General features: G+C 70.3%; 112 protein-coding genes, 1 tRNA gene, 1 other RNA gene and 1 pseudogene (2 of these 115 cut by a window edge). 50 read left to right on the top strand and 65 right to left on the bottom strand.

From position 1 onward, the window contains the following. A protein-coding gene (locus tag GY170_RS14215; RefSeq protein WP_163894757.1) for a LysR substrate-binding domain-containing protein crosses the window boundary here: on the top strand, positions 1-512 show its 3' portion. The gene continues 397 nt to the left of window position 1, outside the view; 512 of the gene's 909 nt are visible here — the last part of the coding sequence; its start codon lies off the left edge, out of view; its stop codon occupies positions 510-512. 90 nt (positions 513-602) lie between these two features. Here the strand turns inward: GY170_RS14215 and GY170_RS14220 are convergent, their stop codons facing one another. The 5 genes from GY170_RS14220 to folK all read right to left on the bottom strand — a co-directional run bounded on the left by GY170_RS14220 (position 603) and on the right by folK (position 5,473). Next, positions 603-1,343: a pyridoxine 5'-phosphate synthase gene (locus GY170_RS14220; RefSeq protein WP_163894758.1), complete on the bottom strand. Its 741-nt coding sequence runs from the start codon at positions 1,341-1,343 to the stop codon at positions 603-605. Further along, complete coding sequence (locus tag GY170_RS14225) at positions 1,340-1,972, bottom strand: DUF2062 domain-containing protein (protein WP_163894760.1); 633 nt, start codon at positions 1,970-1,972, stop codon at positions 1,340-1,342. Before GY170_RS14225 ends, GY170_RS14220 begins: the two co-directional genes overlap by 4 nt. Before the next feature lie 44 nt (positions 1,973-2,016). Next, positions 2,017-4,155 carry a RelA/SpoT family protein gene (locus GY170_RS14230; protein WP_235937851.1) on the bottom strand — a complete coding sequence of 713 codons (2,139 nt, stop codon included), beginning with the start codon at positions 4,153-4,155 and terminating at the stop codon, positions 2,017-2,019. 129 nt (positions 4,156-4,284) lie between these two features. Continuing rightward, positions 4,285-4,638, bottom strand: a complete 354-nt coding sequence (rpoZ, locus tag GY170_RS14235) for a DNA-directed RNA polymerase subunit omega (RefSeq protein ID WP_163894764.1) — start codon at positions 4,636-4,638, stop codon at positions 4,285-4,287. 187 nt (positions 4,639-4,825) lie between these two features. Next, entirely contained in the window at positions 4,826-5,473 is a 648-nt protein-coding gene (gene folK, locus GY170_RS14240) for a 2-amino-4-hydroxy-6-hydroxymethyldihydropteridine diphosphokinase (protein WP_163894766.1), read from the bottom strand. 87 nt (positions 5,474-5,560) lie between these two features. Here folK and GY170_RS14245 point away from each other — a divergent pair, with 87 nt between their 5' ends. From GY170_RS14245 to rsgA, 8 genes are all read left to right on the top strand, one after another. Then, entirely contained in the window at positions 5,561-6,154 is a 594-nt protein-coding gene (locus GY170_RS14245; protein ID WP_163894768.1) for a LabA-like NYN domain-containing protein, read from the top strand. Between the two features lie 328 nt (positions 6,155-6,482). Next, the gene (ispH, locus tag GY170_RS14250) at positions 6,483-7,433 is read left to right on the top strand and encodes a 4-hydroxy-3-methylbut-2-enyl diphosphate reductase (RefSeq protein ID WP_163895388.1); all 951 of its coding nucleotides are present in this window, start codon (positions 6,483-6,485) and stop codon (positions 7,431-7,433) included. A 12-nt stretch (positions 7,434-7,445) separates the two neighbouring features. Further along, a complete protein-coding gene (locus GY170_RS14255; protein WP_163894770.1) occupies positions 7,446-8,048 on the top strand; it encodes a LysE family translocator in 603 nt (200 codons plus the stop codon). Next, complete coding sequence (locus tag GY170_RS14260) at positions 8,045-8,668, top strand: class I SAM-dependent DNA methyltransferase (RefSeq protein ID WP_163894772.1); 624 nt, start codon at positions 8,045-8,047, stop codon at positions 8,666-8,668. The genes GY170_RS14255 and GY170_RS14260 overlap by 4 nt, the downstream gene beginning before the upstream one ends. After that, positions 8,661-9,125, top strand: a complete 465-nt coding sequence (rnhA, locus tag GY170_RS14265; protein WP_163894774.1) for a ribonuclease HI — start codon at positions 8,661-8,663, stop codon at positions 9,123-9,125. The genes GY170_RS14260 and rnhA overlap by 8 nt, the downstream gene beginning before the upstream one ends. 342 nt (positions 9,126-9,467) lie before the next feature. Continuing rightward, on the top strand, positions 9,468-10,265 hold the full coding sequence (trmD, locus tag GY170_RS14270; RefSeq protein ID WP_163894776.1) for a tRNA (guanosine(37)-N1)-methyltransferase TrmD: 798 nt from the start codon (positions 9,468-9,470) through the stop codon (positions 10,263-10,265). Positions 10,266-10,417: 152 nt separating this feature from the next. Continuing rightward, an RNA gene (gene ffs, locus GY170_RS14275) (signal recognition particle sRNA small type) lies at positions 10,418-10,516 on the top strand. A gap of 149 nt (positions 10,517-10,665) precedes the next feature. Continuing rightward, entirely contained in the window at positions 10,666-11,697 is a 1,032-nt protein-coding gene (rsgA, locus tag GY170_RS14280) for a ribosome small subunit-dependent GTPase A (RefSeq protein ID WP_163894779.1), read from the top strand. A gap of 105 nt (positions 11,698-11,802) precedes the next feature. Here rsgA and GY170_RS14285 read toward each other — a convergent pair whose 3' ends face one another. Further along, positions 11,803-12,279: a phosphatase domain-containing putative toxin gene (locus GY170_RS14285; RefSeq protein WP_163894780.1), complete on the bottom strand. Its 477-nt coding sequence runs from the start codon at positions 12,277-12,279 to the stop codon at positions 11,803-11,805. Between the two features lie 61 nt (positions 12,280-12,340). Between GY170_RS14285 and GY170_RS14290 the strand changes: the two genes are divergently transcribed. Beyond that, positions 12,341-14,104 (top strand): DNA polymerase III subunit gamma/tau, encoded by a 1,764-nt coding sequence (locus tag GY170_RS14290; RefSeq protein ID WP_163894783.1) that lies wholly within the window; start codon positions 12,341-12,343, stop codon positions 14,102-14,104. After that, positions 14,104-14,586 (top strand): GNAT family N-acetyltransferase, encoded by a 483-nt coding sequence (locus GY170_RS14295; protein WP_163894785.1) that lies wholly within the window; start codon positions 14,104-14,106, stop codon positions 14,584-14,586. Before GY170_RS14290 ends, GY170_RS14295 begins: the two co-directional genes overlap by 1 nt. A gap of 100 nt (positions 14,587-14,686) precedes the next feature. Here GY170_RS14295 and rplA read toward each other — a convergent pair whose 3' ends face one another. Then, complete coding sequence (gene rplA, locus GY170_RS14300; RefSeq protein ID WP_163894787.1) at positions 14,687-15,385, bottom strand: 50S ribosomal protein L1; 699 nt, start codon at positions 15,383-15,385, stop codon at positions 14,687-14,689. Positions 15,386-15,388: 3 nt separating this feature from the next. Continuing rightward, positions 15,389-15,841 (bottom strand): 50S ribosomal protein L11, encoded by a 453-nt coding sequence (rplK, locus tag GY170_RS14305; protein ID WP_163894788.1) that lies wholly within the window; start codon positions 15,839-15,841, stop codon positions 15,389-15,391. A 198-nt stretch (positions 15,842-16,039) separates the two neighbouring features. Between rplK and GY170_RS14310 the strand changes: the two genes are divergently transcribed. After that, complete coding sequence (locus GY170_RS14310; RefSeq protein WP_163894790.1) at positions 16,040-16,813, top strand: Stf0 family sulfotransferase; 774 nt, start codon at positions 16,040-16,042, stop codon at positions 16,811-16,813. A gap of 422 nt (positions 16,814-17,235) precedes the next feature. Here the strand turns inward: GY170_RS14310 and nusG are convergent, their stop codons facing one another. From nusG to GY170_RS14340, 6 genes are all read right to left on the bottom strand, one after another. Next, positions 17,236-17,769 carry a transcription termination/antitermination protein NusG gene (gene nusG / locus GY170_RS14315; RefSeq protein WP_163894792.1) on the bottom strand — a complete coding sequence of 178 codons (534 nt, stop codon included), beginning with the start codon at positions 17,767-17,769 and terminating at the stop codon, positions 17,236-17,238. A 127-nt stretch (positions 17,770-17,896) separates the two neighbouring features. Next, a complete protein-coding gene (locus GY170_RS14320; RefSeq protein WP_235937852.1) occupies positions 17,897-18,310 on the bottom strand; it encodes a VOC family protein in 414 nt (137 codons plus the stop codon). A 4-nt stretch (positions 18,311-18,314) separates the two neighbouring features. After that, entirely contained in the window at positions 18,315-18,515 is a 201-nt protein-coding gene (secE, locus tag GY170_RS14325; RefSeq protein ID WP_163894794.1) for a preprotein translocase subunit SecE, read from the bottom strand. 133 nt (positions 18,516-18,648) lie between these two features. Continuing rightward, positions 18,649-19,419: a sulfite exporter TauE/SafE family protein gene (locus tag GY170_RS14330; RefSeq protein ID WP_163894796.1), complete on the bottom strand. Its 771-nt coding sequence runs from the start codon at positions 19,417-19,419 to the stop codon at positions 18,649-18,651. 100 nt (positions 19,420-19,519) lie between these two features. Further along, positions 19,520-19,981, bottom strand: coding sequence for an RrF2 family transcriptional regulator (locus GY170_RS14335; RefSeq protein ID WP_163894798.1), 462 nt, complete (start codon positions 19,979-19,981; stop codon positions 19,520-19,522). Between the two features lie 45 nt (positions 19,982-20,026). After that, a tRNA-Trp gene (locus GY170_RS14340) sits at positions 20,027-20,102 on the bottom strand. 129 nt (positions 20,103-20,231) lie between these two features. Between GY170_RS14340 and GY170_RS14345 the strand changes: the two genes are divergently transcribed. After that, the gene (locus GY170_RS14345; protein ID WP_163894800.1) at positions 20,232-20,939 is read left to right on the top strand and encodes a lysophospholipid acyltransferase family protein; all 708 of its coding nucleotides are present in this window, start codon (positions 20,232-20,234) and stop codon (positions 20,937-20,939) included. A 27-nt stretch (positions 20,940-20,966) separates the two neighbouring features. On the opposite strand, the gene GY170_RS14350 is transcribed toward GY170_RS14345, so the two are convergent. Continuing rightward, a complete protein-coding gene (locus GY170_RS14350) occupies positions 20,967-21,356 on the bottom strand; it encodes an MAPEG family protein (RefSeq protein ID WP_163894802.1) in 390 nt (129 codons plus the stop codon). Between the two features lie 76 nt (positions 21,357-21,432). On the opposite strand from GY170_RS14350, the gene GY170_RS14355 reads away from it, so the two are divergent. Continuing rightward, positions 21,433-22,257, top strand: a complete 825-nt coding sequence (locus tag GY170_RS14355) for a helix-turn-helix domain-containing protein (RefSeq protein WP_163894804.1) — start codon at positions 21,433-21,435, stop codon at positions 22,255-22,257. Between the two features lie 12 nt (positions 22,258-22,269). Here GY170_RS14355 and tuf read toward each other — a convergent pair whose 3' ends face one another. From tuf to GY170_RS14370, 3 genes are all read right to left on the bottom strand, one after another. Next, complete coding sequence (tuf, locus tag GY170_RS14360; RefSeq protein WP_163894806.1) at positions 22,270-23,445, bottom strand: elongation factor Tu; 1,176 nt, start codon at positions 23,443-23,445, stop codon at positions 22,270-22,272. 163 nt (positions 23,446-23,608) lie between these two features. After that, a complete protein-coding gene (locus GY170_RS14365) occupies positions 23,609-24,103 on the bottom strand; it encodes a hypothetical protein (protein ID WP_163894808.1) in 495 nt (164 codons plus the stop codon). A gap of 66 nt (positions 24,104-24,169) precedes the next feature. Then, positions 24,170-26,494 (bottom strand): DNA topoisomerase IV subunit A, encoded by a 2,325-nt coding sequence (locus GY170_RS14370; RefSeq protein ID WP_163894810.1) that lies wholly within the window; start codon positions 26,492-26,494, stop codon positions 24,170-24,172. 169 nt (positions 26,495-26,663) lie between these two features. Between GY170_RS14370 and GY170_RS14375 the strand changes: the two genes are divergently transcribed. After that, positions 26,664-27,155 carry an SH3 domain-containing protein gene (locus GY170_RS14375; RefSeq protein WP_163894812.1) on the top strand — a complete coding sequence of 164 codons (492 nt, stop codon included), beginning with the start codon at positions 26,664-26,666 and terminating at the stop codon, positions 27,153-27,155. Between the two features lie 150 nt (positions 27,156-27,305). Then, a complete protein-coding gene (locus tag GY170_RS14380; protein ID WP_163894813.1) occupies positions 27,306-28,322 on the top strand; it encodes a hypothetical protein in 1,017 nt (338 codons plus the stop codon). Positions 28,323-28,390: 68 nt separating this feature from the next. Here GY170_RS14380 and GY170_RS14385 read toward each other — a convergent pair whose 3' ends face one another. The 6 genes from GY170_RS14385 to GY170_RS14410 all read right to left on the bottom strand — a co-directional run bounded on the left by GY170_RS14385 (position 28,391) and on the right by GY170_RS14410 (position 34,541). Next, positions 28,391-29,911: an SPOR domain-containing protein gene (locus GY170_RS14385; protein WP_163894815.1), complete on the bottom strand. Its 1,521-nt coding sequence runs from the start codon at positions 29,909-29,911 to the stop codon at positions 28,391-28,393. Positions 29,912-29,995: 84 nt separating this feature from the next. Further along, a complete protein-coding gene (upp, locus tag GY170_RS14390; protein ID WP_163894817.1) occupies positions 29,996-30,628 on the bottom strand; it encodes a uracil phosphoribosyltransferase in 633 nt (210 codons plus the stop codon). Then, positions 30,625-31,611 carry an adenosine deaminase gene (locus GY170_RS14395; RefSeq protein ID WP_163894819.1) on the bottom strand — a complete coding sequence of 329 codons (987 nt, stop codon included), beginning with the start codon at positions 31,609-31,611 and terminating at the stop codon, positions 30,625-30,627. Before GY170_RS14395 ends, upp begins: the two co-directional genes overlap by 4 nt. Beyond that, positions 31,608-32,810, bottom strand: a complete 1,203-nt coding sequence (locus tag GY170_RS14400; protein WP_163894821.1) for a phosphopentomutase — start codon at positions 32,808-32,810, stop codon at positions 31,608-31,610. Before GY170_RS14400 ends, GY170_RS14395 begins: the two co-directional genes overlap by 4 nt. Before the next feature lie 43 nt (positions 32,811-32,853). Further along, positions 32,854-34,155 (bottom strand): thymidine phosphorylase, encoded by a 1,302-nt coding sequence (locus GY170_RS14405; protein ID WP_163894823.1) that lies wholly within the window; start codon positions 34,153-34,155, stop codon positions 32,854-32,856. After that, on the bottom strand, positions 34,155-34,541 hold the full coding sequence (locus tag GY170_RS14410) for a cytidine deaminase (RefSeq protein WP_163894825.1): 387 nt from the start codon (positions 34,539-34,541) through the stop codon (positions 34,155-34,157). Before GY170_RS14410 ends, GY170_RS14405 begins: the two co-directional genes overlap by 1 nt. A gap of 692 nt (positions 34,542-35,233) precedes the next feature. Between GY170_RS14410 and GY170_RS14415 the strand changes: the two genes are divergently transcribed. Continuing rightward, a complete protein-coding gene (locus GY170_RS14415; protein ID WP_163894827.1) occupies positions 35,234-36,502 on the top strand; it encodes a DEAD/DEAH box helicase in 1,269 nt (422 codons plus the stop codon). 75 nt (positions 36,503-36,577) lie between these two features. Here GY170_RS14415 and GY170_RS14420 read toward each other — a convergent pair whose 3' ends face one another. The 7 genes from GY170_RS14420 to hisS all read right to left on the bottom strand — a co-directional run bounded on the left by GY170_RS14420 (position 36,578) and on the right by hisS (position 43,244). Beyond that, positions 36,578-37,351: an EAL domain-containing protein gene (locus GY170_RS14420; RefSeq protein ID WP_163894828.1), complete on the bottom strand. Its 774-nt coding sequence runs from the start codon at positions 37,349-37,351 to the stop codon at positions 36,578-36,580. 235 nt (positions 37,352-37,586) lie between these two features. After that, positions 37,587-38,069 carry a transcription antitermination factor NusB gene (gene nusB / locus GY170_RS14425; RefSeq protein ID WP_163894830.1) on the bottom strand — a complete coding sequence of 161 codons (483 nt, stop codon included), beginning with the start codon at positions 38,067-38,069 and terminating at the stop codon, positions 37,587-37,589. Further along, complete coding sequence (locus tag GY170_RS14430; RefSeq protein WP_163894832.1) at positions 38,066-38,596, bottom strand: 6,7-dimethyl-8-ribityllumazine synthase; 531 nt, start codon at positions 38,594-38,596, stop codon at positions 38,066-38,068. Before GY170_RS14430 ends, nusB begins: the two co-directional genes overlap by 4 nt. Before the next feature lie 3 nt (positions 38,597-38,599). After that, positions 38,600-39,727, bottom strand: coding sequence for a 3,4-dihydroxy-2-butanone-4-phosphate synthase (gene ribB, locus GY170_RS14435; RefSeq protein ID WP_163894834.1), 1,128 nt, complete (start codon positions 39,725-39,727; stop codon positions 38,600-38,602). A gap of 267 nt (positions 39,728-39,994) precedes the next feature. After that, entirely contained in the window at positions 39,995-40,684 is a 690-nt protein-coding gene (gene hisG / locus GY170_RS14440) for an ATP phosphoribosyltransferase (RefSeq protein ID WP_163894835.1), read from the bottom strand. Then, positions 40,681-41,760 carry an ATP phosphoribosyltransferase regulatory subunit gene (locus GY170_RS14445; RefSeq protein ID WP_163894837.1) on the bottom strand — a complete coding sequence of 360 codons (1,080 nt, stop codon included), beginning with the start codon at positions 41,758-41,760 and terminating at the stop codon, positions 40,681-40,683. Before GY170_RS14445 ends, hisG begins: the two co-directional genes overlap by 4 nt. Next, positions 41,757-43,244: a histidine--tRNA ligase gene (gene hisS, locus GY170_RS14450; RefSeq protein WP_163894839.1), complete on the bottom strand. Its 1,488-nt coding sequence runs from the start codon at positions 43,242-43,244 to the stop codon at positions 41,757-41,759. Before hisS ends, GY170_RS14445 begins: the two co-directional genes overlap by 4 nt. A gap of 95 nt (positions 43,245-43,339) precedes the next feature. Here hisS and GY170_RS14455 point away from each other — a divergent pair, with 95 nt between their 5' ends. The 3 genes from GY170_RS14455 to GY170_RS14465 all read left to right on the top strand — a co-directional run bounded on the left by GY170_RS14455 (position 43,340) and on the right by GY170_RS14465 (position 48,059). Next, positions 43,340-43,528, top strand: coding sequence for a SlyX family protein (locus GY170_RS14455; RefSeq protein ID WP_163894841.1), 189 nt, complete (start codon positions 43,340-43,342; stop codon positions 43,526-43,528). Between the two features lie 158 nt (positions 43,529-43,686). Beyond that, positions 43,687-47,184 carry a DNA polymerase III subunit alpha gene (gene dnaE / locus GY170_RS14460; RefSeq protein WP_163894843.1) on the top strand — a complete coding sequence of 1,166 codons (3,498 nt, stop codon included), beginning with the start codon at positions 43,687-43,689 and terminating at the stop codon, positions 47,182-47,184. 119 nt (positions 47,185-47,303) lie between these two features. Next, positions 47,304-48,059 (top strand): hypothetical protein, encoded by a 756-nt coding sequence (locus GY170_RS14465; RefSeq protein WP_163894844.1) that lies wholly within the window; start codon positions 47,304-47,306, stop codon positions 48,057-48,059. Positions 48,060-48,109: 50 nt separating this feature from the next. Here GY170_RS14465 and GY170_RS14470 read toward each other — a convergent pair whose 3' ends face one another. Further along, positions 48,110-48,640 carry a DUF2269 family protein gene (locus tag GY170_RS14470; RefSeq protein ID WP_163894846.1) on the bottom strand — a complete coding sequence of 177 codons (531 nt, stop codon included), beginning with the start codon at positions 48,638-48,640 and terminating at the stop codon, positions 48,110-48,112. A 288-nt stretch (positions 48,641-48,928) separates the two neighbouring features. Here GY170_RS14470 and xdhA point away from each other — a divergent pair, with 288 nt between their 5' ends. The 7 genes from xdhA (at position 48,929) to GY170_RS14505 (ending at position 58,599) form a co-directional block, all read left to right on the top strand. Beyond that, the gene (xdhA, locus tag GY170_RS14475) at positions 48,929-50,275 is read left to right on the top strand and encodes a xanthine dehydrogenase small subunit (RefSeq protein ID WP_163894848.1); all 1,347 of its coding nucleotides are present in this window, start codon (positions 48,929-48,931) and stop codon (positions 50,273-50,275) included. Then, a complete protein-coding gene (xdhB, locus tag GY170_RS14480; RefSeq protein WP_163894850.1) occupies positions 50,272-52,707 on the top strand; it encodes a xanthine dehydrogenase molybdopterin binding subunit in 2,436 nt (811 codons plus the stop codon). Before xdhA ends, xdhB begins: the two co-directional genes overlap by 4 nt. Before the next feature lie 163 nt (positions 52,708-52,870). Next, complete coding sequence (gene xdhC / locus GY170_RS14485) at positions 52,871-53,812, top strand: xanthine dehydrogenase accessory protein XdhC (protein ID WP_163894852.1); 942 nt, start codon at positions 52,871-52,873, stop codon at positions 53,810-53,812. Next, positions 53,809-55,335: an ABC transporter ATP-binding protein gene (locus GY170_RS14490; RefSeq protein WP_163894854.1), complete on the top strand. Its 1,527-nt coding sequence runs from the start codon at positions 53,809-53,811 to the stop codon at positions 55,333-55,335. The genes xdhC and GY170_RS14490 overlap by 4 nt, the downstream gene beginning before the upstream one ends. 93 nt (positions 55,336-55,428) lie before the next feature. Continuing rightward, positions 55,429-56,514: an ABC transporter permease gene (locus GY170_RS14495; protein ID WP_163894855.1), complete on the top strand. Its 1,086-nt coding sequence runs from the start codon at positions 55,429-55,431 to the stop codon at positions 56,512-56,514. Positions 56,515-56,524: 10 nt separating this feature from the next. Next, the gene (locus GY170_RS14500) at positions 56,525-57,451 is read left to right on the top strand and encodes an ABC transporter permease (RefSeq protein ID WP_163894857.1); all 927 of its coding nucleotides are present in this window, start codon (positions 56,525-56,527) and stop codon (positions 57,449-57,451) included. A gap of 59 nt (positions 57,452-57,510) precedes the next feature. Next, positions 57,511-58,599 carry a BMP family ABC transporter substrate-binding protein gene (locus GY170_RS14505; protein WP_163894859.1) on the top strand — a complete coding sequence of 363 codons (1,089 nt, stop codon included), beginning with the start codon at positions 57,511-57,513 and terminating at the stop codon, positions 58,597-58,599. Between the two features lie 198 nt (positions 58,600-58,797). Here the strand turns inward: GY170_RS14505 and GY170_RS14510 are convergent, their stop codons facing one another. The 3 genes from GY170_RS14510 to GY170_RS14520 form a co-directional block, all read right to left on the bottom strand. Beyond that, a complete protein-coding gene (locus tag GY170_RS14510) occupies positions 58,798-59,220 on the bottom strand; it encodes a CBS domain-containing protein (protein WP_163894861.1) in 423 nt (140 codons plus the stop codon). Between the two features lie 333 nt (positions 59,221-59,553). Then, positions 59,554-60,039 carry an SRPBCC family protein gene (locus GY170_RS14515; RefSeq protein WP_163894863.1) on the bottom strand — a complete coding sequence of 162 codons (486 nt, stop codon included), beginning with the start codon at positions 60,037-60,039 and terminating at the stop codon, positions 59,554-59,556. Beyond that, positions 60,036-60,368 (bottom strand): ArsR/SmtB family transcription factor, encoded by a 333-nt coding sequence (locus GY170_RS14520; protein ID WP_163894865.1) that lies wholly within the window; start codon positions 60,366-60,368, stop codon positions 60,036-60,038. Before GY170_RS14520 ends, GY170_RS14515 begins: the two co-directional genes overlap by 4 nt. Positions 60,369-60,493: 125 nt before the next feature. Between GY170_RS14520 and GY170_RS14525 the strand changes: the two genes are divergently transcribed. Next, positions 60,494-61,564, top strand: a complete 1,071-nt coding sequence (locus tag GY170_RS14525) for an NAD(P)/FAD-dependent oxidoreductase (RefSeq protein WP_163894867.1) — start codon at positions 60,494-60,496, stop codon at positions 61,562-61,564. Between the two features lie 305 nt (positions 61,565-61,869). On the opposite strand, the gene rfbA is transcribed toward GY170_RS14525, so the two are convergent. From rfbA to rfbC, 4 genes are all read right to left on the bottom strand, one after another. Continuing rightward, on the bottom strand, positions 61,870-62,757 hold the full coding sequence (rfbA, locus tag GY170_RS14530) for a glucose-1-phosphate thymidylyltransferase RfbA (RefSeq protein ID WP_163894869.1): 888 nt from the start codon (positions 62,755-62,757) through the stop codon (positions 61,870-61,872). Then, positions 62,754-63,620, bottom strand: a complete 867-nt coding sequence (rfbD, locus tag GY170_RS14535) for a dTDP-4-dehydrorhamnose reductase (protein ID WP_163894871.1) — start codon at positions 63,618-63,620, stop codon at positions 62,754-62,756. The genes rfbA and rfbD overlap by 4 nt, the downstream gene beginning before the upstream one ends. 76 nt (positions 63,621-63,696) lie before the next feature. Continuing rightward, positions 63,697-64,737 (bottom strand): dTDP-glucose 4,6-dehydratase, encoded by a 1,041-nt coding sequence (rfbB, locus tag GY170_RS14540; protein ID WP_163894873.1) that lies wholly within the window; start codon positions 64,735-64,737, stop codon positions 63,697-63,699. 1 nt (position 64,738) lies between these two features. Next, positions 64,739-65,308 (bottom strand): dTDP-4-dehydrorhamnose 3,5-epimerase, encoded by a 570-nt coding sequence (gene rfbC / locus GY170_RS14545; RefSeq protein WP_163894875.1) that lies wholly within the window; start codon positions 65,306-65,308, stop codon positions 64,739-64,741. 173 nt (positions 65,309-65,481) lie between these two features. Here rfbC and GY170_RS14550 point away from each other — a divergent pair, with 173 nt between their 5' ends. Beyond that, entirely contained in the window at positions 65,482-66,087 is a 606-nt protein-coding gene (locus GY170_RS14550; protein ID WP_163894877.1) for a GcrA family cell cycle regulator, read from the top strand. 33 nt (positions 66,088-66,120) lie between these two features. Further along, a complete protein-coding gene (locus GY170_RS14555; RefSeq protein ID WP_167803322.1) occupies positions 66,121-66,798 on the top strand; it encodes a C40 family peptidase in 678 nt (225 codons plus the stop codon). Here GY170_RS14555 and GY170_RS14560 read toward each other — a convergent pair whose 3' ends face one another. Further along, positions 66,799-67,989 (bottom strand): mechanosensitive ion channel family protein, encoded by a 1,191-nt coding sequence (locus GY170_RS14560; RefSeq protein WP_163894881.1) that lies wholly within the window; start codon positions 67,987-67,989, stop codon positions 66,799-66,801. Positions 67,990-68,096: 107 nt separating this feature from the next. On the opposite strand from GY170_RS14560, the gene rimO reads away from it, so the two are divergent. The 3 genes from rimO to trhA all read left to right on the top strand — a co-directional run bounded on the left by rimO (position 68,097) and on the right by trhA (position 71,404). Further along, positions 68,097-69,467, top strand: coding sequence for a 30S ribosomal protein S12 methylthiotransferase RimO (gene rimO, locus GY170_RS14565; protein ID WP_163894883.1), 1,371 nt, complete (start codon positions 68,097-68,099; stop codon positions 69,465-69,467). A gap of 93 nt (positions 69,468-69,560) precedes the next feature. Further along, entirely contained in the window at positions 69,561-70,622 is a 1,062-nt protein-coding gene (locus GY170_RS14570; RefSeq protein WP_163894885.1) for a zinc metalloprotease, read from the top strand. Between the two features lie 131 nt (positions 70,623-70,753). Continuing rightward, the gene (trhA, locus tag GY170_RS14575) at positions 70,754-71,404 is read left to right on the top strand and encodes a PAQR family membrane homeostasis protein TrhA (protein ID WP_163894887.1); all 651 of its coding nucleotides are present in this window, start codon (positions 70,754-70,756) and stop codon (positions 71,402-71,404) included. Positions 71,405-71,407: 3 nt separating this feature from the next. Here the strand turns inward: trhA and GY170_RS14580 are convergent, their stop codons facing one another. Next, a complete protein-coding gene (locus GY170_RS14580) occupies positions 71,408-72,166 on the bottom strand; it encodes a M48 family metallopeptidase (protein ID WP_163894888.1) in 759 nt (252 codons plus the stop codon). A 119-nt stretch (positions 72,167-72,285) separates the two neighbouring features. On the opposite strand from GY170_RS14580, the gene GY170_RS14585 reads away from it, so the two are divergent. Then, positions 72,286-72,522: a DUF8831 family protein gene (locus GY170_RS14585; RefSeq protein ID WP_163894890.1), complete on the top strand. Its 237-nt coding sequence runs from the start codon at positions 72,286-72,288 to the stop codon at positions 72,520-72,522. Here GY170_RS14585 and GY170_RS14590 read toward each other — a convergent pair. After that, the gene (locus GY170_RS14590; RefSeq protein ID WP_163894892.1) at positions 72,519-72,767 is read right to left on the bottom strand and encodes a DUF167 domain-containing protein; all 249 of its coding nucleotides are present in this window, start codon (positions 72,765-72,767) and stop codon (positions 72,519-72,521) included. The genes GY170_RS14585 and GY170_RS14590 overlap by 4 nt on opposite strands. A gap of 107 nt (positions 72,768-72,874) precedes the next feature. Between GY170_RS14590 and GY170_RS14595 the strand changes: the two genes are divergently transcribed. The 3 genes from GY170_RS14595 (at position 72,875) to GY170_RS14605 (ending at position 75,376) form a co-directional block, all read left to right on the top strand. After that, a complete protein-coding gene (locus GY170_RS14595; protein ID WP_163894893.1) occupies positions 72,875-73,981 on the top strand; it encodes a sensor histidine kinase in 1,107 nt (368 codons plus the stop codon). Positions 73,982-74,094: 113 nt separating this feature from the next. Further along, a complete protein-coding gene (locus tag GY170_RS14600) occupies positions 74,095-74,664 on the top strand; it encodes a nitroreductase family protein (protein WP_163894895.1) in 570 nt (189 codons plus the stop codon). 7 nt (positions 74,665-74,671) lie between these two features. Further along, on the top strand, positions 74,672-75,376 hold the full coding sequence (locus GY170_RS14605; protein ID WP_163894897.1) for an EI24 domain-containing protein: 705 nt from the start codon (positions 74,672-74,674) through the stop codon (positions 75,374-75,376). Here GY170_RS14605 and GY170_RS14610 read toward each other — a convergent pair. Both GY170_RS14610 and mce read right to left on the bottom strand, forming a co-directional pair. Further along, a complete protein-coding gene (locus GY170_RS14610) occupies positions 75,373-75,648 on the bottom strand; it encodes a DUF1467 family protein (protein WP_163894899.1) in 276 nt (91 codons plus the stop codon). The genes GY170_RS14605 and GY170_RS14610 overlap by 4 nt on opposite strands. Further along, positions 75,645-76,049 (bottom strand): methylmalonyl-CoA epimerase, encoded by a 405-nt coding sequence (mce, locus tag GY170_RS14615; protein ID WP_163894901.1) that lies wholly within the window; start codon positions 76,047-76,049, stop codon positions 75,645-75,647. Before mce ends, GY170_RS14610 begins: the two co-directional genes overlap by 4 nt. Before the next feature lie 137 nt (positions 76,050-76,186). Here mce and GY170_RS14620 point away from each other — a divergent pair, with 137 nt between their 5' ends. Both GY170_RS14620 and GY170_RS14625 read left to right on the top strand, forming a co-directional pair. Beyond that, positions 76,187-76,906, top strand: a complete 720-nt coding sequence (locus GY170_RS14620) for a response regulator (protein WP_163894903.1) — start codon at positions 76,187-76,189, stop codon at positions 76,904-76,906. Between the two features lie 241 nt (positions 76,907-77,147). Then, positions 77,148-78,458, top strand: a complete 1,311-nt coding sequence (locus GY170_RS14625; RefSeq protein ID WP_163894905.1) for a DUF8689 domain-containing protein — start codon at positions 77,148-77,150, stop codon at positions 78,456-78,458. 85 nt (positions 78,459-78,543) lie between these two features. Here the strand turns inward: GY170_RS14625 and GY170_RS14630 are convergent, their stop codons facing one another. Then, a complete protein-coding gene (locus GY170_RS14630; protein WP_163894908.1) occupies positions 78,544-79,203 on the bottom strand; it encodes an SDR family NAD(P)-dependent oxidoreductase in 660 nt (219 codons plus the stop codon). A 364-nt stretch (positions 79,204-79,567) separates the two neighbouring features. On the opposite strand from GY170_RS14630, the gene GY170_RS14635 reads away from it, so the two are divergent. The 7 genes from GY170_RS14635 to GY170_RS14665 all read left to right on the top strand — a co-directional run bounded on the left by GY170_RS14635 (position 79,568) and on the right by GY170_RS14665 (position 88,359). Next, positions 79,568-81,130 (top strand): 2-isopropylmalate synthase, encoded by a 1,563-nt coding sequence (locus tag GY170_RS14635; protein ID WP_163894910.1) that lies wholly within the window; start codon positions 79,568-79,570, stop codon positions 81,128-81,130. A 485-nt stretch (positions 81,131-81,615) separates the two neighbouring features. Further along, entirely contained in the window at positions 81,616-82,653 is a 1,038-nt protein-coding gene (locus GY170_RS14640; protein WP_163894911.1) for a rod shape-determining protein, read from the top strand. Positions 82,654-82,682: 29 nt separating this feature from the next. Beyond that, on the top strand, positions 82,683-83,618 hold the full coding sequence (gene mreC / locus GY170_RS14645) for a rod shape-determining protein MreC (protein WP_163894913.1): 936 nt from the start codon (positions 82,683-82,685) through the stop codon (positions 83,616-83,618). Between the two features lie 180 nt (positions 83,619-83,798). Further along, on the top strand, positions 83,799-84,338 hold the full coding sequence (locus GY170_RS14650) for a rod shape-determining protein MreD (RefSeq protein WP_163894916.1): 540 nt from the start codon (positions 83,799-83,801) through the stop codon (positions 84,336-84,338). Continuing rightward, positions 84,335-86,284: a penicillin-binding protein 2 gene (mrdA, locus tag GY170_RS14655; protein ID WP_163894918.1), complete on the top strand. Its 1,950-nt coding sequence runs from the start codon at positions 84,335-84,337 to the stop codon at positions 86,282-86,284. The genes GY170_RS14650 and mrdA overlap by 4 nt, the downstream gene beginning before the upstream one ends. A 6-nt stretch (positions 86,285-86,290) precedes the next feature. Further along, positions 86,291-87,430, top strand: a complete 1,140-nt coding sequence (gene rodA, locus GY170_RS14660; RefSeq protein ID WP_163894920.1) for a rod shape-determining protein RodA — start codon at positions 86,291-86,293, stop codon at positions 87,428-87,430. After that, entirely contained in the window at positions 87,430-88,359 is a 930-nt protein-coding gene (locus GY170_RS14665; RefSeq protein WP_163894922.1) for a 2-hydroxyacid dehydrogenase, read from the top strand. Before rodA ends, GY170_RS14665 begins: the two co-directional genes overlap by 1 nt. 34 nt (positions 88,360-88,393) lie before the next feature. Here GY170_RS14665 and GY170_RS14670 read toward each other — a convergent pair whose 3' ends face one another. From GY170_RS14670 to GY170_RS14680, 3 genes are read right to left on the bottom strand one after another with little or no spacing between them, the layout of a single operon-like run. Then, a complete protein-coding gene (locus GY170_RS14670; protein ID WP_163894924.1) occupies positions 88,394-89,167 on the bottom strand; it encodes an SseB family protein in 774 nt (257 codons plus the stop codon). After that, entirely contained in the window at positions 89,164-89,793 is a 630-nt protein-coding gene (locus GY170_RS14675) for a uracil-DNA glycosylase family protein (RefSeq protein WP_235924178.1), read from the bottom strand. Before GY170_RS14675 ends, GY170_RS14670 begins: the two co-directional genes overlap by 4 nt. Continuing rightward, the gene (locus GY170_RS14680; RefSeq protein ID WP_209316617.1) at positions 89,790-90,311 is read right to left on the bottom strand and encodes a P-loop NTPase family protein; all 522 of its coding nucleotides are present in this window, start codon (positions 90,309-90,311) and stop codon (positions 89,790-89,792) included. The genes GY170_RS14675 and GY170_RS14680 overlap by 4 nt, the downstream gene beginning before the upstream one ends. A 236-nt stretch (positions 90,312-90,547) precedes the next feature. On the opposite strand from GY170_RS14680, the gene GY170_RS14685 reads away from it, so the two are divergent. The 4 genes from GY170_RS14685 (at position 90,548) to pdeM (ending at position 95,681) form a co-directional block, all read left to right on the top strand. Beyond that, entirely contained in the window at positions 90,548-90,898 is a 351-nt protein-coding gene (locus GY170_RS14685) for an ArsR/SmtB family transcription factor (RefSeq protein ID WP_163894927.1), read from the top strand. Further along, positions 90,882-91,985 (top strand): permease, encoded by a 1,104-nt coding sequence (locus GY170_RS14690; protein ID WP_163894929.1) that lies wholly within the window; start codon positions 90,882-90,884, stop codon positions 91,983-91,985. The genes GY170_RS14685 and GY170_RS14690 overlap by 17 nt, the downstream gene beginning before the upstream one ends. Before the next feature lie 118 nt (positions 91,986-92,103). Beyond that, a complete protein-coding gene (locus GY170_RS14695; RefSeq protein ID WP_163894931.1) occupies positions 92,104-94,488 on the top strand; it encodes a ligase-associated DNA damage response DEXH box helicase in 2,385 nt (794 codons plus the stop codon). A gap of 473 nt (positions 94,489-94,961) precedes the next feature. Further along, complete coding sequence (gene pdeM, locus GY170_RS14700; protein ID WP_163894933.1) at positions 94,962-95,681, top strand: ligase-associated DNA damage response endonuclease PdeM; 720 nt, start codon at positions 94,962-94,964, stop codon at positions 95,679-95,681. Here the strand turns inward: pdeM and GY170_RS14705 are convergent. The 17 genes and pseudogenes from GY170_RS14705 to GY170_RS14780 all read right to left on the bottom strand — a co-directional run. Then, the gene (locus tag GY170_RS14705) at positions 95,678-96,565 is read right to left on the bottom strand and encodes a LytTR family DNA-binding domain-containing protein (protein ID WP_163894935.1); all 888 of its coding nucleotides are present in this window, start codon (positions 96,563-96,565) and stop codon (positions 95,678-95,680) included. The genes pdeM and GY170_RS14705 overlap by 4 nt on opposite strands. Positions 96,566-96,683: 118 nt before the next feature. Beyond that, positions 96,684-97,574: a bifunctional methylenetetrahydrofolate dehydrogenase/methenyltetrahydrofolate cyclohydrolase FolD gene (gene folD, locus GY170_RS14710; protein ID WP_163894937.1), complete on the bottom strand. Its 891-nt coding sequence runs from the start codon at positions 97,572-97,574 to the stop codon at positions 96,684-96,686. Further along, entirely contained in the window at positions 97,571-98,287 is a 717-nt protein-coding gene (locus GY170_RS14715; protein ID WP_163894939.1) for a hypothetical protein, read from the bottom strand. Before GY170_RS14715 ends, folD begins: the two co-directional genes overlap by 4 nt. Then, on the bottom strand, positions 98,284-99,333 hold the full coding sequence (locus tag GY170_RS14720; protein ID WP_163894941.1) for a GSCFA domain-containing protein: 1,050 nt from the start codon (positions 99,331-99,333) through the stop codon (positions 98,284-98,286). Before GY170_RS14720 ends, GY170_RS14715 begins: the two co-directional genes overlap by 4 nt. Before the next feature lie 102 nt (positions 99,334-99,435). Continuing rightward, positions 99,436-99,636: pseudogene (locus GY170_RS18725) on the bottom strand (hypothetical protein); the annotation flags it as partial. Positions 99,637-99,794: 158 nt separating this feature from the next. After that, on the bottom strand, positions 99,795-100,307 hold the full coding sequence (locus GY170_RS14725; RefSeq protein ID WP_163894943.1) for an acyloxyacyl hydrolase: 513 nt from the start codon (positions 100,305-100,307) through the stop codon (positions 99,795-99,797). Between the two features lie 158 nt (positions 100,308-100,465). Further along, positions 100,466-102,379, bottom strand: a complete 1,914-nt coding sequence (gene ftsH, locus GY170_RS14730) for an ATP-dependent zinc metalloprotease FtsH (RefSeq protein WP_163894945.1) — start codon at positions 102,377-102,379, stop codon at positions 100,466-100,468. Between the two features lie 88 nt (positions 102,380-102,467). Further along, complete coding sequence (tilS, locus tag GY170_RS14735) at positions 102,468-103,724, bottom strand: tRNA lysidine(34) synthetase TilS (RefSeq protein ID WP_163894947.1); 1,257 nt, start codon at positions 103,722-103,724, stop codon at positions 102,468-102,470. Then, positions 103,715-104,539 carry a tetratricopeptide repeat protein gene (locus tag GY170_RS14740; RefSeq protein ID WP_394351496.1) on the bottom strand — a complete coding sequence of 275 codons (825 nt, stop codon included), beginning with the start codon at positions 104,537-104,539 and terminating at the stop codon, positions 103,715-103,717. Before GY170_RS14740 ends, tilS begins: the two co-directional genes overlap by 10 nt. Then, positions 104,536-105,066, bottom strand: coding sequence for a peptidoglycan-associated lipoprotein Pal (pal, locus tag GY170_RS14745; protein WP_163894951.1), 531 nt, complete (start codon positions 105,064-105,066; stop codon positions 104,536-104,538). The genes GY170_RS14740 and pal overlap by 4 nt, the downstream gene beginning before the upstream one ends. Positions 105,067-105,143: 77 nt before the next feature. Beyond that, positions 105,144-106,469 carry a Tol-Pal system beta propeller repeat protein TolB gene (tolB, locus tag GY170_RS14750; RefSeq protein ID WP_163894953.1) on the bottom strand — a complete coding sequence of 442 codons (1,326 nt, stop codon included), beginning with the start codon at positions 106,467-106,469 and terminating at the stop codon, positions 105,144-105,146. A 269-nt stretch (positions 106,470-106,738) separates the two neighbouring features. Beyond that, the gene (locus GY170_RS14755; protein ID WP_163895393.1) at positions 106,739-107,611 is read right to left on the bottom strand and encodes a lysophospholipid acyltransferase family protein; all 873 of its coding nucleotides are present in this window, start codon (positions 107,609-107,611) and stop codon (positions 106,739-106,741) included. 46 nt (positions 107,612-107,657) lie between these two features. After that, the gene (locus GY170_RS14760) at positions 107,658-107,936 is read right to left on the bottom strand and encodes an HPr family phosphocarrier protein (protein WP_163894955.1); all 279 of its coding nucleotides are present in this window, start codon (positions 107,934-107,936) and stop codon (positions 107,658-107,660) included. Positions 107,937-107,949: 13 nt separating this feature from the next. Next, the gene (locus GY170_RS14765) at positions 107,950-108,375 is read right to left on the bottom strand and encodes a PTS sugar transporter subunit IIA (RefSeq protein ID WP_163894957.1); all 426 of its coding nucleotides are present in this window, start codon (positions 108,373-108,375) and stop codon (positions 107,950-107,952) included. 4 nt (positions 108,376-108,379) lie between these two features. Further along, entirely contained in the window at positions 108,380-109,297 is a 918-nt protein-coding gene (rapZ, locus tag GY170_RS14770; RefSeq protein ID WP_163894958.1) for an RNase adapter RapZ, read from the bottom strand. 4 nt (positions 109,298-109,301) lie between these two features. After that, positions 109,302-109,718, bottom strand: a complete 417-nt coding sequence (locus GY170_RS14775; protein WP_235937853.1) for an HPr kinase/phosphorylase — start codon at positions 109,716-109,718, stop codon at positions 109,302-109,304. A 4-nt stretch (positions 109,719-109,722) separates the two neighbouring features. Further along, on the bottom strand, positions 109,723-110,583 hold the 3' portion of the coding sequence (locus GY170_RS14780; RefSeq protein WP_163894962.1) for a sensor histidine kinase. It continues 885 nt past the right edge of the window; the window shows 861 of its 1,746 coding nt (coding positions 886-1,746); its start codon lies off the right edge, out of view; it ends in the stop codon at positions 109,723-109,725.

The raw sequence follows: 110,583 nt of genomic DNA on the forward strand, positions 1-110,583 counted from the left end.
TCGATCCGACCAGCGGCGAGGCCGACATCTGCATCCGCAACGGCCCCGGCGGGTATAGCGGCGTGACGGTCGAGAAGCTCTGGCCGCAGGTCATCTTCCCCGTCTGCGCGCCGGGCCTCGCCACGCGCCTGACCACCCATGCCGACCTCGCCCGCGTGCCCGTCATCCGCGAGACGGGCCCCAATTTCGGCTGGCAGCACTGGCTCGGCCCCGAGGGGCACCCGGACGTCACGCCCGGCGACGGCCCCCTCTTCAGCGACTCGATGCTCTGCCTCGATGCGGCGATCTCCGGCGAAGGCGTCTTCCTCTCCTTCGAGACGCTCGCCGCCGACGCCATCGCCATGGGGCGCCTCGTCGCCCCCTTCCCCGGCCGCCACGCGACGCAGAACCACTACTGGCTCGTCACCGCCGCCGACGCCCGCCCGACCCGGCCGATGCGTGCCTTCACCACATGGCTGAAGGAGGAGGTGGCCGCCGCCGGCCTCGGCCGCACCTCGCCCCTCCGCCCCTGATCGCCCTTTTGCAAATACTCCGGGGGTGTGGGGGCCGCGCCCCCACCCTTACCTAAAGCTGTGCGCCGCAGGCGCTCCGCTGAATAGCCGTCACGCCCGGGCCTCGTCCATCAGCCGCCGCATCTCCTCGATCGCCGGGCCAAGCCCGCGGAAGAGCGCCTCGCCGATCAGGAAATGGCCGATGTTCAGCTCCGCCACCTCGGGGATGGCGGCGACGGGGGCCACCGTCTCGTAGGTCAGCCCGTGCCCGGCATGGACCTCCAGATCCAGCGACTCGGCGAGCGCCGCCATCTCGCGCAGGCGTGCCAGTTCGTCGTCGCGCTCGGCGAGACGTCCCTCGTGGTGCAGGTCGCAATAGGCGCCGGTGTGCAGCTCCACCACCGCCGCGCCGATGCGGGCGGCCGCCTCCACTTGCCGCGCGTCGGCGCCGATGAAGAGCGAGACGCGGGCGCCGGCATCGGCGAGGGGGGCGATGAAATGCGCCAGCCGGTTCTCCTCGCGCGCCACGTCGAGGCCGCCCTCCGTCGTCCGCTCCTCGCGCTTCTCGGGCACGAGGCACACGGCGTGCGGCCGGTGGCGCAGCGCGATGGCCTGCATCTCCTGCGTCGCCGCCATTTCGAGGTTGAGCGGCGCCGTCAACGCCTCCATCAGCGCGTCGATATCGGCGTCGGAGATATGGCGCCGGTCCTCGCGCAGGTGGGCGGTGATGCCGTCGGCCCCCGCCTCTTCCGCCAGCTTCGCGGCGCGCACAGGGTCGGGATAGGCCGAGCCCCTCGCATTCCGCACCGTCGCCACATGGTCGATATTCACGCCGAGCCGCAGCTTCGTCATCGCACCCCCTTCGCCTTGCCGAGCTGGCCCAGGCGCTCCTTCAGGATCTTCTTGCGCCGGTTCTGGTAGGCGCGGATCACCGGCAGGCAAAGCATATAGACCACCGCGGATGCAATGAGCCCCGGAATGATCCCGCCGATCAGGTAGGGCAGGAAGACGTCGTGCCAGAAGAGCGCGAGGCGGCTCCAGTCGGCCTGCTCCGGCGTGAAGAGCGTGCCGATGTTGTGCAAAAGGTCCCGCCCGGCGCCGGTGAACTTGCCGAAGAGGCTCTCGTGCACCTGCGGCCTCAGGCGCGAGCCGAGGAGGAAGTGCCCCGACTGCAGCGAGATGATGGCAATGGGGAGATAGGTCAGGGGGTTGCCGAAGAAGGTGCCGAGCAGCGCCGCGATGACGTTGCCACGCATCGCGAGGGCCAGCCCGGCAGCGATGAGGAAATGGACCCCGAAGAACGGCGTCCAGGAGGCGAGGACACCGGCGAAGATCCCGCGGGAGATCTTCTCGGGCGTGTCCGGCAGCCGGCGCAGCCGCAGCGCGACATACTCGAACGCCCGCCGCCAGCCGCCGCGCGGCCAGAGCGTTTCGGTCAGCGCCCTGTACCAGGGGCGTCTGTCGCGGCGCTTGAAGACCATCCGTCCCGTGCCCTGCCGTTAAGCCACATGCGCCTTAACCGGCGCTACCCCTTGAGTGCCTCGCCGGCCCGGGACGGGTCCCGATGGCGGCGCAGCGCCGCCACATCGCTCTCCGCCTCCAGCGCCGTCATCACGCGGTGCAGATGCTCCGCGTCCCGCAGCTCCACGTCGACGAGCAGGCGGTAGTAATCCGGCTTGCGATCCTTGAACTCCAGGTTGGAGATATTGGCGGATTGCTCGGCAATCAATGTGCACAGGCGCCCGAGGGTACCGGCATCGTTGACGATGGTGACATCGAGCGTGACATCGTGGATCGGCTTGTGCTGCCCCTCCTGCCAGCGCAGGTCGAGCCAGCGGTCGGGCTGCTCCTCGAACTCCACCAAGGACGCGCAGTCGATGGCGTGGACGACGACGCCCCGCCCCCGCCACGTGATGCCGACGATCCGCTCGCCGGGCACCGGCTTGCAGCAGGGGGCGCGGGTATGCGGCTGGTCGGGCGCGAGGCCGACAACGGCGCGGTGGCCGTCGATCTCGTCGCCCGTCGCCGGGGTGAGATCGGGGTAGATCAGCCGCACGACCTGCCGGGCGGAGAGCTCGTTGGCGCCGACGCGGGCGAGCAGCTCATCGACGCTGTCGATGGCCAGCGCCTTGGCGGCAGTGCGCAGCGCTTTGTCGGTCGCCTTGCGGCGGTGGTTCTCGAAGGCAACGCGCACCAGCTCCTGCCCGAGGCGGATGAAGCGCTCGCGGTCGACCTCCTTCAGCGCCCGGCGGATCGCCGTCTTGGCGCGGCCGGTGACGGCGATGTCGACCCAGGTGGCCTGCGGCGTCTGCCCCTCGGCGGTGATGATCTCCACCGCCTGACCGTTCTTGAGGCGCGTCCAGAGCGGCACCCGCATGCCGTCGACCTTGGCGCCGACGCAGGCATGGCCGATGCGGGTGTGGATGGCATAGGCGAAGTCGATGGGCGTGGCATCGCGCGGCAGCTTGATGACCTCGCCCTTCGGCGTGAAGCAGAACACCTGGTCCTGGTACATCTCCAGCTTCACGGCCTCGAGGAACGCGTCGTGATCCTCCTCGTCGTCGATGCGCGCGGTGAGGGTGGAAATCCAGCGGACGGGATCGACGGCGAAGGGGTTCTCGGCCCGCACGCCATCGCGGTAAGACCAGTGGGCGGCGACGCCGGCCTCGGCGACCTCGTGCATCTGCCGGGTGCGGATCTGCACCTCCACCCGCTTGCCGTCGCGGCCCGAGACGGTGGTGTGGATCGAGCGGTAGCCATTGGACTTGGGCTGGCTGATGTAATCCTTGAACCGCCCGGGCACGGACTTCCACCGCTGGTGGATGGCGCCGAGAGCGCGGTAGCAATCGGCCTCGTTCTCGGTGATGGCGCGGAAGCCGTAGATGTCGGAGAGGCGGGAGAAGCCCTGATCCTTCTCCTGCATCTTGCGCCAGATCGAGTAGGGCATCTTGGCGCGGCCCGTGACCTCCGCCGGGATGCCCGCCTCCTTCAGCTCCTTGCGCATGTCGGCGGTGATGCGCTTGATCACGTCGCCGCTCTCGCGCCGCAGCCGGGCGAAGTGGCGGATGATGGAGGTGCGGGCCTTGGGGTTGATCACCTTGAAGGCCAGATCCTCCAGCTCCTCGCGCATCCACTGCATGCCCATGCGGCCGGCGAGCGGGGCGAAGATGTCCATCGTCTCCCGCGCCTTCTGCTGCTGCTTCTCGGGCGACATCGATCCGATGGTGCGCATGTTGTGGAGCCGGTCGGCGAGCTTCACCAGTGTCACCCGCAGGTCGCGGCTGGTGGCCATGAAGAGCTTGCGGAAGTTCTCGGCCTGCTGGGTATGCGTGGAGGAGAGCTGCAGGTTGGTCAGCTTGGTGACGCCGTCGACCAGCTCGGCCACCTCGCGCCCGAACCGCTTCTCGATCTCGGCGAAGCTGGCCTTGGTGTCCTCGATCGTGTCGTGGAGGAGCGCGGTGATCAGCGTCGAATCGTCCAGCCGCTGCTCGGCGAGGATGGAGGCGACGGCGACGGGATGGGTGAAGTAGGGCTCCCCCGAGCGGCGGGTCTGGCCCTCGTGCATCTCCCGCCCGAAGGCGAAGGCGGCGCGCAGCCGCGCCTCATCCGTCTTGGGGTTGTAGGCGCGAACGGCAGCGAAGAGCGCCTCGCCAGCCGCATCCACGGGGTCGGAGGGCTTGGAGGCGCGTGGGGACCGGGCAGGCCGGCGGCGGGCCGGCTCTCTGGCAGAGGGGGCCGGCGCCTTGATTCCGGGACTGCCCCCTTCAGACGCCATGATGTTCCGGCCTTTCGATCAGCGTTGCCGCTGCACTTCCATCAGCTCGCGAAGCAGACGCTCTTCGTTCATGTCGTCACGCGCCGGCTTGTCGACCTCGGCCTCCATCAGGCGGGCCATCGAGTCTTCCTCGGGCGTGTCGACCTCGATCTGGGTCTGGTGCGATTCGATCATGCGCTCGCGCAGATCCTCGGCGCCTTGCGTCTCTTCCGCGATCTCGCGGAGGGCGACGACGGGGTTCTTGTCGTTGTCGCGCGGCACGGTGGGGGGGCCGCCAGCGGTGATCTCGCGGGCGCGGTGCGCGGCGAGCATCACGAGCTCGAAGCGGTTCGGAACCTTGTCAACGCAGTCTTCGACGGTCACGCGGGCCATGGATGATCCTTGTTCTCGGGTCGCGGCGCCTTGCCGGGCGGCGCAGAGGTCGGCGGGGCGGCGGGCTGCCTCGCGGGGGCGCGGAAAGGCCCGCACGGCCGCGACGGCGCCGCACGCGGCCCCGCATCGAAAGCCCGTCCTTACGACGGGGGAGGACGAATGGCAAGGGCCGTGGCCCCGCGCGGCGTCACCCGTCGGTGCGCGCGCCGCCCCGGGCGGGCTCATCCTGCCAGGGGCTCAGCGCGGCGACCTCCCCGGGCGGCAGGGCGGCGAGCATCTCCTCGACGCTCCGCCCGGTGACCGGGTGCCGCCAGCCCGGAGCGACCTCGGCCATCGGCACCAGCACGAAGGCCCGGTCGGCGAGGCGCGGATGCGGCAGGATCAGCTCCTGCGGCGCCTCCACGCGCTGGCGCTCCAGCGGCAGGCCCTGCCACTGCGCCCATGTCTCCCGGTCAGGACGGACCTCTCCGCCGCCCGGCCCGGCAGCGATCAGATCGAGATCCAGCGTCCGTGCCGCCCAGCGCGCCTGCCGCTCCCGGCCGTGCGCGGCCTCTATCTCATGCAGCTGGGCCAGGATTTCCTCCGGCGGCGCCTCCCAGGCGACGGAGAGCACCGCGTTGGCGTAATCGGGGCCCGATCCGGGCGGGAAGGCGGGGGAGCGATAGATGCGACTCATCCGCACCGGGGCGCCGGCAGCCGCGCCCACGGCCTCCGCCGCGCCTTGCAACGCGACGTCACGAGCCGCCGCCCCGCCGAGTGACGCCCCGTCGAGGTTGGCCCCGAGGGCAACCAACACCAGATGGCGCCCTGTGACTTGTCGTTGCGCTTGCGGCATGTCACGATTCCCCTAAATTAGCGTGTCCCCCCGCCACGCACTCACTCACAACACTCACACGGCGGGCGACGATTGAAAGGACATTTGATGTTTTATCGTGACGAGCGCTTGGCGCTCTTCATCGATGGATCGAACCTTTACGCCGCTGCGAAGTCACTCGGGTTCGACATTGATTACAAGCTCCTGCGACAGGAGTTCATGCGCCGGGGCAAGCTCTTGCGTGCCTTCTACTACACGGCGCTGCTGGAGAACGACGAGTACTCCCCGATCCGACCCCTCGTGGACTGGCTGCATTACAACGGCTTCACGATGGTGACGAAACCGGCCAAGGAGTACACTGACAGCCAGGGTCGCCGGAAGGTGAAGGGCAACATGGACATCGAGCTCTCGGTCGATGCCATGGAGCTGGCGCCGCATGTCGATCACATCGTGCTCTTCTCCGGCGACGGCGACTTCCGCCCGCTGGTCGAGGCGCTGCAGCGCAAGGGCGTGCGGGTCTCCGTCGTCTCCACCATCCGCTCCTCGCCGCCGATGGTGGCCGACGAGCTGCGCCGGCAGGCCGACAACTTCATCGACCTCGATGACCTGAAAGACGCCATAGGCCGCCCGCCCCGCGAACCGCGCGAGGCCCGTGATCCCCGCGTCCACCGCGACGACGAAGAGACGGTGCCGGGCGAATAACGCCCGCACGCCCGAGGGAAGGGCGCGGCACCGGCGGGACTCACCCCGCTCGTGCCGCGACTGCCCTGGCATTCCACCATTGATGCGTTCCGGCATGGCCGGGGCGCGCTCTCCAAGGCCCCCGGTGCCTGGCTGAAGCCCCGGCCTACGGTCGCCCCGGCCAGAGGGCTACCATTTTCACCATAAGCGACCTCGGCCTCGCCGCCCTCTTCCTTGGCGCTCGCGTCGGCGACCTCACGCAAGAGTGCTACGCCGGCGCCCCCCGGGGGCGCAATTGCAGCGCCACCTGGGTCTCGACGGCGCCGGCTGCATCGCCTACCTCTGGCACATGACCCGCCCTGCCCTCACCTTGCACCTCGCCGCGCCGCGTGGCTTCTGCGCCGGCGTCGACCGCGCCATCAAGATCGTCGAGATGGCGCTGGAGAAATGGGGCGCCCCCGTCTACGTGCGCCACGAGATCGTCCACAACAAGTACGTGGTGGACGACCTGCGCGCCAAGGGCGCCGTCTTCGTCGAAGTGCTGGAGGAATGCCCGACCGACCGACCGGTCATCTTCTCCGCCCACGGCGTGCCCAAGGCCGTCCCCGCCGCGGCGGCAGAGCGGCAGATGGTCTATGTCGATGCCACCTGCCCGCTGGTCAGCAAGGTGCATATCGAGGCCGCCCGCCACGCCGAGAACGGCCTGCAGATGATCATGATCGGTCACGCCGGTCACCCGGAGACGATCGGCACCATGGGCCAGCTCCCCCCCGGCGAGGTGCTGCTGGTGGAGACGCCGGAGGATGTCGCCCAGGTCGAGGTGCGCGACCCCGGGCGCCTCGCCTTCGTCACCCAGACGACGCTCTCCATCGACGACACGGCGGATATCGTTGCCGCCCTCCGCGCCCGCTTCCCGGCCATCATCGGGCCGCACAAGGAAGACATCTGCTACGCGACGACCAACCGGCAGGCGGCCGTCAAGGCGATGGCGCCCGATTGCGACGCGCTGCTCGTGGTCGGAGCGCCGAATTCCTCCAACTCCAAGCGGCTGGTGGAGGTCGCCAGCAAGGCCGGCTGCCGCTACGCGCAGCTCGTCCAGCGGGCGGCGGATATCGACTGGCGGGCGCTGGAGGGCATCCGCTCCATCGGCATCACCGCCGGCGCCTCGGCGCCCGAGGTGCTGATCAACGAGGTGGTCGATGCCTTCCGGGGCCGCTACGATGTCACCGTGAACCAGGTCGTCACGGCCGAGGAGCACGTGGAATTCAAGGTGCCGCGCGTCCTGCGCGAGCCCGCCTGAGGGAGGGCGCCGATGGGCCCGGAATTTCTGCTGACGGCCTTCGTCATCTGCCTGACTCCGGGCATCGGCGTCATCTACACGCTCGGCACAGCGCTCGGCGGCGGTGTCCGCGCCGGCGTCTGGGCCGCCGTCGGCTGCACGCTGGCGACGGTGGTGCATCTGGGCGTCGCGGCGCTGGGGCTGGCGGCGATCCTCCACTCCTCCGCCCTGCTCTTCCAGGCGCTGAAGTTCGCCGGTGTCGCCTACCTCCTCTGGATGGCGTGGGGCGTGCTGCGCGAGACGGGCGCGCTCTCCATCCGCGCGGCAGAGGCGCAGCCGGCGGGGCGGCTCGTCTGGCGGGGGATCGTGCTGAACATCCTCAACCCCAAGCTGCCCCTGTTCTTCCTCGCCTTCCTGCCGCAGTTCCTCTCGCCCGAGGCGGCGCTGGCCGAGGTGGCGGAGCTGGGCCTCGCCTTCTCGGCGGTGACCTTCGCCACCTTTGTCCTCTACGCCGCGCTCGCCGCCTCGGGCCGGCACCTGATCCTCGGCTCCGAGCGGGCGATGGCGTGGATGCGCCGCGCCTTCGCGGCGAGCTTCGCGGGCCTTGGGCTGAAGCTGGCGCTGGAGCGGGCGTGACCGACGAGGTAGGTGCCGATGCCGGCACCATCGCCTGGTACGACAGCCACAGCGCCGATTACGCCGCCCTCCGCGCCGCCGATCTGCCCACGCGCCACCTCGCCGCCTTCGCAGAGCATCTGCCGCCCGGCGCCGACGTGCTCGACCTCGGCTGCGGCAGCGGCGCCTGCACCGCCGCGCTGACCGCCCGCGGCTTCGCCGTCACCGGGCTCGACGCCTCCGCCGGGCTGCTCGCCGAGGCGCGCGCCGCCGCCCCCGACGCGACGTTCCGGCAGGCGAGTTTCGCCGAGCTGGACGAGACGGAGGCTTACGACGGCATCTGGGCGAACTTCTCGCTCCTCCACGCGCCCCGCTCCGCCCTGCCGGGGCACCTCATGGCCATCGCGAAGGCGCTGCGGCCGCGCGGGCTCTTGCATCTGGGCATGATGACGGGCGAAGGAGACCGCCGCGACCGGCTTGGCCGGCACTACAGCTACCACGCCCCGGTGGAGCTGCGGCAGATGCTCGCAGCGGCGGGCCTGCGGGAGCGCTCCTCCCACGAGGGGCAAGGGCACAGCACGGCGGGGGATGCGATCGGCTGGATCGTCTTCCTCGCAGACAAGGGAGAGCCGCATGGCTGACTATTTCGCCTACACGGACGGTGCCTGCTCCGGCAATCCCGGCCCCGGCGGCTGGGGCGCGCTGCTCATTGCCCGCGAGGGCGGGCAGGAGGTCAAGCGCCGCGAGCTGAGCGGCGGCGAGCCGGGGACGACGAACAACCGGATGGAGCTGATGGCCGCCATCTCGGCGCTGGAGGCGCTGGGGCGGGCGACGAAGATCACGCTGGTGACGGACAGCAGCTACGTGAAGGACGGGCTGACCAAGTGGATCCACGGCTGGAAGCGCAACGGCTGGAAGACCGCCGCGAAGAAGGACGTCAAGAACGCCGAGCTCTGGCAGCGCCTCGACGCCGCCGCGGCCCGCCACGAGGTGACGTGGGAATGGGTGAAGGGCCACGCCGGCCACCCGGAGAACGAGCGCGCCGACGAGCTCGCCCGGCACGCCATGGCCCCCTACAAGGCCAGGAAAAAGGCGTAGGGTGGGTTTCCAACCCACCTTCCCCCTCTGAACATGTCCCGCGCCTCCGCAGGCGCCGCCCCCATCACCCCCGGGCGTGAGCTATTCCCCCGCCCGGTCCGCGCCAAAGGCGCAGGGCGAGCGCCTGCCCGTCCCCACGGGGTGGCGCTCTGGTGAAGCTTGGTACCCCGCTCGGCGCAGGGATAACCTTTGCCGGCATAAAGACCACCTGCGGCACCGTCGCAGCGCCACCCCACGGGCGGGCGCTCGCCCTGCGCCTGCAACGGCAGTGCAAGACTCCAGCGCCCCTGCCCCGCAAGCACCCCCTTCTCCCCTCCCCGCCGATCTCCTAAAGACGCGGCCATGACTCAGCCCCGCTCCCTTGGCCGCAAGTCCATCCGCGCCTCGCTCAAGCCCGCCGACCTCATGGCCGACGAGACCCTCGCCCATGCCTGGCGGGCGGAGGTGATCACCCTTCTGCCCGAGGCCTGGCCCGGCGTGCTGGGCGCCAGCCTCACCGGCCGGGCGCTGAGCGACGGCAAGTGGCAGCTGCGTACCCATGATCTGCGCGAGCATGGGGAGGGCCGGCACCGCAATGTCGACGACACCCCCGCCGGCGGCGGCGCCGGCATGGTGCTGCGCGCCGACATCCTCGGGCGCGCCATCGAGACGGCGGCGGATCCGCGACACCCCCTGCCAATGCTCCTGCTCTCCCCGCGCGGCCAGCGCTTTGACCAAGCCTTCGCGGCCCGCCTCGCCGCCGGCCCCGGCGCGATCTTCGTCTGCGGCCGGTTCGAGGGCGTCGACGAGCGGGCGATCGAGCATTACGGCCTCATCGAGGTCTCCCTCGGCGACTTCGTCCTCACCGGCGGCGACCTCGCCGCACAGGCGATGATCGACGCCGCCCTGCGCCTGCGCCCCGGCATCCTCGGCAATGCCGCCTCGGCGGAGGAGGAGAGCTTCTCCGCTGGCCTCCTCGAACACCCGCAGTACACCAAGCCCGCCGAGTGGCAGGACCGGCCGATCCCCGAGGTCCTCCTCTCCGGTCACCATGGCCGCATCGCCGAGTGGCGGCAGAAGCAGGCCGAGGCCGTCACCCGCGCCCGCCGCCCCGACCTCTGGGCCGCCTATGCCCGCGCGAAGGGCCTGCCGGAGGAGTGAGCGCGGGCCCCGAGCCGCCTGCCCCGGCAAGCGGTCCCGGGTTTCATCTGGCCCCAAATACCTCCGCCGGAGGCAGCGAAGCTCCCGGCGCGCGCCGCCGGCCCCGCCGCACCACGGTTGCACCGGCGCTGCGTTGGCCCTATATGCGGCCTTGAGAGGTTGGCGCGGGCAGGCGCCTCGCCAACCCGGTCAGGTCCGGAAGGAAGCAGCCGTAACGAGCCCCGCTTGGGTCGTTGTCCAGCCTCTCACCTTTTCGCCCGTGAAGGAGGGTCGTTTCATGACTGTGCTCATCCCCCTCCTCCGGGCGCCTGCCTGACGCGTCAGCCAGCCGGGCACCCGATGCTGCGCCGCGCCCCGACCCGGGGCGTATGAGCCACATGATCTTCGGGACCCAAGTCCATTGACCCAGCTTAACCTCGCCGACCTTGGCTGGTCGGACCATTTCACCCGCCAGGCCGGGGAGTCTCCCCGTGCCGCGCGAATCTCTGCCATCCACCGCGGCCGCCTCGAGGCGCTTTCCCCCGAGGGCCCGCTCGACCTGACACCGAAGGGCGCCGGCCTCGCCTTCGCCGTGGGGGACTTCATCCTCCATGATGGCACCCGGCCCACCGAGCGCCTCGTGCCGGAGACGGAGATCGCCCGCCGGTCCGCCGGCACCGCGGCGGCGGAGCGTCAGCTCATCGCCGCCAATGTCGGTACGCTCGGCATTGTCACCTCCTGCAATGCCGATTTCTCCGTCCCCCGGCTGGAGCGTTACCTCGCCATGGCCGAGGCCTCCGGCTGCCTGCCGCTGATCCTGCTCACCAAGGCCGATCTGACGGAGGATCCGGCCGCCTTCCTCCGCCAGGCCGAGCGCCTCTCCCCCCTCGTCACCGCCCTCGCCCTCGATGCGCGCGACACCGAGGAGGCCGCGAAGCTGGAGCCATGGCTCCGCCCCGGCATGACGCTCGCGCTCGTCGGCTCCTCCGGCACCGGCAAGACGACGCTGCTCAACGCGCTCTCCGGCCTCTCGGAGCGCACAGGGGGCCTGCGCGGCGACGACAGGGGCCGCCACCACACCACCTTCCGCTCGCTCCGCCAGACACGCTTCGGCGGATGGATCATCGACACGCCCGGCATGCGCGAGCTGGGGATGGAGGGCGCCTCGGAGGGAATCGACGTCGTCTTCTCCGACGTCTCCGACCTCGCCGCGGGCTGCCGCTTCTCCGACTGCCGGCACGAGAGCGAGCCGGGCTGCGCCGTCAAGGCCGCCGTCGATGCGGGCGAGCTGGACGCAGAGCGGCTGGCCCGCTGGCAGAAGCTCCGCCGGGAGGACAGGCACAACTCGGAGAGCATCGCCGAGGCGCGGGCGCGGTTCCGCCGATTCGGGAAGACAACGGCGCACGGGAATGCACGGCGGGAGGCGAAGGAGGCTGGCTGGGAGGAGGAGTGAGGGGACGGGCGCGCCGGGGTTCGGGCGGCAGTTCGGGGTGGAGAGACCCGGGGCGCTGTCCCGGACCCCGGAGTATTTCGAAAAGGGCGAGAGGGGGCGGGCGCCTCAGGTGGCCTCGGCCCACGTCATCTGGCTGGCCGTCTCAACCGCGCAGGGGCGGACGGCGCGCAGGCGTGGGAGCGCGGCCTCGGCCGGCTCGCCCGCCTCGATCATCAGGCGCAGGGCCGCCATGCCGGAGCGGCCGCAGCCGCCGAAGCAATGGACGAGCACCTTGCCGCCGCCCTGCAGGATCGCCAGCGCCTCGCCCGAGAGCGCCCGCCAGCCCGCATCCTCCGCCGGCGCGGTGAAATCGCGGATGGGGAAGTGGCGCCAGGAGATGCCTGCCGCCGCCAGATCCTCTCCCAGCGTGCCCGCGCCCTTGCGCTCCAGCTCATGCGCCTCGCAGAGGGTGATCACCAGATCGGGGCGCCAGGCGAGCAGGCGGGGCAGATCGGCGGCGTAGTGGCGCGTGCGGCCGGGCAGAGGCGAGAGGGCGAGCTGCCCGGCGAGAAGCGGCAGCGCATGGATGTTGAACTCGGGCATGGGCATGGACCTCGCAGCACTGGCGCCCTAGCCTAGCCCGGCCTTGGAGAATCCGCCAAACATGAGTGACGAGACCAAACCCGCCTACCAGGTGCTGGCCCGGAAATACCGGCCCGAGACCTTCGCCGACCTCGTCGGCCAGGACGCCATGGTGCGCACGCTGAAGAACGCTTTCGCCGCAGACCGCATCGCGCAGGCCTTCATCATGACCGGCATCCGCGGCACTGGGAAGACGACCACCGCACGCATCATCGCCAAGGGCCTCAACTGCATCGGGCCGGATGGCAACGGCGGGCCGACGACGGAGCCCTGCGGGGTCTGCGAGCATTGCGTCGCCATCATGGAAGGCCGCCATGTCGACGTGATGGAGATGGACGCCGCCTCCCGCACCGGCGTGGGCGACATCCGCGAGATCATCGACAGCGTGCACTACCGGGCCGCCAGCGCGCGCTACAAGGTCTACATCATCGACGAGGTGCACATGCTCAGCACCTCCGCCTTCAACGCGCTCCTGAAGACGCTGGAAGAGCCGCCGGCGCATGTGAAGTTCATCTTCGCCACCACCGAGATCCGCAAGGTGCCAGTGACGGTGCTGTCGCGCTGCCAGCGCTTCGATCTGCGGCGGATCGAGCCGGAGGAGATGATCGCCCTCCTCCGCCGCATTGCCGACAACGAGGGTGCCGGGATCACCGACGAGGCGCTGGCGCTCATCACTCGCGCCGCCGAGGGCTCCGCCCGCGACGCCGAATCGCTCCTCGACCAGGCCATCGCCCATGGCGCGGGCGAGACGGGCGCCGACGAGGTGCGCGCCATGCTGGGGCTGGCCGACCGTGGCCGGGTGATGGACCTCTTCGAACTCATCATGAAGGGCGAGGCGGCGGCGGCGCTGACGGAAATCGGCGAGCAATATGCCGGTGGGGCCGACCCGGTTGCCGTGCTGCGAGACCTCGCCGAGATCACGCACTGGCTCAGCGTCATCAAGGTGACGCCCGAGGCGGCGGAGGACCCCACGATCTCCCCCGGCGAGCGCGACAGGGGGCGCGGGCTTGCGGAGCACCTGCCCATGCGGGCGCTGGCGCGGATGTGGCAGATGCTGCTCAAGGCGCTGGAGGAGGTGGCGGCGGCGCCGAACGCCATGATGGCGGCGGAGATGGCAGTGATCCGCCTCACGCATGTCGCCGACCTGCCAAGCCCCGACGATCTCGTCCGCAAGCTGCAATCCTCGCCCGCCCCCACGGGCGGTCTCGGGTCCCCCGCGCCGCGGGCGCCCGCCCCCGGCGGCGCCTCCGCCCGCGCGCCGTCCCACGCGGTGGCGCGCGGCGGCGGAGGGGGCGGCAGCGGCCGCGCCGGCAATGCCGAGACAGCGCAGCAGCTCGACGAAGGCGCGCTGGCGCGCTTCGCCCGCTTCGAGGACGTGGTGGAGCTCATCCGCGCCCGCCGCGACGTGCAGCTGCTGATCGACGTGGAGAATGGCGTCCGCCTGGTCTCCTACCGGCCCGGCCGCATCGAGTTCGAGCCCTCGGCCCTCGCCCCGGCGGATCTCGCCCAGAAGCTCGGCCAGCGCCTGCAGAGCTACACCGGCAACCGCTGGGCCGTCGTCATCACCAACGAACCCGGCGGCGAGACGCTCGCCGAGCAGCGCGACGCGGCGGAGATCGCCCGACGCGAGGCGGCCGAGGCGCACCCGCTGGTGCAGAGCGTCCTCGCCGCCTTCCCCGCCGCCAAGATCACCCAGATCCACAGCCAGGCCGAGATCGAGGAGCAGGCCCAGGCCGAAGCCCTCGCCGAGGTCGAGGACGAGTGGGACCCGTTCGAGGAAGAGTGATGCCGCCGCTGCAGCCCCGCGCTCTCTCCGCCGACGAGGCGGGCGACGCTGCCGTCGCCCTCTCGCCGCATATCCAGCCCTGGCATGCCGAGCGCTTCCCCGACCGCTTCAAGCCGCAGGCGGAGGTCGAGCCGCGCGCCTTCAAGCTCTTCGTCACCGGCGGGCTGGAGGGGCCGGAGAGCTTCGCCTTCGGCCTCGGCGAGCCGGTCGAAGGGCTGATCTTCGGCCATGCCGAGCTGCTGGAAGGCAATGCCCTCAGCTACGAGCGCAAGGTCCTGAAGATCGACGAAATCGTCGTCGCCCCGGCGCTCCGCCGGCAGGGCGCCGCCCGCGCCCTCTTCGAGGCGGCGCTGGCCTTCGGCCGCGAGCATGGCTGCAGCCAGGCCGTGCTGACCACCTACGAGGGCAATGACGGCGCCCACGCGCTCTTCGCCGCCATGGGCTTCGCCCGCCGCGTGCAGACCTGGGTCGCCCCGCTCTGAGCCGCCCGAGACGGCCCGCCAGGGCCGGTGAGGCCACCCCCAAACGCAAATCGGCCGCCCGGGGGGGGCGGCCGATCCGATCTCTTCCGCTGCTCCCGGCTCAGTTGCCGGTGGCGGAGCTCACGTCGACGCTGACGCCGGCGCCCATGGTGGAGGAGAGCGAGACCTTCTTCATGTAGGTCCCCTTCGCCCCGGCCGGCTTGGCGCGGCTCACCGCCTCGACAAAGGCGCGGATGTTCTCTTCGAGCTTGTCGGCATCGAAGCTCGCCTTGCCGACACCGGCATGGACGACGCCGGCCTTCTCTGCCTTGAACTGCACCTGCCCGCCCTTGGCGGCCTTGATGGCCTCGGCGACATCCATCGTCACCGTGCCGACCTTGGGGTTCGGCATCAGGTTGCGGGGGCCCAGGACCTTACCCAGACGGCCGACGATCGGCATCATGTCCGGGGTGGCGATGCAGCGATCGAAGTCGATCGTGCCGCCCTGGATGGTCTCCATCAGGTCCTCGGCGCCAACGATGTCGGCCCCGGCGGCTTTCGCCTCCTCGGCCTTGTCGCCACGCGCGAAGACGGCGACGCGGACGGTCTTGCCCGTGCCGTTCGGCAGGTTCACCGTGCCGCGGACCATCTGGTCGGCGTGGCGCGGATCGACACCGAGGTTCAGCGCGACCTCGATGGTCTCGTCGAACTTGGCGGAGGCGTTGGACTTGATGAGCGCGACGGCGTCGGCGACGGAGAGGTTCTCCTTGCCGATCACGGCCTCACGCGCGGCGCGGGTGCGTTTTCCCAGCTTGGCCATGATTTACCCCTTCACCTCGATACCCATCGACCTGGCGGAGCCCAGCACGGTCTGCATGGCGCCTTCGACGGAGGTGGCGTTCAGATCCTTCATCTTCGCTTCGGCGATTTCTTTCACCTGGGCGATCGTGACGGTGGCGACGGTTTCCTTCCCCGGGGCCGGCGAGCCCTTCGGACGGTTACGCTTGCCAACGGGCTTCAGGCCCGCCGCCTTCTTGAGGAGGAAGGCCGCCGGCGGCGACTTCGTCTCGATCGTGAAGGACTTGTCCTGGTAGTAGGTGATCACGGTGGGGATCGGCGCACCCGGCTCGAACTCGGCGGTCTTCGCGTTGAACGCCTTGCAGAATTCCATGATGTTGATCCCGCGCTGGCCGAGCGCGGGGCCGACCGGCGGGGAGGGGTTGGCTTGCCCCGCCTTCACCTGGAGCTTCAGCTGCCCCATGACTTTCTTGGCCATTGGCCATCTCCTTCTTCAACAGCCCCCCGGCGCGCCGACGGACTTGCGGTTGAGGTGGTCCGGTCCGGACATCGCGATGCCCTCGCCTCCCACGCTTGGTGCCCCCCGAGGGGGACAGAGGCGGCGGTTACACCCCCTGCCCCCGCATTGCAAGCGTTTGCCCTTGCCTGAATGGGGTTCGCCCCCTCAGATGCCGCCATGACGAAAGGGTACATCATCTTCACCACGCCGCGGAGCGGCAGCACGCTGCTCTGTCGTCTTCTTGCCGCCACCGGGGTCGCCGGGTCCCCCAACTCGCATTTCCACGAGCCGTCGCTTGAGGGCTGGCTCGAGGATTACGACCTCTCCCTGGAGGATTATCCGGGCGAGCTGGACGCAAGCCGGGCCGTGGTGGCCGCCGCGCTCACCCGCGGCCGGGGCGAGACGGAGGTCTTCGGGATGCGTGTTCAGCGCGAAAGCTTCCCCTTCTTCCTGGCGCAGATGCACGCTCTCGCGCCTGAAGCAGAGGGAGACATGGGGGCGATGGAGGCGGTGCTCGGCAGGCTCGTCCCGATCTACCTGAGGCGGGGTGGCAAGCTCGATCAGGCGATCTCCTACATCCGCGCCGAGCAGACGGGGCTCTGGCATAAGGCCCCCGATGGCAGTGAAGTCGAGCGGCTCTCCCCGCCCCGCCCGCCGGTCTACGACGGCGCCGCCATAGCCGAGCGGGTGCGGACGGCGCTGGCAGAGGAGGCGGCATGGGAGGCGTGGTTCACGAAGGCCGGCGTCTCGCCCCTTAGCCTCACCTACGAAGCCCTGGCGGCCGACCCCGAAGGCGAGGTCGCCCTTATCCTCGCCGCGCTCGGCCAGCCGGTGGCGGCTGCCTCCGGGCTGGAGCCGGGCGTCGCCAGGATCGCCGATGCGCTGAACAAGGGCTGGGCTGCGCGCTTCCGGGCGGAGGAGCCGGAGCTGGCGGCGGCGGGCTCGGCCTGACCGCGGGGCCGGCGGACCAGACTTTCCGTGGGTGGCCACGTGACCGCGTTGTGGAAACAGGTGGGTTACAAACCCACCCTACGCACAAGCGCATCGTAGGGTGGGTTTTCAACCCACCTTCCCGGCCTGCCATCCCACAGCTCCGTTTGCAGGCGCAGGGCGAGCGCCTGCCCGTGGGGTGGCGCTGCAACTGCGCCGCTGGAGTGCTTTATGCCGGCCACGCCCCTCCCGGCTCCGAGCGGGGCACCAAGCTCAGACAGAGCGCCAGCCCTTGGGGACGGGCAGGCGCTCGCCCTGCGCCTTTGGCGCGTACCGGGCGGGGGAACAGCTCGGACGTGGGGATAAATGTGCGGGGCTCGCCAGCGACGAAAGCCAGACATGCCCGGGCCGGACTCGCAGGACGGGCGACAGCCCGCCCCGGCTCAGCCCTGCTTGCTGACCTGTGTGAATTCCAGCTCCACCGGCGTGGCGCGGCCAAAGATGGAGACCGTCACCTTCAGGCGCTGGTTGTCCTCGTCCACCTCTTCCACGGTGCCGTCGAAATCCTCGAACGGCCCGTCGGCGACCTTCACCTTCTCGCCGATCTCGAAGCGGATCAGGGTGCGCGGCGTCTCCTGGCCCTCTTCGACTCGGCCGAGGATCTGCTGCACCTCGGCGTCGCGCATCGGCATCGGCCGGCCCTGCGGGCCGAGGAAGCCGGTGACCCGGTTGATCGAGGTGATCAGGTGGTAGCCCTCGTCGGACATTTCCATGTGCACGAGCACGTAGCCCGGCATGAAGCGCCGCTCCGTCGAGACCTTCTTGCCGCGGCGGACCTCGATGACCTCCTCGGTCGGCACCAGTACCTCGTCGATCTGCTCGGCGAGATCCTGTTCCTCCACCTTGGCGCGAATCTGCTCGGCGATCTTCTTCTCGAAGTTCGAGAGCACGCTCACCGAATACCAGCGCTTCGCCATCTGTCGTACCTGCCCTTCGGCTCTAGTTCATCGAAAGGCCGGATGCGCCCGGCCACAAAGAAAAGCGGCGCGGGACTCTATCGTCGCGCGCCATCGCCCGGCCTCTTACTGCCGGGCCGCGGCGAATTCAACCCTTCCGCGCTGCGGCCGCGCCGCCCGCCTCCTGCCCCGCATGGGCGCGGCCGGAGACGGAGACGGAATTGCCGGCCGGATCCCTGGCATTGGCGAAGAGGTAGCCGCCCGCGTCATGCACCGTGCCGAACGGGATGCCGCGCTCCGCCGCCGCCGCCACGAAGCCCGGCACGTCTTCCACGTCGAAGACCAGCTTCACCTGCGCCTGCCCGCTGCGCTGCCCCTTGGCGGCGGGATGCAGCAGAAGCGGCAGTCCCGGGCCGGCGGGCCGCAACTCGACAATCCGGTCCCGGGCTTGCGTCACCGCCTCGTAGCCGAAGAGCCTTGCGTAGAAGTCCGTCGTGGCCGCGATGTCGCGGACATAGAGCAACAGGCGGCCGACCCCGACGCGCAGCGCGGGGGCCGTCACGGGATCAGGTGCCGAAATAGCTGAGGATGCCGGTCAGCCCGAAGCGGATCACGATGTCCACGAGGCTGAAGAAGGCGGCGGCGAGGCCGGCCAGCAGCACCACCATCAGCGTGGTCAGCAATACCTCGCGGCGCGTCGGCCAGACGATCTTGGCGATCTCCGCGCGGGTCTGCTGAATGAACTGAACGGGGTTGGTGCGGGCCATCGGCGTCTCCCTCTCGGCAGCGGGCGACCTAACGGCTGCCCGAGCCCTTTTCAAGGCCGCCTTGTGGCCCTCGGCGGAAAGGCGCGGCCCTGTGACGATCGGGCCGCGCCGCAGCTCCTCTCTGGGGAACGCCTCAGACCAGTCGCCAGGTCTGGTAGACGGCCAGCAGCAGGATGAGCACGCCCACGAGCAGCATCAGCGTCCGCGCCGGCATGATCTTGACGACGTAGCCCGCCAGCGGCGCCGCCAGCACACCGCCGACGATGAGCCCCGCGACCGCCGCGATGTGCCCGGCGACACCGCCCTCGTCCCAGTGGCCGGTGAAGATCGCCACCATGAAGCTGACGGAGACGGCCATTGTGAGGAAGAATTCCGCCGTGTTGACCGTCCCGATCGTCTCCCGCGGGGCGCCGCCGGCGCCGATCAGCGCCGTGGTGACGGAGGGGCCCCAGCCGCCGCCGCCCACCGCATCGATGAAGCCGCCGGCGCCGCCCAGCGGCAGCAGAGCCCCCGCCTTCGGCTTGCGGAGCGTCGCCGGCCCCATCAGGGCGCGCGCCACGATCCAGACGCCGACGACGCCGAGGTAGAGGGCGATGAAGGGGCGCATGACGTTGCCGTCGAAGGTGGTGAGCACGTAGGTGCCGATCACCCCGCCCAGCACGCCCGCCGGCGCCAGCGTCGCCAGCATCCGCCAGCTCACGTTGCGGTGCCAGACATGCGAACTCGCCGAGGCGCCGGTCGTGAAGATCTCGGCGAAATGGGTGGAGGCGGAGGCTACCGCAGGCGCCACCCCGAAGGACAGCAGCACGGAAGAGGCGACGACGCCGTAGGCCATCCCCAAGGCCCCGTCGACGAGCTGGGCAAGGAAGCCGACGAGCGAGAAGAGCAGAAAGCTGTTGTCCATGATGGTCTCCCCGTTGGACATTTCTGCTATTTCATACCTGATAACTAGGTAATTGCGTCAAGTGGAATCAGGTGGCCCCGCGCTTCGGGCGCTCCACCGCCTAATTCTCAGGCGTTTCTCGAGGCGGCGCGGCGAAGGAGATCTGCCGCCCGCCCGCCGCCTCGGCCAGCGACATCCCCTCCAGCAGCAGCGCAGTGGTATGGCGCACGGCCTCGAGAATCGGGCGAATCTCGCAGTGTTCCACCGATTTGCAGTCCGGGCAGCGGCCCGGCGCGGTGACGGAGACGCAAGGTGCCAGCGCCAGTGGCCCGTCGACCGAGCGGAGGATCTCCGCGAAGCTGATGTCCGACGCCGCCCGCGCCAGACGGTAGCCGCCTGAAGGGCCGCGCCGGCCCTGCACGACGCCGCGGCGCTTCAGGTCCGCCAGGATCTGCTCGAGGTACTTAGCCGGGATGCCTTCGGCCGCGGCGATGGCCGCGGCGGTCACCGCCCGATCCTCCTCCTCGGCTCGAGCGAGGTGGATGGCGGCGTGCAGCGCGTATCGGGCTTTCTGCGAGAGCATCGGCAATCCTCCATGGTGGTCTCCATGGCAGGTGCGGCGGGCCTGTGGCAGGGGCAGCAGGGCTCGAACCCGCGACCTACGGTTTTGGAGACCGTCGCTCTACCAACTGAGCTATACCCCTAAGGCCGAGCGGCTGCTTAATATGGTCCCGCCCCCGAGGCAAGCCCCGCACCGCCCTCCTCCGGGCAGTTTGACCCTGCCCTTCCGCGCCGCCTTGCCTCCCCCGCGCGCTCGCGGCAGGGTGCGGCGCATGGCGAGATCCGGCCCCAGCCTCGGCGTACGCATCCGGGATTCGGCCTGGCTGCGGCGCACCCTTTCGGCGCTGCTGACGGGCTGGATCCGTCTTTGCGCGGCCACCACCCGCTGGCAGCGGGAGGGCGAGGCGGAGCTGCGCGCCCAGCTGGCCGAGGGGCCGGTGGTCATGGTGCTCTGGCATTCACGCATCGCCTTCGCCGGCGTCGCGTGGCCGCAGGGCTTTCCCATGTCGTCGCTCAACGAGGGCACGGCGATCGGCGCGATGATGGCCGAGGTGATGGAGCGGCAGGGCTTCTCGCCCATGCTCATGCCGCCCCGCGCCTCCACCATGGCGCAGATGCGGACGGTCCTGAAGCGGCTGCGGGAGGAGCGCTGCTCCATCGGCATCGCGGCGGACGGGCCCAAGGGGCCGGCGCGGGCGCTCAAACCGGTGCCGATCGACTGGGCGCGGATCGCCGGCGTGCCCGTCTGGGGCATGGCGATCAGCCAGGCGAAGCCCTGGCGCCTCGGCAGCTGGGACAAGACGCTCTTCCCCCGCCCCTTCACCCGCGGCGCCATGATCCTCGCCCCGTGGGAGGCGCCGCCCCTGCCCCGCCAGCCCGGCGAGGCGGAGCGGGCGGCCGCCACGGCCAGCCTGACGGCGCATCTCGATGCCATCACCGAGCGGGCCGACCGCGTGGTGGGCGAGGCGCCGGGCCCCTGAGCAGGGGCTGAGCCGAGCGGCTGAGCTTCAGCCCGGCCAGACGAGCGCCACGCCCATCAGCACCATTCCCGTCCAGCCAACCATGAACACCATGGAGCGCCAGACCGGGATCGCGGCCATGTACATCGGCAGGTAGGGTATGCGGACGAGCACGAAGACGGCGGCCCCGAAGGTCGCCAGCGGCATGTTGGTGCCGGGCACCACAAGGGCGAGGATGCCCAGACCCATGAACACCGGGTAATTCTCTCGAAAATTCCGCGCCGCCCGCTCGGCGCGGCCATGCACGGCATTCTTCAGGGGCTCCTCGTCGCGCGAGGCAAGGAACCGCCCGATGGAGATATGAGAGATCAGCATGAGGGCGGGCACGTAGCAGGTGAGCAGATAGACGGCAGAGCCAATGAGCAGCCAGGTCAGCATCGCAATGTCCTTTCAAGGATGACTGATCCCGAGCTAGGCTGTTGCAGGTATCGCCTCAATTCCCTTGGAGGGTATCATGGCCTTCGGCTCCGCGCTCAAGACACTCCGCAGCGATCTCGGCCTGTCGCAACTGGCGCTGGCCGGCGCGATCGGCACCACGCAGCGGCACGTCTCCTTCATCGAAAGCGGGCGCAGCCGGGCGACGCGCGAGTTTCTCATCCGGCTCTGCACCGGGCTCGCGCTGTCGCTACCGCAGCGGGCGATGCTCTTCGACGCGGCGGGGCTCGCCAACCCCTTCCGCCATGACGATTTCGGTGCGGCGGAGATGGAGGCGCTGCTGGACCGGATCGAGCGCCGCGTGCTGCGGCACTGGCCCTTTCCGGGCTTCGTGCTCGACCGGTCGTGGCAGGTGCTGCGCGCCAACGGGCCGGGCCTCGCGCTCACCGCCTCGCTGGGGGCGCCCGCCGGAGAGATGCCCTCGCTCTTCGAGATATTCCTGTCGCCCGCCTTCCGCGAGCGGGTGCAGAACTGGCAGGACGTGAGCCTCGTCTTCTACTTCCGCATGCAGAGCGCCGCCGCCGAGAACCCGGCCCTCGCCCGCCGACTCGATCAGGCCCGCACCGAGGGGCTGTTCGACCATGTGCCAGCCCGCCTTGCCAGCACCGACCCGCCGCCGCCCTTCGTGCCGGCCCGGCTGACGGGGCCGGACGGCGTGACGCTGACCATGTCGTCGCTGGTGGGGCGGCTCGCTTCGATCCACGACGCGGCCATCGCGGGGCTGGAAGTGGAGCTGCTCGCGCCAGTGGATGACGAGACGGAGGACTGCCTCCTCGCCACCGGCCGGGCGCCCCACCCCAATGAAAAAGGCCGCCCCCGAGGGAGCGGCCTTTCCAAAACGTAATGCCGGGCTGTCTTACTCGATGATTTTCGAGACGACGCCGGAGCCGACGGTGCGGCCGCCTTCGCGGATGGCGAAGCGCAGGCCTTCTTCCATGGCGATCGGGTAGATCAGCTCGGCCGACAGCTTCAGGTTGTCGCCGGGCATCACCATCTCGGTGCCGGAGGGCAGCTCGACCGTGCCGGTCACGTCCGTCGTGCGGAAGTAGAACTGCGGGCGGTAGTTCGCGAAGAACGGCGTGTGACGGCCACCCTCTTCCTTGGTCAGGATGTAGACCTCGGCCTCGAACTTCGTGTGCGGCTTCACCGAGCCGGGCTTGCAGAGCACCTGGCCCCGCTCGACGCCGTCACGGTCGATGCCGCGCAGCAGCGCGCCGATGTTGTCGCCGGCCTCGCCGCGGTCGAGCAGCTTGCGGAACATCTCGACGCCCGTGCAGGTCGTCTTCTTGGTGTCCTTGATGCCGACGATCTCGAGCTCGTCGCCAACGTTGACGACACCGCGCTCGACACGGCCGGTCACGACGGTGCCGCGGCCGGAGATCGAGAACACGTCCTCGATCGGCATCAGGAAGGGCTGGTCGACGGCACGCGCCGGGGTCGGGATGTAGTCATCCACGGCCGCCATCAGTTCCTTGATCTTCTCTTCGCCGATTTCCGGGTCACGGCCTTCGAGCGCGGCGAGGGCCGAGCCGGCGATGATCGGGATGTCGTCGCCCGGGTAGTCGTAGGCGGTGAGCAGCTCGCGCACTTCCATCTCGACGAGCTCGAGCAGCTCGGCGTCATCGACCTGGTCGACCTTGTTGAGGAACACGACCATCTTCGGGATGCCGACCTGGCGGCCGAGCAGGATGTGCTCGCGCGTCTGCGGCATCGGGCCGTCGGCGGCGTTCACCACGAGGATCGCACCGTCCATCTGGGCGGCACCGGTGATCATGTTCTTCACGTAATCGGCGTGGCCGGGGCAGTCGACGTGCGCGTAGTGACGGTTCTCCGTCTCGTACTCGACGTGGGCCGTGGAGATCGTGATCCCGCGGGCCTTCTCTTCCGGCGCCGCATCGATCTGGTCGTAGGCCTGGAAGTCGCCGAAGTACTTCGTGATCGCCGCCGTCAGCGTCGTCTTGCCGTGGTCGACGTGACCGATCGTGCCGATGTTCACGTGCGGCTTGTTGCGTTCAAACTTGGCCTTGGACATGTGCCGGCGCTCCGCTGTCTGGGGGGCCAGAAGGGCCCGAGTCTAATATCGCGGGCGATGTATTGTTCTGGGAAAGAGAAATCAAGCGGCCTGCGCAGGGCGCCGCTGTCGGGCGGCCCCCTTCGGCACCGCGCGAAGGCGAGGGCCGGCAGCGCCGCCCGGCTCAGGCGCCGAACATGACGCAGCGCGCGCGGCTGCTGCGCACGATGAGCGCGGCGCTCTCGCCGGCGGGGACCTCGAAGTAGCGCCGGGCGCCGTAGATCTCCGAGCGGAGGATCGTCGGCCCGGTGACCTCGCAGCGATGCTTGTTCAGCGCCATGGCGCAGCGGGCCCTGTGGCCGCCCTCGCCGTAGATCGCCGTCACCAGCACGCCGTTCACCCGGTCGAAATGGGTCCCCCCCGGCTCGAAGGCGTGCTGCCCGGCAACCTCGGAGCCGAGTTCGGGGCATGGCACCCCTTCGGAGGGGCCCGATGCCGCCGCCATCGCCATGCCGAGGAAACCCACGCAGAAGGCCAGGAAGGCGGCGACGAACACCGTCATGCCCCGCTCCGGCAGGTCCGCCCCGGCCCACCATGAGCGCAGACCCGTCTTGCGGTCCGGCCACCAGCCCCACGCCATCCGGCGCGCCAAGGCCCACCAGATGCGGATGTCTCTCATCGGCCCGATCGCGGCATGTGGCCTCCCCGGAGCGCTGTCCCCCCGGGCGCTTGCCCCAGCGTCAGCCTAGCCGAAGCGATTGTCGCGGGGGAAGCCCCTCGGCGCCATGCGCCCGGCCGTGGCGCGCTTGCCGAGCCAGTCCGTCAGGTCCTCGACGCGGCGGGTGCGGCCGGCGCTGTCGGGCCAGCTGAGGCCATCCGCGAGCGGGAAGGTGATGACATCGCTCAGCCCGCCGTCCTTGTACTTCTGCAGACGGACGCCCTTGCCGCGCGCCATCTCGGGCAGCTCGTCCAGCGGGAAGACCAGCACCTTGCGGTTCTGCCCCACCACGGCGACATGGTCGCCCGCGACGGGGGAGACGACCTTCGCCACAACCCCGTCCTTGACGTTCAGCACCTGCTTGCCTGCGCGTGTCTGCGCCACCGCCTCGTCCTCGTTCAGAACGAAGCCGTCGCCGGCGGAGGAGGCGACGAGCAGCCGGCGCCCGGGCTCATGGGTGAAGATCGTCAGGATCTGCGCGTCGTTCGGCAGGTCCACCATCAGGCGCACCGGCTCGCCTAGGCCCCGCCCGCCGGGCAGCGCCGAGGCAGAGATCGTGTAGAAACGCCCGTTCTCGCCGACGAGGATCAGCCGGTCGGTGCTCTGCGCATGGAAGACGAAGCGCCCCTCGTCGCCGTCGCGGTACTTCAGCTCCTGCGCGAGGTCGATGTGGCCCTTCATGGCCCGGATCCAGCCCATCTGCGACAGGACGACCGTCACCGGCTCCTTCGGGATCATCGCCTCCACGGCGATCTCCGTCACCTCGCCGGGGACATCGAAGGTCGTCCGCCGCTGGCCGAAGGCGTGGCCGGCGCCGAAGGCCTTGCGCGTCTCCTTCAGCTCGCCGGCGATGGTTGTCCACTGCAGCTCCTCGCTGGCGAGCAGATCCTCCAGCCCGGCCCGCTCGGCCATCAGCTCGCCCTGCTCCTTCAGCAGCGCCATCTCCTCCAGCCGGCGCAGGGCGCGCAGGCGCATGTTGAGGATCGCCTCGGCCTGCACCTCGCTCAGCTCACCCTCCGCAGAGTAGCTCATCGGCGAGACGTAGTCGCTCTCGTCGCGGCAGCGCGGCGTCTTGCGGGCCCATTCCTCGGCCATCAGCGCGGCCTTGGGATCGTTGTCGTAGCGGATGATGTCGATCACCCGGTCGAGGTTGAGGAAGGCGGTGATGAAGCCTTCGAGCACCTCCAGCCGGTGGTCGATCTTCGCCATGCGGTGGCGTGAGCGGCGGATGAGCACGTCGCGGCGGTGGGCGAGGAAGGCCTGCAGCACCTCCTTCAGCGAGCAGACCTTCGGCGTGATGCCGTCGATCAGCACGTTCATGTTCATCGCGAAGCGCGTCTCGAGGTCGGAGGCCTTGAACAGCATCTCCATCATCACGGCGGGGTCGACGGTGCGGCTCTTCGGCTCCAGCACCAGCCGCACGTCGCCGGCGCTCTCGTCGCGCACGTCGGCGAGGACGGGGAGCTTCTTGAGCTGGATAAGCTCCGCCAGCTTTTCGATCAGCCGCGACTTCGGCACCATGTAGGGGATCTCGGTGACGACGATCTGCCAGGTGCCGCGGCCCAGATCCTCCACCTCCCAGCGCGAGCGCAGGCGGATGGAGCCGCGCCCGGTGCGGTAGGTTTCCGCGATGCTCTCCGCCGGCTCGACGATGACGCCGCCGGTGGGGAAGTCGGGGCCCTTCACGATGCGGATCAGCGTCTCGTCGCGGGCATCGGGGCTCTTGATGAGATGCAGGCAGGCCTCGATCAGCTCGTCGAGGTTGTGCGGCGGCACGTTCGTCGCCATCCCGACCGCGATGCCGGAGGAGCCGTTGGCGAGCAGGTTGGGGAAGGCCGCCGGCATGACGACCGGCTCGGTCAGCGTGCCGTCGTAATTGTCGCGGAAGTCGACGGCATCCTCGGCCAGCCCCTCCATCAGGGCCTCGGCAGCGGCCGTCAGGCGGGCCTCGGTGTAGCGGGAGGCGGCGGGCATGTCGCCGTCGATGTTGCCGAAGTTGCCCTGCCCGTCGACCAGCGGGTAGCGGATGACGAAATCCTGCGCGAGGCGGGCCATCGCGTCGTAGATCGCGCCGTCGCCATGCGGGTGGTAGTTGCCCATCACGTCGCCGGAGATCTTGGCGGACTTGCGAAAGCCACCGGTCGCGGTGAGCCGAAGCTCGCGCATGGCATAGAGGATGCGCCGGTGCACCGGCTTCAGCCCGTCGCGCGCATCCGGCAGCGCCCGGTTGACGATGGTGGAGAGCGCGTAGCTCAGGTAGCGCTCGCCGATCGCGCGGGAGAGCGGCTCGCTCACCTCCTGCGGCGGCGGGTCGCCACCCTCCATCTTGGGGTCGTCAGGCTCGTCGGACATAGCTGTCGTCTAGCGGCCCTCCTCCGTGGCGGCAAGGCATCTGCAGTTAACGACGTAGGGAACCTCGCGGCGCGTCACGCATTGGAGAGGCAACAGTATCTTAACGATAACCGAATCTGCCAAGCTGCCAGCTGTGCCGTGGATTCGCACCGAACCCGGGAGCGAGACCGTGAAGAGCTTCATCACCGTGACTTTTCTCTTCCTTGGGGGCGCCTACTACGCCCTCTCCGACGGGCCGAATTTCGTGCCTGAAAGCCAGAGCCCGATGGAAGTCGCGGCCGCCGATATCTCCGACGTCGAGGTGACGCGCGCCGCGGGCGACGATGTCGTCCTCGCCTCGATGACCAATGCCGGCAGCCTCAACCTGCCCGTCATCGCCGAGCCTGCCTCCGCCGAGCCGGAGATCGCCCTGGAGCCCGAGGCCGAGGTGATCGAGGTCGCCGCCGCCCCCGCCGCTGATGAAATGGACATCTGGGAAGTCGCCGGCAGCCGCGTGAACATGCGCGCCGGGCCGGGCACCGATTACCTCGTCCTCGACACGCTCAACGGCGGCACCGATCTGGAACTGCTGGAAACACGCGCCGGCTGGGCCCGTGTCCGCCTCGTGGACGGCGAGGTCGAAGGCTGGATGGCCGAGCGCCTGCTCGAACCCGAGAGCTGATCCCCTTGCGCACGCCCGCGTGGCCGGCCTTTGAGCCGGCCCGCACCTGCCCCGAGACGACCTTGGCGCCCCGCAACACCCGTTGCGGCGGCGCTTTCGCTTTCCCCCCCGATTCCTGCCGGCTATGCTGAGAAAAAAGGGGTGCGGGCAGTGACGGCCCTCTCACAATATCAGAGGCTGGAATCGAGCGGGCTGTGGCGCGCGGAGGCGAGCGCGCAGCGGCGCGAGGTCTTCGTCTCCTTCGGCGACGCCACGCTCGTCATCTCCGATCCCAACGGCCGCCCCCTCGCCCATTGGTCGCTGCCCGCCATCGAGCGGCAGAACCCCGACACCACGCCCGCGATCTATGCCCCCGGCCCGGAGACGGGCGAGAGCCTCGAGATCGACGAGGCGCTGATGATCGACGCCATCGAGACGGTGCGCGGCGCCCTCGCGCGCAGCCGGCCGAAGCGCGGGCGGCTGCGCTACCTCGGGCTCGGCACCTTCCTCGCCGTTCTGCTCGGCGTGGTCGTCTTCTGGCTGCCCGGCGCCCTGCAGCGGCAGACGCTCGCCGTCGTGCCCATGGCCAAGCGGCTGGAGATCGGCGCCTCGCTGTTGGGCCACGTGCAGCGGCAGGCCGGCTCCTCCTGCCGGGACCCGCTGGGCACGCAGGCGCTGGCGACGCTGCAGCAGCGGCTCTTCGGCGACGAGGGCACGGGGCAGCTCGTCGTCCTCCCGCAGGGGCCCGATTGGGGCATCATCCTGCCGGGCCGCATCGTCCTCCTCTCCGAGGCGATGGTGGAGGAGCCGGAGGAGGCCGCCGTGCCCGCCGGCCACGCCCTCACCGCCTGGATCTCCCGCGCCGAGGATGACCCGATGGAGGCGCTCCTCGCCGATGCCGGCCTTGGCGCCACGCTGACGCTGCTGACGACCGGCGACCTGCCGGACGACGCCATCGCCGCCCACGCCGCCCACCTGCTGCAGGAGCCGCCGGAACCGGCGAGCCGCGCCGAGCTGGCGGCGGGCTTCGAGGCGGAGGGGATGAGCTTCGCCGCATGGTCCGCCCGGGTGGACCCGGAGGGCACCCGCTTCGGCGAGAGCACCGGCCCGGTGCCGCAGGCGCTGACCCGCGTGCCGCTGCTGACGGATGCCGACTGGATCGCGCTCAAGGGCATCTGCCAGGGCTGAGGCCCGGACATGAAAAGGCCCGGCAGGCTCTCGCCCCCGGGCCTGATCCTTGCCCTCTCGCGGCCAATCTACCGCACGAACGCGTCCGAGTAGCCGGCGGCCCTCGCCGTGCCGAGCGCGCTCTGCAGCGCCGTGGCGCTGGCGAAGGGGCCGGCCGCGACGGCCTGCATGCCGCCCGATTGCATCACGCCGACCGGCAGGCCCAGCGCCGCCAGCCGCGCCACGGCGCGCTGCGCGTTCGCCGGCTCGCCGTAGGTGCCGACCTGCACGTAGCGCCCGGTGACCGCCGGCTGCGCCGCCACCGGCTGCGGGGCGGGCGCGGCGGCAGGGGCCGCCGCTGCTGCCGGGGCGGAGGAGGTGGAGAGCTGCCCGCTCATCGGCACCTCAGTGACCACCTGAGCCTGCGGCATGCCGCGGTAGAAGTTGATCCGCCCGTCATCCCACGCCCGCTCGTAGCCGGCCGGCGGGCTCTGCGGCACGCGGCCGACCACGGGGTTGGAGATGGGCGGCGGCGCGGTGCCTCCGAAGGTCGAGAGCGTGCCCCCGCCGGCGGCCGTGGCCCTCACGGCAGAGCCTGCGCTGTGGGGCGACTGCGCCTGCGGGCCACAGCGGATCGGGAGGCCGCCGCCGCCGGTGAGGAAGGCATCGTAGGAGAAGCTGCCCGACGGGCAGGCCGCGGCGAGACCCGCCGGCAGAGGCGCCGCCGGCTCGGGGCTGGCGACGACGACCGTGGCCGGCTGCGGGGCCACCGGCGCCGCAACGGGGACCGTCATGGGCGGGATCATTCCGGCCGGAGCGGGCGCCGCCGGCAACACGGGCGCGGCCGGTGCTGGGGTGGAGACCACGGGGATCGGCATCGGCGCCTCGGGGCAGGTGAAGGCGCTGCCGGTCGACTGGTTGATCAGCACCCGGCCCTCGGCCACCTCGGCGCAGGCCTGCGCGATGGTCAGCCGGCGCAGCGCCGGCGCGGCGGCGGGGGCCTGCGGCAGATGCTCCAGCGCCGGCTCGAGAACGGCGGGGATCACCTGCGCCGGGGCGGCGGGGCCGCAATCGAGCGGCTCACCGGTGGAGGCGCGGATGAGGCCCGGCTGGATGCCGCTGCGCCCGTCGCAGGCTTCCGCGAGGGACAGGCGGCGCGGCTCCGGCTCGGGCTCCGGCATCGGAGTGATCACCGGGCTCACCGGCGCGGCCACGGGCGTCGGCTCGGGGGCCGGGGCTGGCGTGGCGGCGGGGGCCGGCGCGGGAGCGGGAGCGGGAGCGGGGGGGGATGCCGGGATCGATGCGTCGTCCAGCCCGGGCACGCCGAAGAAGCCCTCCGGCTGGTTCGGCGCGATGGTCTGCGGCGGCGGGCTGTCGAAGGTGGGGACGTAGCCGCAGAGCTGGCGGCGGCTCGGGTCGAGCCGCGGCACCCATTCCAGCGCCCCGCCGATGCCGGCGCGGATGAAGGCGCAGCCGTCGGAATCCACGTATTGGTTGCCGGCGTAATCCGCGGGCGGAAACTCCGCCGGCACGTAGCTCTGCGCCATCAGCGCGCCCGGCGCCGCCCCGAGGGCGAGCGCAAGAACGGCGGCTTTGCGAACACGATCCATGGCGTCCCCCCACAAGATATAGCGGAAGATGCCGGAACGGCCCCAGCAAGTAAAGGCCGCACGCCCCCGCCCGGGGGCCGCGGGCTACTTCGTGCCGAACATCCGGTCGCCGGCATCCCCGAGGCCTGGGACGATGTAGCCATGGTCGTTCAGGTGGCTGTCGATGGCGGCGGTGATGATGGGCACGTCCGGGTGCGCCTCGCGCATCCGGGCGATCCCTTCCGGTGCCGCGAGCAGGCACATGAAGCGGATGTTGGTCGCCCCCGCCTCCTTCACCAGGTCGATGGCGGCAGCGGAGGAATTGCCCGTCGCCAGCATCGGGTCGACCACGATGGTCAGCCGTTCGTCGAGGTTGCCCGGCAGCTTGTTGTAATACTGCACCGGCTGCAGCGTCTCCGGGTCGCGGTAGAGGCCGACGAAGCCCACGCGCGCCGCCGGGATCAGCTCAAGGATACCGTCGAGCAGCCCGTTCCCCGCCCGCAGGATCGAGACGAGCGCGAGCTTCTTGCCCTCGATCATCGGTGCATCCATCGGCTGCAGCGGCGTCTCGATGCGCTCGGTCGTCAGCGGCAGGTCGCGGGTGATCTCGTAGGCGAGAAGGTGGCTGATCTCGCGCAGGAGCCGGCGGAAGGAGTTCGTCGACGTCTCCTTCTCACGCATCAGGCTCAGCTTGTGCTGCACCAGCGGGTGATCGACCAGTGTCACGCCCTCGGTCATCTCGTCAGCCTTTCCTTCACCTTGCCCCTCGTCTCCTCGTCGCAGAAAGCGGCGGCGAGCGCCACCTCGGTCAGCTCCTGGAAGTCCTCCTCCCCCCAGCGGAAGGCGCGCTCGAGCCCCTCGAACTCCTTCGTCATGGTGGTGTGGAAGTAGGGCGGATCGTCGGTGGAGATCGTCACCTTCACCTCCCGCTCGCGCAGCTCGGCGATGGGGTGGGTGGCCCAGCTCTTCGCCGCGCCGAGGAAGACGTTGGAGCCGGGGCAGACCTCCAGCACCACGCCGTCCTCCGCCAGCCGCTCGCAGAGCGCCGGGTCGCGCACGGCGGAGATGCCGTGGCCGATGCGGGAGACCTTCAGGTCGCGAATGGTGTCGGCCACCATGTCGGGCCCGCCCCACTCGCCGGCATGGCAGGTGAGGGAGAGGCCCGCCTCGCGCGCCATGTCGAAGCTCCAGGCGTAGTCGCCCGGCCGCCCGACGAGCTCGGCGCCCGCCAGCCCGAAACCGGTCACGAAGGGCCCGGCGGTCTCCGCCGCGCAGAGGGCGGCGGTCTTCGCCTGCTCCGGCCCCAGATGGCGGATGGCGGTGACGATGCCGCGCAGCGTGATGCCGAAACTCCGCTCCGCCTCCGCCGCCGCATCCTCGATGGCGGCGAGGTAGTCGCGCCAGGCGGAGACGTCACCGCCGCCGCAGAAATCCGGCGACAGGAAGGCCTCGGTGTAGACGACGCCGTGCGAGGCGCTCTCCTCCAGCACGGCGAGGGTCAGGCGGCGGAAGTCCTCGGGGCTCTGCAGCGTGGTGCAGGCGGCCTCGTAGACCTGCAGGAAATGGTCGAAATCGTCATAGGCGTAGCCGTCGCCCTCGCGGGTGAAGATGCCGGAGAGGTCGATGTGCTTCTCCTTGGCCAGCCCGCGGATGAAGGACGGCGGCGCCGCGCCCTCCAGATGCAGGTGCAGCTCGACCTTCGGAAACTCTCGCCAGCTCATCGTCCCTCCTCCGGCCGGGGCACCTGAAGATGCCCGGCCGCCAGTTCCGCCACGTCGGTGAAGGCCATCAGGCCCAGCTCGTCCAGCCCCAGCCCGTGCACCAGCACCGGCACCCGCTCGCGCGTGTGGTCGGTGCCGGCGAAGGTTGGGTCGTTGCCATGATCGGCGGTGACGATGAGCAGGTCCCCGGGCCGCAGGTGGCCGATCAGTCGCGCCAGCTCGGCGTCGAACCATTCGAGGTGCCGCGCGTAGCCGGAGACATCGCGCCGGTGGCCGTAGAGGCTGTCGAACTCGACGAAGTTGGCGAAGGTGAGCGAGCCCTCCTCCGCCTCGCCCGCGAGGCGGTGCAGATCCGCCATCAGGCTCTCGTCGGGGCCCTTGGTCACGTCGTCGATGCCCTGCATCGAGAAGATGTCGCCGATCTTGCCGACGGCGTGGACGGGCCGGCCCGCCGCCGACACCCAGTCGCAGAGCGTCGGCGCCGGCGGGGCGATGGCGTAGTCGCGGCGGTGGGCGGTGCGCTTGAAATCGGCGGGCGCGCTGCCGAGGAAGGGGCGGGCGATGACCCGGCCGATCTTCATGGCGTGAAGCGTCGGGGCGATGTCCTCGCAGAGGCGGAGCAGCCGCTCCAGCCCGAAGGCCTCCTCATGCGCGGCGATCTGGAAGACGCTGTCGACGGAGGTGTAGCAGATGGGCCAGCCGGTGCGCAGATGCTCCTCGCCGTACTCCGCGATCACCGTCGTGCCGGAGGCGTGGCAATTGGCGAGCGTGCCCTCGGTGCCGGCCTTCGCGGCGACCTCGGCCATCAGCTCCGGAGGGAAGGCGGGGGTCTCGTTGGGGAAGTAGCCCCAGTCCCACGGCACCGGCACGCCGGCGAGCTCCCAGTGGCCGGAGGGCGTGTCCTTGCCGCGGCTCACCTCGGTCGCCGCGCCCCAGGCGCCGGAGACCTCGGCGCCCGGCCAGGGGTCGGGGAAGCCGGAAGCGAGGTGCAGGGCCTGGCCGAGGCCGAGGCCGGCGAGGGCCGGCAGGCGGAGGGGGCCGGAGCGCCCCTCCTCCGCCCGGCCGGTGGCACAGGCCTCGGCGATGTGGCCGAGCGTGTTGGCGCCGGTATCGGGCACCTTGCCGTTGGCATAATCGGCCGCGTCGGGCGCGCCGCCGATGCCGACGCTGTCCATCACCACGAGGAACGCCCGGCTCATGGCGCGCCCCGCTTGCCGCACCTGCCGGTGCGTCTCGCCATCTTCATGCCGTCACCTCCTCCAGTACCAGCGGCGCCTCCGGCAGAGGGCCCTCGCCCAGTGTGATCGCCGCGCGGACGGCCTGCGCCGCGGCGAAGGCGCCCTCCTCGTCGGCCGCGTGGAGGAGGCAGAGCGGCGCGCCCTTCTCCACGAATGTGCCGAGGGGCGCGATCTCCGACAGGCCGACCGAGGGGTTCACCTTGTCGCTCTCCACCTGCCGGCCGCCGCCGAGGGCGACGACGGCATGGCCCAGCGCCTCACCGTCGATGGCGGTGACGTAGCCGCCTTCCGGCGCCGTGACGTCGCCGACGATCGGCGCGGCCCCCAGATGCGTGCGCCAGTCCTCCGCCATGTCCGGCGGGCCGCCGAGGGCGGAGAGCATGGCGCAGAAGCGCTCCAGCGCCGTGCCGGAGGCGATGGCGCCGGCCACCAGCGCCTCGCCATCGGCGATGCCGCCGAGGCGCAAAGCGCGGCCGCCGAGCGCGACGGTCAGGTCATGCAGGCGCGGCGCCGCCGGGCGCCCTTCCGTCAGGAGCGCCATGCAGACGGCGACCTCCAGCGCGTTGCCCATGGCGGGGGCGAGCGGCTGGGACATGTCGGTGATCAGCGCCTCCGTCGGGCAGCCGGCGCCGGTGCCGGCGCCGGTGAGCGCGCGGGCCAGCGCCCGGGCGTCCTCGGCGCTCTTCATGAAGGCGCCGGAGCCGCATTTGACGTCGAGCACCAGCGCATCGAGCCCGGCCGCCAGCTTCTTCGACAGGATCGAGGCGGTGATGAGATCGACGCTTTCCACCGTGCCGGTGACATCGCGGATCGCGTAGAGCCGCCTGTCGGCCGGGGCGATCTCCCCCGTGGCGCCGACGATGGCGCAGCCGACCTGGGCGGTGATCTCGCGCAGGCGCCACTCGTCGATCTGGGTAGCGACACCAGGCACGGCTTCGAGCTTGTCGAGCGTGCCGCCGGTATGGCCGAGGCCGCGGCCGGAGATCATCGGCACGTAGGCGCCGGAGGCGGCCAGCGCCGGGGCGAGGATCAGCGAGACCGGATCGCCGACGCCGCCGGTGGAGTGCTTGTCGATCACCGGGCCCGGCAGGTCCCACGCCAGCACATGGCCGCTGTCGCGAAAGCCCGCCGTCAGCGCCACGCGTCCCTCCTCGCCGAGGCCCTTGAGCATCACCGCCATGGCGAAGGCGCCCGCCTGCGCGTCGGAGACGGCGCCGGAGGCCAGGCCGGCCGCGAAGCGGGCCAGCGCACACTCGGGCAGCGCCTCGCCGCGGCGGATGGCGGCGATGAGGGCGCGCGGCTCCATCAGCTCATGAACTCGGGGGAGAAACCGCCGGGCAGGAGCTCGGCGATGCTGCGCGTCTCCACCTTGCCATCCATGGTCGCCATGTGGACCTGCACGTCGGGGCCGCCGAATTCCTTCAGCTTCTGCCGGCAGCCGCCGCAGGGGGTGACGGGCATGGGAGAGCCGGCGATGACGGCGACCTCGGCGATCTCGGTCTCGCCATTGGCCACCATCGCGGCGATGGCCCCGGCCTCGGCGCAGGTGCCCTCCGGGTAGGCGACGTTCTCGACGTTGACGCCGAGGTAGACGCGGCCGGAGGCGGCACGGATGGCGGCACCGACCTTGAAGTTGGAATAGGGTGCGTGGGCATTCTCCCGCACCGCCTTCGCCGCCTCGATCAATTCCATTCCGTCGCCTCCGCCTGTGCTGGCGCCGAGGGTGCGGCGCCCAGGCGGCGGATGCAAGGGTGGGCGGGGGAATGTGGGGGGCACTGGCTTGGGCCGGGAGACGGTTGTGTGAGCGCTGCCCTCTCACGCCGGCCCGTGGGGTGGCGCTGCAACGTGGCCACTGGTGCGCTTTATGCCCGCCAAGCCCCTCCCCGATCCGAGCGAGGCGCCCAGCCCAGCCAGAGCGGCAGCCCGTGGGGACGGGCCGGCGCTCGCGCGGCGTCTGCGGCTTGATTCCGCGCGGGGCAAGAGCGGCGGCGGTCGTCTCCGGGGGACACCGCTTAAGCGGGGCACCAGTTGCACATGCCCCGCCCTCTCTCGCGGCCATCTGAGTGCCTCAAATCGCGAAGGTCCAAAGCCGTTCGATCCCCGATAGCACCCCCCTCCTCCGCCGCGTCGCAGCGATCCACCATTGACTTGTGGCCCGACTTCCCCCATCTGCCCCTTACGTCAGCGCTCTGCCCGCGTGAGCCTGGGGGCCCTTTAGCCCCGCCCAAGTGAGCCTGACCCAAGAGTTTCCCACAGCACGCAGGGGGGACGCGGCCCGAGGTGGCCCGCCGGCAATGAGGCCGTTGCGGGCGTCGCCCGGCCCACCCCGATCCCCCGCCAGAGGCGGGGAGCCAAGGCCCGTCTCCGGGCCATGAAGGATATCCATGACGTTCGAAGATCTGGGGCTCACCCCCGCCATCTCCGCCCGCCTCGCCGAAAGCGGCCTGACGGAGCCGACCCCCATCCAGCTTCAGGCCATCCCGCATGCGCTGAAGGGCAAGGACGTGCTCGGCCTCGCCCAGACGGGCACCGGCAAGACCGCCGCCTTCGGCCTGCCGCTGATCCAGGCCCTCTCCGGCAAGCGCCAGGCCCCGAAGCCCGGCACCACCGCCGCGCTGATCCTCGCGCCGACTCGTGAGCTCGCCGGGCAGATCGTCAACGCGCTGCGCTCCTTCGCCGGGAACGCCGGCAACCCGCGCATCCAGCTCGTCGTCGGCGGCAAGTCCATAGGCGCGCAGTCCAAGGCCATGTCCCGCGGCACCGACATCCTCGTCGCCACGCCCGGCCGCCTGATCGACCTGATCGACCGCAAGGCCGTCGACCTCTCGGCCACCTCCTTCCTCGTCCTCGACGAGGCGGACCAGATGCTCGACCTCGGCTTCATCCATGCCCTGCGCCGCATCGCCACCCTGCTGCCGAAACAGCGGCAGACGATGCTCTTCTCCGCTACGCTGCCCAAGCAGATGGAGGAGATCGCCGGCTCCTACCTGCGTGATCCGGCGCGCGTCGAAGTCTCCCCGCCCGGCAAGACGGCGGACAAGATCGAGCAGTCGGTGCACTTCGTGCCGAAGCCCGGCAAGACGCCGCTGCTGATCGACCTGCTCGACGAGCATCGCGACGAGCTGGCGCTGGTCTTCGCGCGCACCAAGCATGGCGCCGAGCGCCTGAAGGGCCAGCTGGAGAAGGCTGGCTACGCCGCCGGCTCCATCCACGGCAACAAGAGCCAGGGCCAGCGGGATCGCGCCCTCGCCGCCTTCCGACAGCACAAGCTCCGCGTGCTGGTGGCGACGGATGTCGCCGCGCGCGGCATCGACATTCCCGGCGTCGGCTATGTCTACAACTTCGACCTGCCCAACGTGGCGGAAAGCTACGTGCACCGCATCGGCCGCACCGCCCGGGCCGGGGCCGAGGGCCGCGCCGTGGCCTTCTGCGCCGAGGACGAGGTGAGCGAGCTGCGCGGCATCGAGAAGCTGATCGGCACCAAGATCGCCGTCGCCGGAGGCACGCCGTGGAAGGGCGCCGACGCGCCTGTCTCCGAAGGCGGTGGCAAGGGCCGGGGCGGCAAGCCCTCCGGCGGCCCCTCCGGCAAGTCGCGCAACGCCCCGGGCCGACGCCCCCGTCGCCGGCGGCCGACGAAGCAGGCCGCCGCCTGAGGCGACGCCGGCCTGACAAGACGAAAGGGGCGCCCCGCACCGGGCGCCCCTTTTCTCATTGCCCCTGCCCGCCCCTCAGGCGGCGGCGGAGCCCTTGCCCTCGGGCTTTAGCACCAGCCGCTCATAGGCCGGCGGCGCGAAATGGTAGCCCTGCATGTGCCGGATCCCCAGCTCGCGCACCGCCGCCGCGTCTTCGGCGGTCTCGATCCCCTCGGCGATGGGCAGGATGCCCAGATCCCCGCAAAGCCCGGCGATGGCGGCCACGACGACCCTCCGCCGCTCATCCGCGGCGATGCCGCGCACCAGCGCCATGTCGATCTTCACGATATCCGGCTGCAGGTCGCACAGCAGCCCCAGCCCGGCATAACCGGCGCCGAAATCGTCGATCGCCGTCAGGAAGCCGCGGGAGCGGTAGGAGCGGACGATGTTCTGCAGGTGGCCGGTATCGCGCACCGCCTCGCCCTCGGTGAACTCGAAGACCAGCCGCTCCGTGGGAAACTCGAACCGCTCGGCGGCGCGCAGCGTCGCCTGGATGCAGCTGTCGGGGTTGTAGACGGCGTTGGGCATGAAGTTGATGCTCAGCCGGCTGTCGATCCCCAGCCGCGAGGCAATGGCGATGGCGCGCGTCCGGCAGGCCTGGTCGAAGCTGTAGCGATTCGTCTGAGTGACATGCTGCAGCACGTCCCGGGCGGAGCCGCCGCCGGCCGGGCGCACCAGCGCCTCCTGCGCGAAGACGGCGCCACTGTGGACATCGAAGATCGGCTGGAACGCCATGGAGAACGGCTGGCGGAAGGCCTGTCCCCCGCGCTCACTGCAGGCCTCGCAGCCTGTCCCTTTGTCTTCAGGCATAGTGTTTGCTCCACGTCGGCCGGGCATAACCCGATACGCACCCCATCCACGAACAATACCTATAGTGTGAGACCATTGAGGCTAGATTGCGCTGACCGCATGACCATCCGGCCCGACTTGCGCCGGCCGCCCTGCCCTGTCTTTGGTCCGAAAAATCCTCGGGGGGGCTGCCTACGGCAGCGGGGGGCAGACAGCCCCCCTTCCCGGCCCGAGCGCCCGCGACGCCGGCAGAGCCTCAGAAGGCCTCCGGCACCGCCTCCCGCGCCATGTGGTCGAGCACGGCATTGACGAAGCTCGGCTCCTTCGTCTCGGGGAAGAAGGCGCGTGCCACGTCGACGAACTCGCTGATCACGACGCGCGGCGGCGTGTTCTTGGCCACCAGCTCCGCCCCGGCGGCGCGGAAGAGGGCGCGCAAGGTCGGGTCGATGCGGGCGATGGGCCACTTGGCGACCAGCGCCCGGTCGGTCATCTGGTCGATCTCCGCCTGCCGGCTGACGGCATCGGTCATCAGGGCGCGGAAGAGGTCGATGTCCCCGTCCTGGTACTCGCCCTCTTCGTAGACAGCGCCGAAGCGGTGCATCTCGAACTCGCGGATGACCCGGTCGATCCGCTGCGACTGCGCCTCCATCTGGAAGAGCGCCTGCACGGCGTAGAGGCGCGAGGCGCTCTTCATCTTGCGCCGCTGGTTGTTCGACAGGTTGTCGCCGCGCAGGCTCATGCGCTGTCGCCCCCGCGGGCCATCAGGATGTCGGAGGTGAAGCCGGCGCCGCGGGTCCGACCGCCCCAGGTGCGGGAGAGGGCCAGCAGGTGCAGCGCCGCCGCCGCCGCGCCGGCGCCCTTGTTCGCCTGCGCCGGATCGGCGCGCACGACGGCCTGGCCGTGGTTCTCCACCGTCAGGATGCCGTTGCCGAGCGGCAGCCCCTGAATGGCGAGGAGCTGCAGGGCATGGGACGAGTCGTTGCAGACGGTGTCGTAATGCGTCGTCTCGCCGCGGATCACGCAGCCGAGGGCGACATAGGCGTCGAAGTTGCTCAGCCGTGCCGCCATGGCGAGGGCCGGCGCCACTTCCAGCGCGCCCGGCACCTCGACCGTCTCGTGCTCGGCGCCAACGGCCTCCAGCTCGGCGCGGGCGCCGGCGAGCAGCATGTCGGCGATATCGCGATAGAAGGGGGCGACGGCGATCAGCGCGCGCACGGGGCGGTCGAACTCCGGCCGGGGCAGCGCGTATTCGGACGGTCCGGCCATGGCTCAGCCCTCGGTGATCGGGCGCGTGCCGGCGATCTCGATGCCATAGGCGTCGAGCCCGACGATGCGCGGCTGGGGGGAATTGGACAGAAGCGTGATGCGGTGCAGCCCGAGCGTGGAGAGGATCTGCGCCCCCACCCCGTATTGCCGCAGCGTCTGCGGGGTAACCTCGTCACCGGCGTCGATCTTCATGTGCAGGTCGCGCAGCAGCACCAGCGCCCCCCGCCCCTCGGCGGCGATGGCGCGCATGGCATCGGCGAAGAGCGCGGCGCGCCCCGGGCCGCCGGCGCCGACGATGTCCTTCATCGCGTCCTGCGCATGCATCCGCACGAGGACGGGCTCGTCGCCGGAGATGTCGCCCTTGATGAGCGCGATGTGCTCGGCGCCCTGCGTGACGTCGGAGAAGATGCGCAGCTCCCACTCGCCGCCGAATTCCGACGTGATGGTCTGCGCCTCGGTCTGGCGGACGAGATTGTCGTGGCGGCGGCGGTAGGCGATGAGATCGGAGATGGTGCCGATTTTCAGCCCGTGCATCTGCGCGAAGGCGACGAGATCGGGCAGCCGGGCCATCGATCCGTCTTCCTTCATGATCTCGCAGATCACGCCGGAGGGGTTGAGCCCGGCAAGCCGGGCGATATCCACCGAGGCCTCGGTATGGCCGGCGCGGACGAGCACGCCGCCCTCGCGGGCGCGGAGCGGGAAGACGTGGCCGGGGGTCGCGATATCCTGCGCGCCCTTGGCGGCGTCGATGGCGACCGCGACGGTGAGCGCCCGATCGGCGGCGGAGATGCCGGTGGAGACCCCCTCGCGCGCCTCGATCGAGGTGGTGAAGGCCGTCTCGTGCCGCGAGGAATTCTGCTGCGCCATCAGCGGCAGGCCGAGCCTGTCGATCCGCTCCGACGTCAGCGCGAGGCAGATGAGCCCGCGGCCATGCGTTGCCATGAAGTTGATCGCGTCGGGCGTGGCCATCTGCGCGGGGATGACGAGGTCGCCCTCGTTCTCCCGATCCTCATGATCGACGAGGATGAACATCCGCCCGTTGCGGGCATCGTTGATGATCTCCTCGACGGAGGAGATGGCATCGGACCAGTCGATCTCGATCGGTCCGGGCGTCTCGTAGGTCATGGGCATGTGGCTTCCCGCAAATCTGGAGGGGAGATAGTGGATGCGGGGGCAATTGGCCAGAGCCGGGGCGGCGGGCATGGCTGGGTTGCACGGGACGTGAAGCGGAGCGCCTGCGGCGCGTTCCATCAGTGCGGTGGGGGCTCTGCCCCCACACCCCCGCGGTATTTTTGGCCAGATGAAATGGGATCCCGGGGCGGGGGTGCTCCGGGGGCTTGAGGGGCGGCCCTGCGCCCGCGGGGTGGGTGGGCGGGAAGCGGGCAGGGCCGGCCCGGCTCAGAGGCCGAGGCGGGCCGTCAGCTCCTGCAGGAGGGCGCGGTCGGCATCGCTCCACTCCGCGCGGCGGGACTTGAAGAGCGTCGCCTGGCTAGAGTGGATCAGGCCGCCGGGCAGCACCTTGAGGCCATTGGCACGCAGCGTCTCTCCGGTGGAGGTGATGTCGGCGATGGCCTCGGCCGTCTCCGCCTTCACCGTGCCTTCCGTCGCGCCCTGGCTGTCGATGAGCTGGTAGTCGGCCACGCCCTCGTCGCGCAGGAACTCCCGCACCAGCCGGTGGTATTTCGTGGCGATGCGAAGGCGGTGGCCATGCGTGCGGCGGAAGGCGGCGGCGGCGGCGTCGAGATCGTCCAGCGTCTCCACGTCGACCCAGAGCTTCGGCACCGCGATCACGAGATCCGCGCCGCCGAAGCCCATGGGCGCCAGCTCTCGCACCACCTGCTCCCAGCCGGCGAGCTTCTCGCGCACGAGGTCGGAGCCGGTGACGCCGAGATGCAGCCGCCCGTCCGCCAGCGCCCGGGGCACCTCTCCGGCGGAGACGAGGTTCAGCTCCAGCCCCGCGACGCCCGCCACCTCGGCGGCATAGTCGCGGTCGGAGCCGGTGCGGCGGAGCGTCAGGCCGCGCTGGCCGAACCAGTCAAAGGTCTTCTCCATGAGCCGGCCCTTGGAGGGCACGCCGAGGCGGATCATTGCGCGCTCCCCCGAAGTTCCACCACCAGCTCGGGGCGGATCACGCCGCCCACCGCCGGCGCCGCCCGGCCGCCGCCGAGGACACGGGTGAGGGCGTCGTAGCGGCCGCCCGTCGCCACCGCCGGCAGGTCGGGCCGGCCGGGGGCGACGAGGCCGAAGACGAAGCCGTCGTAATATTCCAGCGCCGTGCGGCCGAAGCTGGCCTCGAACTCCAGCGCCTCGGGCGCGAGGCCGCGGGCCGCCAGCGCCTCCGTCCGCTGCTTGAGGCGCAAAAGCGCGGCTTCGATGGAGGGCAGGCTCATGGCGATGTCCTCCAGCGCGCCGATCGCCTCGGGCAGCGGGGCGGAGAGCGTCATGATCTCGTCGAGCAGCGCCACCTCCCCTTCGGAGATGGGGGCGGCGGCGGCATCCTCCCGCAGCGCCTCCAGCCGGGCCGCGATCTCGCGGGCGCCGCGCTTGCCGATCTCGGGGCCCGCCCCGGCGAGCGGATCCTCTGCCGCCAGCAGGGCGGCGCGGCCGGCGGGCGCCGGGCGGCGGCCGGAGAACCGCTCCAGGAGCGCGCGGAAGCGGCGGGGCCGCCAGATGTGGCGGAGAAGCGCCCGCTTGCGCGCCTCGATGGTGTTGAGGCCGGCGACGGCGGCGACGATCAGGCCGATGTCCCCGGTCACGGCCCGAAGCTCCAGCCCCTCCAGCGCGGAATGGAGCGTCGCGAAGACCTCGGCATCCGCCTCCGGAAAGGTGCCGCCGAAGACCTCGTAGCCGACCTGGATGTATTCGCTGGGGCGGCCCGTCTCCTCCTCCTGCCGGCGGAAGACCTCGCCGGAGTAGGTGTAGCGGGCCTCGGCGCGCCCGCTCTCCATGTGCGCGCGCACCAGCGGCACGGTGAAGTCGGGGCGCAACATCATCTCGCCGCGCAGGGGGTCGGAGGTGACATAGGCGCGGGCGCGGATATCCTCGCCGTAAAGGTCGAGCAGCACGTCGGCGGGCTGCAGGATCGGCGTCTCCACCGGCTCCGCCCCATGGGCCGCGAAATGGGCCGACAGGCGCGCCGCCTCGGCGCGGATCTGCGGCGTCACGACCGGCTCGCGAGCATGGCGCGAACCTCGGCGACGAGATCGCCGCGCGCCACCTCCTTCTGGGCCGGCTGGTCCTTCCACTCCTCAAGGCTGGCGCTCTCGGCGATCCTGGCGCCGAGGATCAGGTCCTTCAGCTGCACGACGCCGCGGGCCTCTTCATCCTCGCCCTGGATGATGGCGATGGGGGAGGCGCGCTTGTCGGCATACTTGAGCTGGTTGCCGAAGTTCTTCGGGTTGCCGAGGTAGACCTCCGCCCGGATGCCGGCGTTCCTGAGCTCGGTCGCCATGGCGAGGTAATCGCCCATGCGCGCCCGATCCATCACGGTGACGACGACGGGCCCGGCGGCGGCGGTGGCGGCGCCGCGCTTGGCGGCGAGGGCGGCGAGCAGGCGGTCGACGCCGAGGGAGATACCGGTGGCCGGCACCTCCTGCCCCGTGAAGCGCTTGACGAGATCGTCATAGCGCCCGCCCCCGGCGACGGAGCCGAAGGAGCGCGGGCGGCCCTTCTCGTCCATGATCTCGAAGGTCAGCTCGGCCTCGTAGACGGGGCCGGTGTAGTAGCCGAGGCCGCGCACGACGGAGGGGTCGATGAGCACGCGGCTGTCATCGTAGCCCTGCGCGCCCAGCAGGGTGCCGATGGTCTCCAGCTCCTCCACGCCGGCGCGGCCGGTCTCGGAGGTGGCGACGAGTTCGGAGAGGCGGGAGAGCGTGGCGGCGGCGGTGTCGCGGCGGGCCTCGGTGAAGGCGAGGACGATCTCGGCCTGCTCGTCCGCCAGGCCGGCGCCCCTGGTGAAGTCGCCGCTCTCGTCCTTGCGGCCCTCGCCGAGGAGCGCGCGCACGCCCTGCTCGCCCAGCCGGTCGAGCTTGTCGATGGCGCGGAGCACGATGCCGCGCTCGGCGGCGAAGCGCTCGGGGTCGGACGGGTCAAGGACGCCCGCTGCCTCCATCACCCCGTTCAGAACCTTGCGGTTATTGATGCGCAGCAGATAGTCGCCCCGCGCGATGCCGATGGCCTCCAGCACGTCGGCGGCCATGGCGCAGATCTCGGCGTCCGCCGCCACGCTGGGCGCGCCAACCGTATCCGCATCGCATTGATAGAACTGGCGGAAGCGCCCCGGCCCCGGCTTCTCGTTCCGCCAGACGGTGCCCATCTGGTAGCGCCGGTAGGGCGAGGGCAGATCGTTCCGGTGCTGCGCGTACACCCGCGCCAGCGGCGCCGTCAGGTCGTAGCGCAGGGCCAGCCAGTCGCTGTCCTCCTCCCAGGCGAAGACCCCCTCGTTGGGGCGGTCGACATCGGGGAGGAACTTGCCCAGCGCCTCGACCGTCTCCACCGCCGAGGTCTCCAGCGCCTCGAAACCGTAGGCGTGGTAGATCTCGGCGATGCGGGCGAGCATCGACGCCCGCTCCGTCACCTCGGGGCCGAAATAATCGCGAAATCCCTTGGGCGTCTCGGCCTTCGGCCGGCGCCGCTTGTCCTTGGCCATCTGCCTCTCCCGGCTTTGCGCGCGTGCCTTACCGCCCCGGCGCCTCAGGAGCAACCGGCTGGACAAGCCGCCCCGCCCGCGCCATCTGGCGTCACATGGAAGAGCTGGAAGAACGCATCGCCCACCTGGAGCGCGCCAATGACGACCTCTCGGCGGAGGTCGCCCGCCAGGCGCGTCTCGTCGAACGCCTCGAGCGCCGCGTCGGCATGCTGATGGAGCGCGAGGTCGAGCGCGAAGCCGCCGGCCAGATGCCCCCCGCCGACCGCCCGCCGCCCCACTACTGAGGCCGCGCTCACCGCACCCGTCCGGGCGCGTCTCGCCTCCTCGCTTTTCTCGAAATATTCCTCGGGGGGGGCTGGCGCAGCCAGCGGGGGGCAGACAGCCCCCCTCCGCCGCCCGGTCACCATTGCCCCCGCCGCCGCGGAGGGCCATTCTGGGCCCCATGCCCTCCCCCCGATTCATCCACCTGCGCACCCACTCGGAGCATTCGCTCCTCGAGGGCGCCATCCCGGTGAAGAAGCTGCCCGGCCTTGCCGCCAAGGCCGCCATGCCCGCCGTCGCGCTGACAGACACGAACAACATGTTCGCGGCGCTGCAATTCTCCGAGGCTGCCGTCGCCGCCGGGGTGCAGCCCATCATCGGCTGTCAGGTCGACGTGGCCTACCTCGCCCCAGAGCCCGGCAAGCGGATGCCCGACCCGGCGCCGCTCGTCCTGCTGGCGCAGAGCGAGGCGGGGTACATGAGCCTCATGCAGCTCAACTCCCGCCTCTACCTGCGACAGGGCCCCGACGCGCTGCATGTCACGATGCAGGAGCTGGCGGAGAACGCCGAGGGCCTCATCTGCCTGACCGGCGGCCCGAACGGGCCGGCCGGGCGGCTCTTCGCCAGCGGGCAGCGGCCCAAGGCCGAGGCGCACCTGGCACGGCTGAGGGAGATCTTCGGCGACCGGCTCTATGTCGAGCTGCAGCGCCACCCCGGCGAATCCGGCCTGCCGGCGGAGGAGATCCGCGCCGAGGAGGGGCTCGTCACCTGGGCCTATGCCGAGGGGGTGCCGCTCGTCGCGACGAACGATTGCTACTTCCCCAAGCCCGATCTCTACGAGGCGCACGATGCGCTCCTCTGCATCGCGCAGGGCGCCTATGTCGACCAGCAGGAGCCGCGGCGCCGCCTCACCCCCCAGCACAGCTTCAAGAGCCAGGAGGAGATGGCGGCGCTCTTCGCCGATCTCCCCGAGGCGCTGGCCAATACAGTCGAGATCGCGCAGCGCTGCGCCTTCCGCGTCACCAAGCGCAAGCCGATCCTGCCGAAGTTCGCCGATGACGAGGTGGACGAGCTGCGCCGACAGGCGAAGGAGGGCCTCACGGCCCGCCTCGCCGTCATCCCCCATGCCGCCAGCGTGGAGGAGTACGAGCAGCGCCTCGAGTTCGAGCTGGGGATCATCGAGGGGATGGGCTTCCCCGGCTACTTCCTGATCGTGGCCGACTTCATCAAATGGGCCAAGGATCACGACATCCCCGTCGGCCCCGGCCGCGGCTCCGGCGCCGGCTCCCTCGTCGCCTATGCGCTGACGATCACCGATCTCGACCCGCTGCGCTATTCGCTACTATTCGAGCGGTTCCTCAACCCCGAGCGGGTGTCGATGCCGGACTTCGACATCGACTTCTGCATGGATCGCCGGGAGGAGGTGATCCACTACGTGCAGGGCAAGTACGGCTCCGAGAAGGTCGCGCAGATCATCACCTTCGGCGCCCTCCTTTCCAAGGCCGCCGTCCGCGATGTCGGCCGGGTGCTGCAGATGCCGTACGGGCAGGTCGACCGCCTCTCCAAGCTGATCCCGGTGGAGGGGGTGAAGCCCGTCTCCATCGAGAAGGCGCTGGCCGACGAGCCGCGCCTGCGGGAGGAGGCGAAATCCGCCGAGGTGGTGGACCGGCTGCTGCGTTATGCGGGCCAGGTCGAGGGGCTCTACCGCAACGCCTCCACCCACGCCGCCGGGGTGGTGATCGGCGACCGGCCGCTCGACCAGCTCGTGCCGCTCTACCGCGATCCGCGCTCTGACATGCCGGCGACCCAGTTCAACATGAAATGGGTCGAGCAGGCCGGGCTCGTGAAGTTCGACTTCCTCGGCCTGAAGACGCTGACGGTCATCCAGAACGCGCTCGACATCATCCTCGCCTCGGGGCGCAACCTGCACGAGGCGGCGGACGGCACGCGCCTCTATGACCCGCCCGAGGGGGCGGAGAACGACATCGGGCATATCCCGCTGGACGATACCAAGAGCTACGAGCTCTACGCCCGCGCCAAGACCGTCGCCGTCTTCCAGGTGGAATCGTCGGGCATGATGGATGCGCTGAAGCGCATGCGCCCGACCTGCATCGAGGACATCGTGGCGCTGGTGGCGCTCTACCGGCCCGGCCCGATGGAGAACATCCCGACCTATTGCGAGGTAAAGAACGGCAAGAAGGCCCGCGCCTCCATCCACCCCTCGATCGACCACATCCTCGAAGAGACGCAAGGCATCATCGTCTACCAGGAACAGGTGATGCAGATCGCGCAGGAGATGGCGGGTTACAGCCTCGGCGGCGCCGACCTACTGCGCCGCGCCATGGGCAAGAAGATCGCCGAGGAGATGGCAAAGGAGCGCCCGAAGTTCATCGAGGGCTCGCTGGCCAACGGCGTGACGAAGGAGAAGGCGGGCGAGGTCTTCGACCTGCTGGAGAAGTTCGCCAACTACGGCTTCAACAAGTCGCACGCCGCCGCCTATGCCGTGGTGAGCTACCAGACGGCCTGGCTCAAGGCGAACCACCCGGTGGAGTTCATGGCCGGCGTCATGAACTGCGATATCCACCTGACGGACAAGCTGGCCATCTACTTCCAGGAGGTCCGCAAGGGCCTCTCCATCGAGACGGTGCCGCCGTGCGTCAACCGCTCGTCGGCGATGTTCACCGTGGTGAACGGGCGGCTGGTCTACGCGCTCGGCGCGCTCAAGAACGTCGGCGTCGAGGCCATGCGTCTGATCGAGAGCGCGCGGGGCGACAAGCCCTTCGTGACGCTCTTCGATTTCGCCCGCCGGGTGGACATGAAGATGATCGGCAAGCGCCCCTTGGAGATGCTGGCCCGCGCCGGCGCCTTCGATGCGCTGGACGGCAACCGGGCCCGCGTGCTCGCCAGCCTCGACCCGCTCGTCGCCTATTCGGCCGCGATTCACGAGGCGAAGGGCTCCGCGCAGGTCTCCCTCTTCGGCGAGGCGGGGGATGATCTGCCCGAGCCGCGCCTGCCGCCCCGCGACGACTGGCTGCCGGCCGAGCGTCTGGCGGAGGAGTTCAAGGCCATCGGCTTCTACCTCTCCGGCCACCCGCTCGACGATTACATGTCGGGCCTGCGCCGGCAGGGTGTCATGACGCTGGAGGAGGTGGAGAAGAAGGCCGAATCCGGCCCCTTCGTCGCCCGCATGGCCGGCACGGTCACCGCCCGGCAGGAGCGCAAGAGCGCCCGCGGCAACCGCTTCGCCTTCGTCGGCCTCTCCGACCCGTCGGGGCAATACGAGGTGACGATGTTCTCCGACGTGCTGGAGCTGACGCGCGAGCATCTCGAGACGGGCTCGCTGGTGACGATGCAGGTCGAGGCGACGATGGAATCCGACCAGCTCAAGCTCCTCGCCCGGGCGGTGACGCCGGTGGACGGGATGCTGGCCGGCGCCGGTTCCGACGGGCTGCGGCTGTTCCTCGAGGCGGCGGATGTCGTGCCCTCCATCGCCTCCGTCCTCTCCCGCGCCAAGGAGCAGAAGGTGCCGGGCGCGCGCGGGCCGGTCTACCTTTGCCTGATGGCCGACGGGCTGCCGGGCGAGGTGGAGATGGATTGCGGCGACATCTACCCCGTCTCCCCCCAGATCAAGGGCGCGCTGCGCTCCCTCCCCGGCGTGGTGGAGGTGCAGGAGGTCTGATTCCACTGGCTTTCCCTGCCCCGCCGGCAAGGAAGCGCCGAAGCGGGGACAAGGGATTCGCGGGGCCCGCCCACTTCGGCTAGAAGCTCGGCCAGGGGACAATCAGGGGTTTTCGTTCGATGAGAGGCATCATCGCTGCCGCTTGCGCGGCCGCCATTCTGACGGGCTGTGCCGATCCGCTCGCCGATCTGGGCCGCTACGACGAGGCGACGGTGCCCGCGGGCACCGCGACGGCGGATCTCGTGGCACCGCAGGGCGCGGACAGCGGCCTCGACTTCTTTCAGGGCGCCATCGAGGACGGCGCGGCCGCTGCCGAAGAGGCAGCGTCGCGGCCCGCCGCCACCGGCGGCGGCTTCCTCGCCAGCCTCTTCGCCGCCGTCCCGGCGGTTCCGGCCGTGCCGCCGAGCGATTCGCCCACCATCGCGCCGGGCACCGAGCTGCCCTGGGGCCACCTCGCCACCGTCTGCGGCCTGCCGGACTCCGAGATGGGCACCCGCGTCGGCGCCTCCTCCGGCTACGAGCTGTGGGACAGCGAGCCGGGCTCGGCCCAGCCCCGCACCTTCTACATCACCGGCTTCGGCAATGACTGCGCCCGGCAGGTGACGGCCTCGCTGGCGATGTTCGGCGATGTCGGCACCCACGAGATGGTGCGCTACATGACGCCCGAGGCTGTCCTGCCGATGACGCCGACCGCCCGCGCCTACGAGGCCATCAAGGCCTCCGTCTGCCGCGTCGCCGCCGGCACGCCCTGCGGCTCGGATATCGAGCGGCTGGGCCAGCGGACGACCTTCATGACGCTCTACGCCAACCTCGCGCAGGAGACCTTCGCCAACATCCTGCTCAGCGACGGCTCGGTCGCGGCGACGGACTTCTGAGAACCGGACGCCCGGCGCGCGGGCTGCGCACCGGGGCCTTTGGTCCGCGCTCAGACGAGCGCCGGGCGGCCGCGACGGCCCGAGAAGATCACCGCTGCGGCGACGAGCGCGACGAAGGCGACGATCAGGTGCAGGTCCGCCCATTCGGGCTTGATGACCATCATCGCCACGGTGACGATATGCAGCCCCTGCTCGATCCGCCCAGCGCGCCAGAGCGCCGGCGTGGCGGACGCGAGGCCGGAGGCGTCGCCCGCCTCGACGAGCGGCAGCGCCCGGTCGAGCGCCGGCTTGAGCACTGCCCCGCCGAGCACGAAGCTGGCCCCGGCTGAGACGAGCGCCACCGCCACCCAGGCCTCGAAGCCCCATTCGCCGAGCCAGACGAGCACGCCGCCGGAGAGCAGCACCGCAAGACTTGCAGGCATCATCACCGCGCCCAGCCGTCCCATGATGCGCACCAGCGCCATCTGGCCAGCGATGTCCCGCCCGAGGACGGCACTGAGCGCGAGGAAGGTGAGGCCACCGCCTACCCAGAGCATCGCGGCGACGACATGAATGAACTTCAAAAGGACGTAAGCGTCCATGATCGATCCTCGTTGAAAATAGCTGCCGCGCTCTAGGCCCGGCCCTGCATTCCGGCGAGTAGGGGAAACCTCACCCGGGTGCCGGTCACCTGCCGGTCACCTGCGGACGTGCCCGGCGTGCCTCCTCAGCCATCGCCGGGGAAAAACGAGGGGGCGCGGCGGGAAAGGCCGTGGCGAAAGGCTTGCCAAAGGCGGCAAGGCCCGGTTTCATCGGGCGAAACGGCGCGCTGTCTACGCCGCATCGGCAGCGAATACGCCCAGGAGTGTAAGGCGGCGGGACCACATCTTATGGAGGTTCGCTTCTCTCTCAATGGAGAAGAGGTGACGGCCGATGCCGCGCCGGACACCACCCTGCTCGACTGGCTGCGCCTCGAGAGGCGCCTGACCGGCACCAAGGAGGGCTGCAACGAGGGCGATTGCGGTGCCTGCACCGTCATGGTGACGGACGAGGGCGGCGCCCGCCCCCTCAACGCCTGCATCCTCTTCCTGCCGCAGCTCGAAGGGAAGGCCGTGCGCACCGTCGAGGGCCTCGCGGGGCCGGATGGCAGCCTGCACCCGGTGCAGGAGACGATGGTGGAGAAGCACGGCAGCCAGTGCGGCTTCTGCACACCGGGCTTCGTCGTCTCCATGGCTGTCGGCCACCTCAACGGGCGGACGGATCATGACGACGTGCTCGCCGGCAACCTCTGCCGCTGCACCGGTTACGCCCCGATCATCCGCGCCGCCAAGGCGGCGGAAGGCGCTGCCGTGCCCGCCTGGATGCAGGACGCCCCGCTGGAGCCGCGCCCGAGCGATGCCGCGCCCGAAAGCGCCGACGCGCTGGCGGCGCTCTACGCGGCACACCCCGAGGCGACGCTGGTCGCAGGGGCGACCGATGTCGGCCTCTGGGTGACGAAGGACCTGCGGGACATCGCCCCGATCATCTTCCTCAACCGCTGCGCCGACCTGAAGGGCGTCGACGTCTCCGGCGGCCGCATCCGCGTCGGCGCGATGGAGACGATGGAGACGCTGCTGCCGCTCTTCGCGAAGCACTTCCCCAGCTATGCCGCAATGCTGCGCCGCTTCGCCTCCGTCCAGATCCGCTCGGCGGCGACCATCGGCGGCTCGCTCGCCAATGCCTCTCCCATCGGCGACAACGCCCCGCCGCTGATCGCGCTGGGCGCCACGCTGCACCTTCGGGCGGGCGATGACCGCCGCGAGATCCCGCTGGAGGAGTTCTTCCTCGATTACGGCAAGCAGGACCGGCGCGAGGCGGAGTTCGTGGAGGCGGTGAGCTTCCCCGCCGAGGCCCCGGCTTTCCGCGTCTGGAAGATCTCCAAGCGGTTCGATTCCGACATTTCCGCCGTGCTCGGTGCCTTCAACATCGAGGTGACGGACGGCGCCGTCTCCTCCGCCCGCGTCGCCTTCGGCGGCATGGCGGGCATCCCCAAGCGGGCGAGCGGCTTCGAGCAGGCGCTGCTCGGCCAGCCGCTGACGGAGGAGGCGATGACCGCCGCCCTCCCCGCGCTCGACGCCGACTTCTCGCCGCTGACCGACATGCGCGCCACCGCCGCCTACCGGTCGGAGGCGGCCCGCGGCCTCGCGCTGCGCTACGTCGCCGAGATGGCGGGCCGGAAAGAGGAGGTGCGGGCATGAGCGTCGCGAAACCCCTCCCCCATGATTCCGCCCGCCTGCATGTCACCGGGCAGGCCACCTACGTGGACGACCTGCCGATGCAGCCCGGCACGCTCCACCTTGCCTTCGGCATGGCGCAGATCGCCAGGGGCCGGGTGCAGGAGATGGATCTCGATGCGGTGCGCGCCGCGCCCGGCGTCGTGCGCGTGTGGACGGCGGAGGATCTGCCGGGCCCCTGCGACTGCTCCGCCTCGCCGCTCCACGACGAGCCGCTGCTGACGGACGAGGTGCTCTACGACGGCCAGCCGATCTTCCTCGTCGCCGCCACCTCCCACCTCGCCGCCCGCAAGGCGGCGCGGCTGGGCAAGATCACCTACGCTGAAGAGACGCCGATCCTCACCATCGACGAGGCGCTGGCGGCGAGCAGCCGCTTCGAGGGCGGCCCGATCGTCTGGGAGAAGGGCGCGCCGGATGACGGCATCGCCTCTGCCCCGCGCCGGCTGTCGGGCTCGCTGACGATGGGCGGGCAGGAGCATTTCTACCTCGAGGGGCAGGCCGCGCAGGTGACGCCGCTGGAGGCGGAGGAGCTGCTCGTGCAGGCCTCCACCCAGCACCCGACGGAGATCCAGCACAAGGTGGCCGAGGCGCTCGGCCTCAACATGGGCGACGTCCGGGTGGAGATGCGCCGCATGGGCGGCGGCTTCGGCGGTAAGGAGAGCCAGGGCAACTGGCTCGCCATCGCCTGCGCCGTGGTGGCCGCGGCCACCGGGCGCCCCGCCCGGATGCGCTATGACCGCGACGACGACATGGTGCTCACCGGCAAGCGCCACGATGCGCGGGTCGATTACGAGGTGGGCTTCGACGACGACGGCCGGGTCCTCGGCCTCGACGTCACCCAGCTGATCCGCTGCGGCTGGTCGATGGACCTGTCGCTGCCCGTGGCCGACCGGGCGATGTTGCATGCCGACAGCTCCTACGACCTGCCGGCGATCCGCATCACCTCTCACCGGTTGAAGACGAACACCGCCTCCAACACCGCCTATCGCGGCTTCGGCGGCCCGCAGGGCATGCTGGGCATGGAGCGGATCATCGACCACATCGCCCACGAGCTGGGCCGTGACCCGGTCGAGGTGCGCCGGGCGAACTATTATGCCGAAGCGCCGCCGCTGCGTGAGCACGGCCCCGACAAGCCGGAGGTGGACGACACGCCGGACACGCCGGACCGCGAGGCGCCGGACAGCTTCTCCCGCGCCGACGAGGTGTCGAGCGGCACGGGCCGGGGCCGCCCCTTCGCCGGAGAGCATTCGCCGAAGCCCAAGGCGCAGACGACGCCCTACGGCATGGAGGTGACGGATTTCATCCTCCACGAGATCACCGCCAAGCTGCTGGAGAGCTCGGACTACGCCGCCCGCAAGCGCGCGGTGGCGGAATTCAACACCGCCGGCGGCGCGCTCAGGAAGGGGCTCGCCTTCTCGCCGGTGAAGTTCGGCATCTCCTTCACGCTGACCCACCTCAACCAGGCCGGGGCGCTGGTCCACGTCTACCAGGACGGCTCGATCCGGTTGAACCACGGCGGCACCGAGATGGGCCAGGGGCTCAACCAGAAGGTCGCGCAGGTGACGGCGGCGCGATTCGGGGTGGAGGCCAGCCGCGTGCGCATCACGGCGACCGATACCGGCAAGGTGCCCAACACCTCGGCCACCGCCGCCTCCTCCGGCGCCGACCTCAACGGCATGGCCGCCGCCAATGCCGCCGACACGATCCGCGAGCGGATGGCAGAGGTGGTGGCGAAGCACCTGCAGGGCGAGCCCGAGGAGGTGCGTTTCGAGGACAGCCGCGTGCATCTCGGCGGCGCCTCCGTCTCCTTCGAGGAAGCGGCGAAGCTGACCTACGAGAGCCGCGTCTCCCTCTCCGCCTCCGGCTTCTACAAGACGCCGCACCTGCACTGGGACCGGCTCAAGGGACAGGGCCGGCCGTTCTTCTACTTCGCCTATGGCGCGGCGGTGACGGAGGTGCTGCTCGACACGCGCACGGGCGAGAACCGCATCCTGCGCACCGACATCCTCCACGATGTCGGCGCCTCCCTGAACCCGGCCATCGACATCGGCCAGATCGAGGGCGCCTACGTGCAGGGCGCCGGCTGGCTGACAACGGAGGAGCTGGCGTGGGACGGCAAGGGGAGGCTGCGCACGCACGCGCCCTCTACCTACAAGATCCCTGCCTGCTCCGACCGGCCGGAAGAGTTCAACGTCACGCTCCATTCCGGGGAGAACCGGTCGGAGACGATCTACCGCTCCAAGGCCGTGGGCGAGCCGCCCTTCATGCTGGCCATCTCCGCCTTCCTCGCCCTCTCGAACGCCTGCGCCGCCTGCGGCCCGGCCTACCCGGCGCTGGAGGCCCCGGCGACGCCGGAACATGTGCTGGAGGCGATCCGGCGGGCGCGCGGGGCATGAGCACCGGGCGGCCCGCCTGTGGCGGCGTCGGACCGGGGGGCTGTCTGCCCCGTCGCCATTGTCGCTCGGACCAATGGCGCGCCGATGGCGACCCCCCCGAGGATTTCCTTGGACCAAAGACAGGGGGGCGATGGGCGATGGCGCTCCTTCGCCCCGACCGGTCATGAGCTTCGATCTGGAAAGGCTAGGGCGAGCGGTGGCGGCGCACGGGGAAGTCGTGCGGGTGCTCGTCGCGCATACCGCGGGCTCGGCGCCGCGCAGCGCCGGGACGTCGATGCTCGTCTGGGCGGACGGGGCCGAGGGGACGATCGGCGGCGGGGCGCTGGAGTGGCAGGCCATGGCCGCGGCGCGCGAGATGCTGGCCGGCGGACCGGCACTGCGGCGGGAGACGCTGGCACTCGGGCCGGCGCTCGACCAGTGCTGCGGCGGCGCCGTGCGGCTGATCTGGGAGCGCTTCGTAGCGGAGGCGCTCCCCGGCGCCCTGCCATGGGCGCGGCCTCTCGGCGCGGCCGGAGAGATTCCGCCGAAAGTCGCGGCGCGCGCGAGCAGGATGCGGCCGGGGGCGGCGCCCGTCGAGCTGGAAGGCTGGCTGATCGAGGCGGCGCCGGCCGAGGGGCGGGCGCTCGTCATCTGGGGCGCCGGCCATGTCGGCCGGGCGCTGGCCGAGGTGGTCGCCCCCCTGCCCGGCTTCGACATCACGCTCGTCGACATCAGCGAGGCGCGGCTGCCGCCGGCCCTGCCCGCCGGCGTCACCGCCCGCATCGCGGAGGAGCCGGCGGCGCTGGTGCCCGGCCTGCCGCAGGACGGCTGGCACCTCATCGTCACCCATTCCCACCCACTGGATCTCGCCCTCTGCCACGCGCTCCTCACCCACGGGTTCGTACAAGCCGGGCTGATCGGCTCGCACAGCAAATGGGCACGCTTCCGCAACCGACTGGCCGCATTGGGCCATTCGCCCGCCGAAATTTCCCGCATCGCCTGCCCGATCGGCGATCCATCCCTCGGACGGCACCCGCAGGCCATTGCGATCTCCGTCGCCGCTGCCCTACTGTCTGGAAAAGCCGCAGGGGAGAGCGCGGCGCGAATGGGGGATATGACCGGATGAGCGAGGTGCTCCTCAGCCTGAAAGGGCTGACCAAGGCCTATCCCGGTGTGGTGGCGAACGAGGATGTCAGTTTCGACATCGGGGCCGGTGAGGTCCACGCGCTCCTCGGCGAGAACGGCGCCGGCAAGTCGACTCTGGTGAAGACGATCTACGGCCTCGTCCGCCCCGATTCCGGCTCCATGACACTGGCCGGCGCCCCCTATGAGCCGACGGAGCCGAGCCAGGCGCGGGCGCGCGGCGTGGCGATGGTCTTCCAGCACTTCTCGCTCTTCGACGCGCTCAACGTCGCCGACAACATCGCCCTCGGCATGGAGAAACCGCCGCCGATGGGCGAGCTGGCCCAGCGCATCCGCGATGTCTCGGAGGCCTACGGCCTGCCGCTGAACCCGTCGCGCACGGTCGGCGACCTCTCCGCCGGGGAGCGGCAACGGGTGGAGATTATCCGCTGCCTGCTGCAGGACCCCAAGCTGCTGATCATGGACGAGCCGACAAGCGTGCTGACCCCGCAGGAGGTGGAGATCCTCTTTCACACCCTGCGCAAGCTGCGCGAGGAGGGCACGTCGATCCTCTACATCAGCCACAAGCTGGAGGAGATCCGCGCGCTCTGCGAGACGGCCACCATCCTGCGCCTCGGTAAGGTCGTCGCCACCTGCGACCCGCGCGAGACCTCGGCGCGGCAGATGGCCGAGCTCATGGTCGGCTCCGTCCTCCACGTGCCGGAGCGGGCGGCCGCCCCGCCCGGCGAGGTGGTGCTTGAGCTTGCGGGCCTCTCCGCCCCCTCCCCCCGCGCCTTCGGCACGGCCCTCAAGGACGTCTCCCTGCAGGTGCGCAAGGGGGAGGTGCTCGGCATCGGCGGCGTCGCCGGCAACGGGCAGGACGAGCTGCTCCTCGCCCTGTCTGGCGAGATGCGCACCAAGCCGCAGATGGTGCAGCTCAAGGGCCAGCCCGTCGGCCACCGCCCGCCGGATGCCCGCCGCGCGCTTGGCCTCCTCGCCGCGCCGGAGGAGCGCAACGGCCACGCCTCCGCCCCCGACATGACGCTGACGGAGAACGCCGCCCTCACCGCGCGCGTGCGCAAGAAGCTCAGCCGCAACGGCTTCATCTCCTGGCGCCGCTCGAAGGGCTATGCCGAGGAGGTCATCAAGGATTTCGACGTCCGCACCCCCGGCCCGGGCAATGCGGCGCGCTCCCTCTCGGGCGGCAACCTGCAGAAGTTCGTCATCGGGCGGGAGATCCTGCAGGCGCCCGAGGTGCTCGTCGTCAACCAGCCGACATGGGGCGTAGATGCCTCCGCCGCCGCCTCGATCCGGCAGGCGCTGCTCGATCTTGCCGCCAAGGGCGCGGCGGTCATCGTCGTCAGCCAGGACCTCGACGAGCTGATGGAAATCTCCGACCGCTTCGCCGCGCTCAATGCCGGCGTGCTCACCGCCCCCCGCCCTGCCAAGGGCCTCACGATGGAGCAGATCGGCCTGATGCTCGGCGGCGCCCACGACATGCACGAGGCGGAGGCGGATCATGCCTGATCCCATCCTGCTCTCGCTTTTCTCCAAGTATCCCGGGGGGCGCCAAAGGCGCGGGGGCAGAGCCCCCTCCGGCCTCGCCGCCGGAGCCGCCGCATGATGCGCCTCGAACGACGCCCGCAGCCGTCCGAGGCCTGGTCCTGGGCCACGCCGATCCTCGCCGTCGTCCTGACGATGATCGTCGGCGGCATCCTCTTCGTCTTCCTCGGCAAGGACCCGATCCTCGCCATCCGCACGATCTTCTGGGATCCTCTCTTCGGCTCCTTCGCGAGCTACACGCGGCCGCAGCTTCTGGTGAAGGCCGGGCCGCTGATCCTCATCGCCATCGGCCTGTCGCTCGGCTTCCGCGCCGGGATCTGGAACATCGGGGCGGAGGGGCAGTACATCATGGGCGCCGTCACCGGCGCCGCCGTGGGGCTGGCGTTCTATCCCTCCGAGGCGCGCTGGCTGGTCTTTCCGCTGATGATCGTCGCCGGCGCCATCGGCGGGGCGTTCTGGGCGTGGATCCCCGGCATCCTGAAGGTGCGCTTCGGCACCAACGAGATCCTCGTGTCGCTGATGCTCGTCTACGTGGCCGAGAACATCCTCGCCTATGCCGCGCTCGGGCCGCTGAAGAACCCCGAGGGCATGGGCTTTCCCGGCTCGCGCAACCTCGCCCGGTGGGACACGACGGCGAACCCCGAGCTCATCGCCGGCACCGGCATGCACTGGGGCGTCGCCTTCGCCTTCATCGCGGTGATCGCCGCCTACGTGCTCCTGTCGCGCCACACGCTCGGCTTCGCCATCCGGGTCACCGGCGCCAGCCCCCGCGCCGCCGCCTTCTCGGGGGTAGACCCGAAGCGGCTGGTGATCCTCGCCATGCTCATCTCCGGCGCTCTCGCCGGGCTGGCGGGCATCTTCGAGGTGACGGGCCCGGCGGGGCAGATCTCCATCGATTTCGGCGTCGGCTATGGCTTCACGGCGATCATCGTCGCCTTCCTCGGGCGGCTGCATCCGATCGGCATCCTGCTCGCCGGGCTGCTGCTCGCGCTCACCTACATCGGCGGCGAGATGGCGCAGCTCCAGCTCGGCCTGCCGGCCGCCGCCATCCAGCTCTTCCAGGGGATGCTGCTGTTCTTCCTGCTGGCGCTCGATGTGCTGACCAACTTCCGCCCGCGCTTCGGCGCAGACGCCGCGGCCTGAGGAGAGACCCATGGGCGACATCAACCCGATCCTGCTCCTCGCCTCCCTCATGGTCGCCTCGACGCCGATCCTCTTCGCCGCCCTCGGCGAGCTGATCGTCGAGCGTGCCGGGGTGCTGAACCTCGGGGTGGAGGGGATGATGATCACCGGCGCCGTCGTCGGCTTCGCCGCCGGGGTGGGCTTCGGCTCCGCCACCATGGGCTTCATCGCCGCGGCACTGGCGGGGGCGGCGCTCAGCCTCATCTTCGGGGTGCTGACGCAGTACCTGCTCTCCAACCAGGTGGCGACGGGGCTGGCACTGACGCTCTTCGGCCTCGGCCTCGCCTCCCTCATCGGGCAGAGCTACGTGGGCATCCGCGCGCCGGCGACGGTGCGGCTGGACATCCCCTTGCTCTCCGACCTGCCCGTGCTGGGGCGCATCCTCTTCCGCCATGACTTTCTCGTCTACCTCGGCCTCGGGATGGTCGCGGCCGTCTGGTACTTCCTCAACCGCACCCGTGCCGGGCTGATCCTCAAGGCGGTGGGTGAGAACCACGAGGCCGCCCACGCGCTCGGCTACAAGGTCGTCCGCATCCGCCTTGCCGCCATCGCCTTCGGCGGCGCCATGGCGGGGCTGGGGGGCGCCTACCTCTCCATCATCCGCGTGCCGCAATGGACGGAAGGGCTGACGGCGGGGGCGGGGTGGATCGCGCTGGCCATCGTCGTCTTCGCCTCGTGGCGGCCGATCCGGCTGCTGGTCGGCGCCTATCTTTTCGGCGGCATCACCGTGCTGCAGCTCAACCTGCAGGCCGCCGGCGCCCGTGTGCCGGTCGAGATATTGTCGATGTCGCCCTATCTCGTCACCATCATCGTGCTCGTGATCCTGTCGGCCGGCAGGGGCGGCGCGGCGCTGGGGGCGCCGGGCTCACTGGGCCGATCGTTCCATGCCTCGCGCTAGAGGCCAAGAAGATGCCCCCCGGGCGGGCCAATCCCCGGGACAGTAAGGGAGTAAGAGATATGCAAAGACGAACCCTGCTCGCCGCCACCGGCGCAGCCGCCGCGCTCTGCGCCACCCTCGGCGCGCCACTTCACGCGCAGGACGACCCGCTGACGGTCGGCTTCATCTACGTCGGCCCCGTCGGCGACGGCGGCTGGACCTACCAGCACGACCAGGGCCGCCTCGAGGTGGAAGAGCACTTCGGCGACGCCGTCGAGACCATCTACCAGGAGAACGTGCCCGAGGGCGCCGACGCCGCCCGCGCCATCACCCAGATGGTGCTCGCCGGGGCCGACCTGATCTTCACCACCTCCTTCGGCTACATGGACGCCACTGCCGAGGTCGCCGAGCAGTTCCCGGACGTGAAGTTCGAGCACGCCACCGGCTACATCCGCGGCGACAACCTCGCCACCTATGACAGCCGCTTCTACGAAGGCCGCGCCGTCGAGGGGCTGATCGCCGGCCACCTGACGGAATCCAACCGCATCGGTTACATCGGCTCCTTCCCGATCCCCGAGGTCATCCAGGGCATCAACTCCTCCTTCCTGCACGCGCAGGAGGTGAACCCCGATGTCGAGATGGTCGTCGTCTGGGCCTACACCTGGTTCGACCCGGCCAAGGAGGCCGACGCGGCCCAGGCGCTGATCGAGCAGGGCGTCGACGTCATCCTGCAGCACACCGATTCCACCGCGCCGCAGGCGGCGGCGGAGCAGGCGGGCAACGTCTACACCTTCGGTCAGGCCTCCGACATGGCGGCCTTCAAGCCGATGCCGCGCGTCGCCTCGATCATCGACGACTGGGGCCCCTACTACATCGAGCGCGTGCAGGCCGTCATGGACGGCACGTGGGAGCCGACGGGCACCTGGGGCGGCATGTCCGACGGCCACGTCGTCATCGGCGAGATCACCGATGCCGTCCCGGCCGAGGTGAAGGCCGAGGCGGAGGAGATGATCGATGCCATCTCCTCCGGCGAGTACCACCCCTTCACCGGCCCCATCAACAAGCAGGACGGCAGTGTCTGGCTGGAAGAGGGCGAAGTGGCGACCGACGAGCAGCTGCTCGGCATGGACTTCTTCGTCGAAGGCCTGACGGGCGACATCCCCTCCTGACGCAGCCCTGACCGCGAGCGAAGGCCCGCCCCCCGGGGGCGGGCCTTTTTCATTTGCGGGGGTGCGGGCCCTCCGGGGCGGGCCGGGGCGCTGGTGGCCCTTGCGGGACCGGGGGCCAGCCCTCGGACCCCCGGAGGTATTTGGAAAAGGGCGAGAGGGGGCGTGGGGCGGGTGGCGCGCCTTGGGCAGAGAACGGGGTCAGGAGCGCAGGCGTTCCACCCGGCGCTCCGGCGTCTCGAGGGCGAGGAGGCTGGCGGGGGGCATGTCCCGCTCCGCCACGATGCCGACGGGCACCCCGTCGCGCATCACCGGCAGATGGCGCACGTCGTGGGCGCGCATCTTCTTGAGGCCCTCCACGAGGCTCTCACCCTCCTCGCCGGTGATCGGGCCGGGCGTCATCACGTCGCCAACGTTCGTCTCCCCCACCTCGCGGAGGCGGCAGATGACGCGGCGCAGGATGTCACGCTCGGAGACGATGCCGACGAGGTTCTCGCCCCGCATCACCACGATGGCGCCGATCCGCTCCTGGCACATGCGCTTGCAGGCATCGAGGATCGGCATGTCCGGCTCGGCCGAGACGAGGGTTCTGAGCGCGGCGAGATCGCCGAGGGTCCGTGGCATCTCTCCCTTCCTGCCGGTTGGCATAGGTGATGGTGGCGGCAGACTAGCCGGGCCGGAAGCCGGCGGCAGTCGGGAATACCGGACCGGCGGCCGGCCGAAACGGAAAATTTCCGATAATTTTCGGCAACTTACACGTCATGCGTGTATGTCGCGCGACCGATGCACGGCTGGGGAGGGGCCGGGCCGCGGCGCCCTGGCATTCCGGGTGCCGTTTGCGAGGGGCGCCGCAGCATTCGGGCGTGGAGGCACGGGATGCCGACGATCGGGCCCTCGAGCGGCACGACGATGGCGCCGACGCGTTCATCGGCCGCGCGCTCCACACGTGGCGGGCACTCAGCCCAGCCAGGTGCCGAGCTTGGCCAGCGTCTGCATGCCGTACGCGACGGCGCCGAAGCCGATGACAGTTTCGCGCCGTGCCGGGCTGGGGTGGAGCTGGCGCAGGGTCAGCACGGTCTGACCGTCATCCTGCTGGTCGAACGTCACCGTCAGGCGGAAGCGGTCGGGGCTTTGCGGATCGTAATCGCCATGGTCGGCGACGATCAGCGAGGGCGCAACGATGCGGCGAAACTGCATGAGGTTCTCGAAGCGGGTGCCATCCGCGCCGACCATGTCGAATTTCCAGTGGCCGCCCTCGCGGATGTCGGCCTCCTTCGTTTCGATTGCCAGCCCCTCCGGCCCGAACCAGGCGCTGAGCGCGGCCGGATCCGTCCAGGCGGCGAAGACCACCTCGCGCGGATGCGGGTAGAGCTGGGTGAGCACGATCTCCCGCTCAAGCTCCCAGGTGTCTAGCGGGGAAGCTTCGTCTGTCTGCTCGGTCATTGCAGGTTGTCCTTTCGGTCAAGATACGCGCCGAGGCGGCCGAGCCTTGCCGTCCAGCGCTGATGTTCGGCCTCCATCCACTCCTTCGCCTCGGCGAAGCGGGCGGGGTCGAGGCGGCACATGCGGCGGCGGCCGCGCTTTTCGGTGCGAATGAGCTGCCCCTCCTCCAGCACCTTGAGGTGCTGCATGAAGCTTGGCAGCGCCATCCCGAAGGGCGCAGCGAGATCGCCGACGCTCTTCTCCCCCTCCGCCAGGGCGGAGAGCACCGCCCGCCGGGTGGGGTCGGCAAGAGCGTGGAAGGTCTGGTCGAGGTCTGGTTGCTTAGGCATGTGGCTAAGTAAGTGCGCGGCGAGCGAGGCGTCAACTGGAAACTTAGGTGGCCACCTTTGTTTCCGCGCCTTGGCAAGCCCGGGCGGCTTTGTCAGGAAGGGGCGGGCAGCAGCGGGAGCAGGGCATGAGCGACTTCATCGTCATCGGCGGCGGCATTGCCGGCCTCTCCGCGGGCGCCCGGCTGGCGGAGCTCGGCCGCGTCACCCTGCTCGAGCGCGAGAGCCATCTGGGCTACCACAGCTCCGGCCGCTCGGCGGCGCTTTACGAGCAGAGCTACGGCCTGCCCAGCACCGTGGCGCTCAACCGCGCCAGCGGGGCGGAGCTTGAGGCGCTTGCCGTCCTCTCGCCCCGCGGGCTGCTGCTGGTGGGGCGCGAGAGCGAGGCGGAGGACTTCGCGGCCGACATCGCCGCCATGGAGCTGACGGAGATCGGCCCCGACGAGGCGCTCAGCCATTGCCCCATCCTCGACCCGGCGGTGGTGGACCGTGCGGCCTATGACCCCGGCGCCTGGGATATCGACACGCATGGGCTGATGACCCGCTTCGGCGAGATGATCCGCACCAATGGCGAGATCCGCACCGGGGCAGAGGTGACGGGCATCACCCGCGAGGCCGGGCTCTGGCGCGTGACGCTGAAGAGCGGCGAGACGGTGGAGGCGCCGGTGCTGGTGAATGCCGCCGGCTCGTGGGCCGATGGCGTGGCAAGGCTGGCCGGCATCGCGCCGCTGGGGCTGACGCCCTTCCGCCGCTCCATGGCCCGCATCCCGGCGCCCGAGGGGCACGAGGTGCGCGGCTGGCCGATGGTGATGGGGCCGGGAGAGGGGTGGTACATGAAGCCCGACGCCGGGGCGCTGATCGTCTCGCCATCGGAGGAAGACCCGGCCGAGCCGCATGACGCCTGGGCCGACGACATGGTGCTGGCCGAGGGCATCGACCGCTACCAGGCCTATGTGACGGCGGAGGTGACGCGGCTGATCGGCTCCTGGGCGGGCCTGCGGACCTTCGCGCCTGACCGGCAGCTGGTGCTGGGGCCCGATCCTGACGAGCCGAGCTTCCTCTGGTGCGCCGGCCAAGGGGGCTACGGCTTCCAGACCTCCTGCGCGGCGAGCCGGCTGGTCGCGAGCCACGTGGGTGGCCCGGCGACGGAGCTTTCGGCAGAGGTGGTGGCAGCCCTGCACCCGGCGCGGCTGCGGTAGAACGGGGTTCACCCCGCCGCCCCTTCGCCCCCTTTCCGTCGGCCTGAGCGACGGGTGAGCGCCGGCTCGTGGGGTGGCGCTCCTCCTGATCCGCTATTGCGATTGATGCCCGCCCCCCCCTCCGAGCGGGAAGCTCAGCGCTGCCCCAGCCAGAGCGCCAGCCCACGGGACGGGCCGGCGCTCGCCCGGCGCCTGCGGCGCGCTTACGGGCGGGGTGCTGAGCGGCGAAGGTAGGAGAGAGTCGCCCTTCGGGGAGCTACGCCGGATGCAGGGCGGGTCGAATCCCGCCCGGCCAGTCCCTCCCCTCAGGCCTGCCGGTCGTGGAGCGGCAGGTCCGCCAGATACTTCCCGTAATCGTTCTTGCGGAAGGTCTGCGCCCGCTCGCCGAGCTGGGCCTCGTCGATCCAGCCGAGGTTGAAGGCGATCTCGTCTGGCGAGCCGGTCTGCAGGCCTTGCCGCTTCGCCAGCGTCCGTACGAAGTTCCCCGCATCCAGCAGCGAATCATGCGTGCCCGTGTCGAGCCAGGCATAGCCGCGACCCATGCGGAGGACGTCCAGCGCGCCGTCGTGGAGGTACATCTCCAGCAGCGTGGTGATCTCCAGCTCCCCCCGCTCCGACGGCTTGACCTGCTTGGCCCGCTCCGGCGCCGAGCCGTCGAGGAAGTAGAGCCCCGTTACCGCGTAATGCGAGGGCGGCTTGGCCGGCTTCTCGATGATCTCCCTCACCGAGCCGTCGGCCGCGAAGTCCACCACGCCGTAGCGCTCCGGATCGGCGACGTAGTAGCCGAAGACGGTGCCGCCGGTCTCCTTCTCGTCCGCCCGGGCGAGCAACTGCGGCAGGCCGTGGCCGAAGAAGATGTTGTCCCCCAGCACCATGGCAGAGGGAGCGCCGGCGAGGAACTCCTCGGCGAGGATATAGGCCTGCGCGAGCCCGTCGGGGCTCGGCTGCTGGATGTAGGTGAGGGTGAGGCCCCACTGGCTGCCATCCCCCAGCGCCCGCTGGAACTGGGCCTGATCCTCCGGCGTGGTGATCACCGCGATCTCGCGGATGCCGGCGAGCATCAGCACCGTCAGCGGGTAATAGACCATCGGCTTGTCGTAGAGCGGCAGCAGCTGCTTGGAGAGGCCCATCGTGATCGGGTAGAGCCGCGTGCCGGAGCCACCGGCGAGGATGATGCCCTTGCGGTTGGTCATGGGGTCTCCTTCTGGAGGGCGGCGAGCACGTCTGTCAGCCCGGTGCGCCAGTCTGGCTGGCGGATGCCATAGGCCTCCTCCAGCGTCGTGCCATCGAGGCGGGAATTGAGCGGCCGCGCGGCAGGAGTGGGGTACTCGGCGGAGGGGATATCGGCCACCTCCACCTCGCGGCCCGCCTGCGCGAAGATCTCGCGGGCAAAGCCGGCCCAGGAGGTCTCCGGCGCGCCGGCGAAGTGATAGGTGCCGGGCACGCCCCGCCCCTCGTGGAAGGCGGCGGCGATGGCGAGGAGCGCCTCGGCAATGTCCGCCGCCGGGGTCGGCCCGCCGATCTGGTCGCCGACGATGGTCAGCCGGTCGCGGCTCTCGGAGAGGCGCAGCATCGTCTTCACGAAGTTGCCGCCTTGGGCGGAGAAGACCCACGACGTGCGCAGGATCACGGACTGGCCGCCCGCGGCGCGCACGCCCTCCTCCCCCGCCAGCTTGGAGCGGCCATAGGCGCCGAGCGGGGCGGTGGGGTGATCGGGCGCGAAGGGCGCCTCTCCGGCGCCGTCGAAGACGTAATCGGTGGAGATGTGCAGGAACGGCAGCCCGGCGGAGGCAGCGGCGCGGGCCATCGCCTCGGGCGCGGCGCCGTTGATGGCAGTGGCTAGGTCCTCCTCCTCCTCCGCCTTGTCGACGGCGGTATAGGCGGCGGCGTTGATCACGATCTCCGCCCCCTCCTCCGCCGCCTTGGCGATGGCCGCGGCGCAGGCGCCGGGATCGGAGAGGTCGGCCTCGTCGCGCCCCAGCGCGATGACGTCCTCGGCGCGGGCGAGCACCTCGCGGGCGACCTGGCCCGTCTTGCCGAACATCAGGATCTTCATGTGCATGCTCTCCGCTCAACCACGATTTTCGCGCGAAAATCGTGCACGGAAATCGCGCGATTTCCGTCTCCTCGGCTCATCCCTTCGTCCCCAGACGCTCGCCGACACCGGTGCGGGATTGCAGCGCGCGCCACCACTCCTCGTTGTCGAGATACCATTGCACGGTCTTCTCCAGCCCCTCCTCCAACGTGACGGAGGGCCGCCAGCCGAGCTCTTCGCGGATGCGGCTCGGGTCGATGGCGTAGCGCAGGTCGTGCCCGGGCCGGTCGCTCACGTAGGTGATCTGCTCGGCGTAAGGGTGGTTCGAGGGGCGCTTGTCGTCGAGGATGCGGCAGATGGTCTGCACGAGGTCGATGTTCTTCGCCTCGTTCTCGCCGCCGATGTTGTAGCTGCGCCCGACCGCGCCCTCCTGCACGACCTTCAGCAGCGCCTCGGCGTGATCCTCGACATATAGCCAGTCGCGCACGTTCAGCCCCTGCCCGTAGACGGGGATGTCCTTGCCCGAGAGCGCGTTGAGGATGACGACGGGCACCAGCTTCTCGGGGAAGTGGAAGGGCCCGTAATTGTTGGAACAATTGGTCATCACGATGGGCAGGCCATAGGTCTCGTGCCAGGCGCGGACGAGATGATCGCTGGCCGCCTTCGAGGCGGAATAGGGCGAATTCGGCGCGTAGGGCGTCTCTTCGGTGAACTGGCCCGTCTCGCCGAGGGTGCCGAAGACCTCGTCGGTCGAGATGTGGTGGAAGCGGAAGCTCTCGGGCTTGCCCTGGCGGACCCAGTGGGCGCGCGCCGCCTCCAGCATGTTGTAGGTGCCGGTGACGTTGGTCTCGATGAAGTCGCCGGGCGCGTCGATTGAGCGGTCGACATGGCTCTCGGCGGCGAGGTGCATCACGGCGTCGGGGGCATGGGCCTCGAAGATGCGGTCGAGCGCGGCGCGGTCGCGGATATCCGCCTGCTCGAAGGCGTAGAGCGGGCTGGCCGCCACGCTGGCCACGTTCTCGAGGCAGGCGGCATAGGTGAGCGCGTCGACATTGACGACCGAATGGCCGTCGGCCACGGCACGGCGCACGACGGCAGAGCCGATGAAGCCGGCGCCGCCTGTCACGAGTATCTTCATCTCAAGCCTCGAACGGGGATTGGAAATCGGAGAAGGGCTGAGCGGCGGCATCCTTGCCGGAGAGCACCGGCTCCCGCCCGTCCAGCGGCCAGTCGATGCCCAGCGAGTCCCAGCGGACGGCCCCGTCGCAGTCCGGCGCGTAGTAATCGGAGCACTTGTAGGCGATCTCCACCCCGTCGGTCAGGGTGACGAAGCCATGCAGAAAGCCCTTCGGCACCAGCAGCTGCTTGCCGTTCTCGTCCGTCAGCTCGATGCCGAACCACTGCCCGTAGGTCGGCGAGCCGGTGCGGGCGTCCACCGCGACATCCCACAGGGCGCCGGTGTTGCAGCGCACCAGCTTGTCCTGCGCATGGGGCGGCGACTGGAAATGCAGGCCGCGCAGCGTGCCGGCCCGCTCGGAGCGGGAGAGGTTGTCCTGCACGAACTCCATGCCCACACCGGCCTCGGCCAGCTGCTTGCGGGAATAGGTTTCGCTGAAGAAGCCGCGGTCATCGCCAAAGCGCTTCGGGGTGAGGACAAGCACGCCCTCGAGAGGAGTTGTATCGATCTGCACCGTCGCGCCTGCTGCCATTTTTTTCGGTTGCAGTGCCTCTAGCAGAGGCCGGAAAGGATGTCAGCCGGCGCGTCCGCGCAGCGCGACGCTCGCGGGCGCCGGCTTGTAACTCCGACAGGCATAACTAGTATAGTGCCCCTGTGTCCGGCCCGCCGCCGCCGCGGGCGCCACCGCTATCCGAAGGAAAGCCCATGTCCTGGACCGACGAACGCGTCGAGATGCTCAAGAAGATGTGGAATGACGGCAAGTCCGCCAGCCAGATCGCCAAGGAGCTGGGCGGCGTGACCCGCAATGCCGTCATCGGCAAGGTGCATCGGCTCGGCCTGTCCAACCGCTCCGGCAGCCCGGCCCCCGCTGCCGGCGCCTCTGCCGCCCCGTCCACGCCCGCCGCCGCTGCCGCACCGGCCCCGCAGCCGGAGCCTGCCGCCGCCGAGCCCGCCGCCCCGGCGCCCGAGCCGGCTGCCGCGCCCGTTGCCGAGGAGGCCGCCGCGCCCGAACCGCCGGTGAGCCCCGCGCGCCGCAACATCATCCCCGCCGGACAACCGCTGCCGCCGCAGCCCTCGGCCAACGAGATCAGCCCCGAAGCGCTGGCGAAAGTGAACGAAGTGGAAAAGTCGGCCAAGAAGCTCACGCTGATGGAGCTGACCGAGCGGACGTGCAAATGGCCGGTGGGCGACCCGGCGACGGAGGACTTCTGGTTCTGCGGCCTGCCCGTGCAGCAGGGCAAACCCTATTGCGAGGCCCATGTCGGCGTCGCCTTCCAGCCCATGAGCTCCCGGCGCGATCGCCGGCGGTAAAGCGCCATGGCGCGGCGCGGTCTTGCCGCCCTGGTGACAGGCCTCGCGGCCCTGTGCCTCGGCGCGGCTTTGCCCGCACAGGACGTAGCGCCCACGGACTGGGCCGCGATCATGGCGGAAGCGGCCTGGGACTGGCACCCCGGCGATCTCGTCTTTCGGAACGGCTGGCTGCCTGCCGATGACTGGCTGAAGGAGGCCACCGGCGGCACCTGGGCCAGCGTCGGCATTCTGCGCTCCTCCAGCGGCGGGCCCCGGGTCATCTACGTCTCGCCGGAGCGCGGCGTGACGGAGGACATGCTCGACGATTTCATCGCCGGGCTTGGCCCGGACGAGTACGAGGCCTACCGGCTCACGGGCCTCGACCCCAACGCGCCCGGCCGTCAGGTCGAGCAGGGGCCGCTGCCGAGCTACGCGCTGTTCGAGGTATACGGCGCCCCCTTCGATACCGACCTCACCCTAGGCAACGGCCGGTTCTATGGGGCGGAGCTTGCCTTCGAGGCCGCGCAGAGCGCCGGTTCCCGACTTGGAGAGCCCGTGCGCCTCGGCGATCTGGCGGAGGTGGACGCCGGCCTGCTGGCCTCGCTCCCCGGCCTGCCCTATTGCGCCGCCGGCCCGCCAGAGGCCTGCTGGCAGGCGATGCGGGAGCGGCAAGTGGTGACGCCGGACAGCCTCATCGCTTCCGGCATGCTGACGCGGATGTATCCGGAGTAGCTACTCCTCCACCGGCTTGGCCGTGCCGCCCTCGCTGGCCGGGACGGCATCGCTGGGGACACCGCCGCCCGCCTCCGCGTCGCCCTGCTTGGGCGAGAGGCTGGAGACGGCGTCGACCTTCTCCTTCATCGTCAGCTCGCCCCGCACCTTCGGCAGCGCCGAGGGGTGCGCCTCCTGCAGCCACGCCACCATCTTCTCGCGAATCTCGCAGCGCAGGTCCCACGCGGTGGGGGAGTTGCGGGCGGAGAGGAGGGCGCGGACGGTGATGACGTCCTTGTCCGTCTCGGTGACTTGCAGGTTCACGACCTTGCCGTCCCAGTACTGGCTAGCCTCGGCCAGTTCCTTTAGCTTTTCCCGCATGGCGCCGATCGGCGCGGTCCAGTCGAGGTACCAGAAGACGGTGCCGATGATGTTGGCGTTCTCGCGCGTCCAGTTCTGGAAGGGCTCCTCGATGAACTTCGAGAGCGGCACGATCAGGCGGCGCAGATCCCAGATGCGGACGACGACATAGGTCGAGGCGATTTCCTCGATCCAGCCCCACTCGCCCTCGACGATCACCACGTCGTCGATGCGGATCGGCTGGGTCAGCGCGATCTGGATGCCGGCGATCAGGTTGGCGAGGACGGGGCGGGCCGCGAAGCCGAGCACCAGCCCCGCGGCGCCGGCGGAGGCGAAGAGGGAGACACCGTACTGGCGCACCGTCTCGAAGGTCGCCAGCACCGAGGCCAGCGTCACCAGCACCACGACGATCTTGCCCGCCTGCTGCAGCACCCGCATCTGCGTGGCCTGCTTGCGGGCGTTCAGGTTGTCCTCCGCGTCCAGCGCGAGGTTGGCATTGGCCCGCTCGACGAAGACGTCGATGGCGATCAGCACCATCCAGCCGACGATCATGATCAGCACCGCCACCGCCGCCTTGGCGAGCCAGTACTGGAACGTGTCGTCGAGGTTCGCGGCCTGAGCGAAGATGGTGGCGAAGGCGATGATGAAGCCGAGCCGCGCGGGGCGGCGAACCTTCTCGATCAGCCGGTGGCCCAGCCCGTTGCGGTGGCGCAGGGCGCGGCGCAGCGCGCCCCAGACGAAGCCATGGGCGAACCATCCGGCGAGGAGACCGAGGAGGACGATCAGCCAGGGCCAGACGGAGCTGGGGACGTACGCCTCGATATCGCCCAGCGCCTGCTCGATCTCACCCATCACCCTCGCCCCTTTCGATCACCTTGGCGTCACAATAGGGCCCGGGCACCGCCCGTCCAACGAGACGCCCCTTTCCCACGGGTCGCCGCGCCGTTATGAGGCGCGCCATGCCTGCAAATCCGCCAGATCTCCGCCCGGACCTCGCGCGCGCCCGCGTCAGCGAGGCCGCGCGCCCGGGGCAGCCGAAGATCGGCATGGTCTCCCTCGGCTGCCCCAAGGCGCTCGTGGACAGCGAGCGCATCCTCACCCGGCTGCGCGCCGAGGGCTACGCGATCAGCCCCGATTACTCCGGCGCCGGCGCGGTGATCGTCAACACCTGCGGCTTTCTCGACAGCGCCAAGGCGGAGAGCCTCGAGGCGATCGGCGAGGCGATGCAATCGAACGGCCGGGTGATCGTCACCGGCTGCCTCGGGGCGGAGCCGGAGTACATCACCGGCGCGCATCCCAAGGTGCTCGCGGTGACGGGCCCGCATCAATACGAGGCGGTGCTGGATGCCGTGCACCGCGCCGTGCCGCCCTCGCCCGACCCGTTCGTGGACCTGCTGCCCGCCAGCGGCGTGAGCCTGACGCCCCGGCACTACAGCTACCTCAAGATCTCCGAGGGCTGTAACCACAAGTGCAAATTCTGCATCATCCCCGCCATGCGCGGCCGCCTCGCCTCCCGCCCCGCCCACGCAGTGATCCGCGAGGCCGAGAAGCTGGTGGATGCCGGCGTGCAGGAGCTGCTCGTCATCAGCCAGGATACCTCCGCCTACGGGCTCGACATCCGCTATGCGGAGGAGCGCGGCCACCGCGCCCATATCACCGATCTCGCGCGTGATCTCGGCAGCCTCGGCGCCTGGGTGCGGCTGCACTACGTCTACCCCTACCCGCATGTCCGCGAGCTGATCCCGCTGATGGCCGATGGGCTGGTGCTGCCCTATCTCGACGTGCCCTTCCAGCACGGCTCGCCCTCGGTGCTGCGCCGGATGGCCCGCCCGGCCGCCGCCGCCCGCACACTCGACGAGATCGCCGCCTGGCGCGACATCTGCCCTGATATCACGCTCCGATCCACCTTCATCGTCGGCTTCCCCGGCGAGACCGAGGCGGAGTTTCAGGAGCTGCTCGACTGGCTGGATGAGGCCCAGCTCGACCGGGTGGGCTGCTTTCAGTACGAGAACGTCGCCGGCGCCACCTCTGCCGATCTGCCGGATCATGTGCCGGACGAGGTGAAGGCCGAGCGCTGGGCGCGGTTCATGGAGAAGGCGCAGGCCATTTCCGCCGCCAAGCTGCAGGCCAAGGTCGGACAGCGGCTGGAGGCGATCGTGGACGAGGTGGACGCCGACGGCATCGCCACCTGCCGCACCAAGGGCGACGCGCCGGAGATCGACGGTAACCTCTTCCTCGACGAGGGGACGGAGGGGCTCGTTCCCGGCCGGATCGTCACCGCCGAGGTGGACGAGGCCAGCGAGTACGATCTCTACGGCCGGGTGGTCTGAGCCTTCCGAGGTCAAATATTCCCCGAATCGGCAATTGATGGTAATAGCGTTCATTAATTAATACGCCATTGACCTTCATTTCGGGTTATTGCCATGCCCATATTGCGCAGCTTTCTTTTTCTTTTCGGCCTTTTACCTGCCGTCCCGGCCCTCGCCCAATCGGACAGGCGGGAGATGGAGGCGCTGCCTCATCACCTGCAGGTCAAGGTTGCAGCACAGGACGAGGTGCTGTTGATCGGCAGCGGCGTACGCCCCGCCGAGGCCTATCTCGACCAGCTCAAGCTGTGGGACAGCACCGAGCCCGTCCGCGTCTGCTTCTTCGGTGGTGACGCCGCCCTGAGGATCCGCATCCGCGACATCGCCATGCAGTGGACGCAGGTTGGCGGGCAAGTCCCCCTCGACTTCGGGGCGGAGCCGATACCACCCGACTGCACGGGGCGCGGGAGATACCAGATCCGCGTGGGGTTCGAGTATCGGGGCTATTGGTCGCTCGTAGGCCGCGACAGCGTGAACCTCGCTGGACAGCGTGAACAGTCGATGAACTTCTCCAAGTTTAATGTCGCACCGCCTCCGAGCCCCGAATTCGACCGCATCGTGCTTCACGAGTTTGGCCATGCCATCGGCTTCGAGCACGAGCACCAAAACATTCTCGCCAATTGTGAGGGAGATTTCGACTGGCCCGCCGTTTACGACTACTTGAAGGGGCCGCCGAATTACTGGGACGTGACGCGTGTAGATTTCAACATGCGCCCCCGGCAAGTGGCTGCGCCGGCCGCAAGTAGCTTCGACCGGACGTCGATCATGCTCTACACCTTCCCGCCCGAGTTCTACGTCAACGGAGAGGATGCGGAGTGCTACGCGCCTCCGAACTACGTCATCAGCGACACGGACGCGGCTGCGATGCGTCAGCTATACCCGGCCGACCCGGCCCAAGCCGCGGCGCTCCGCGAGAGCGCGCTTCTGAACTACGAAGCCTTCCTCAGCGATATCGACCTGACTGTCGCCCAGCGCAGCGCCGCCTCGCTGCTGGCCGCAGAGCTGCAAGGCGGTGGCGGGGAGGGATGGAGCCTGGCCTCGGACTTTCCGTGGGATTGGCAGGGGGTGGAGGCGCTGGTGCTCGAAGGCGGAGACCTCAGTATCCAGGACGAGATGTAGGCGCGCCCCCGTGCAGGCGGCAGGCCAAACGGCCGCCTCTAATTGAGGCGTACACCCGGCGTCCGACTGTTCCGCCACGTTCCGGCAAAGCGTGATTGGAAAATCGTCACGCGCGCATGAAATGGTAGAGCATGACCAGATTCGCAGTGACCTACCCTACCCTCGCCCGGAGCGAGCGCATCGCCGATGGCGTCATGCATGCCCTCGGCATCACCTTCGCCATAACCGGGGCCGCCCTCCTCATCCCCTTCACGGCGATGCGGGGGGAGGGGAACGTCACCGCGGCGATCTCGGTCTACTGCGGCATCCTCATCTTCGCCTTCGTCGCCTCGGCGCTCTACCACTTCCCCCCGAGGGAGGCGGCGCGGGGCGTCTTCCGGCGGATCGACCAGTTCGCCATCTGGCTGAAGATCGCCGGCACCTACACGCCGATCACCATCATCCTCGGCACCGGGCTCTCGATCTCCGTGCTCTGGATCATCTGGGCCCTCGCCATCGCCGGCGGGCTGACGAAGCTCTTCCTGCGGGTCGGGCCGCCGTGGATCTCTCCGCTGCTCTACCTCGCCGCCGGCTGGCTGAGCCTCGCGCTGCTCTACCCGATGGCGACGACGCTGCCGCCGGCCGCGACGATCCTCGTCGTCATCGGCGGGGTGCTCTACACCATCGGCACCGGCGTGCTCTACCTCGGCAAGATCCGCTACATCACCGCCACGTGGCATGCCTTCGTGCTTGCCGCCTCGGGCTGCCTCTTCGCCGCCGTCTGCGTGGCGGCCTTCGCCTGAGCGTCAGCCGGTAAAGCCGAGCCCCGCCGCCGTCTGCACGATGGTCTCCACCCGCTCCGCATTCGCCGGGTGGGTGCCGAGAAAGCGGTCGCCCGGATCGGGGATGCGGAAGAAGAACTGCGAGCCGAGCAGAGGGTCATAGCCGGCCAGCAGGGTGATCTGGGTGCCCAGCGCATCCGCCTCCAGCTCGAACTCCTTGGAATAGCGCCGCGCCCCGACCGCGGCACCGAGCTCCGCCGCGAGCTGGATGGCCTCGTCGCTGGCGCCGCTGACGCCCGCCAGCCCGCCGAAGACGGCGGCGGCGGCCTGCGCGTTCTGCTGGCTGCGGGCGATGTGGCCGGCGACGTGGTGGCTGGCCTCGTGGGCGAGGACGAAGGCCATCTCGTCGGGGTTCTGCAGATCGGCGATCAGCGACAGGGTGAAGACGATGATCGGCTGGCCGCTCTCGTCGAGCGTCTGGAAGGCGTTGGCGGGCAGGCCCGGCCGGTCGTCCACGAGGATGACGAAATCGCAGTTGGCGCGCGGGTTGCGCTGCCGGCACTGGCGCTCCGCCACCGGCTCCACCCGGTCGACCATCTGCACGAAGGCGCGGGCCGAGGCGCGGGAGGGCGTCGGGGCGGTGGCGGCGCGCGGCAGCGGCATGCTCTGCGTGCCGGTGTTGCTGCCACTGGGCGGCACGCGATCCGGCACCTCCTGCGGCACGGCGCAGGCGCTGAGGCCGGCGAGCGCGGCGGCGAGGATCAGTCTTCTGAAGTTGCGCATGCCCGGCCCTTCTTTTCTTGGCGGCAACCATAACCGGAAGCGGCAGGCACCGGCCAGTCCCGGCTGCGTGAGCGGCCGCCGCCTTGCGCGGCGGCGGGGCGGCGCCTACCTTCCGGGGCATGTTCACCATCGAGCACGACTTCGACTCAACGGTCATCACGCTGATCGACGAGGGCTCCGCCCCGCTGCAGGAAGACGTCATCGTCAACGGCTTCGAGGAATGCGTCACCTTCGAGCAGCTCGACCCGCGCACCGACAGGGTGCAGCGCATCACGCTCTCGCCCGAGATGGTGCGCGACCTGCTCGCGGCGATGAACCTGCCCGAGGGCATCTACCGCCTGAAGCCGGCCACCTAGCCCACCTCGAAGAGCTTCTCCCGCGACGTCTCCCCCCGCACGAGCCGCAGCCGCGAGGTCGCGAGGCCCAGCGCTTTGGCGAGCAGCTTGCGGACGGCGGCGTTGGCCTTGCCGCCCTCCGGCGCCACGGTGACGTAGACGCGCAGGGGCTCGCCCGGCTCGATCCGCGCCCGCGAGGCCTTGGGCGTGACCCGCACGGCGATCCGCGCCCCCGGCACGGCGAGATGAGACAGGTCGGGCACCATGGACCCTCGCCTAGCAAACCGGCGCACTCCTCCGCCAGCCCGCAGGGCGCTCCGCCCCGCCCCGCCACTTTCTTGCGTCAGGATCAGCCGCATCCTAAAAGCGGGTAATGGATGCTTCCGCCCCGCCTGTCAGACCGTTCCCCCCCTCCGGCGGCGAGTGCACCCGCATCCTGGAGGGCATCGACTGGTCGCAGCACCCGCTGGGGGAGCCGGCGCATTGGCCGGTGGAGCTGAAGACCGCCGTGCGCCTTTGCCTCACGTCCAAGTTCGCCACCATGGTGCACTGGGGGCCGGACCTGCACACCTTCTACAACGACACCTACGCCGAGCGCCTCGGCAGCAAGCACCCCGGCCATCTCGGGCAGCCGGCGCGCGACTGGTGGTCGGAGATGTGGGACCAGCTCGATCCGTTCTTCCAGAAGGTGCTGGAGGGCGAGAGCTACTTTACCGAGAACGCCCGCTACACGCCCGACAGGGACGGCACGAAGCGCGAGGCCTTCTTCACCCACAGCCACAGCCCCATCTGGGACGATGCGGGGCGGGTGCGCGGCATCTTCCTAACCGTGGTCGAGACGACTGCCCATCTCGCCGCCGAGGCCCGCAGCCAGGTGCTCACCAACGAGCTGAAGCACCGGATGAAGAACACGATGGCCATTGTGCAATCCATCGTGAACCAGGCTCTCCGCCGCGCCACCACCATGGCCGAGGCGAAGCAGACCATCGGCGCTCAGGTCGGCGCGCTCGCCCGCACGAACGACCTCTTGGCCCGGTCCGACGGGCTCGACGCCTCGCTGCAGGCCATCGTGCAGGGCACCGCCGAGATGCAGGGGCCCTTCTCCGGGCGGATCACCAGCACCGGCGAGGATGTCGCGCTCAACCCGCAGGCCGCCATAGCCTTCACGATGCTGCTGCACGAATTGACGACCAACGCGATGAAATACGGCGCCCTGTCGAACGACAGGGGGCGCGTGCAGGTCGACTGGCAGCGTGACGGCGGCGATCTCGTCTTCAGCTGGGTGGAGGTCGGCGGCCCGTCGGTCACCCCGCCCACGCGGTCAGGCTTCGGCACGCGGCTGGTGACGGCGCTCGCCGGCGATCTCGGCGGCCAGCCGCAGATCGATTACGCGCCGGAAGGCGTGCGCTGCACCCTGCGCGCCGATGCGGACGGCATCGCCGGCAAGCCCGTCCCCTTCCCCGGCCGCCCCGCTTCCTGACCGGGGCGTCGGCGCTCCTCCTCCGGCCCGTCCGTCTTAGCCCGCCCGGCGCCGCGCCTCTGGACGCTGCGCCCCGCGCCACCTATCTCGGCGCAAACATCTCCGGAGCCTCGATGCCTGACCGCAACCAGCCCGCCCTCGATTTCCTCGCCACCCGCCGCTCGCGCCCGCACAAGCTGCTGCAGCCGCCGGTGCCCGCGCGGGAGGAGCTCATGGAGCTTCTCACCATCGGCATGCGCGTGCCCGATCACGGCAAGCTGGAGCCCTGGCGCTACCTCGTGCTGGAAAAGCAGGCCATGACGCGCCTCGCCGGCGCCATCTCCGCCCGGGCCGAGGCGCGGGGCGAGGGCCCGGCGGAGAAGATCGTCGCCCAGTACGCCGACGCCTCGCTCTGTGTCGCCGTGATCTGCTCGCCGAAGCCGTCCGAGATCCCCGAGGCGGAGCAGGTCGCCTCCGCCGCCTGCGTCTGCCTGTCGCTGCTCAACGCCTGCCTCGCCGCCGGCTGGGGCGCCAACTGGCTGACCGACTGGCCCGCCTTCGACCGCCCCTTCCTCGAGGAGCACCTGGGCCTCTCCCCGTCGGAGAGCCTCGCCGGCTTCATCCATATCGGCACCGCCGCCTCCAAGCCGCCGGAGCGGCCGCGCCCCGATGTCTCCGCCCTCACCACCTGGGTCGCGGAGTGACCGGGGCGTGATCTTCACCGATGCCCTGAAGGCCCTCAGCCAGATCGGCGACCCGCGCTTCCGCCGGGTGCTCGCCCTCGGCGTCCTGCTGGCGCTGGCGCTGCTCATCGCCGCCTACGCGCTGATCCTCTGGCTCATCAGCCTCGCCAACCCGGAGAGCCTCGTGCTGCCCATCGTCGGGCAGGTGACGTGGCTCGACGACCTGCTCGGTTGGGGCTCGCTGGCCCTGATGCTGGTGCTCTCGGTGTTCCTGATGATCCCCGTGGCCTCGGCGATCACCTCGATGTTCCTCGATGACGTCGCCGCGGCGGTTGAGGCGAAGCACTACCCGTCCCTGCCCCCCGTCGCCGGCGGCGGCCTCTGGGAGGGCGTGGTGGACACGGTGAACTTCCTCGGCGTGCTCGTCGCGGCAAACCTCGTGGCGCTGATCCTATACCTCTTCCTGCCCTTCGCGGCGCCCTTCATCTTCTACGCGCTGAACGGCTACCTGCTCGGGCGGGAATACTTCCAGGTCGCCGCCATGCGGCGCGAGGGGCGGGCGGGGGCGAAGGCGCTCCGCCGCCGCTACCCGGCGCAGATCTGGGCGGCCGGCTGCATGATGGCGCTGCCGCTCTCCATCCCCGTGGTGAACCTGCTCGTCCCGGTGCTGGGCGCCGCCACCTTCACGCATCTCTACCACCGGCTGCGCGGGCCGCGGCCCGGCGACTACTAGCCCGGCTCGCGGAAGCGGCGCGCCCAGTCGATATCGTCGATGGTGATCCAGCCGGAGAGGATGATCCCCGTCAACAGCGCCCAGATAATCGTGCCGAAGATGGTGGTGATCCACAGCTTGCGCCGCATGAAGGGCCCGGCGGGCGAGCTTTCATGCGTGCCGGGGACGACCTGCCCCTCCTCGCCCTGCGTCGTCAGGTTCAGCGGCAGGACGACGAAGAACACCATGAACCAGGTGATGGCGTAGAGCACGATGACAGAGGTGATGCTCATGGGGTGGCCTCCTCCAGTTCGATGAGCGTGCCGGTGAAATCCTTCGGATGCAGGAAGAGCACGGGCCGACCATGGGCGCCGGTCTTCACCGGCCCCAGCACCCGCGCGCCCTCCGCCTCCAGCCGCGCGGCGGCGGCGGAGATGTCCGCCACCTCGTAGCACAGGTGATGCATCCCGCCCGCGGGGCTCTTCTGCAGGAACCCGGCGAGAGGCGAGGCCTCCCCCAGGGGCTCCATCAGCTCGATGCTGGTATTGGGCAGGGTGACGAAGACGATTGTCACCCCGTGCTCGGGCAGCGCCCGGGGCGCGCCGACATCGGCCCCCAGCGTGCCGCGATACTGCGCGGCCGCGGCGGCGAGGTCCGGCACGGCGATGGCGACGTGATTGAGGCGTCCGATCATGGGGGCGCTTATCTCTGCCCCGGCGCCCGGCGTCCAGCACCGGCCCCCCCACATCCGCGCGATCCGCTTAACCCGTCCTTCACCGCGATTCGCGAAGTTCTCCCCAGACGAGGCCAGAAGGAATCGGAGAGACGCGGATGACCCCCATCGACAGTTACATGCAGCTTCGCGCGCCGAACGCGGATCAGCCGCTGCTCGGCCTCACCATCCTGCTGGTGGAAGACAGCCGCTTCGCGGCCGAGGGGTTCCGCCTTCTGGCCCTGCGCTCCGGCGCGCGCCTGCGCCGCGCCGACAGCCTGCAGCATGCCCGCCGTCACCTGCGCGTCTACCGCCCGACGGTGGTCATGGTCGATCTCGGCCTGCCGGACGGCTCGGGCGCGCAGCTCATCACCGAGCTGTCGCAGGCCCGCCCGAGGATCGACATCATCCTCGGCGTCTCGGCCGACCCGGCGGCGGATGCGACGGCCCGCGCCGCGGGGGCGGACGGCTTCCTCGAAAAGCCCATCGCCTCCCTCGCCGGCTTCCAGGCCGAGGTGCTGCGCCACCTGCCCGCAGAGCGGCAGCCCGCCGGCCCCCGCCCCCTGCCCCGCGGCATGGTAGAGCCCGATCGCCTCGCCCTGCGCGACGATCTCGCCCACGCCGCCGAGGTGCTCAAGGGCGATGCCGGCGGCGAGGAGCTGGACTACGTCACCCAGTTCCTCGCCGGCGTCGCCCGCTCCGCCGGAGATGAGCCCCTGTCGGAGGCCGTGGGCCGCCTTGCCGCCGCCCGTGCCGACGGACGGGTCACCGGCGCCGATGTCTCCGAACTTAGCGACATCGTCGACAGCCGCCTCTCCCCCCTCGCCCCCATGAGCTGACTTCCTCAACCCGGCCTACGCCGGCGACCGGCTCCCACGAGAGCGCAGCGGCCAGCCCCCTCCCCCTGTCTTTGGTCCTAAAGATCTAGGGGGTCCGGGGGCTGGCCCCCGGTCCCGCCCTCTCCACCCCACGCCGAGGCGTCCAGCTGAGCGCCACCGCCCGCAGCCGGCCCGCTCCCCTCCATCCTTTCGCCACCATTCCCTGCCAGTCAGGCGCCCGACTTGTCCGGGACCTTCGCCGATGAACGTGGAAAACCAGATCTTCGCCCCGCCGGCCCCGCGCCAGCTCGCTCAGATGCAGCTGCCGCCGGTGATGATGCGCGACATCCTCCTCAAGACGATGTTCCGCATGAACTCCGCCGAGGTGACGGACATCGCCCGTGCAGTCTGCCTGCCCCGCCCCGTCACGCAGGAGCTGGTGGACATGGCGCGCGGCCAGCTCCTCCTTGAGGCCACCGGCACCCTCTCCGCCGCCCATTCGGGCAGCGAGATGGGCTACCGGTTGACGGAGGCGGGCAAGGCCCGGGCGATGGATGCGCTGGCGCAGTCGGAATATTTCGGCGCCATGCCCGTGCCCCTGAAGCTCTATGCCGAGCAGGTGGAGCGGCAGTCGATCCGCAATATCGAGATGTCGCGCGACCAGCTCACCGGCGCCATGGGCCACCTCGTCCTGCCGCCGACGCTGCTGGATCAGCTCGGCCCCGCCGTCACCTCCGGCCGCTCGATCCTGATGTACGGCCCCCCCGGCAACGGCAAGAGCTCCATCTCCAACGGCATCCGCGACGCGCTCGGCGACAAGATCTACATCCCCCGCGCCATCGAGTATTCCGGCCAGGTCATCACGGTCTACGACCCCATCGTCCACTCCGCGGCGGAGGAGGATATCGACGACCCCAATTCCCTGCGCCGCACCTCCGGCAAGTTCGACACCCGATACGTGCGCTGCGAACGCCCGACGGTGATCACCGGGGGCGAGCTCTCCCTGTCGATGCTCGATCTCGTCTACAACCCGACGGCGCGCACTTACCAGGCGCCGCTGCAGCTGAAGTCCACGGGCGGCATCTTCATCGTCGACGATCTCGGCCGGCAGGCGGAGCCGCCGCAATCGCTCGTCAACCGCTGGATCGTGCCGCTGGAAGAGCAGCGCGACATCCTCGCGCTGCAATCGGGCGAGAAGTTCGAGGTGCCCTTCGACACGCTCGTCATCTTCTCCACCAACTTCCACCCCAACGAGATCTTCGACCAGGCGGCGCTGCGGCGGATCTTCTACAAGATCAAGATCGACGGCCCGGGCCGGGCGGACTTCCTGAAGATCTTCGCGATGGTGGCCCGCAAACGGAAGATGCCGCTGAACGAGCAGGCGCTGATCCACCTGATCGAGAAGAAATACCCGACGATCGACAACGTCTTCGCCAATTACCAGCCGATCTTCCTGATCGACCAGATCATCTCCATCTGCCGCTTCGAGGGTATCCCCAACCAGATGACGCCGGAGCTGATCGACCGCGCCTGGGCCAACCTCTTCGTCAAGGACGAGGCGATCGTCCGCTAGCCTCCCCTAGCCGCCGCTGCCCTGGCGCGCGGGGTGGGTGGGCGGGAGCGCGGCAGGGCAGCGGCCGGTGCCGCCAGGCGCCCCGTCACCACGGCACGCGCGCGCCCCGATGGTCGAAGAACCCGCCGCTCTCGTCCGCCGGCAGCCCCTCCAGCACGGCCCAGAGCCGCCGCGCCGCCTCCGCCGGCGGCAGCTTGTCGCGCGGGTAGCCCTCGGTGAACGGCGTCTCCACCGTCCCCGGGTGCAGCGCCGCCACCACCGCCTGCGGGTGCGTCCGCGCCAGCTCGATGGCGGCGCCGCGGATGATCTGGTTCAGCGCCGCCTTGCTCGCCCGGTAGGAATGCCAGCCGCCCAGCCGGTTGTCGCCGATGGAGCCCACGCGCGCCGAGAGCACGCCCACCACCGCCCGCCGCTCCCGCGGCAAGAGCCGCTTCGCCTGCCCCAGCACCAGCGCCGGGCCAATGGCGTTGGTGGCGAAGACCTGCGCCATCGCCTCCGCCTCCACCGCCGCCAGCGCCTTCTCCGGCGCGCCGCCCGGCGGGGCGAGGATGCCGGTGGCCACCACCAGCGCGTCGAAGGGCCCCTCCAGCCGCCCCAGATGGGCGGAAACCGACGCCGGATCGGTGATGTCGAAGCCGTCGCCCGAGCGCGACAGCCGCACCACCTCCGCCCCGCGCGCTTCCGCCGCCGAGGCCAGCGCCGCGCCGATCCCGCCGGAGGCGCCGATGATCAGAACCCGTTCCATGCCTCTCCTACGCCGCCCGGCCCCTGCCGGTTCAGCTGTGGCCCCAATCACCTTTCCTCGCCCGAGCCCGGGAAAACACTTTCCCTCCACCGAATCGGCCCTATAGTTCCGCCCCATGACGACACTGGCCCATATCTCCGCCCCTGCCGCGCATCCCGCGCGCCCGGCGCTGCTCGGCCTCCTCCTTCTTAGCCGCCTCTGAGCGTGCCCTTCGGCGCGACCGCTCAGAGGTATCTCCGCGCCAGGACACGCTAAGAAGGACCTTCCCCATGACGACCCGACCGAACGCCGCCACCGCGGCCCCCACTGGCATCCATGGCGCGCCGGCTGTATCCCCGCGCCCGACCAAACAGGGAGAGGCGCAATGAGCCCGGAAAATCGCGTCCTGATCTTCGACACCACCCTGCGCGACGGCGAGCAGAGCCCCGGCGCCACGATGACCCATGAGGAGAAGCTGGAGATCGCCTCCATGCTCGACGACATGGGCGTGGATATCATCGAAGCGGGCTTCCCCATCGCCTCCGAGGGCGATTTCCGCGCCGTCTCCGAGATCGCCAAGCTCTCGCAGCAGGCCACGATCTGCGGTCTCGCCCGCGCGAACTTCAAGGATATCGACCGCTGCTGGGAGGCGGTGCAGCACGCCAAGTCGCCCCGTATCCACACCTTCATCGGCACCTCGCCGCTGCACCGCGCCATCCCGAACCTCGACATGGACCAGATGGCCGAGCGCATTCACGAGACGGTCACCCACGCCCGCAACCTCTGCGACAACGTGCAATGGTCGCCGATGGACGCGACGCGGACGGAGTGGGACTACCTCTGCCGCACCGTCGAGATCGCCATCAAGGCCGGCGCCACGACGATCAACATCCCCGATACGGTCGGCTACACGGCGCCGGTTGAGTCCGCCGACCTGATCCGCAAGCTGATCGAAACGGTGCCCGGCGCCGATGAGATCATCTTCGCCACGCATTGCCACAACGACCTCGGCATGGCGACGGCCAACTCCCTCGCCGCCGTTGCGGGCGGCGCCCGGCAGATCGAATGCACGATCAACGGCCTCGGCGAGCGGGCGGGCAATACCGCACTCGAAGAGGTGGTGATGGCGCTGAAGGTCCGGTCGGACATCATGCCCTGGCACACGCAGGTCGACAGCCGGAAGATCATGAACATCTCCCGCCGCGTCGCCACCGTCTCCGGCTTCCCGGTGCAGTTCAACAAGGCCATCGTCGGCAAGAACGCCTTCGCCCACGAGTCCGGCATCCACCAGGACGGCATGCTCAAGAACGCCGAGACCTTCGAGATCATGCGCCCCGAGGATGTCGGCCTCACCGCCACCTCGCTGGTCATGGGCAAGCATTCGGGCCGCGCCGCCCTGCGCAGCAAGCTGAAAGAGCTGGGTTTCGAGCTGGCCGACAACCAGCTCAACGACGTCTTCGTGCGCTTCAAGGAGCTCGCCGACCGCAAGAAGGAGGTCTACGACGAAGACCTCGTCGCCCTCGTCCGCCAGAACGAGGCGGTGGAGGACCGGCTGAAGCTGAAATCCATGCGGGTCGTCTGCGGCATGGGCGTGAAGGCCGAGGCCGGCATGACCATCGAGGTCGACGGGCAGGATCAGAGCGTCACCGCAAGCGGCGACGGCCCGGTCGATGCCACGTTCAACGCGGTGAAGGCCATCTTTGACCACGGCGCCCGCCTGCAGCTCTACCAGGTCAGCGCCGTGACCGAGGGCACCGACGCGCAGGCGACGGTCTCCGTCCGTCTCGAGGAAGAGGGCCGCATCGCCACCGGCCAGTCGGCGGATACCGATACGGTCGTGGCCTCCGCCAAGGCCTATATCAACGCGATCAACCGCCTTCTCGTCCGCCGCAAGAAGAGCGCGCCGGGCGAGAACGTGAAGGAAGTCAGCTACAAGGACGTCGGTTGAGATGAGGGCCCGGCCCCACGGGGCCGGGCATTGCCGGGGGCGGTGGGGTGAAAACCCACCCTACGTGGGCCGGCGGGTGACCGCCCCGGGCATTCGTAGGGTGGGTTTGTAACCCACCACTCGTGCCCCCCTTCCTCTCGGGCCAGCCCTTCCGCCACAAGCTCTTCGGGGTCTATCTCGGGATGTTGATGTGGAGCGGCCTCCTCCTCCGCCTGGCCCATCTCCGCGCCCTCCTCTTCGCCCCGCCGCGCTCACGGCCGCTCAGCCCACCTGCCTTTGCTCAGAGAAACTCTCCGGGAGAGGCGCCACGGGACGGCGGTGGGCCGGCGGCCCTGCTGCCCGGATGCGCGGAGTCGCGGCAAATTCCCGCGCATCCCTCAGCCGCTGTCCCTTTCGCCCGCCTGCGGCAGCCGCTACAAGCCACATGCTTGCGGGTCCGGGGGGAGTCGCGGGCAAGGGGACAATGGCGACAGGCGGGAACCCACATGATTAGTCTGGGCGGGCTCTTCTCATCCGACATGGCGATCGATCTCGGGACGGCGAACACGCTCGTCTACGTGAAAGGTCGCGGCATCGTGCTGTCGGAGCCCTCGGTCGTCGCCTACCACGTCAAGGACGGCGTCAAGAAGGTGCTCGCGGTCGGTGAGGACGCCAAGCTGATGCTTGGCCGCACCCCCGGCTCCATCCAGGCCATCCGGCCCATGCGCGAAGGCGTCATCGCCGATTTCGACGTGGCCGAGGAGATGATCAAGTACTTCATCCGCAAGGTCGCCAAGCGCGCGACCTTCTCGAAGCCGAAGATCATCGTCTGCGTGCCGCACGGCGCCACCCCGGTTGAAAAACGGGCCATCCGCCAATCCGTGCTCTCCGCCGGCGCCCGCCGCGCCGGGCTGATTGCCGAGCCGATTGCGGCCGCCATCGGCGCCGGCATGCCGATCACCGACCCCACGGGGAACATGGTGGTGGATATCGGCGGCGGCACCACCGAAGTCGCGGTGCTCTCGCTCGGCGACATCGTCTATGCCCGCTCCGTCCGCGTCGGCGGCGACCGCATGGACGAGGCCATCGTGAGCTACCTGCGCCGCCAGCATAACCTGCTCGTCGGCGAAGCCACGGCCGAGCGGGTGAAGACGACGATCGGCACCGCCCGCATGCCCGACGACGGGCGCGGCCAGTCGATGCATATCCGCGGCCGCGACCTTTTGAACGGCGTGCCGAAGGAGACCGAGATCTCCCAGGCTCAGGTGGCCGAGGCACTGGCAGAGCCGGTCCAGCAGATCTGCGAGGCGGTGATGACCGCGCTCGAAGCCACCCCGCCCGATCTGGCGGCAGACATCGTCGACCGGGGCGTCATGCTCACCGGCGGCGGCGCCCTTCTGGGTCAGCTCGACCTCGCGCTCCGCGAACAGACCGGGCTCGCGATCTCCGTCGCCGATGAATCGCTCAATTGCGTTGCGATCGGCACGGGCAAGGCGCTGGAGTATGAAAAGCAGCTCCGGCACGTTATCGATTACGACAGCTAAGGGGGCGCTGAGCCCCTCGGGAGAGGCCCTTGGCCCAGGACCGACGTGGTGAGGATTACGTCACCCCGATCCGCAGGTTGCTGATCGGTATCCTTTGCCTTGCCCTGGCGGCGGTCTTCCTTGTGTGGCGGATCGACAGCCCGCGGGTGGAGCGGTTTCGCGCCGCGGTGATCGACAAGGTCGTGCCCAGCTTCGACTGGGCCATGGCGCCGGTCACGGGAGCTTTGAACCTCGTCAGCGACTTTCAAAGCTACGCCCAGCTCGCCGAGCAGAATCAGGAGCTGCGCCGCGAGCTTCAGCGCATGCGTGCCTGGCGCGAGGCGGCGCTGCAGCTCGATCAGGAGAATGCCAAGCTGCGCGACCTCAACAACGTGCGGGTGGACCCGGAGCTGACCCATGTCACCGGCGTCGTGCTGGCCGATTCGGGCGGGCCCTTCCGCCAGTCGGTGCTGCTCAACGTCGGCGCCCGCGACGGCATCCTCGACGGCTGGCCGGCGATGGACGGGCTGGGCCTCGTCGGGCGCATCTCCGGCGTCGGGCGAAACACCTCGCGGGTGATCCTGCTGACCGATGCCTCCAGCCGCATCCCGGTGATCATCCAGCCCTCCGGCCAGCGGGCGATTCTCACGGGGGACAACACGATCAACCCGGCGCTCGACTTCCTCGAGGATGCCGATGTTGTCCGCCCCGGCGACCGGGTGGTGACGGCCGGCGACGGCGGCCTCTTCCCGCCGGACCTGCTGGTCGGGCAGGTGGCGCTGGGAACGGACCGGCGGCTGCGGGCCCGGCTGGTGGCCGATTACGAGCGGCTGGAATTCCTGCGTGTCCTGCGCAGCCCGGAGACGGAGCAGATCAGCGACCCCGGCGCGCTGATCGTCCCGGTGGAGCCGGAGCCCGACCCGGTGCCGGAACCGGTTGTCCCCGAAGGCGCGCTGGACGACCTCGCGGAGGCGGTGGATGGGTGAGGCCGGAACCGTGTCACAAGGATGGCCGATGACGGAGGGGGGCTGTCTGCCCCCCGCGCCTGCGGCGCCCCCCCGAGGATTTTCGGGGACCAAAGACAGGGGCGCTTGGCGGCTGTCCTGCCATGATGGCCTGCGAGACGCGCCCGCAAGGGAGCGGCGAGCGGGGCGGGAGGGGCTGTCATGGTGAGCACCCCTGTCGGGCGGCTCTGGGCGGGGCGGGCGCTGTTCCTCGCGCTGGCGCTGGCGCTGATCTTCGTGCGGCTTCTGCCGCTCAACACCCTGCCGAAGAGCTGGGCGCCGCCGGACCTGCTCCTTGCCTTCACGCTGCTCTGGGCGGCGCGGCGGCCGGATCTTCTGCCGGCGCCGCTGGTGGCGCTGGTCTTCTTCACCGCCGACATCGTCTTCCAGCGCCCGCCGGGCCTCTGGGCTCTCGTGGTACTGCTGCTCACCGAATGGCTGCGCCGGCGCGCCGGCGCGCTGCGCTCCGCCTCCTTCGGCCAGGAATGGCTCACCGTCTCCGCCGGCCTCCTCGGCGCGGCGGTGGCCTACCGCACCTGTCTTGCGCTATTCATGGCCCCGCTGGCGCCGCTCTCGCTCACCGCTTCCGAAATGCTGCTGACCGCTCTCATCTACCCGCTCGCCGCCCTCGTCGCGCACTGGCTCTTCGGGGTCACGCGCCCCGCGCCGGGGCAGGTGGACAGCCTGGGACACCGCATATGAAACGCCCGACCCGATCCGATGCCCTGATCCAGCGCCGCTTCTCGCGCCGCGCCCTCGTCCTCGGCGGCCTGCAGGCCGGCGTGGTGGGGGTGCTCGGCTGGCGGATGCACTCGATGCAGGTCGACCATGCCGACGAGTTCCGCATGCTCGCCGAGGAGAACCGGATCAACATCCGCCTCCTCCCCCCGGCGCGCGGACTGATCTTCGATCGCAACGGCGTGCTGCTGGCGGGCAACGAGCAGAACTACCGCATCGTCATCACCCGCGAGGATGCCGGGGACATCGAGGAGGCCTTCGCCCGGCTGACCAAGCTCGTCGACATCGACCCCGAGCTCGTCGAGCGTGCCAAGGAAGAGATGGCCCGCCGCTCCCCCTTCGTGCCCGTCACCATCGCCGACCGCGTGGCGTGGGAGGATGTCGCCAAGATCACCGCCAACGCCCCCGCCCTGCCCGGCATCACCGCCGACGTGGGCCTCAGCCGCGTCTACCCGCTCGGCTCCGACACCGCGCATGTCGTCGGCTATGTCGGCCCCGTCTCCGACTACGACCTGACGGAGGGCTACCTCGCCGAGGATGACGACCCGCTCCTGCAGATCCCCAAGTTCCAGGTCGGCAAGACCGGCGCCGAATCGCGGATGGAGGATCAGCTGCGCGGCTCCGCCGGCACCCGCCGCATCGAGGTGAACGCGCTCGGCCGCGTCATGCGGGAGCTCGATCGCGAGGATGGCGACGCCGGCGCAGACGTGCAGCTGACCATCGACGCCCACCTGCAGCGCTACGTGCAGGCGCGGCTGGAGGGGGAGAGCGCGGCCGCCGTCGTGATCGACACCGAGACGGGCGACATCCGCGCCATGGCCTCCTCCCCCAGCTTCGATCCGAACCTCTTCGTGCGCGGCATCTCGGTCGCCGATTACAACGGCCTCTTGAACGACAACCACGTGCCGCTCTCCGGCAAGGCCGTCTCCGGCGGCTATCCGCCCGGCTCGACCTTCAAGCTCGTCACCTCGCTGGCGGCGCTGGAGGCCGGCGAGGTGGAGCCGGAGGAGACGATCTGGTGCGGAGGTTACACCAATATCTCCGGCATCCGCTTCCACTGCTGGCGACCGGGCGGGCACGGCAATGTCAGCTTCCACGAGAGCATCAAGCAGAGCTGCGACTGCTATTACTACGAGGCGAGCCAGCGCGTCGGCATCGACAAGATGGCCGAGATGGCCCGCAAGCTCGGGCTCGGCGTGCGGCATGACCTGCCGCTCTCGGCGATCACCCCGGGCATCGCCCCCGACAAGGCGTGGAAGCGCGAGCGCTACGGAGAGGAATGGCGGATCGGCGATACCGTCAACGCCTCCATCGGGCAGGGCTACGTGCTGGCGTCGCCGCTGCAGCTGGCCGTGATGACGGCGCGGGTGGCGACTGGCCGCTCCGTGACGCCGCGGCTCGTGCACACGATCGACGGGGTCGAGCAGCCCTCGGGCCGGGGCGAGAGCCTGGGGCTGAACGAGAACAACCTGCGCCGCCTGCGCGCGGCCATGTACGACGTGGTCAACCACCAGCGCGGCACGGGCTATGGCACCCGCACGGTGCTGGACGAGGCGAAGATCGCGGGCAAATCCGGCACCAGCCAGGTCCGCCGGATCACCCCCGAAGAGCGGGCGCGCGGCGTGACCTCGAACGACGATCTGCCGTGGAACCGGCGCGACCACGCGCTCTGGGTCGACTTCGCCCCCTTCGACAACCCGCGCTACGCCGTCTGCGTGGTGGTGGAGCACGGGGGCGGCGGCTCCTCCGTCGCCGGGCCCATCGGGCGCGACATCACGCTGCAGGCGCTCTATGACGGCGATCCGCCGCTGGAGGCCTATCCCTCCAACATGCGCGGGCGCATGGCCGAGCAGCAGGAGCATATCCGCGGGCTGGCGGCGCAGGGCGCCACCGCCACGATCCGGGCCTGAGCCGCGATGTCCTACCTTGAGTACAACACCAAGTTCGTCCCGACGGGGCCGCGCAAGCTGCTCTACCTCAACTGGCCCGTGATCCTGTTGATCTGCGCCGTCGCCACCTTCGGCTTCCTGATGCTCTACTCGGTGGCGGGCGGCAATCCGGGCACATGGATGCTGCCGCAGCTCAAGCGCTTCGGGATCGGGCTCGCCCTGATGCTCGTCGTGGCGATGGTGCCGATCTGGTTCTGGCGGAACATGTCTGTCCTCGCCTACCTCACCGCGCTCGCCCTGCTCATCGCCGTCGACTTCTTCGGCGAAGTGGGGATGGGGGCGCAGCGCTGGATCGATCTCGGCTTCATCCAGCTGCAACCGTCGGAGCTGATGAAGATCGGCCTCGTGATGATGCTGGCCGCCTATTACGACTGGCTGCCCGCCAAGCGCGTCTCCAACCCGATCTTCGTAGCGCTGCCGCTGATCCTGATCGCCATGCCGGTGATGCTGACGCTGGTGCAGCCCGACCTCGGCACGGCTCTCCTGCTGCTGCTCGGGGGCGGGGCGGTGATCTTCGCCGCAGGGGTGCACTGGGCCTATTTCGTCACCGTCATCGCCGCCGGCGCCGGCGCCGTCTTCGCCGTCTTCAAGAGCCGGGGCACACCGTGGCAGCTGCTGGAGGATTACCAGTACCGCCGGATCGACACCTTCCTCGACCCGGCGAACGACCCGCTCGGAGCCGGCTACCACATCACGCAGGCGAAGATCGCCCTGGGCTCCGGCGGCTGGACGGGGCGGGGCTTCATGCAGGGCACGCAGAGCCGGCTCAACTTCCTGCCCGAGAAGCACACCGATTTCATCTTCACCACGCTGGCGGAGGAGTTCGGCTTCGCCGGGGCCTTCGGCCTGCTGCTGCTCTACGCGCTGATCATCATCTTCTGCGTCTCCTCCGCGCTGACCAACAAGGACCGTTTCGCCGCGCTGCTGACCATCGGCATCGCGACGACCTTCTTCCTGTTCTTCGCGGTGAACATGAGCATGGTCATGGGGCTCGCCCCTGTCGTCGGCGTGCCGCTGCCGCTGGTGAGCTGGGGCGGCTCGGCGATGCTGATCCTGCTCGTCGGCTTCGGCCTCATGCAATCGGCGCACGTCCACAAGCCGCGCTGATGCTGCGCCTGCTGTTCTCCAGCCGCCCCGGCGCCTTCGCCGGCTACGAGGCCGCTCTGGCCGAGGCCCTCGCCGAGGCGGGGCTGGACGCCGAGGTGAGGGAGGATTGGCCGGCCGAAGAGGTCGATTACATCCTCTACGCCCCTGTCGGGCGCCTGCGGGACTTCACGCCCTTCACCCGGGCGAAGGCCGTCCTCTCCCTCTGGGCGGGGGTGGAGCACGTGGTGGACAACCCGACGCTGCACCTGCCGCTGGCACGGATGGTGGATGACGGGCTGGAGCGGGGGATGGTGGAATACGTCGCCGCCCATGTCCTGCGCCACCATGTCGGCCTCGACGCGCATGTGGTGAACCCGGCGCACGACTGGGCGCCGCGCCTGCCGAAGCTGGCGCGGGAGCGGCGGGTGACGATCCTCGGCCTCGGCGCGCTCGGCCGCGCCTGCGCGGAGGCGCTCGCGGGCTTTGGCTTCGACGTCACCGGCTGGAGCCGGCGGCCGAAGACGGTGGCGGGGATCCGCTGCCTGTCTGGGCCGGAGGGCCTCGCGGCGGCGCTGGAGGGGGCGGAGATCCTCGTCACCCTGCTGCCGCTGACGCAAGCGACGGAGAGCCTAGTGGACGCCGACGCCCTCGCCCGCCTCGCGCCGGGCGCCATACTCCTCAACCCCGGCCGGGGCGCGCTGATCGACGAAGAGGCGCTGCTGGCGGCGCTGGACTCCGGGCAGCTCAGCCATGCCACGCTGGATGTCTTCCGCAAGGAGCCGCTGCGGAAGGACCACCCGTTCTGGCAGCACCCGCAGGTGACGGTGACCCCGCACATCGCCGCCGAGACGCGGCCCCGGACGGCGGCGCGGGTCATCGCGGAGAACATCCGCCGCCACGAGGCCGGCGAGCCGCTCCTCCACCTCGTCGACCGCGCCGCCGGGTACTGACGAGACGCGCCCGCAAGGGAGCGGCGAGTGGCCCCTACCGCAGCTTCGGCGGCTTCGACGGGTCCATCCCCGGCGGCAGCGGCTTGGCCGGGCGCTCCGGCTCCGGCGGCGCCGTCATCGTCAGCTCCACGCCATTGGCCATTGCCGCGGCCGACAGCCCGTCCCGGCCGGAGAGGAAGGCCACGTCGAGCTCCACCTCCGCACCGGAGAACGCCAGCGCCTCGCGCATCGCCCCGGCCAGCGCCCGCTCCGCCCCCGGCGCGGCGGCGAGGAAGGCCAGCACCAGCCGCCCCCTCTCCGCCTCTGCCAGCCAGGCGGACTGGGCGAGGCCGGCCAGCCCCTCCAGCTTGCCCTCCAGCGCCGCCACCAGCCCGTCCGGCACGTGGCGCGGCGGCGTCAGCACGCCGGGGCGCACGCCCTCGGCCTCCACCGCTTCCTCGGAGAGGGTGGCGGCGAACCAGTTCACCGCCTCCTGCGGCAGAAGCTGGGCCGAGGCGGCGCCGAGGTTGACGGCGAGGCCCAGACCCTGCCCCGCCAGCATGCCCACGAGCACCCGGCCGGGCAGCGTCGCGCTCTCGGCCATGCCTTCGGCGAACTCCGCCAGCTTCTCCTCGCTGTCGAAGGCCAGCACGTAGGGCGCGCCCTCGACGCGGGCGATCTTCGGCGAGACATCCTCGCCCTCCGGCTCGCCCTCCAGCAGCAGCAGGAGCAGCTGGTTGGCCAGCACCCCGTACCAGGCGAGGCGCTCGTCGTCGCCGCCCGCCTCCATGACCGCGAAGGCCTCGTCCAGTGCCGTTGTCTCGCTCATTCCAGAACCTCCTTCACCCGCGCCCGCAGCGCCGGCAGCACCTCTTCGGCGAACCACGGGTTCGCCCGCAGCCACGCATTGTTCCGCCACGACGGATGCGGCAGCGGAAAGACCTCCGGCGCCGTCTCGCGCCAGGCCGCCACCCTTTCCGTCATCCGGCCCCCGTTCTTTCCATGGCCGGGCCCAAGGTGCCAGTTGATCGAGGCGGCGCCCACCAGCACCTTCAGGCGCAGGCCCGGCATCTCGGCCATCACCCGGTCGTGCCACGTGGCCGAGCAGATCTTGGGGGGCGGCAGATCCGCGCCCTTGGCATTGTAGCCGGGAAAGCAGAAGGCCATCGGCACCACGGCGACGCGGGAGAGGTCGTAGAACACCTCCTCGCTCATGCCCAGCCAGTCGCGCAGACGGTCCCCCGACGGGTCGGTGAAAGGCCGGCCGGAGGCATGGACGCGCTTGCCCGGCGCCTGCCCCGCGATCAGCACCCGAGCGCCGGGGCGGAACCAAGGCACCGGGCGCGGCGCGTGATGCGTCGCCGTCGCCGCGAAGCGATCGGCACAGAGGCGGCAGGCGGATATTTCCCCGGCGAGGTCACCGGGCGGCACGTCCCTAGGCGGCAGGTCGGTCAAGCGGAGATGCGCTCCCGCGGGGTGAGGGCATGCTCGACGCGGCGCAGCATGTCCTCCACCGGCTCGGTGCTCTCGACCGTGACCACCGGGCAGGGCAGCGCCGAGAGCCAGGCCTCGTGCCGGGCCCGGCAGCGGCCGGCGAACCCCGAATCGTCATAGCGCGCCGCCCAGGCCATGAAGGCCTTGTGGCCCGCGTGCTCCCGCCCGCCCGGCTGCAGGGCGGCTGCGCCGTAGCGCCGCGCCTCGCGCGCCGCCAGCCGGCGCATCCGCTCCTCGGGCTCCAGCGTGACGAAGATCACCGCGTCGAAACAGGGGATCAGCGGGTCCCCCCAGCCATCGAGGGAGCCGGAGAGCACCCAGTCGGGGCGGCTGAGGAACAGCTCGGACATCAGCTGCAGGCGCTGCGGCACGGGCCGCTTCTCCGCGTAAGGCGGATCGGTCGGCAGCCAGTAGAAATCGTCGGTGTCGAACGACGGGCAGGAGCGGGCCTGCGCCAGCGCCCGTCCGAACGTCGTCACGCCTGATCCCGAGGCGCCGGTGATATGAACCCGAAATCCCGCCACGAGCTCCTTGCTGGCCCATCACCGCCGCAAAATCAAGCAGCCCTTCACCTTTTGTTAACTCACCGAAGGAAAAACCGCGCGAATCCGCCGGCACCGGGTGGACCTTCTGTCGCCGGGTTGGCAGCCGCCGCGGCCCTCCCCCCTGGACGAGCGGGATTGACAGACGCCCACCATTCGATGTTTCTAGCATCATGAAAATGAATCTCCCCCCCGAGGCCGATCTCGACCTCACCCTCATGGCCGCCCGCTTCGCCGCCCTCGGCTCCGAGCAGCGCCTCGCCGTCCTGCGCACGCTGGTGCGCGCCGGGCCGGAGGGGGCCTCCATCGGCGATCTCGGCGCCCGCGCCGGGGTGACCGGATCGACGCTGACGCATCACCTGAAGATCCTCGCGCAGGCGGGACTCGTCCGGCAGGTGCGGCAGGGGCGGCAGATCATCTGCATGGGGGCCGAGCTGGGCGTGATCGAGCGCCTCTCGGGCTTTCTCTTCGACCAATGCTGCGCCGACGCGCCAGAGGGACATCGCCATGACCGACACGACTGAGCCGCCCCGCCTGACCTCCGGCCCCTCGATCTCCCACGCGGGGCATGACCATGGCCCCGGCGGCGACGGCGGCCTCCTCGCCCGCCTCAGAGAGGTGGACCGTGTGTGGGCCACCTTCCTCGCCGGCGCCGCGCTCCTCGTCATCCTCGCCCCGGCCGAGGCCGGCCCGCTCCTGCGCGACACGGGGACGGCGCTTCTGCACACCACGCCCTTCATCGCCTTCGCCGTCCTCTCCATCGCCTGGCTGAAGGCGGCGGAGGCGGAGGAGCTGGTGACCCGCGCCTTCGCCGGCCGGGAGAGCCTTGCCATTGTGCTCGCCGCCTTCGCGGGCGGGCTCTCGCCCTTCTGCTCCTGCGAGGTGATCCCGCTCGTCGCCGCCCTTCTCGCCGCCGGCGCGCCGATCAGCGCCATCATGGCCTTCTGGCTCGCCTCGCCGCTGATGGACCCGGCCGCCTTCGCGATCACCGCTGGCGCCATTTCCCCCGAGATGGCCGTCGCCAAGCTCGTCGCCGCGCTCACCATCGCGCTGACGGCCGGCTTCGCCACCAAGGCGCTGATGGCCGGCGGCGCCTTCGCCAGCCCGCTCCGCCCGCGCCCGGTGCGCCGGGGCTGCGGCAGCGGCAGCTGCTGCGGCGGCAGCGCCAAGCCCGTGCCCGCCTTCCGCTTCTGGCAGAAGCCGGGCGGCACCACCGCCTTCCGCGAAGCGGCGGAGGAGAACGCGCTCTTCCTCGTGAAGTGGCTGACGCTGGCCTACTTCGTCGAGGTGCTGATGACCCGCTTCATCCCGGCGGAGACGATCGGCGCCTGGGTCGGTGGCGACGGCCTGCTGCCGATCCTCGCCGCGACGCTGCTGGGCGTGCCGGCCTACCTGAACGGCTACGCCGCCCCCGCCCTCGTCGGCGGCCTGATGGAGCAGGGGATGAGCCCCGGCGCCGGCCTCGCCTTCATGGTCGCCGGCGGCGTCACCTGCATCCCCGCCGTCATGGCGGTCTGGGCCCTCGTCCGCCCGCCGATCTTCGCCGCCTATCTCGGCTTCGGCGCCGCCGGCGCCCTCGCGGCCGGCTTCGCCGCCAACGCCCTCCTCTGAAGCAGGCCCCCGCCCACCCCGCTCAGGCGGCTGCCCTGGTGCGCGGGGTGGGTGGGCGGGAGCGCGGCAGGGCAGCGGCCGGATTGCCCCGGCCCCTCCGCCCCCCTACATCAGCGCCATGACCGCCCTGCCCTCCGCGCTGGATACCTTCTTCACCCGCCGGGGCTGGTCGCTCCACCCCCACCAGCAAGAGATGCTGGACCGGGCTGCCGAGCCCTCGCTCCTGCTCATCGCGCCCACTGGCGGCGGCAAGACGCTCGCCGGCTTCCTGCCCACCCTGGCTGAGCTGGCCGAGCGCCCCCGCGCCGGTCTCCACACGCTCTACATCTCGCCCCTCAAGGCGCTCGCCGCCGACATCCGCCGCAACCTGACGGTGCCGGTGGAGGAAGCGGGCCTGCCGATCCGCATCGAGGATCGCACCGGCGACACCTCCTACGCCAAGCGCCGCCGCCAACGCGCCGATCCGCCGCATATCCTGCTGACGACACCGGAGAGCCTCGCCCTCCTCCTCTCCTACGAGGACGCGCCGCGCATCTTCGCCGGACTGGAGCGGGTCGTCGTCGACGAGATCCACGCCCTCGCGGAATCAAAGCGCGGCGACCAGCTGCTCCTGTCGCTGACCCGGCTGGAGACGCTCTCGCCGGGCCTGCGCCGCGTCTTCCTCTCCGCCACGGTGGAGGACCCGCCGGCGCTGGCCGCGCTCGTCTCCGTCCCGCCCGCGCCGATCCTGCACGCCGATCCGGGGCCGGAGCCCGACATCGCCATGCTGGCGACGGAGGAGCGCCCGCCCTGGGCCGGCGGCGGCGGGGCCTACGCGATCCCCGCGGTGCTGGAGCAGGTGAAGCGGCACAAGACGACGCTCATCTTCCACAACACCCGCGCGCAGGCGGAGATCTTCTTTCACAACCTCTGGCTGGCGAACGAGGAGAACCTGCCCATCGCCATCCACCACGGCTCCCTCGCCCGCGCCCAGCGCGAGAAGGTCGAGGCGGCGATGGTGGCCGGCGAGCTGCGGGCCATCGTCTGCACCGGCACGCTGGATCTCGGCATCGACTGGGGCGATGTCGACCTCATCATCCAGGTCGGGGCGCCGAAGAACGTCAAGCGGCTGATCCAGCGCATCGGCCGCGCCAACCACCGCTACAACGCCCCCTCCAAGGCGCTGCTCGTGCCCGCCAACCGCTTCGAGATCATCGAATGCCTCGCCGCGCTGGACGCCGCCCGCGAGAACGATCTGGACGGGGACCCACGGGGCCCCGGCCCGAGGGACGTGCTCTGCCAGCACATCCTCATCCGCGCCTGCGCCGGCCCCTTCGACGAGCGGCAGCTCTACGACGAGGTGAAGACCTGCGGCGCCTACCGCGCCCTCACCCGCGCCCAGTTCGACGAGGCGCTCGATTTCTGCGCCACCGGCGGCTACGGCCTCGGCGCCTATGACCGCTGGCAGCGACTCATGCTGCGCGAGGGGAAGTGGACGCTCCGCGACCCGCGCTCGGCCCAGCGCATCCGCATGAACATCGGCACCATCCAGGACAGCGACATGCTGAAGGTGCGCATGCGCGGGCAGGGGGCGCATCTGGGGGAGATCGAGGAGGGCTTCGCCTCGTCCCTCACGCCCGGAGACACCTTCCTCTTCGGCGGCAAGATCGTCCGCTTCGAGGGGCTGAAGGAGATGAGCGTCGAGGTCAGCCGCGACAAGGGGCGCAAGCCGAAGATCGCCGTCTATGCCGGCACCAAGTTCGCCACCTCCACCCAGCTCTCCGAGCGGATCCTGCGCCTCTTCGCCGAGAGGGACTTCGCCCGCCTGCCCGAGCACACCCGCAGCTGGCTCGCCCATCAGGAGGAGGTCTCTCGCCTGCCCGGCCCGGGGGCGCTGCTGGTGGAGAGCTTTCCCCATGACGGGCGCCATTACGCCTGCTTCTACGGCTTCGCCGGCCGCAACGCCCAGCAGACGCTGGGGCTGCTCCTCACCCGCCGGATGGAGGATGCCCGCCTCGCCCCTATCGGCTTCGTCTCCACCGACTACGCCACGCTCATCTGGTCGCTGGAGCCGGTGGAGGATCCGGGGCCCCTCCTCGCCGAGGCGCCGCTGCGCGAGGAGTTCGAGACGTGGCTGCAGGGCAACGCGGTGATGAAGCGCACCTTCCGCGCCTCGGCGACCATCGCGGGGCTGATCGAGCGCAACCAGGCGGGCGGGCGGAAGACAGGGCGGCAGGCAACCTTCTCCTCCGACATCCTCTACGACACGCTGGTGAAATACGCCCCCGAGCACATCCTGATGGACATCACCCGCGAGGAGGCCATGCGCGGGCTGGTCGATTTCGGCCGAATCGAGGAGATGCTCTCCCGCACCCAGGGCAGCTGGGATTTCCGCCAGCTCCCCGGTCTGACGCCGCTCGCGGCGCCGCTGTTCCTCGAGCATGGCCGCGTGCCGGTGGACGGCGAGGCGGGCGAGCGGATGATGGTCGAGGCGGCGGAGGCCCTGTTGGCGGAGACGGAGTGAGGGGGCCGGACCAAGGTGGGTTACAAACCCACCCTACGTGACCTGTCGGGTGGGTTTTGCAACCCACCGCCCCCTCGCCTTCTGGCGAAACGCCCGCCGGCGCAGGGCGAGCGCCGGCCAGTGGGGTGGCGCTCCGACGGGTGAGCTGCGCACTTTATGCCAGACAAGCCCCGCCCCGCCCCGAGCTCCGCGCTGACGTCACCGGAGCGCCAGCCCGCGGGACGGGCCGGCGCTCGCCCTGCGCCTTTGGCGCGCACCGGGCGGGGAAAGAACGGAGCCGTCGTGCCACGGGGAGATCAAACCGGCTCCCGGCGCTACCACCATCGCAGGGTGCGCGCTCGCCACGCACCCTCCGCCGCCGGCCACCCCACCTGAGGGGGCTCCGGCCGGGCATCTCCCGTAGGGTGGGTTTCCAACCCACCACCCCCCTCCCCCGCTTGCACCGACCGCCCCGACCGGCCATAGAACACAGCATGAACGCCTGCCCCCTCACCCTCGCCGGAACCGACCTGCTCGCCCTGCCCTCCGGCGGCCTCTTCCTGCCCGGATCGGCGGCGCTCGTCGTCTCCGACCTGCATCTCGGACGCGCCGAGCGGGTGGCGCGGGAGGCGGGGCCGCTGCTGCCGCCCTTCGAGGCGGCGGAGACGCTGGGGAGGCTGGCGCAGGACATCGCGGCAACGGGCGCCCGGCAGATCGTCTGCCTCGGCGACAGCTTCGACGATGCCGCCGCCGCCGACGCGCTCGACCCCGCGGCGCGCGAGCAGCTGCTCACCCTGCAGGCCGGCCGGCGCTGGGTGTGGATCGAGGGGAACCACGATCCCGGCCCGCTCGACCTTGGCGGCGCGCACCTGTCGGAGATGCGGCTCGGGGCGCTGACCTTCCGGCACATCGCCATCCCCGGGGCGAATGGCGAGGTCTCCGGCCACTACCACCCCAAGCTCGGCCTGCCGGGCGCCGGGCGGCCGCGCCCCTGCTTTCTGATCGACGCATCGAGGCTGATCCTGCCGGCCTACGGCTGCTACACGGGCGGCCTCTCCGCCACCTCCCCGGTGCTGACGGCGCTCTTCTCCCAGCCCGCCCACGCGGTGCTGACGGGAAAGCGGGCGCTGAAGGTGCCGCTGCCCTCCGGCGGCGCGAAGCGGGGTGGCCCCCGCCCCGTGCCGCTGCACCAGGCCGTGGGGCGGCGGGCCTAGCGGCTCTGACGGCTGCGGCGGGAGGGGCTGCGCGCCTCCTCCATGGTGCTCTGGCGCGGCGCCTCCCAGCTGCCGGAGCGCTCCTCGGCGGCCGCGGCCACCTCTCGCGGCTCCAGGAAGCCCAGCTCCTCCAGCCCCTCGCGGTAGGTGCGGCTCACCGGCAGGCGGGCGCCGTTGCGCAGCACGACCACGTCCTTGCCGCCCTCGCGCCGAGCCTCCCGGATCGCCTCGCGCGCCACCCAGTGCGAGCGGTGCACCAGCAGCCCCTCGACGCAGTCCATCTCCGCCACCGCGTCGGAGAAGCGCATCAGCAGCCTCTCCTCCTCCCGCCCGTCGATCAGCACCTGCGTGTAGTGATCGTCGGCCGAGAGCCGCCAGACCCGCCCGCCTTCATGCCCCGGCAGGCGGGCGAGGAGCCTCGGCGCTTCGGAGGAGGCTTGCGGCACCGCGTCGCGAATCGCCCGCTGCAGGGCGAAGAGGCCGAGCCCGATGAGAAGGGACTTCAGCGCGATCTCCCCCCAGCCCGGCGGGATGCCGATCATCCACGGATCGAAGGCGCGGTAGACGAGCACGAAGATGGGCGTCGTCGCGGCGGCGAAGATCGCTGCCCGCAGTGCAATCATCGGCGCCGCACCGAGGCGGGGCAGGATCCGCGCGGTGCCGCGCGACGCGCCCCAGGCGACGGGGGCGGAGGAGAGGATGGCGAGCTTGTAGAACAAAAGCCGCGGCACCAGTTCGAACTGCGAGTAGGTGCCGAAGGGGCCGGAGACGCCCAATACCGCCGACACGGCGAGGAGGATCGGCAGCCACATGCTCCATGAGAAGTCCGCGGTGCGGCCGTCCCAGTAGAGGGGCCGGAGCAGCTTTTGAAAATAGATGTTCATTGGCCTCCCTCCTGAGGCGGGGGGCCATCGGCCCGTCAATCTCGCCGCCGCCCGCGTCCGGTGCCCCCCGCATGCCAAGCTAGGGCATATTCCGGGGGGGCAAGCCGCGCCGGCGCCCTCAGAGCTCCGGCTCGGGGATGCCGTTGGCGCGGCAGCAGGCGGTGAGCGTGTTGGAGAGCAGGCACGCGATGGTCATCGGCCCCACCCCGCCGGGAACGGGGGTGATGGCGCCGGCGACCTCCTTGGCCGACGCGAAATCGACATCGCCGACCAGCCGGTGGCCCTCGCCGTCCTCCTTGGGCACGCGGTTGATGCCGACGTCGATCACCGTAGCGCCCGGCTTGATCCACTCCCCCGGCACCATCTGCGGGCGGCCGACCGCCGCCACCACGATATCCGCCCGGCGCACCGTGCCGGCCAGATCCGCCGTGCGGGAATGGGCGATGGTGACGGTGCAGCTTTCCGCCAGCAGCAGCTGCGCCATCGGCTTGCCGACGATGTTGGAGCGGCCGATGACCACGGCCTCCTTGCCGGAAAGGTCGCCGAGCTCGGCCTTCAGCATCATGATGCAGCCCAGAGGAGTGCAAGGAACGAGGCTCTTCTGCCCAGTCGCCAGCAGCCCGACGTTGGAAATGTGAAAGCCGTCGACGTCCTTCGCCACGTCGATGGAGTTGATCACGAGATCGGAATCGAGGTGCTTCGGCAGCGGCAGCTGCACGAGGATGCCGTGGACGGCCGGGTCCTCGTTCAGCTCGCGCACCTTGGCGAGCAGCGTCTCCTCGGAGGTGTCCGCCGGCAGCTTGTGCTCGAAGGAGGCCATGCCAGCCTCCACCGTCTGCTTGCCCTTGGAGCGGACGTAGACCTGGCTCGCCGGGTCCTCCCCCACCAGCACGACGGCGAGGCCCGGGGTGATCCCGTGCTCCTCCTTCAGCCGCGCCACGTGGGTGGCGATGCGGCCGCGCAGGTCAGCGGAGAAGGCCTTGCCGTCGATGAGGCTGGCTTGGGTCATGCGGGAAGCTCCTCGTGTTGCAGCCCTTCGAGATAGCGGCTGATCCAGATGGCGCCGTATTCGGCATTGGCGTGCACGTCGTCATGGCTCTTGTGCGGGATCGGCTTCTGCCCCTCGCGCGTCGAGAGCCGGCGGGTGCCGGAGCCGTAGTCGGGGATCGTCGCGCGCCCCGTCAGCACCGTCTCCGGCGGCTGCGGGACGAAGCGGGCGCCCGGCACCGCCTCGGCCCAGAGGCGCGCGAAGGCGGCGTTCTCCTCCGCCACGCTCCCCTCGGCCGGCACCCGCCCGCCGACGGGGCGGCGATAGGGGCTGAGCGCGACGTCGATGGGGGCGGAGGTGCACTCCCGCAGGCGCCGGGCGAGCACCATCTCGGGGCTCTCCAGCACGCGGGCAGAGCGCGAGGCCTGCATGACCGCTTCGGAGTAGCTGGCATCATCCTGGAAGATCTCGGCCTGCTTTTGCAGGGCGTAGAGCAGGAAGCGGTCGTATTGCTGCACGTTGATCGTCTCGCGGCCGCCGGAGGAGAGCTGGAAGAAATTCCGCAGCTTCTCCGTCTCCGGCACCAGCTCGCTCCCGGTGAGCCGGGTTTCCAGCACCTGCTGGCGCGGGGCGGCGAAGATGTGGATCTCGGTGCCGGGGTAGCGGCCCTTCACCTCTTCCCACCCGTCGCCGAGGGCCGCGCAGTGGCTGGAGCCGATGATGCAAAGCCTCATGAGCGCCCCCCGAAGCTGCCGAGCAGCTCCTCTTCGCAGATGACATCGGCGCGCGCCTCGTCCTCGGCGTCGGAGCCGGCGGCCTCCGGCGCGCCGAAGATGGCGGCCTGCGTGTCGAAGAAGTGGCCCATGACGCGGTTGACCCCGCCGGGCGCGATGCCGCGCAGGTTGTCCTGGAAGAAGCGGCGCCCGTAGATCGGGTTGAAGATGATCTCGAAGGACGGGAAGTAATCCGTATCCTCGCGCGAGGCCGCGAGGTCGCCCGCCACCGCCCGCAGGATGGCCTTGGACTGCATCGTCGCCGCCAGCACGTGCCGGCCGGAGGCGGAGGCGACGAGCGGCACGGGCGAGACGGTGAGCAGGAAGCGCAGCCCCGGGTTGGCGGCCTTGAAGAGGGACATTGCCTCCTCCATGCCGGCCTTCGCCTCGAGGAAGCCGAGGTTGTCGAAGCGGTGCGCGCTTTCGTCGAACGTGCCGGCGGCGGTGCCGGGGCACATGGGGTACTCAAAGCCCGCGGCGTTCAGCCAACGCTCCGTCAGCCCCAGCGTGAAGACCAGCACATCGGCCTCCTCGATGCTGCGGCGGAAGGCGCGAATCGCGACGCCCTGCAGGCGGCGCATCTCCTCCTCGCTGGCGAATCCCTCCGGCTCGATCCGGGGGCGGAAGGGATCGTAGACGCGGCCGTCCTGCGCCCATGCCTCCTGCGGCACCTCTTCGCCGGCAAAGGCCCAGCGGCCCCATTGGGCGAGGAGTGTGGGCGTGTAGATGTTGGCTGTCCGTGCCGAGAAGACGCCGTAGCCGAAGCGCTCCGCCGCCTCCTTCTCCAGCCCCGCCGGGGCCGGCTCGCCATCCACCCAGGTGAACTTGCGCGCCCGCAGCGAGCGGCCGAAATGCTGCGCGAAGCAGGAGCCGTAGGTCGCCACGGCATGCTCCGGCCCGATCCGCCATTTCGGCTGATAGAGGCCGGTGAGATCGGCGAAGTTGTCGCCCATCGCCGTCTTCCAGTAGGCTGAGGGCGGCAGGTCGGAATATGGCGTGTCAGGCATCTGGATGCACCGCTGGTTTGGGGCCCGGAGGCGAGCGGGGGGGACTTTGCGCCATCCCCCGCCCGCGGTCAAACCACCCTCAGAAAAGGCCGTCGATCTGGCCGGCGCCATTGAGCCGGATGCTCTCGTCCGGGGGACGACCTTGTGCGCCAGATCCTCGATCCCGGCGGAGCCCTTGGCCCGGTGCTTGCACAGCACCGCCTCGGCGCCCTGCCCCACGTTGGAGATGTGGCGGCCGAGATTGGCGCCGATCTCCGCGATCGGTTTCTTGCAGGCGTTTCGCGCGATCTCGATGTCGGACTTGGCTCATCTCTCTCCCTCCTCTCCCCTGCCGAGGCAGCCCGCGCCGGCGTCCGAGCCACGGATAGCGGGGAGAGATACCCGGAAGACAGGCGATTCCGACACTTTCGGCTTCGGAATCGGCGGCAGCGCCAGGCTGGTTTACGTCGGTGGAGGCGCCGTCAGTCGAGGGGGATGGAGACGCGGAACTGCAGCGTCTCCAGCCCCGGGTTCACCGGCGACAGGTCGGCGTTGGAGCGGTGATCGAAGGAGATCGCGTAGCGGATGCCCCCCGGGCTCTCCACCCCCAGCTCGATGCCGGAGCGGAACTCGAGGCTCTGGCCGAGCCGCGGCCCGGCGCCCTCGTGGTGCAGGCCGGGCATGAGGGAGAACTGAACGTAGCCCCAGTCGCCCGGCGCATGGGCCGTCCACGCCCCGCCGGCGCCGACCCAGGCGGAGCCGTCCTCCGCCAGCGCCACGCCGAGCACCGGCTGCACCGGCCCGTAGCGGAGGGGGAAGCTGTAGCGGGCGTAGGCCTCGCGGGCGACGAAATCCTCCTGGAACTGCACGCCGCCGTAGCTGAGCGCGATGCGCGGCTCCTCCTCGGCCCGGGCGAGGCAGGCATCGGGGCAGTAGTTGAGGGCCATGTCGCCGAAGCTGGAGATGACGAACAGCCCCGCAAGTAGTGCATCCATCTCGATATTCCGCCCGTCTGACTCGCTCCGCTCTTCTGCTGACACGCAGCGCGGCGGATGTCACGGGGGGCGGCTGAGGAGACGTGGCGCCGTCCGCGCAAAGCAAGACCCCCGCGAGAGGCTCGCGGGGGTCTGGTTGTCTGGCAGTGCCGCCCTGATCAGGCGGTCGGCTCGGGCTCCAGCCCGCCATCGCCCTTGTTGCGGCGCGGCTTCGTCTTGGGGACGACCGCGAGCGAGGGCTTCTGCGATTCCTGCGGGGCGTCGCCGTCCTCGTCGTCGCCACCGGGGGTTTCGCCGCGGATCACCTTCATCATGTCGGCGCCGGTGAGCGTCTCGTATTCCAGCAGGCCCTGGGCGAGGTTCTCCATCTCCGACCAGTTCTCCTTCAGGATGGTCTTGGCCCTCTCATAGGCCTCGTCCACCAGACGGCGCACCTCCTGGTCGATGATCGTGCGGCTCTCGCCGGAGGCGTTGAACTGCGACTGGTTGCCGAGAAAGCTCTCCTGCGTGGAGGTGTAGTTGATGTTGCCCAGCTTGTCCGACATGCCCCACTGGCTGACCATCGCCGTGGCGATGTTGGTCACGTGCTGGATGTCGGAATAGGCGCCGTTGGTGACGTTGTCGGGGCCGAAGACCAGCTCCTCCGCCGCCTTGCCGCCCATGGCGGAGGCGAGCTTGGACAGCGCGCTCTCCTTGGTCAGCGACAGCTTGTCCCGCTCCGGCAGGTAGAAGGTCACACCGAGCGCGCGGCCGCGCGGGATGATGGTGACCTTGTGCACCGGGTCGTGCTGCGGGACGTGCAGGCCGACGATGGCGTGGCCGGCCTCGTGGTAGGCGGTCAGCTTCTTCTCGTCCTCGGTCATCACCATGGAGCGCCGCTCGGGGCCCATCATGACCTTGTCCTTGGCCATCTCGAAATCGTCGAGCGTCACGTGGCGCCGGCCGACACGGGCGGCCATCAGCGCCGCCTCATTGACGAGGTTGGCGAGATCGGCACCCGAGAAGCCGGGCGTGCCGCGGGCGATGACGCGCAGATCCACGTCGGGGCCGAGCGGCACCTTGCGGGCGTGCACGGCGAGGATCTTCTCGCGGCCTTTGATGTCGGGGTTCGGCACCTGGACCTGGCGGTCAAAGCGGCCGGGGCGCAGAAGCGCAGGGTCGAGCACGTCGGGGCGGTTGGTGGCCGCGACGATGATGATGCCCTCATTGGCCTCGAAGCCGTCCATCTCCACCAGAAGCTGGTTCAGCGTCTGCTCGCGCTCGTCGTTGCCGCCGCCGTAGCCCTGGCCACGGGAGCGGCCGACAGCGTCGATCTCGTCGATGAAGACGATGCAGGGCGCGTTCTTCTTGGCCTGCTCGAACATGTCGCGCACGCGGGACGCACCGACACCCACGAACATCTCGACGAAGTCGGAGCCGGAGATGGTGAAGAAGGGCACGCCCGCCTCACCCGCGATGGCGCGGGCAAGAAGCGTCTTACCGGTGCCGGGGGGGCCGACGAGCAGCGCGCCCTTGGGGATCTTGCCGCCGAGGCGCGAGAACTTCTGCGGGTTGCGCAGGAATTCCACGATCTCCTCTAGCTCTTCCTTGGCCTCGTCGATGCCGGCGACGTCATCGAAGGTGACGCGGCCGTGCTTCTCCGTCAGCAGCTTGGCGCGGGACTTGCCGAAGCCCATGGCGCCCCCGCGGCCACCGCCCTGCATCCGGTTCATGAAGTAGATCCAGACGCCGATGAGCAGCAGGAACGGCAGGAGGCCGACGAGGAAGGCGGTCAGCCCGCTCTCCTCCTGCGGCTCGGCCGTGACCGGCACGCCCTGTTCGATCAGCTGGTCGGTGATCTGGGCATCTTCCGGCTTGATCGTCCGGTAGGTCTGCCCGTCCTCGCGGCGGTATTGCACCTGCTCGCCGTTCAGCGTGACGGAGGAGACCTCGCCATTATCAACCGCTTCGACGAAGTCGGAGTAGCTGGTGGAGGTCTGCAGGCCCGCACTGCTGTTCGAGAAGATGTTGAAGAGCGCCAGGATCAGGAGGAACAGGACGACCCAGAAGGCGATGTTGCGCGCGTTGCCCAAAGCACGGCTCCTTTGAAGCGATGAGACCCGGGAGCGGCTCCTCCGCAGCCTCGGTTGCTGGCTTAAAATAGTGTTCGGGGCGCGTTCTTCAATCCGATAGTGCCCACTCGGCAAATTGGGTGGAAAGACGCGCATCGGCATCGCGGCCCGGGAAGGCGAGTGGAGCGGCCAGCAACTCCTCCCCCCGCCAGAGGGCCGGAGAGGCCAGAAGCGTCTGACGGGGAAGGCCGCTTTGCCGCCAGTCGCCGCAGGCGAGCAGCCCCGCCTGCCCCAGCGCCCGCACCTCGGCGCCCGCCGTCTCCGGCGCAGTCACGATCCAGCGATCATCCCATGGCTCCCCCGGTCGGGCGCGCGTGGCGGCCACTGCCTTCCATTCCCGCGTCAGCCGCGCCCCCTGCGGGGCGGCGAAGACCAGCGTGCCCGAGAGGGTGACCGTCTCGCCGCGGCCGGCGGCAGAGATGGCGGCGGCGAGGGGGGCGCGGCGGGGCGGATAGGGGCTGGAGCCGATCCAGCGGAAGGCGGCGGCCCAGAGCCGGCGCTGCGTCTCCTCCGCCTCCTCGGCGAGCGTGGGGGCGAGGATCAGGTCCCCCGCCTCCTGCGTCACGTGCGCGCCGATGGCATCGGCCAGTTGCAGGCCCAGAGCCGCGCGGGCGGAGGAGAGCTGCGCCGCCACCTCCGACAGCGTGCCGGCACCGATGCCGAGCGGCGCCAGCGCGGCGAGGGCCCGGCGGGCGCGCACCCGCTCGAAACGCGTATCGTCGTTGGAGGGGTCCTCCACCCAGCCATGCCCCGCCTCCACCAAGGCCGCCCGCAGCTCCGCCCGGCTGGCGGTGAGGAGCGGGCGGTGGAAGACGGTGCCGTGGCGCGTGACGTTAGCGGCCATGCCGGCGAGCCCGTCCACCCCCGCCTCGCGGGAGAGGCGCATGAGGAACGTCTCCGCCTGATCGTCCAGCGTATGGGCCAGCGCGACGCCGCCGAGGCCCCGGCGCGCCGCCCAGTCCGCCAGCAGTCGGTAGCGCGCGGCGCGAGCGGCGGCCTGCAGGTTGCCGCCCGCCGGGCCCTCCCAGCGCAGCACCTCTGCGGTCAGGCCCAGCGCGGCGGCGCGGGCGGCGACGGCCGCCGCCTCCTCGCCCGACTCGGGGCGCAGGCCGTGATCGACGCAAGCCACCTCCAGCGCCACGCCGGCGGCAGGCGCCCAGAGCGCCGCCGCCTCCAGCATCGCGCGGCTGTCGCCGCCGCCGGAGACGGCGAGGCCGAGCCGCGTTGGCGGCTCGGCTCCGAAATGCCGTGTGAAATGATCGGCGAGCCCGGCCAGCAGTGCCGGCCTTTCGCCTGTCAGGGGCACCCGAACTCGCTGCGCAGCGCCGCCGTGTCGGCGAGCAGCGGCGAGGCGGGGAAGCGCGTCGGCAGCTCGGCCAGCGTCACGCAGGCATCCGCCGCCTGCCCGAGCCGCCCCAGCGACCGGCCCAGCCGGAAGAGCGCGTCATCGGCGAACTCGCCGTTCGGCGCACCGGAGAACGCCTCGAGATAGGCCCGCGCCGCCGCCTGCATGTCCCCCGTCTGCTCCAGCGAATCGCCGCGCTTGTAGAGCGCCGCGTTGGAGAGGGGGCCGCCGGGATAGGTGGTCAGGTACTGCTGGTAGAGATCCGCCGCCTCGCTGTAGCGGCCCTCGGCGAAGGCCGCCTCGGCCGCGTCGAAGGCCTCCTGCTCGCCCACGGCGAGCTGCGGGCCCTCCGCCGGCGGCGGGGCGGGCACCGGGACTTCAGAGGCGCTGTCGATGCCGCCGAGGCTAGGCGTGTCGCCCAGCGCGCCGATGTCGCAGCCCGGCTCGATCTCGCAGAGGCGGAACTCTAGGTCCCCCAACCGGTTCGTGCCATCCACCGTGATGCGGTTGATGCGGAACTCCAGCTCCTCCGCCTTGGCGGTGATGCGCTGCAGCTCCGCCTCGATGGCGTTCAGCCGGTCGAGCGGGGTGGAGCCGGAGACGCCCTGCGGGAAGCCGGTGCTGTTCAGCTCCCCGCGCAGCTTGTCCACCTCGACATAGAGGGCAGAGAGCTGCTGGCGGATGTCCGCCAGCGTCTCGGCATTGGCCTCCTGCGCCGGCGCCGTGCCGGGCAGCGCGAGCGCCGCCAGAAGGGCGAGGGTCGCCGCCCGCATCAGCTGATCGCGCCCGCCGCGATGACGGTCACCACCCGGCGGTTCTGCGAGTAGCAGCTCTCGTCGGAGCAGACGGCCACAGGGCGTTCCTTGCCGTAGGAGACGGTGCGCAGGCGCGTCGCCGGGATGCCGCGGGAGATGAGGTACTCGCGCGCCGCGTTGGCCCGGCGGGCGCCGAGGGCGACGTTATACTCGCGCGTGCCGACCTCGTCGGCGTGGCCCTCGATTACCGCGAGGTAATCGGGGTGCGACTGCAGCCACTGCGCCTGCCCGTCCAGCGTCACCTTGGCGGCGTCGGAGAGGATGGACTGGTCGACGGCGAAGAACACCCGATCCCCCACCACCTGGTTGAAGTACTCGGGGCTGTTGGGGTCACCCGGCCCGCCCGGGACGGTTGTCACCGCGCCGCCGGCGCCGGCGCCCATGCCGCCGGCCCCCATGCCATCGGCCCCGGCCCCGCCGAAGCGATCAGGCCGCGTACAGGCCGACAGCGCAACAGCGGCCATCAGCACAATCGGAAGAAGTCTCATCTGGCTCACCTGTCTGCTCGTTTTGTTCAGTCTACCAAGCGCCCGCCTCTCAGGCCAGCCTTCGCGCTGCCGCACCCTCACGGCTGCAGCGGCCCCCAGGACGCGTCGGAGGCGAAGGCGCCCGTCTGCACCTGCCGCAGGTTCCGCCCCGAGATGTCCACCGAGTAGAGCGTCGGGCCGCCGGCGGCGCCCTGCGTTTCCCGCGTGAACATCAGCACCCGGCCGTTCGGCGCCCATGTCGGGCTCTCGTCGAGGAAGCTGGCCGTCAGCAGCCGCTCCTCGGAGCCATCGGTGCGCATGACGCCGATGTGGAAGCGCCCGGCATTCTGCTTGGTGAAGGCGATGAGGTCGCCCCGCGGGCTCCACACCGGGGAGCCGTAGCGCCCCTCGCCGAAGGATATGCGCCGCGGCTCGCCGCCGGTGGCGGACATGATGTAGATCTGCTGCGTGCCGGAACGGTCGCTCTCGAACACGATCTGGCTGCCATCGGGGCTAAGGCTGGGAGAGGTCTCGATCGAGGGCGCATTGGTCAGCCGCGTGTGCTGGCCGGAGCCGAGATCCGTCCGCCAGAGGTCGGTATTGCCGCCCGAGGAGATGGAATAGATGATCTGGCTGCCGTCGCGCGAGAAGCGCGGCGTGAAGGCCATCTCCCCATCCGCCGTCGTCAGCGCCTGGGAGCCCACCGAGGCCACCTGCAGCATGTTGATGCGCGGGAAGCCGGAGGCGTAGCTGGTGTAGAGCAGCCGGTCGCCCGTGGGCGAGAAGCGCGGCGAGAGGACGAGGCTGGAGCTGTCCGTCAGGTACTGCACGTTGGCGCCATCGTAATCCATCACCGCCAGCCGGCGGGCGCGATTGTCCTTCGGGCCGCTCTCGGAGATGAAGGCGACGCGGCTGTCGAAATAGCCTCCCTCACCGGTGATGCGGCTGTAGACGGCATCGGCCACCTTGTGGCCCATCCGCCGCCAGCCATCGGTCGTGCCGTTGAACTGCAGGCCGGCGCCGAGCTCCGCCCCCGTGAAGACGTCATACAGGCGGAACTTCACGTTCAGTGCGGAGCCGTTGACGGAGACGGCGCCGGTGATCAGCGCCTGCGCGTTGATCGCCCGCCAGTCGGCATAGGCGACGGCACCGTCGAAATCGGAGGTCTGGGTGATGTAGGCATCGCGAGAGACGAGACGGAAGAGGCCGGTGCCGGTGAGATCCTCCGCCGCGAGGCGGGCGATGTCGGCAGCCAGCTGGCCGGCGCCGCCCTCGTCCTCGAAGATGGGGACGGCGATCGGAATCGGCTCGATGACCCCTTCGGTGATCTCGATCCTCAGCGGGCCCTGCTGGGCCATGGCGGGCGCGGCCAGCAGCGTGGCCATGGACAGCCCCATCAGGGCGGCCAGAAGTCTCTTCAGCATGCTCTTGTCGTTCCCTCGTCCACCGGGCTTTCGTCCATCGGGCTCTCGTCCACCAGGCTCTCGTTTTCCGGGGCGCCCTGCCCGTGCCGCTTGTTGCGCAGCCCTTCTGTAACGCCATTTGGCGCGGGAGCGTTTCACATCAACCGGCGCGGGCCGGAATGCGGCGGCCGCCGCGGCGCCGGCGCCACATGACGCAGCGCACGGGAGAGTCGCAAGATGCGTCGTGCGGGCGGCGGTCCTCCGCCGATGAAAGGGGCGTGAGCCCGCCCTCAGCCCTCCGGGCCCAGCGCCAGCGTCCGCGCCCGCAGCCAGGTCATGAAGCCGCGCGGGTCCTGCCCCCGCTCCTCGCATTCCTCCGGCCCGATGGGCTGGCCGATGATCGGCGACTGCGGCTTGTCGAAGCTATGCACGATCTCGTGGATCAGCAGCCCCTGCCGCAGCGTGGGCGAGACCATGTTGGCCAGCTGATACCAGCGCGAGTTGTTGCCGGGGAAGTAGCAGGGCACCACCGTGGCGCCGGAGCGGCGGATCATCTTGGCGGTGAAGGGGTTCCACTCCGCCTCGATGGGCGGGCCGAAGGGGGTGCGCGATGTCGCGACGACGCCCGACGGGAACAGCGCGATCAGGCCGCCGTTGGCGAGATGGCCCATCGCCTCGGCGCGCATGGCGACCATCTTCTTCTGGCTGTCGGGCTCGTGCGGGAAGGGCACGGGAATCATGTACTTGGTCGCGCTCTCGTCCAGCCCGGTGAGGATCGAGCGGGAGAGGATGCGGTAATCGTCGCGCACCCGGGCAAAGAGATCGGCCAGCACCATGCCGTCGACCATGCCGTGCGGGTGGTTGGCGACGAAGACGACGGGGCCGGTCTTCGGGATGCGGTCGATCTGGTATTGCGGCGTCTGGATCTCGATGCCCATCGCCTTCATCGTGCCGGGCCAGAAATCCGGGCCGGGCTGCACGCCCATCCGCTCGAAGCGGCGCACCCGGCGCAGCACTTCCAGCTTGCCGGTCATCCACTCGATGGACTTGATGGCGGTGCGCTTGAACGGGTTGTCGAAGGTCTCGGAATAGGTGAGCGACGAGCGGTCGTAAACGCGGGGCACCGGCTGCTGCCGCGGTGCGACAGGCCCCATGGCGCGCATCTTGCGGTTGCTCAGATCGGTCACGACGGCCCCCTCCTTGACGAGGTCAGTCCCCCTCGCCGAACTTGTCCGCCACCAGTGCCGCGATGGCGTCGGCCAAGGGCTCTGCCTCATTGCCCCTCGTTTCGACCTCAATAGTCGTTCCCTTGGAGGCTGCCAACATCAAAAGCCCCATGATGGAGTCGCCCGAGGCGGTCATACCGTCGCGGGAGATTTCTGCACTGGCATCAAAGCGTTCGACGAGATCGGCGAGCTTGGCGGAGGCCCGCGCATGCAGGCCCTTCACGTTCACGATCCTGAGGTTGCGTGTCGTGCCGCCGCTCACGTCGCCGGCACTTTCAGGAGGTGCCCCAGCGCGCCGCCGCCGTCGGCGGCTCCTGCACGGCGACGTGGCAATCCATGTACTTGCGCGCCGCGGCCAGCGCCCTGTCGGTCGCCTCCGAGACGGTCAGATGGCGCGAGCGGGCCAGCTTGATGAGCATCGGCAGATTGGCGCCGTAAAGGATGCGCCGGCCGGAGAGGCCGCAGGCGCGCAAGGAGAGGTTGGAGGGGGAGCCGCCGAACATGTCGGTCACCAGAACGACGCCGCCACCGGTATCCACCGCGTTGGCCGCCTCGCAAATCTCCGTTTCCTTCGCGGCCCGATCATCCTCGGGCCCGATGGAAATCGCCTTAACCCCGTCCTGATGGCCCACCACATGCTCCACGGCACCGAGATATTCCCGGGCCAGGCCGCCATGGGCTACAATGACGATACCGATCACGGTTTCACCTGCCTTCACCCCGCCCCGGGAGGTCGGCCTCCGCCCTGCGCTCAAGCTCCCTGTGTCGTTTAGACACCTGCCATCCGCCCACCGCAAGGGCGTTTGCCAAACGCTCGGCGAGGGCCACGGATCTGTGTTGCCCGCCGGTACAGCCGAAGCCGATGGCGAGATGGGTCTTCCCCTCTTCCCGCACGGCGGGGAGGATCAGGCCGAAAAGATCGCACAGCTGGGTGAAGAAAGGCTCAAACAGCCGGTCTTCAACCACGTACTTCGCCACGGCGGCGTCGCGCCCGTCGCTCTCGCGCAGGGTCGGCTCCCAGTGCGGGTTGCGCAGGAAGCGGCAGTCGAAGACGAAATCAAGCCCCCGGGGCAGGCCACGCTTGTAGGAGAAGCTCTGCAGCTCCACCGTCAGCAGCTTTCCCTCGGGCGGGGCGAAGAAGCCTTCGATCTCGGCGCGCAGGTCGTGCGGGGAGAGGCCCCCCGTCTCGATCAGCACGTCGGCGCGGGCGCGGATGGGCACCAGCATCTCCCGTTCGCGGCGGATGCCGTGCAGGGGGCTGTTGTCTGCGAGGGGATGGCGACGGCGCGTCTCGGAATAGCGGCGCACCAGCGTGTCTTCGTCGGCATCGACGTAGAGCAGCTCCTCGGCGATGTCGGCGCGGGCGGCGAGGCGGTCGATCACCTCGATCAGCGCCTCGATGGTGAAGTCGCGATTGCGCACGTCCAGCCCCAGCGCGATGGGGCGCGTGAGGGCGGGCCCGTCGATGAGACGGGGCAGAAGGGAGAGCGGCAGGTTGTCGATCGCCTCGAACCCGAGGTCTTCGAGCGCATGCACCGCCGTGGACCTGCCGGCGCCAGAGGGGCCGGTGACCAGGACGAGGCGCTGCCTGCCGTCCTCCGTCAGAGGCGCGGCGTCTTTCATTTGATCAGGATCTCCGTCCCGAACGCATATAAGCGAATGTTGCAGCTGCAAAATGGCCCGTGACAGGCTTGTGAAGCAAGGGAAGATCGGCCCCCAGCAGAGTCAATTTTCTGCGGGGCGGCAATCTCTCCTCCTCCACCCGGCCGAGGTCCATCGCGGCGAAGATCCGGGCGCGGGGGCGGGCCGGGGCATTGAGGAGGCCGATGTAGCGGGCCTCGATCATGCCCGCGATGGCGGCCGGCGCGGCGGCGAAGAGCGCCCCCTCCTCCGCCGTCACGATGGTGCGGTCGTCGGCCACCAGCTCGGCGCCGAAGGCCATCAACTCCAGCGCCAGCGCCGATTTTCCGCTGCCGGAAGGGCCGAGGATGAGGAGCCCCCGCCCCTCCACCGCGACGGTGGAGGCATGCAGGACCTCCTCCACCCGGTCAGACCGGCAGGCCGACGACGAAGCGGGCGCCGAGCGGCTCGGACGTCGGGTCGGCATCGGTGGGGCGGATGTTCTCCGCCCAGATGACGCCGCCATGCGCCTCGACGATCTGCTTGGAGATGGCGAGCCCGAGGCCGGAGTTGTTGCCGAACTGCTGCTCGGGCCGCTGCGAGTAGAAGCGCTGGAAGATCTTCGTGAGCGCCTCTTCGGGGATGCCGGGGCCGGTATCCTCCACCACCACCAGCACCCGATTCTCCCGGCGGCGGGCCCAGACGCGGATCGCGTCCCCCTCCTCGCAGAAGGAGACGGCGTTGGTGATGATGTTGACGAAGACCTGCGCCAGCCGCCCCTCGAGCCCCGAGAGCGTAATCGGGCCGGGCGGCAGATCGGTGATGTAGTCGATCCCCTGCCGGCGGGCATCGCCGCCCAGATGCTCGTTGAGGTTGGTCAGCATGCGCAGCAGGTCGAACGTCTCCTCCTCCTCCTTCACCAGCTCGGCGTCGAGGCGGGAGGCGGCGGAGATGTCGCTGACCAGCCGGTCGAGGCGGCGCACGTCATGCTCCATCACCTCGATCAGCTTCTCGCGCTGATCCTCGCGCTTGGCGACGCGCATCGTGCCCATGGCGGAGCGGAGGGAGGCGAGCGGGTTCTTGATCTCGTGCGCCACGTCCGCCGCGAACTGCTCGTTGCCCTCGATCCGGTCGTAGAGCGCCGCCACCATGCCGCGGAGGGCGGAGGAGAGGCGGCCGATCTCATCGGGCCGGGCGGAGAGGTCGGGGATGCGCACGCGGGAGGGCGCCATCTTGCGGGCGTTCTTGTCGCGCCCGATCTCGGCGGCCGCCGCCAGCTCCGCCAAGGG

The sequence above is a fragment of the Pseudoroseicyclus tamaricis genome, from assembly GCF_012070395.1.
Classification (GTDB): Bacteria; Pseudomonadota; Alphaproteobacteria; order Rhodobacterales; family Rhodobacteraceae; genus Pseudoroseicyclus_A; species Pseudoroseicyclus_A tamaricis.

Bases quoted from the DNA above. Each gene is read 5' to 3' on its own strand.
- GY170_RS14225 (WP_163894760.1), bottom strand. From the start codon at position 1,972: ATGGTCTTCAAGCGCCGCGACAGACGCCCCTGGTACAGGGCGCTGACC.
- GY170_RS14465 (WP_163894844.1), top strand. From the start codon at position 47,304: ATGAGAGGCATCATCGCTGCCGCTTGCGCGGCCGCCATTCTGACGGGC.
- rnhA (WP_163894774.1), top strand. From the start codon at position 8,661: ATGGCTGACTATTTCGCCTACACGGACGGTGCCTGCTCCGGCAATCCC.
- GY170_RS14620 (WP_163894903.1), top strand. From the start codon at position 76,187: ATGACCCCCATCGACAGTTACATGCAGCTTCGCGCGCCGAACGCGGAT.
- rfbA (WP_163894869.1), bottom strand. From the start codon at position 62,757: ATGACCAACCGCAAGGGCATCATCCTCGCCGGTGGCTCCGGCACGCGG.
- GY170_RS14580 (WP_163894888.1), bottom strand. From the start codon at position 72,166: ATGCGCAACTTCAGAAGACTGATCCTCGCCGCCGCGCTCGCCGGCCTC.
- xdhB (WP_163894850.1), top strand. From the start codon at position 50,272: ATGAGCGTCGCGAAACCCCTCCCCCATGATTCCGCCCGCCTGCATGTC.
- rapZ (WP_163894958.1), bottom strand. From the start codon at position 109,297: ATGAAAGACGCCGCGCCTCTGACGGAGGACGGCAGGCAGCGCCTCGTC.
- GY170_RS14720 (WP_163894941.1), bottom strand. From the start codon at position 99,333: ATGCCTGACACGCCATATTCCGACCTGCCGCCCTCAGCCTACTGGAAG.
- GY170_RS14635 (WP_163894910.1), top strand. From the start codon at position 79,568: ATGAGCCCGGAAAATCGCGTCCTGATCTTCGACACCACCCTGCGCGAC.
- GY170_RS14600 (WP_163894895.1), top strand. From the start codon at position 74,095: ATGCCTGACCGCAACCAGCCCGCCCTCGATTTCCTCGCCACCCGCCGC.
- GY170_RS14455 (WP_163894841.1), top strand. From the start codon at position 43,340: ATGGAAGAGCTGGAAGAACGCATCGCCCACCTGGAGCGCGCCAATGAC.
- GY170_RS14640 (WP_163894911.1), top strand. From the start codon at position 81,616: ATGATTAGTCTGGGCGGGCTCTTCTCATCCGACATGGCGATCGATCTC.
- GY170_RS14595 (WP_163894893.1), top strand. From the start codon at position 72,875: ATGGATGCTTCCGCCCCGCCTGTCAGACCGTTCCCCCCCTCCGGCGGC.
- tolB (WP_163894953.1), bottom strand. From the start codon at position 106,469: ATGCTGAAGAGACTTCTGGCCGCCCTGATGGGGCTGTCCATGGCCACG.
- pdeM (WP_163894933.1), top strand. From the start codon at position 94,962: ATGAACGCCTGCCCCCTCACCCTCGCCGGAACCGACCTGCTCGCCCTG.
- GY170_RS14295 (WP_163894785.1), top strand. From the start codon at position 14,104: ATGCCGCCGCTGCAGCCCCGCGCTCTCTCCGCCGACGAGGCGGGCGAC.
- GY170_RS14665 (WP_163894922.1), top strand. From the start codon at position 87,430: ATGCTGCGCCTGCTGTTCTCCAGCCGCCCCGGCGCCTTCGCCGGCTAC.
- dnaE (WP_163894843.1), top strand. From the start codon at position 43,687: ATGCCCTCCCCCCGATTCATCCACCTGCGCACCCACTCGGAGCATTCG.
- GY170_RS14410 (WP_163894825.1), bottom strand. From the start codon at position 34,541: ATGGAATTGATCGAGGCGGCGAAGGCGGTGCGGGAGAATGCCCACGCA.
- trmD (WP_163894776.1), top strand. From the start codon at position 9,468: ATGACTCAGCCCCGCTCCCTTGGCCGCAAGTCCATCCGCGCCTCGCTC.
- hisS (WP_163894839.1), bottom strand. From the start codon at position 43,244: ATGGCCAAGGACAAGCGGCGCCGGCCGAAGGCCGAGACGCCCAAGGGA.
- GY170_RS14715 (WP_163894939.1), bottom strand. From the start codon at position 98,287: ATGAGGCTTTGCATCATCGGCTCCAGCCACTGCGCGGCCCTCGGCGAC.
- GY170_RS14330 (WP_163894796.1), bottom strand. From the start codon at position 19,419: ATGGACAACAGCTTTCTGCTCTTCTCGCTCGTCGGCTTCCTTGCCCAG.
- GY170_RS14430 (WP_163894832.1), bottom strand. From the start codon at position 38,596: ATGGCCGGACCGTCCGAATACGCGCTGCCCCGGCCGGAGTTCGACCGC.
- hisG (WP_163894835.1), bottom strand. From the start codon at position 40,684: ATGATCCGCCTCGGCGTGCCCTCCAAGGGCCGGCTCATGGAGAAGACC.
- pal (WP_163894951.1), bottom strand. From the start codon at position 105,066: ATGAGACTTCTTCCGATTGTGCTGATGGCCGCTGTTGCGCTGTCGGCC.
- folD (WP_163894937.1), bottom strand. From the start codon at position 97,574: ATGACCCAAGCCAGCCTCATCGACGGCAAGGCCTTCTCCGCTGACCTG.
- GY170_RS14245 (WP_163894768.1), top strand. From the start codon at position 5,561: ATGTTTTATCGTGACGAGCGCTTGGCGCTCTTCATCGATGGATCGAAC.
- GY170_RS14625 (WP_163894905.1), top strand. From the start codon at position 77,148: ATGAACGTGGAAAACCAGATCTTCGCCCCGCCGGCCCCGCGCCAGCTC.
- GY170_RS14345 (WP_163894800.1), top strand. From the start codon at position 20,232: ATGGCGAGATCCGGCCCCAGCCTCGGCGTACGCATCCGGGATTCGGCC.
- GY170_RS14755 (WP_163895393.1), bottom strand. From the start codon at position 107,611: ATGCGCGCCATGGGGCCTGTCGCACCGCGGCAGCAGCCGGTGCCCCGC.
- GY170_RS14630 (WP_163894908.1), bottom strand. From the start codon at position 79,203: ATGGAACGGGTTCTGATCATCGGCGCCTCCGGCGGGATCGGCGCGGCG.
- GY170_RS14405 (WP_163894823.1), bottom strand. From the start codon at position 34,155: ATGGAGCCGCGCGCCCTCATCGCCGCCATCCGCCGCGGCGAGGCGCTG.
- GY170_RS14310 (WP_163894790.1), top strand. From the start codon at position 16,040: ATGACGAAAGGGTACATCATCTTCACCACGCCGCGGAGCGGCAGCACG.
- tuf (WP_163894806.1), bottom strand. From the start codon at position 23,445: ATGTCCAAGGCCAAGTTTGAACGCAACAAGCCGCACGTGAACATCGGC.
- GY170_RS14255 (WP_163894770.1), top strand. From the start codon at position 7,446: ATGGGCCCGGAATTTCTGCTGACGGCCTTCGTCATCTGCCTGACTCCG.
- xdhA (WP_163894848.1), top strand. From the start codon at position 48,929: ATGGAGGTTCGCTTCTCTCTCAATGGAGAAGAGGTGACGGCCGATGCC.
- GY170_RS14550 (WP_163894877.1), top strand. From the start codon at position 65,482: ATGTCCTGGACCGACGAACGCGTCGAGATGCTCAAGAAGATGTGGAAT.
- GY170_RS14560 (WP_163894881.1), bottom strand. From the start codon at position 67,989: ATGGGTGAGATCGAGCAGGCGCTGGGCGATATCGAGGCGTACGTCCCC.
- GY170_RS14515 (WP_163894863.1), bottom strand. From the start codon at position 60,039: ATGACCGAGCAGACAGACGAAGCTTCCCCGCTAGACACCTGGGAGCTT.
- GY170_RS14495 (WP_163894855.1), top strand. From the start codon at position 55,429: ATGATGCGCCTCGAACGACGCCCGCAGCCGTCCGAGGCCTGGTCCTGG.
- GY170_RS14400 (WP_163894821.1), bottom strand. From the start codon at position 32,810: ATGAGCCGGGCGTTCCTCGTGGTGATGGACAGCGTCGGCATCGGCGGC.
- GY170_RS14470 (WP_163894846.1), bottom strand. From the start codon at position 48,640: ATGGACGCTTACGTCCTTTTGAAGTTCATTCATGTCGTCGCCGCGATG.
- mce (WP_163894901.1), bottom strand. From the start codon at position 76,049: ATGATCGGACGCCTCAATCACGTCGCCATCGCCGTGCCGGACCTCGCC.
- GY170_RS14335 (WP_163894798.1), bottom strand. From the start codon at position 19,981: ATGCTCTCGCAGAAAGCCCGATACGCGCTGCACGCCGCCATCCACCTC.
- GY170_RS14510 (WP_163894861.1), bottom strand. From the start codon at position 59,220: ATGCCACGGACCCTCGGCGATCTCGCCGCGCTCAGAACCCTCGTCTCG.
- GY170_RS14285 (WP_163894780.1), bottom strand. From the start codon at position 12,279: ATGCCCGAGTTCAACATCCATGCGCTGCCGCTTCTCGCCGGGCAGCTC.
- GY170_RS14220 (WP_163894758.1), bottom strand. From the start codon at position 1,343: ATGACGAAGCTGCGGCTCGGCGTGAATATCGACCATGTGGCGACGGTG.
- mrdA (WP_163894918.1), top strand. From the start codon at position 84,335: ATGAAACGCCCGACCCGATCCGATGCCCTGATCCAGCGCCGCTTCTCG.
- ribB (WP_163894834.1), bottom strand. From the start codon at position 39,727: ATGCCCATGACCTACGAGACGCCCGGACCGATCGAGATCGACTGGTCC.
- GY170_RS14395 (WP_163894819.1), bottom strand. From the start codon at position 31,611: ATGAGCTGGCGAGAGTTTCCGAAGGTCGAGCTGCACCTGCATCTGGAG.
- GY170_RS14505 (WP_163894859.1), top strand. From the start codon at position 57,511: ATGCAAAGACGAACCCTGCTCGCCGCCACCGGCGCAGCCGCCGCGCTC.
- xdhC (WP_163894852.1), top strand. From the start codon at position 52,871: ATGAGCTTCGATCTGGAAAGGCTAGGGCGAGCGGTGGCGGCGCACGGG.
- rimO (WP_163894883.1), top strand. From the start codon at position 68,097: ATGCCTGCAAATCCGCCAGATCTCCGCCCGGACCTCGCGCGCGCCCGC.
- rfbC (WP_163894875.1), bottom strand. From the start codon at position 65,308: ATGGCAGCAGGCGCGACGGTGCAGATCGATACAACTCCTCTCGAGGGC.
- GY170_RS14290 (WP_163894783.1), top strand. From the start codon at position 12,341: ATGAGTGACGAGACCAAACCCGCCTACCAGGTGCTGGCCCGGAAATAC.
- ispH (WP_163895388.1), top strand. From the start codon at position 6,483: ATGACCCGCCCTGCCCTCACCTTGCACCTCGCCGCGCCGCGTGGCTTC.
- GY170_RS14355 (WP_163894804.1), top strand. From the start codon at position 21,433: ATGGCCTTCGGCTCCGCGCTCAAGACACTCCGCAGCGATCTCGGCCTG.
- GY170_RS14670 (WP_163894924.1), bottom strand. From the start codon at position 89,167: ATGAGCGAGACAACGGCACTGGACGAGGCCTTCGCGGTCATGGAGGCG.
- GY170_RS14490 (WP_163894854.1), top strand. From the start codon at position 53,809: ATGAGCGAGGTGCTCCTCAGCCTGAAAGGGCTGACCAAGGCCTATCCC.
- GY170_RS14690 (WP_163894929.1), top strand. From the start codon at position 90,882: ATGACCGACACGACTGAGCCGCCCCGCCTGACCTCCGGCCCCTCGATC.
- folK (WP_163894766.1), bottom strand. From the start codon at position 5,473: ATGCCGCAAGCGCAACGACAAGTCACAGGGCGCCATCTGGTGTTGGTT.
- GY170_RS14705 (WP_163894935.1), bottom strand. From the start codon at position 96,565: ATGAACATCTATTTTCAAAAGCTGCTCCGGCCCCTCTACTGGGACGGC.
- GY170_RS14525 (WP_163894867.1), top strand. From the start codon at position 60,494: ATGAGCGACTTCATCGTCATCGGCGGCGGCATTGCCGGCCTCTCCGCG.
- GY170_RS14725 (WP_163894943.1), bottom strand. From the start codon at position 100,307: ATGGATGCACTACTTGCGGGGCTGTTCGTCATCTCCAGCTTCGGCGAC.
- GY170_RS14570 (WP_163894885.1), top strand. From the start codon at position 69,561: ATGCCCATATTGCGCAGCTTTCTTTTTCTTTTCGGCCTTTTACCTGCC.
- GY170_RS14520 (WP_163894865.1), bottom strand. From the start codon at position 60,368: ATGCCTAAGCAACCAGACCTCGACCAGACCTTCCACGCTCTTGCCGAC.
- rodA (WP_163894920.1), top strand. From the start codon at position 86,291: ATGTCCTACCTTGAGTACAACACCAAGTTCGTCCCGACGGGGCCGCGC.
- rplA (WP_163894787.1), bottom strand. From the start codon at position 15,385: ATGGCCAAGCTGGGAAAACGCACCCGCGCCGCGCGTGAGGCCGTGATC.
- rplK (WP_163894788.1), bottom strand. From the start codon at position 15,841: ATGGCCAAGAAAGTCATGGGGCAGCTGAAGCTCCAGGTGAAGGCGGGG.
- GY170_RS14610 (WP_163894899.1), bottom strand. From the start codon at position 75,648: ATGAGCATCACCTCTGTCATCGTGCTCTACGCCATCACCTGGTTCATG.
- secE (WP_163894794.1), bottom strand. From the start codon at position 18,515: ATGGCCCGCACCAACCCCGTTCAGTTCATTCAGCAGACCCGCGCGGAG.
- GY170_RS14500 (WP_163894857.1), top strand. From the start codon at position 56,525: ATGGGCGACATCAACCCGATCCTGCTCCTCGCCTCCCTCATGGTCGCC.
- GY170_RS14695 (WP_163894931.1), top strand. From the start codon at position 92,104: ATGACCGCCCTGCCCTCCGCGCTGGATACCTTCTTCACCCGCCGGGGC.
- nusB (WP_163894830.1), bottom strand. From the start codon at position 38,069: ATGAGCCTGCGCGGCGACAACCTGTCGAACAACCAGCGGCGCAAGATG.
- GY170_RS14365 (WP_163894808.1), bottom strand. From the start codon at position 24,103: ATGAGAGACATCCGCATCTGGTGGGCCTTGGCGCGCCGGATGGCGTGG.
- GY170_RS14685 (WP_163894927.1), top strand. From the start codon at position 90,548: ATGAAAATGAATCTCCCCCCCGAGGCCGATCTCGACCTCACCCTCATG.
- GY170_RS14585 (WP_163894890.1), top strand. From the start codon at position 72,286: ATGTTCACCATCGAGCACGACTTCGACTCAACGGTCATCACGCTGATC.
- rfbD (WP_163894871.1), bottom strand. From the start codon at position 63,620: ATGAAGATCCTGATGTTCGGCAAGACGGGCCAGGTCGCCCGCGAGGTG.
- upp (WP_163894817.1), bottom strand. From the start codon at position 30,628: ATGACCGAGGGCGTGACACTGGTCGATCACCCGCTGGTGCAGCACAAG.
- nusG (WP_163894792.1), bottom strand. From the start codon at position 17,769: ATGGCGAAGCGCTGGTATTCGGTGAGCGTGCTCTCGAACTTCGAGAAG.
- trhA (WP_163894887.1), top strand. From the start codon at position 70,754: ATGACCAGATTCGCAGTGACCTACCCTACCCTCGCCCGGAGCGAGCGC.
- GY170_RS14385 (WP_163894815.1), bottom strand. From the start codon at position 29,911: ATGGATCGTGTTCGCAAAGCCGCCGTTCTTGCGCTCGCCCTCGGGGCG.
- GY170_RS14590 (WP_163894892.1), bottom strand. From the start codon at position 72,767: ATGGTGCCCGACCTGTCTCATCTCGCCGTGCCGGGGGCGCGGATCGCC.
- GY170_RS14350 (WP_163894802.1), bottom strand. From the start codon at position 21,356: ATGCTGACCTGGCTGCTCATTGGCTCTGCCGTCTATCTGCTCACCTGC.
- GY170_RS14420 (WP_163894828.1), bottom strand. From the start codon at position 37,351: ATGCCTGAAGACAAAGGGACAGGCTGCGAGGCCTGCAGTGAGCGCGGG.
- rfbB (WP_163894873.1), bottom strand. From the start codon at position 64,737: ATGAAGATACTCGTGACAGGCGGCGCCGGCTTCATCGGCTCTGCCGTC.
- GY170_RS14415 (WP_163894827.1), top strand. From the start codon at position 35,234: ATGACGTTCGAAGATCTGGGGCTCACCCCCGCCATCTCCGCCCGCCTC.
- GY170_RS14650 (WP_163894916.1), top strand. From the start codon at position 83,799: ATGGTGAGCACCCCTGTCGGGCGGCTCTGGGCGGGGCGGGCGCTGTTC.
- rpoZ (WP_163894764.1), bottom strand. From the start codon at position 4,638: ATGGCCCGCGTGACCGTCGAAGACTGCGTTGACAAGGTTCCGAACCGC.
- GY170_RS14370 (WP_163894810.1), bottom strand. From the start codon at position 26,494: ATGTCCGACGAGCCTGACGACCCCAAGATGGAGGGTGGCGACCCGCCG.